Below are 104,275 nucleotides of genomic sequence, written 5' to 3'. Positions count from 1 at the left end.
TGGCAGTGTGGCATGTGGCAGTTGATGTCCACTATCGTCGCACCTTCAAGCTTGGTGGTGAAGAAGTGTTCCTGCTTGCCCTCGATAGAGGTGCGGTACCACTTCAGCTCAACCTTGTTCAGCTTCTCACCGGATGACAGCGAGTTGTACATCAAAGGCACTGCCTTGTTCAGCGCCACGGTGAACTTGAACGGCTTGTGCACCCGTTGACCCGAAGGCATACCTGACTGTGGGTCGGTCGGCACTGTCACCACATGGTTGAATTCCTGAACCAGCATCTCGTCTTCATGACCTTCCACAAAGATGTCGCCCACTGACTCGGCCGTAAACGCGCCTGCGGTGATGTTGCCCTGGGTTTGACCTTCGATGGAGATATAACATGGTGTTGGCATGGTTAATTCCTTTTATTGTTGAATGAGTGATAAAACCTCATCACCCAATGCCAGAAGCATGCCAAATCGTAAACCACTGTTTTACAACAATATCTAAACCCACTCCCGCTCTCCGGGCAATTTCTTGCCCGAACCCGGGCAATTTTTTGCTCGCCGGGCAAATTCTTGCCCAAGTAGAGTAGCCCGAAAGAGTTGCCTGAAGGAATGTCCCAAGGAATAAGCTGAAGTCGACTGGCTTTTGTGAGCCAATAACGCGTAATTCGATAAGAAAATGAATGGATAAAAAAACAGCAAGCCTTAGCTTGCTGTCTCAATTATCTCTACGAATCGCTTGAATGAGAGTCGCTTAAACGGAATTTCAAGCGGCGCAGGCGATACCAGGATCGGAAAGCAACATAACGGCGCTGCGTCCCAGGAGATCGTTGATCATCTGCTCGCCCTTTTCACCCAGCTCTATCTGGGCATTTTCCCTGGCCATGGCCACGGCGCGAAACAGGGTTATCTCAGGATTGTTGTGTCCACAGAGACTAAAGAAGAGTCTCAATACTGCCCTGTGCTCTGCTTGTTGCAGCGCCTGCATCCAGGATTTTTCGAGTGCTTCAACACTGGAAAAATCCAGAGCGGCCAAAAACAGCCGACCAATGCGCACATCCAACCTGGCAAGAAAATCGATTTTGCGCGGAAAATGGTGACTGATCCCCGTGCGGCTAATCCCCGTTGCTTCTGAAAGAGTCGTGTAAGACATAGCCTCAAAACCAATAGTTAAGATTTGTTTGAGAGCTTCGTCCATAATCTGATTGATAGTCAGCTCAGTCTGAGCCTTTGAACGCTTGGCCATTCTTGTCTGCCTCTTATCCCCGTTGTTTTTATTGCCAACGAGCTTATCAAAGGCATAGAGAGAATACTGCCAAAAAGAGGGGTGTTAACAGCGTTTTTCACTTTTGTTCAGCAAGGGTTCAGCTAGGACAGCTAAAAAAAAAGCCTTATTTGTCACATTATTGCAACATTTTTTCTTTAACCAACCAACGATTGGCCATTTCAGTTCCCACCAACTGTTTCAGAGTGGGTTGCAGCACTTTGCCCAGTTGCTCACGACGCCAAAACATATAGCCAGGAAGGGTTTGCCGACCTGCCCGGTTAAAGAGATGCTGCAGCAAGCTGGAAAACTCTGCCACTTCACCTGGAGAATAATGGCGGATCTCTGGATAAAAACTGAGCACAAATGTAGCAAAATCAGCAAATTCCGCGATTTGCTTCAGATCATACTTATTTAACACTTGTATCAGATAAAGTGGGCTCCAATGTGACAAATTGCCGATATCGGAAAATACTGCCAGGTTACGACGGTGGTATTGTTGCCACACAAGTTCCAGACTGTTCCATTCTTTAGCACAACGCCAAGCGAGATAAGTATCAGCCAACCACTCGTGGTCCAATTCAGACAACTCAGTAGGCAGAATGTTTCCCTGCAAGCGCTTTACTTCCAGATGCCCCAATTCATGCCACAGGGTTAGTTGCGGCTGATGCTGCAACAGCATTTCATGGTTTTGGCCGTTCCAGATAGCAGTTTGACTTTGAGGGAGATAGCGCGGCGCCCAGAGAACCATACCGGCAACGCTATCATCTTCGAAGGGCAGAGACATGGCGCCTCTCATTCCCAGTGCATCGAAGAAAGCCTTTTGAGACAGGGGCAGTTGTTGTTTGACTCTATCGGGGAGTTGTTGCAGACACAGTGGCAGTTCCGATGGCGGGCATATCAAGGCTTGTTTTGGACCTACATCAGCCCAAAACAAGCTTCCCGATAGCAACACCGCCATCAACATCAGGGCTTGGCCATAATATTCTGAATAATGGCGGTGGTGGAGATACCATCTTCGAATCCCAGCACCTTGACACTGCCACCGGCGGCGATCACCTCTTCACCTCCGGCTATCTCCTCCACCCGGTAGTCGCCCCCCTTGACCAGGAGATCCGGCAGCAATCTAGAGATCACTCGCTGCGGTGTATCTTCACTGAAAGGCACCACCCAATCGACAGCGGCCAGCCCCGCCAGTACTGCCATTCGCCGCTCAAGACTATTGACCGGACGCCCCTCGCCCTTGAGCCGTTTAACCGAAGCGTCATCATTGACCGCCACAATCAATCTATCGCCCAAGGCACGGGCTTCTTTGAGGTAACTGACGTGTCCGGCATGGAGTATGTCAAAGCAACCATTGGTCATCACCACCCGCTCACCTCTGAGCTTGGCTTGCTGCATGGCGTACAGCAGTTGATCTTCGCTGACCACACCAAAGCCTGACTCTCCCTGATGTTGAGCCAGGGCCTCGATGAGTTCAATGCGGCTGACGGTGGAAGTGCCCAGTTTACCAACCACCACACCAGCGGCGGTATTGGCAATGGCACAGGCTTGTGGCAGGTCGCTGCCGGCCGCCAAAGCTGTGGCGAGCGCCGAGATCACAGTATCTCCGGCGCCGGTCACATCATAGACTTCCCGTGCCACAGTAGGAATATGCAGCTCATCCCCTTCGCTGGTGATCAGTGTCATGCCCTTTTCAGAGCGGGTAACCAGCATAGCCCCCAGTTGATGCTTGCTAATCAAGGCCTGGGCCTTGGCCACCAGATCGGCTTCCGAGCTGACAGTGCCCACCACAGCCTCAAACTCACTCATATTGGGAGTAATTAAACTGGCACCGGCATAACGGCCGAAATCGCTGCCCTTGGGGTCCACCAAGACACTGATCCCCTTGGCTCTAGCCTTGGCGATAAAGGCCTGAGGCTCAAAGATGGCACCCTTGGCATAGTCAGACAGCACCAGCACCTTGCAATTGTCCAGTAGAGCTTCGCTCTGCGCCAATAGCGCCTGGCTCTGCTCCTGGGCAAAGGTCTCTTCGAAATCCAAGCGAATAAGCTGTTGGTTACGACTCAGTACCCGCAGTTTGGTGATTGTGGGTTTATCTTCAACCGTCAGCCACTTAGGCTCCACACCTAGAGTACTGACACCTGTATTCAGGGCCGATGCGGCTTCATCGGCTCCGACAATACCGGCCAGTTGCACCGAGCCGCCCAGCGCCGCGATATTCAGCGCCACGTTGGCTGCTCCGCCGGGCCTATCCTCTATCTGATTGATACGCACCACAGGTACAGGCGCCTCGGGTGAAATACGGCCGGTTGGGCCAACCCAGTAACGGTCGAGCATCACATCACCAACCACCAGAACCTTGGCTTTTTCAAATGGGGGCAGAGTTACCTTCATAACGGACTTGTCTTATTAGGCAAAATAAACCCCGATTGTACCTAATTTTCACACTGAATTGGGTTAGAATATGCGGTAATTTTTCCTGTAAACGGGTTTATCGTTTTGGTAGAGAAAGCACAATTTTCCGCTCACTTGTATCACCCTAAATTCTGGTTGCTGTGGCTGGCTGTCGGTCTGGCCAGGCTGACCCTCCTGCTGCCTCTCAAGTGGCAGATGAAGCTTGGCAGTGGCATAGGTCTGCTGGCAATGAAGCTGGCCGGAAGCCGGGTTAACACCGCCAAACGCAACCTGGAGTTGTGTTTTCCACAAATGAGTGAGGCCGAGCGAGAGACGCTGCTCAGACGTAATTTCCAGGAAACCGGCAAGGCAATTTTCGATACCATCAATGCCTGGTGGTGGAGCAACGACAAAGTGCAGAAGCACATGCAGATAAAGGGCCAGGAGCATGTTGAGCAGACACTGGCCGCCGGTCAGGGGGTTATTCTGTTTGCGGTTCACTGCTTGCCGCTGGAAATGGGTGCAAGAATATTTGGCCAATTTCAGCCCGGGGTTGGTGTGTACCGCCCCCACAACAACCCTGTAATGGAATATCTGCAGGTGAAGGGCCGTTTGCGTTCAAACAAGGCGCTGGTTCCCAAGCGGGATCTCAGGCAGATGGTGCGTTGCCTGCGTAACCCTGATGTCATTTGGTACACAGCAGATCAGGACTTTGGCCGCTCCAGCGCCATCTTTATCCCCTTCTTCGCCGTTCCCGATGCTGCCACCATCACCGGCGGCACCACTTTGGCCAAGCTGGGTAAAGCCAAAGTGCTGCCCTTCTTTGTTGAGCGCAACGACGACGATACGGGTTACAACATAGAGATCCAGGCGCCGCTGGATAACTTCCCCGGCGAAAATGAGGTGGAAGACGCCAAACGCGGTAACGGCATTGTCGAGCAGTTGATCAGCCGTAACCCGGCGCAGTACATGTGGCTGCACCGCAGGTTCAAGACCCGCCCCAATGAGAGCGATCCCTCACTCTATTGAGAAAGTAGCCGTAAAAATGCCGACTCAAGGTCGGCATTTCTTCGTTCTTCGCTTTTTCAGTCTTCAGAGGGCAATCTCAAACCAACCCGGCTGACTGTCCCTTCCTGCACCTCGGCGACTATCCAGTCCAGCCCTTGCCAGAGAAATTGATCCCCCACTACAGGGTGACTGCCGAGTTGCTGTAGCAGTAAGTCGGCAACCCGCATCTGCTCATATTCGGGTTCCAGCTGCATGCCGTAAATCGGTGCCATATCGGCCAGCATCACATCCACTGAAATAAAGAAGTCACCAAAGAAGCGGGGCGCCTCGCGTTTTTCTGGCGCCTCACTGAACAGCTGACTCAGAGGCTCCAAATCGTCCTCTTGCCCCAGCACACAAAGAATGTCATCGGCCATCAGCCTGGTACTCCCCGAAGGGTGCAACAGTTCGTTATTGCGAAATACCGCAGCAATCCGGGTTCCCGCCGGCATGGCAAGACGCCTCAGAGGCTCACCGATACACCATTTGTTTTCACTGAGGCGATAGACAAATATCTCCCATTCACTGGTGGGATAAATTTCCACCCCGGCGCGGGAAATAGGTGCCGGTTTGGGTGGCAACTCCACCTTGGCCAGCTGCGCCGCCTTGGACAAGGTACTGCCCTGCAGCAGCAAGGAAACCATCACCACGAAGAAGGCCAGGTTGAAGTAAAGCTGCGCTTGTGGCAGCCCCGCCATCATGGGAAATACCGCCAGAATAATGGGCACAGCGCCGCGCAGCCCGACCCAGGAGATAAACCATCTGTCTCTGTCATGGAAACTGCGAAACGGTAGCAAACTGAGCCAAACCGCAATCGGCCGCGCCAGAAAGATCATCCCGAACGCCAGTGCCAAGCCCGGTAAGGCGATATCTTTCAGATCCGATGGCGTCAGCAAGAGTCCCAGTACCAGGAACATGCCTATCTGACTGAGCCAGGTCATACCATCGAGCACGTTGAGAATCGAGTGTTTGCCACGGGTCGCCTTGTTACCGAGAAATAGACCCACCAGATAAATAGACAGAATACCACTGCCTCCCAGGGCATTGGAGATGGCGAAGATCATCAGTCCACCACTCAGCACCAAAATGGAGTAGAGGCCTTCCGGCAATTGATTGCGATTGATAACCTGCCACAACAGCCAACCGCCGCCGACACCGAGGATCCCGCCCAGGCCAAACTGTTTGATAAAGCTCAGTGCCAGATAGCTGCCCGAGAGTTCATCGCCACTGCTGCCGAGAATGGCAATCAGAGTCACGGTCAAAAACACAGCCATGGGGTCGTTACAACCGGACTCGATTTCCAGTGTCGAACCGACACGCTCATTCACGTTTTTGCCTTTAAGCAGGCTAAATACCGCCGCGGCATCGGTCGAACCGACAATGGCTCCCACCAACGTGCCCTGGAGTAAGTTGAGATCGAATAACCAGGCAGCCAACAAACCTGTCAATGTGGTGGTTAACGCCACTCCAAAAGTGGCCAATGACAAGGCCGGCCACAATGCCACCCTGAAACTGGCAACCCGGGTACGCATGCCACCATCGAGCAGAATAACCGCCAGAGCCAGGTTACTGACCAGATAAGCAACTGAATAGTCATTGAATACTATGCCGCCTGGGCCATCTTCACCGGCAAAGATACCCACCGCCAGAAATACCACCAAAATAGGAATACCGAGTCGCGAAGACAATGGGCTGAGCAGCACGCTGACTGCAATAAGCAAGGCCCCGACAAGGAAAAAGCTGTTGATGATATCTGCGTTCAAATGACCCTCCAGTTGAAAATGCGGGGAAGCTAATAAAAGAGAAACCTGGCTCTAACGAGACTCCGGAAAACACGTGGGTTACAGACGGGATTATATCATTAATTCGGGTTATTTTTCAGTAGAAACAGTTGACTTATTTTTACTGCCAGCGAAAAAGACCAGTAAAAGAAGCCAGGTAAACCCTTAAAAAATGGAAAATTTACCTATAAAACATCAAATCTGAACCCAAAGAAACATAAACTCAAATTAATGAAAAAAACTTTATTTTTTCAAATAACTAAAGAATTTGAAATCCAAGAATTCTCGTCAAGATATTAGCTATAGCTTTCTGGCAAACAGCTAGTGTCATAATGACAGTTATTAATGTTAAAAAGACACTTTTAATACAATCAAAATGACACCATCAAAAACACACAAAAAAGTAATGCACTGATTAAAAACAAGAATAAAAGTTGGCACGTTGGCTGCTCTATGTAGGAAAACCTATCAAATAGACTTTGTCAGAGGGATGCCAATGAGCAGACAAAAATTCACCCTGATCGCACTGTTACTTGTGTTGGTCGCTTCTTTCACTGTACTTCTCAGTATCGGCAGTGAAATCTATCGGGAAAAACCACCGATTGCCGATGTCTATAGCGACAGCCAGGGCCAAGTGGTTTTCAGCGGCAAGGACATAGAACAAGGGCAGCTGGTTTGGCGCTCCATGGGCGGACATCAACTTGGCTCAGTCTGGGGCCATGGCGCCTATGTGGCTCCGGATTGGACCGCAGACTGGCTACACCGTGAGGCCGAAGCCTGGCTGGATATTCGAGCCAAGGAGACATACAACAAGCCTTTCAATAGCCTGGACAAGAGTACTCAGGCCGCATTGGAGCAAGCTTTAAGGGACGATTTGCGCCATAACACTGTCACTACAGACGAGATAGGTCACACCCGGGTGGTGCTTTCCGACACCCGTATCGCCGCCATGGCGCAAGTGAGTCAGCACTATCAATCTTTGTTTGGTGACGATCCCGCGCTGAATGAGCTGCGGGAAGCCTATGCGATGAAAACCAATACCATAGGATCTGCCGAGCGCCGTCAACAGCTCAATGCCTTCCTGTTTTGGGGCGCTTGGGCCGCAGTGACCGAGCGCCCGGATGCCAATTACAGCTACACCAATAATTGGCCCTACGATCCACAACTGGGCAATACACCGACATCAGACAATATCGTCTGGTCGATTTTGAGCATAGTGACTCTGCTGGCCGGTATCGGTGCCCTGGTTTGGTATCATGCCGCCGGCAAACATGAAGCCCTGCCGGCTCCCGCCACAGAAGATCCCCTGTTCAGACACAAACCCACCCCTTCACAAAAGGCCACGGGTAAATACTTCATTACCGCTATCGGCCTATTTCTGCTGCAAATACTGCTCGGTGGCGTCACGGCGCACTATGCGGTTGAGGGCCAGGAGTTTTACGGTATTCCCTTGAGTGAGATCCTGCCTTATTCAGTGACCCGCACCTGGCATACTCAACTGGCAGTATTCTGGATAGCGACGGCCTGGCTCGGTACCGGGCTCTATATCGCACCGGCGCTTTCCGGTCACGAGCCCAAATATCAACGCTTCGGTGTCAACCTATTGTGGGTCGCTCTTCTGGTAGTGGTGCTGGGCTCCATGGCCGGTGAATGGCTGGGGGTACAACAATACTTCTCACTGGACAACAACTTCCTCTTCGGTCACCAGGGATATGAATACATAGATCTCGGCCGGGTTTGGCAATTGCTGTTGTTGGCCGGATTGATGATCTGGCTGGCACTGGTGAGCCGCGCCATGTTGCCCGCCCTGAAACAGGAATCTGAGCTAAAGCCTGTGCTCTGGGTACTCTACGCCTCTTGTGTTGCTATCGGCCTCCTCTATGGTGCCGGGCTGTTTATGGGTAAAAACACTAACCTTGCCATCGCCGAATATTGGCGTTGGTGGGTAGTACATCTGTGGGTTGAAGGCTTCTTTGAAACCTTTGCTACCTCGGTTATCGCCCTGATGTTTGTGCGTCTTGGCCTTATCCGTGCCCGCAGTGCCAATGGTGCGGTACTCTTCTCTACCCTGATCTTCCTGACCGGAGGCCTGATAGGCACACTGCATCACCTCTATTTCACCGGCACACCCACTTCGGTCATCGCCTGGGGCGCTATCTTCTCGGCGCTGGAAGTGGTGCCTCTGGCCCTTATCGGTTTTGAAGCGGTGGAAAGCTATCGCCTGCGCCGGGCCGCTCCCTGGATGCAACGCTATCACTGGGCCATCATGTTCTTTGTTGCCACCGCTTTCTGGAATCTGGTGGGCGCCGGTGTACTGGGCTTCCTGATCAATCCACCGATTGCCCTCTATTACATTCAAGGGCTGAATACCACGGCCACCCACGCCCACGGCGCCTTTATGGGAGTCTACGGCATGTTGGGGATAGGCCTGATGTTGTTCTGCCTGTCAGGACTTGCCGGTAAACTGCGCTGGGAAGACAAGTGGCTCAAGGGGGCATTCTGGAGCCTGAATCTGGGGCTGGCCGCCATGCTATTCCTGTCATTGCTGCCGGTGGGCATAGTGCAGTTCTTTGCCGTGCTGGATCATGGCTACTGGTTTGCCCGCTCGGCAGAGGTGATCCACAGCCCACTGGTAGAACGCCTGGTATGGATGCGGATGTTCGGTGACATCATCTTCTCCGTCGGTGGTTTATTGCTGGGCGCCTTCCTGCTGGGATTGTTGCGACAGGCGGTCAAGGCCAAACGCTTGGCCATTGCTACCAGTCACTAGCCACTCACACTGAAAAATAATGTCAAAATGACATTCCACTGTCCCTGGGGTAGACTCACCCCAGGGATTTTATTCAGGTCAGCTTATGCCACTCAGCCATTCCGATCTCACCCGTATCGCGCTGGATATCACCTCAGGTTTGCCAAACAGCGACAGATTCAGTCGCCTGCTGGCGACGGTACGGGACAATCTCCATTGTGATGCCGCCGCTCTGCTGCGATTTCAGGGCAATCGCTTTATCCCACTGGCAATCGACGGCCTCAGGGCCGATGTACTCGGTCGCAGCTTCAACATCACAGAGCACCCGAGACTGGAGGCCATCGCCCGCGCCGGCGATCTGGTGCGTTTTCCGGCAGACAGCCAATTGCCGGATCCCTACGATGGCCTGATAGCCGCCCACACAGATAAGCTCAAGGTGCATGCCTGTATCGGCCTGCCGCTGCTGGACAAGGAACAGCTGATAGGCGCCTTGACCATAGATGGTCTGGACCCTTGCCAGTTCGACGATTTCAGCGATGAAGAGCTGCGAAGCCTGAGCGCCATCGCCGCCGCCTCCCTCGGCAATGCCCTGCTGCTGGATAAGTTGGAAAGCCTGTCGCTACAGAGCCAGAGTCGACCGCTACCGGAAACCGGCCACAGTGAACTTCTGGGGGAAAGCCCGCAGATGTTGGCGCTGAAGCGGGAAATTGCCGTGGTCGCTCCCAGCGACCTGAACGTGTTGATCCTCGGTGAAACCGGCACGGGTAAGGAGCTGGTTGCCAAGGCAGTACACGCCGCCTCGCCCAGAGGCAACAAGGCTCTGGTGTACCTCAACTGCGCCGCCCTGCCAGAGTCGGTCGCCGAGAGTGAACTCTTCGGTCATGTCAAAGGCGCCTTTACCGGCGCCATCAGCAATCGCGCCGGTAAGTTTGAATTGGCCGACAAGGGGACTTTGTTCCTCGACGAGATAGGCGAACTCAGCCTGCCGCTGCAGGCCAAGTTACTCAGGGTGCTGCAATACGGCGATCTGCAACGGGTTGGCGAAGATAGAAGCCTGACAGTAGATGTGCGGGTTATCGCCGCCACCAATAAGGATCTCAAAACCGAGGTGGTTGAAGGCCGCTTTCGCGCCGATCTCTACCACAGGCTGAGTGTTTTCCCGCTACTTGTGCCGCCACTGAGAGAAAGGGGCCGCGACATACTACTGCTTGCCGGGCATTTTCTTGAACGTTGCCGCAGCAAGCTGGGGCTGGAGCGTCTGAGTCTGTCCGCCGAATCGGAAGCCTGGCTGCTGGCCAACGACTGGCCCGGCAACGTCAGGGAACTGGAACACCTGTTGCACCGCGCCAGCGTGTTGGCGCGCGCCGCCAGTGACCATAACCAATGCCAGTTGCAACTGGGTGAGTTGCAGTCAAAGAGCCCCTCTCCAAGTGCGCTGTCGCGCCAGTTGGACACAACAGTGCCTGCAGAAACCATTACACTCAAGCAAGCCACAGCGGAGTTCCAAAGACAGCTGCTGCGCAGTGTGCTGGAGCGGCATCAATACAACTGGGCCGCCAGTGCCCGCGAGTTGGGCGTCGACCCTGGCAACCTGCATCGACTGGCGAAACGCCTGCAACTGAAATAGTTTTTTTGCCGCAATCTGTTGAAATCTGCGCCGGAAAAGGTAAGGATGCCTGCTCGACTCTGATGCCTGAAACCATGGCGACTGACAGCGTTTAATGAAGAAAAATATCCTATGACAAGAATTCCCCGCCTCGCCCTGTTACTGGGCCTGTTGCTTCCCGCCTGCCTGTCGCAGGCCGTTGAATATCCTCTGCCGCCAGAGGGCAGCAGTATCGTCGGTGACAACCAGTATTATGTGGTGCCCGATGACAAGCGCACACTGGAGAGTGTTGCCGACGAATATCAACTGGGGCTGACCAACATGACCGAGGCCAACCCAGGGGTCGACCCTTTTCTTCCCAAGCCCCGCAGCACATTGCTGATCCCTCACAAGCTGATCCTGCCGGATGCCCCCCGTAAAGGGATAGTGATAAACGTGGCCGAAATGCGCCTCTACTACTATCCCAAAGACAGCAATACGGTACAGGTCTTACCCATAGGCATAGGCCAGATAGGTCGGGATACCCCGGAAAACTGGGTGACCAAGGTTTATCGCAAACGCGCCAACCCCACCTGGACCCCAACGGCTAGGATCCGCAAGGAATATGCCGCCAACGGTATCACCCTGCCCAAGGTCTGGCCCGCAGGCCCGGATAACCCCATGGGCTTGTATGCGCTTTATATCGGTAACCTGTATGCCATTCACGGCACCAATGCCAGCTTCGGTATAGGCCTGCGTGTCAGCCAGGGGTGTGTCCGCCTGCGTAATCAGGATATCGAGCATCTGTTCAATACTGTGCCCAACGGCACCCGGGTACAGTTTGTCAATCAGCCGATAAAGGCCAGCCTGGAGCCGGATGGCGGTCGCTATCTGGAAGTGCATCAGCCGCTGTCGCGCACCGAGGCCGAGTTTGAATCCACCGCACCTGTGGTATTGAAGATGACCCCGGCCATCAGCCGCTTTATCGCCCATGCCGACACCGACTCCACCGTGCTCAAACGCCTGTTGGATGACAGAAGCGGTATTCCTACCCGCCTCAATCCCTGAAAGCCTTTCAAAACTAAGACCCCAGCCTAGGCTGGGGTCTTGCTTTTGAGCGGTATCGCTTTTGGCTGTTACCCCTTGATGGGAGCCAACTGCTGCTGCACAAAGGCGTGCATCACGGCGCTGTTGGCCAGAATTCGCTGATCCAGGTTCTGGGTTGCCGGTGTTTCACTGCAAACACCCACCTTGGCACCGGTGCGAACCAGCCAGGCCTCGAACGAAGTATCAAAGTGGTTGAAAATGACCCCGTCTTGCACCGGACAACCATCGATATCGCCATCAACGGCAATATCAAAGAAACGCCCCAGAGTATCACGCAGCTGCAAACTGAACTGGCCGGGTGATTGTCTGGGCTCAAAAGAATAGATATAGGTGTGCTGCTGCAACACATCTTCATGACAGGTCAATATGCCTTCGCGGCTGGCGCCCTGCAGCAGTTGGCCATATTCCAGCAGCAGCTTGCCTTCAACCGAAGGTGAACTGGTTTCGCCCTCTTTGGGCTGTAAAAACCCCCGGTTGGGGTTTTCACCGAACTTATTGAATCTGTGCCCCTTGGCAAAGCCAGTGGGGTTGACCAAAGGCAACAAGCTTAGATTAATTCGCTCGAAAACATCCTGTTGCAGTTCACTGAGGAAATGCAGCATACCCCAAGGGCCGGCAGCCTCTTCACCGTGGAATCCGGCACTGATCAACACAGAGGGCAGCTCCGCCGTCGCTGAGGGCGACTGATACAGCTCCAGTGGATAATCACCTATTTCGCCCAGCTTCTTGCGCCCCAGCTGCAGACGGTCAACTTCCTGTTGCAGTTGGGCATAGAAATGTTCGATATCCGTACTGTCGCAGGCAAAAATGTCTGAATGCCATTGAAAAGATGCGAAGGGGGAACGGCTCATAGTGCTTTTATGACTCAGATGAATGAAGGGCAAAGCTATAATATCAGCTTTATATAAAAACAAAATCCATCTGAGCCAATAGCGCTCAAAAGCCCTGGACTCAATCGTCGCGGGTCAGGACTTCCAGCAATTCAATTTCAAATTCAAGATCCGAATTCGGCTTGATCAGCGCCCCAACCTGGCGTTCGCCATAAGCCAGATGTGCCGGAACCTTGAGTCGGCGTTTGCCACCGACCTTCATCCCCATCAAACCCAGATCCCAGCCCTTGATCACCCGCCCTGTGCCAATGACACACTGAAAGGGACGGCCCTTGTCCCTGGAAGAATCAAATTGAGTACCGTCACTCAACCAACCTCGGTAGTGAGCCGTGATAAGCGCTCCTTTCACCGCGGCTTTGCCCTGACCTTCCTCAATATCTATGATTGCCAATTCTGCCGTCATGGCTTGTTCCTCAACCTATGGCTCAAAAGGCGCATCTTAGCCGTAAAAGGAACTGAACACTATTCCATGGATAGATAAAGCGGCATGGCAGGCACTTTTCCTTCAGGCTCAAGCCCTTGCTATACTGGCCGCCCGCGGCACTTATATGGCACTTAAATAACAGTCACAGGATGGGACGTCCAGAATGAAGCACACAATTTCCCCCTCTGAACGCTATGCCCAAGGCCCTTGGCAGCAAGACCCAGCCCAGTTGCCTGCGCTGGCAGCGCTTGATAAGCGTTTTCAGGCACTCGGTCAGGGAAACAAAGTCCCCGGGCTCTACCTGTGGGGGGATGTCGGCCGCGGCAAGACCATGTTGATGGATCTCTTTTTCAATGCCGTCGAGGGGCAGCCCAAGCTCAGACTGCATTTTCATCACTTTATGGCCAGGGTTCACAAAGATCTGAACCGCATCAGCGGCACCCGTGAGCCTTTGGATCAGATTGCCGCCACACTGGCCAAAGAATGCCGCCTGTTATGCTTCGATGAGTTTTTCGTCTCGGATATCGGCGATGCCATTATTCTCGGACGTTTACTCGAAGGCCTGTTTAACCGTGGCGTTATGCTGGTCAGCACTTCCAATACGCCAATCGAGCGCCTCTATGAAAACGGCCTGCAGCGAGAGCGCTTTTTGCCGACTATCGACTTGTTGCAACAGAAGATGGAATCGCTGCACCTCAATGGCGAACAGGACCATCGCCTCACCAAAGGCGCGCCCCATGCCCAGGCGGCACTTCCCCTGCTGCAGCTTGGCAATGAACCTGACTTCAGCCAGTGGTTTTCAAAAAACGCTTCGGGTCCAGGGCAACTCTGCATCATGGGCAGACCGCTTTTTTTCCAAGCTATGGAAGCTACACAATCCCTGGCCTGGTTTCGCTTCGATCAGCTCTGCGAAGGGCCGAGATCCACTCTGGATTATATGGAGCTGGCCGAAACACTGGATACTCTGCTGCTGAGCCATGTACCCAGGCTTGGCGGTGAGCGCCGCGGCTGGATCCGCGCCCGCGGCACCGAAGATGCTGCCGAAGCCGTCAGCACAGGCGATAGAAAACTCAGTTATGCGCCGGAGGATGATGCCGCCCGGCGCTTTATCGCCCTGATAGATGAGTTTTATGACAGGGGTAAACAACTGGTGCTACATGCCCAAGTACCACTGGAGCAGCTTTATCAGGGCGGCGCCCTCAGCTTCGAGTTTCGCCGCACCTACAGTCGCTTAACCGAGATGCTGGGCAGCTCAGAGCTGGCGCCTGGCGTTATCCAATAGGCGCACTGACTCGGCCGCCTCGGTACGCATAGCGTCCAGCGCTTTGCTATCAAACAAGGTACCGCGATAGAAGAGCCCTCTTATCGATTGAGTGGCACCTATGTCCTGCAGCGGATTGTCCTGCAGCCATAGCAGTTCTGCCTTTTTGCCGACTTCAATGCTGCCATAGTCCTTGCTCTGGCCCATGAAGCGGGCGCCATTAATGGTAGCCGAGCGCAGAATATCGGCATTGTTCACCCCGGCCTGTTGCCAGAGTTGCAGCTCAGTGTGCAGCCCTTCGGCGGGGTAAACATAAGTGTTGAGCGCAGCAGAATCGCTGCCCGCCAACAGGGTAACCCCGGCCTGCAACAGTTTTGGCAACTCGGCAGCCAGCACTTGATAATGCTGCTTACGTGTCTGCCACTGCTGAGGTGTTTGCTCTCCCATACGCTCAATTCGCCAGCGATATTTGTCGGTAAAAGCTTGGGTCAGAAACGCCATGAAAGGATCTTGGCTGTGATCTTGAGTATCGAGCCAGGCCAACTGGTGACCGCCAATCAAGGTTGGTGTCACGGCAACGCCTTTGGCTGCCAACATGCGGTAACCCAGCTGCGCCTGCTCCGGGTCGAACCCATCACGATACGCCTGGCTCGCCTGCTTAGTGCTCATGCGTCCGGCCGCAACCGCAGCAGCAATTTGAGGCTCTTGGGCATTTCCCAGCCTAAGTACATATGAAGCATGTTCTATGCTGGACAGCCCGCTCTTGGCGGCTTCGAAAATGCTGACCCCATAGGGAATATGGCTGGATACCAGATGTCCACGGGCACGGGCCTCTTTGAGTGTTTCCAGATAGAGAGTCGCCGGCATGGTATTTTCAGTGATCTTGATAAAGTCGACCGCCATACTCTCAAGCTTGTCCATGCCTTGACGCATTTCGGCGCCATCGGCCACTTCCAGATCGCCATTCCAGACAGAGTTCGGACCTTCAAACTTCTGCCCGGCACTGAAAATTCTCGGCCCAAGACGGTTACCGGACTCAATCTGTTTACGCCATAACAGCACTTCCGGCGCAAGATCGCTGGCCGCTTCACGCACCGCGGTAATGCCGTAGCTTAAGTAAAGCGGCAGTAACAGGGCATTGTCCTCCACCAGTTCCCGGCCTTCGAAGTGCACATGCATGTCCCACAAAGATGGCATCAAAATGCCGCCCTGAAGATCCACAGTGCGCTCAGCCGTTAACTTGGCAGAGCTGTCTTCAATGGCGCTGATCCGGCCCTCATCGATCGCCAGTTGTTTACCTGATAGCAAACGCCCCTGCTCCACATCCAGCAAACTGAAATTGGTCAGCAGCCACTCATGGGGTTTGGCCTGCAGCGGCGGGGTAAATGATGTGGCCAAGAGACATAACAGCGACAGTTTTTTCAATGACATTCCGGCTTCCTTAATTATTATTTTAGGTCTAATAAACAAATTGTTACCAACAGTTCCAGGTCTCTGGAGAGTCACAATACCAACCTCTCCCGCCGAGGAATGATTTCGGCCTTATTGAGCATGAACCTTGGAGACTCCTTGCTGCTCATCTGTCACCCGGCGCGCAGGCAAACCTGATGGACCAAAACCCAAACAAAGCACGGTCACCACCAAGACAAACAACCAATGTAACAACCACAGTGGAGCAAAATCGGTACTGCTCTGCATCACAGGCGCTGCGCCATCAAGCAACAAGGGCGGTAAGATCAAGGGAGGCAGCGCCGCCAGCAGGAAGCCGCCGCCCTGCACCATGGCACTGAGGCCGACCGTCTGCTCGGCGCCGCGGTATTCTTCATGCACCAGGACCAAGGTAAGTGAAAAGCTGCCGCCAAGCCCCACGCCAAGCAGCAGACTCCAAAGCACAGGGGCGCCCTGAGGCCACAAAGCCAAGGCCATAAAGCCTACTAATTGCGCGATAAGAGCCAACCACAACCAGGGACGGCGGTCGGCTTTTGCTTGCTTGCCGGCGAAACGACCTGCCAGCAGCGGTAACGTCAGGGCTGAAAACATCTGTGCCAGCGCCATCAGGGCCACCAGCCGCCCACTTGCAAGCTGAGACATGCCCAGTTTCTGATAGCTGAGCGGTAACCAAGCCACCAGGCTGGCATAGCCTCCATTGATAAGCCCGAAACTCAGCAACAAAGACCAGGCCTTTGCCCGGCGCCATGGCAAGCTTGGTTTAGCGGGCGCGGGATTATCCTCCCCTGATGTACTCACAATAGAGCCTTCAGTCAGAGGTGCAACTCTGGAAACAGCCGGTTGAGAGTCACGCCTGGCCAACCAAAGTGCGAGCAACAACACTGGTATGCAAGGCAGCGCCCATAATGCCAACACCGAAGCCCCCTCTGAAAACAGCGTTATCAACCAAGGAGTGACTCCAGCGCCCAGAGCGCCGCCGCCCATCAACAGCGCCGAGTATCCCCCCATTAATACCGGCAAGTGTCCGGCGAAATGCTGTTTGATAAGCCCTGGTAACTGCAGTTGCATCCAAGCTACGGCAAGCCCGGCCAGCAAGGTGGAGAGCCAAAGCAGTGGCATGGTAACTCTTGCTCTGAGTACCAGCGCCAAAGTCAGCAAGCCGAGGCTAAGAGCCACACCGGGCAAGCTGGAGAGCCTTTTAGGTAGCCAAGGGGCAGTCAGTGCTCCAACCCCCATCAGCAACATGGGCATTGAGGTCAGCCATCCCAGAGCCTGCACCTCAATACCAAGCTCGCTACTGAGCTGTGCCAGCAAAGGCCCGGGCGATGTCAGAAAAGGCCTCAACGCCAGTGCACCACCAAACAATAACAGCAGCAGAGCCACTGCTTTCAGCCTGGTCAAATACGGCTGTTGAAGTGTCATTGCTCTTCGCTATCCCCAGTTGGATTTGCCTGAGCATCATGTGCCAAAGCGCCATAGAGCCAGGCAGGTTCAAAGGAACTTTGACAACGACGAATGGTAAACCCCGGGCTTTGTGCAAGCTTTTGGCTCTCCAAACCCAACAAACCATAGCTGGCTTCACTGGAGAATCCCCAGAATTCGGCATCGTGATTATCAAATACATAGCGTATCTCACGTATGCCTGCCATCAAGGCGGCAGCCAAACACATGGGGCAAGGGTGACCACTGGCGTAGAGCACGGCACCATCGAGTTGTGTCGTCTCTAATGACTTGGCCGCCGCACGTATGGCCTGCATTTCGGCGTGAGCCGAAGGGTCGCAGTCGGCTGCGACTCGGTTGACACCTTGTGCAATAATCTCCCCGTCTTTCAGCAACAGGGCGGCAAAGGGTCTGGCGCCGGACAGCAGATTATCTTTGGCCTTGATCACCAAGTGTTCTATTAGATCGGCTTCTGTCAGCGGCATGCTTGTGAGTGTTGCTTTCATTCTGTGGCTTCCAGGCAAATTTTCCATCCAGTCTAAAAACTGCCTATTTGATTTGGAAATTAAATAATGAAATATTCATCAGTGGAATTCTCACTAATCCTGTACTGATGAAAACACCTCATTCTCCCGCCAAGCTGGCACTGCTCGATCCTGTATTACTGCGGGCCTTTGTCGCCGTCGCCGACAGTGGCAGTTTCACCCGCGCCGCGGCCGCCACTCACCTGACCCAGTCAACAGTTAGCCAGCAGCTTCGCCGTCTGGAGCAACAATTAGGTTATCCTTTACTGGATCGCAGTGGCCGTTATGCCCAAACCACACCTGAAGGTGAGCGACTGCTTACTTATGCCAGACAGATACTGGCGCTGATGCGGGAAGCCGGAGGTCGAACACAAGAGGCGTTTACCCCACTTCGATTGGGAGTGCCGGAAGATTTTGCCGGTGAGGTACTGACCCAGGTGTTGGCCGAGCTGCAACGCCAGGAGCCGACATTACAACTGGAACTGACATCTGGGCTGAGCCAAGGCCTTTATGAAGCCTTTCGTGATGGCAAACTGGATATAGTGCTGGTGAAACAACGCCTCGGCGCCAGTCGCGGCGTCGCCTGCTGGCCAGAACCTGTTTGCTGGTTCGACAGTCGCAGCCACTCGCTGGCAGAAAAGCGCCCGCTACCTTTGGTGGCCTTTCCCAATGGTGGTTTATATCGAAGTGAGATGATCCAGCTGCTTGATGAAACCGGGATAGAGTGGCAAATGGTGCAAGTCAGTAATTCACTGTCACAGGTGAAAGCCGCTGTAGCCGCAGGCATAGGAGTGAGCCTGTTGCCCAAACGCCTGCTCACAGACGCCCATATTCAGCAAGAGACTCTGCCACCGCCATTACCGATGGAACTGGTACTGCATGCTGCGCCCAGCCTGAACCATATGGGCAAGCGGCTAATTCAGGACTTGGTCGCCCGTTGTAATGACTTGATGGTTACTTAAGAAAACAAAACGCCAACCCAGCTAATCGCGCCCCGGCTTTCTGCGGTACATCAAGCCGTCGGCCTGAGCCATCAACTCGGCCAAGCTCCTGGGTTGGGCCGGATCGTATATGGCTTCTCCGAGGCTGGCACGGATCTGATAGGGTTTTGCCAAGCGGAAGTTGAGTTCGGCCAAGGCTTTACGGAACCTCAACTTGATGGCTCTGACATCCAATGGTCGCAAATGGGTCAGCAGTACGGCAAACTCATCACCTCCAAGCCTGGCTACCACATCCGACTCGCGGAAACAGCTCACCAGCATGGCGGCAAAGGCCTGCAACACGGCATCACCTTCACTGTGACCATAGGTATCATTAATGGGCTTGAATTCGTTGAGATCCAGATACAGTAAGGCGCCGTAGAAACTTTCACGACAACAGGAAGACAGTGCCATCTCCCCCAGTAACTCAAAGCCCCGGCGGTTGGCCACGCCGGTGAGTTCATCCTGACAGACCTCTTCCATATGCTGCAGTTCGTTTTCCACCATATGGCCGAGATCTTCCAGACACAGCTTATCTTCCTGGGACAGTTCTCTTGGGCGTACATCTATGATGCAGAAAGTGCCAACCCGACAACCATTGCGCATAGTCAAAGGATAACCGGCATAAAAGCGGATATGGGGAGCGCCGGTAACCAGAGGGTTGTCGGCAAAACGTGGGTCCTTGAGAGTATCCGGGATCAGCATGGATTCAGGCGACAGGATGGCATGACCACAAAACGACTGATCTCTGGGTGTCTCCCTGAGGGAGATACCTAAGCTGGACTTGAACCATTGTCGTTTGGCATCAACCAGACTAACCAAACAGATGGGCACTTCAAACAGTCGCTGCGCCATGCGGCTGATGCGATCAAAGCGCTCCTCTGCTTCGGTATCCAACACCCCGAGTCCTTGCAGGGTAGCCAGCCTTAGTGGCTCATCCAAGGGCTTTGGGGGTCTTGACATAGGCATTCCTCAACAGTGGCTTCAGGCAAAGCAATCGACAAAACTTCTCCGTTAACTATAGATAGCCTGAGCGCACCGGTAAACTATTGCCCCAGGATAAGCTCATAGATGTTACTGACCCGTTCGGCCTGCTCCGCCACTTTTTCCTGTGCCACCAGCACAGGCAAACCGGCCAGAGTCAACCTGTGGTTTTCATCCCTCAGCATGCAATAGGCCTGGGTCAGATGCTGCGCCGACATCAAGGGCAGCAGCTCAAGCTCGGCCAACACCTCAAAAATCCGCACATTATCAGACCAGATACACAGCTCGGGGTGCTTATGGGCATGGGCCAGCACCAGATACTGAGCGATAAACTCAATATCGGCGATACCGCCAACGCTTTGTTTAAGATCGAACATTCCCTGCGGCGCTTTGAGCAGATGGTCGCGCATCTTAAGGCGCATCTCACGCACTTCGCTGGCCAGCTGTTTCCTGTCTCTTGCTTGGCGCAGCACGCTGTCACGCACCGCCTGAAATTCCTGCGCCAAGGCGTTATCACCGAAGACAAAGCGGGCACGAACCAAAGCCTGATGTTCCCAAGTCCAGGCCTCCTGCTGCTGATACTCGCCGAAATGCCCAATTTCACTGACCAAGAGCCCGGAGGCGCCCGATGGTCGCAGGCGCATGTCTACCTCGTAAAGCTCGCCCGACATGGTGCGGGTGGAAAACAGGTGTAATATCCGCTGCGCCAGTTTGAGATAGAAGTGCCCTACATCCAACGGCTTGTCACCGTCAGTCGAGCCGCCCTTGGCATTGTGCAGAAACACCAGGTCGAGATCCGAGCCGTAGCCCAGCTCAATGCCCCCCAGCTTGCCATAGCCGACGACGGCAAAACCTATCTCCCCGTCAGCCAGGCCAGGCGGCACGCCGTGGCGCTCTGTCATTTGCTGCCAGGCCTGTTGCACCACTTGCTCTATAATGGCCTCGGCAAGAAAGGTCAGGTGATCGCTGACCTGCATGATAGGTAAGACCCCGGTGACATCCGCGGCGGCAATTTTCAACTGTTGCGACAGTTTAAACTGCCTGAGCGCCTCCATCTGCTGCTCCATATCCTCTTCCGGAACCCGCAGCAGGTATTGGCGCAGTTCACTGCCGTAGTCATCCAGAGAGGTGGTGTCATAAAGCTGCGCCGGATCGATCAGTTCATCCAGCAACATGGGGAATTTCGCCAGCTGCTGGGCAATCCAGGGACTGGCACAACACAGGCTCACCAATTGTTGGCGGGCGCCAGGGTTTTCACACAGAAGTTCAAGATAAGTGGTACGGGTCAGGATCTGCTCCAGTACGCCGGTTACCGGCTTGAATGCCTTGCCGGGATTGGGCTGCAGCGTCAGCTCCTCAAGCATTTTCGGCATCAGCTTATCCAGGGTATCCCGCCCTCTTGGCCCTATGGCCCGGCGTGATACCGTCTCGCGCCAATGAGCCAGACTGCTCCAGAGTTCATTGTCTTCTATGCCTCGCTCGGCCAGCAGCGATTGTATGTCTTCCTCGCTGTCACAGACCCAGAGCTGGCAGGCCCAGCTATCACTTTGCTCCTCATTGTCTTCATCACCGCCGACGGTTTCGCGAAAATGGCGATGAATCTTGAACATGGCGGCCTCAACCTCACTGCGCAGCTCTGCCTCATTGGCCATCTCCAACGCGTAGCAGAGACGATGCCAATCCAGGCCGTTATCCGGCAGGGTCTGGGTCTGTTTATCCCCTATGGCCTGCAACAGGTTTTCTACCCGGCGCAGCAGCAGATAACTCTGTTTGAGTTCATCTACTGCCAGGTACTCAAGTTGCCCCAAACTAAAGAGGGTATCTATGGCATCGAACAGGCTTTGACTGCGCAGCGCCGGCTCCCGGCCGCCGCGGATAAGCTGAAAACTCTGCACCACGAACTCCACTTCGCGGATACCGCCGGCACCGAGTTTGATGTTGTCCTTGAGCTGGCGTCGACGCACTTCCTGGGCAATCAGGCGCTTCATCCGCCTTAAGGAATCTATGGCGGAAAAGTCGATATAACGCCGGTAAACAAAGGGGCGTAGCAGGTCGTGAAGTTCGTCAGAGTATTGAGTCCAGGGACCAAGCGCGCGGGCTTTGACCATGGCGTAACGCTCCCAGTCACGCCCCTGCTCCTGATAATAATCCTCAAGGGCGCTGTAGCTGACCACCAGCGGGCCACTCTCTCCATAGGGGCGCAAACGCATGTCGACCCGGAACACGAAACCGTCGACTGTGACCTGCCCCAGCAGATTGACCAGGCGTTGCCCCATGCGGATAAAGAACTGCTGGTTATCCAGGCTGCGCCGACCGCCCTGGGTCTCACCGTGTTCCGGGAAGGTAAAGATCAAGTCGATATCAGATGAGAAGTTCAGCTCACGGCCGCCCAGCTTGCCCATCCCCAGGATCATCAAAGGTTGTGGCTTGCCGTCGCAGTCACAGGGGGTTCCCAGACTCTGGCACATTTCGCGATAGAGCCAGTCTCTGGCGCCGATGATCAGCGCCTCAGCCAATACAGAGAGATCGAGCAGTGACTCCTGCAGCGGGCTATAGCCCATGAAGTCGCGCCAGGCGAGGCGCACCATTTGCCGGTTGCGATAGTTTCGCAGCACTGATTTGGCGGTTTCTTCCTGGGTGACAGGGTCGAGCAGAGATTGGATTTCGTCGGCAAAGTCTTGTCTATCCAGGCGAGTGAGCTGGCCGCTAAAGAAGGGGGCAATCCATTCTGGGTGGCGGCACAGCTGAGTGGCAACATAATCACTCAGGCCCATAACCCGCTGCAGCTCCTGCTGCTCGATGAGGCTGAGCTCGGTAACCACCTCAGGCCAGCGCTCCACCAGCAGGTGCCAATGCTTACCGGCCTGTTTGCACAGCAACTCGGAAAACGGCTTTTGACTGTCACACCCCAATTCCATAGTTATCCCTGTTCGATTGTATTCAAGACTATTTAGACATATTATGTCATCTTTGCCGCACAAACGTCCGCTCGACATGGATTTTAACCGGCCGATGCAGATGATTCTGACTTCACCCCAATTCTTGTGGGTGATACTCTGTGCACAGATTACACCAACTTGCACTGACGGCCTACGGGGACCAGAGGTTTTAGCACCGTTTGCCGGGCTCAAGTGCTTATCATAATGGAGAAAACATGGCAGGAATGCTGATCCGTATTCTCAGTCTGCTGATGCTGTTATCACTGACAGCCTGCGGTGACGACAGACCCGAGCAGATTGCCCAGTTGCAACAGCTGAATGACCAACGTCTGGAAAAACTCGGCCAGATGCTGGACAAAGACCAGCTGCGCAATGGCATCTTACTCAAACAGTATGGTCAAATTCTGGCGCAGCAGCGGCCGGAGCTACAGCCCCTGGTGGAACAACTGACACTGGATGCCACCAGTAAGGGACCACTGTACAAGTCACTGGAAAGCAGGGTGAAAGACGCCAAGGTGGCGAGCAACTTTGTCAATCTTGACCAACAATTGGAAGAGGGAAACAACCTCTATCAAGCGCTGGACTCTAGCCTGTTCAACGACATGCTTTCAGATCCCGTCAATGTGATTGCCGATATGTCAGAGGGCAAACTCGCCAGGGTCAACGCCATCAGCCGCGAGGCTTCAACCCTGGCCAATGGCTCGGAAGACTTTGGTGCCGGCAGCCAGTTAGTGGGTAACCCCGCCTATGGCCAGTGGCAAACCGATTCCAACGGCATGTCCTTTTGGGCCTGGTATGGCATGTACTCCATGTTTTCCAACCTGTTCCACAGGCCGGTTTATTATGACAACTGGTCCAGAGGCAGGGATTACAGCTACTACAATGATGTGGGCCGCTATCGCTATACCTCCCCCAAGCAGGCCAAGGCCCAAACCCAGGTCTATGAGCGCACCAAAAAACGTTTCGACTCTCAAGGCAAACGCTTTGACAGCCCTTATGCCAAGTCCCGCTCCGGCTCCAGCGCCCTCTCTCGTCAGAGCAGCGCTGCACCCAAGCCATCCAGCAGTGGGCAATCGGCCAGCAAGTTTCGCTCAAATTACTCTAAAGACAGCAGTTTCCGTAATTCTGGCAGTCGCACCAGCCGTGGTGTCAGCCGGGGCAAATAACTCAGCCAGGATCACAACTTAAGGAATGAACATGACTCTATTTCAGGAATTCGGCATCACTCAGGAACTGGCCGTCATACTCGCCATCGACCTTTCTATCGCCGTGGTACTGCTTACTCTGACCCGCTACCTGCAGGGCTGGAGTGTTCGGGTAAACAGCAGTGAAGAGCTGGCGGTCAGAGACAACTTCGCCTTCGGCATCAGCACCGCCGGCGCTGTGGCGGCACTGGGTATAGTACTGACCGGCGCCATTACCGGCGCCGCCGCCCACAGTTATCTGCAGGAAGCCATCGGCATGAGCGCCTACGGCCTGTTTGGTCTAGTGCTGATCAAACTGGGGCGCTTTTTGCACGATAAAATCGCCTTGAATAATATCGACAAGAACGCCCTGGTGCTCAAAGGCAATGTGTCGGTTGCCATAGTCGATGCCTCGGCCGCTATCGCCACTGCGATTATTATCCGCGCCGTACTGCTGTGGGCCGAAGATCTGACCCTGGATACCTTTATTGCCATCCTCAGCGCCTTTGCCATTTCTCAATTGATGCTGGTGTTGCTGACCCGCCTCAGAGAGAATCGCTACGCCGCCCGCAACCAGGACAGCTCAATGCAGCAGGCGCTGGCGCTGGGAAATACCGCCCTGGCGATACGTCATGCCGGGGCGATGATCGCCATGGCACTGAGCTTCAATGCCGCCAGTCACTTTATCGTCTTCAGCCCTGAAGCCTATGTAACCAACGCCCTTGGCTGGCTGGTGTTCTCCTTCATTATGTTGGTGGTACTGAGCCTGTTGCTGCCCTTGGTCAAACTCCTGGTGCTGGCAAAAATTGACCTCGCCGATGAGGTGGAGAAGCAGCACAACATAGGCTTGGCCGCAGTTGAAATGGCGATCAGCATAGCGGTTGCGCTGATCCTCACCGCTTTGATGGCCTGATCCCGTGGCATTAAGTAGTAACGCCAACACCCAAGAGCCCAACAGACGCCACTTAGGTGCCCTCGATGATGCCCTGCTTTTGGGGATCATGGGGGTACTGGCGGCCTGTGGTCTGATATACGAATACCTGCTTTCCCATTATGCCGGGCGCATTTTGGGCGCCCTCGAGGCGGCCATCTACACCATGATAGGCTTGATGATAGTCTCCATGGGCTTGGGGGCCTTTGCCGCCCGCAAGATAAAGTGCGCCTTCAGCGGCTTTGCAGTATTGGAATTGACTGTCGCCTTGCTGGGCTCACTGGCGATTCTGATCACCGCGGCCGTCATCGGCTTTGGCCACGAGCTACCGGAGCTGATAGGACGAACCCTGGGGCTACCGCCGGATCATCTGCCTCAGGGTGGCTTTATCGGCCGTTTTCAGGAGTTGTCCCGCTACCTGCCCTATTTCTGGGGTGTGTTGCTCGGTTTGATGATAGGGATGGAGATCCCGCTCATTGCCAGGGTGCGTCAGGCACTGTCCGATGAACACCTGCTGCACAATGCCGGCACCATTTACGGCGCCGACTATATAGGTGCTGGTGTGGGTGCGGCGCTCTGGGTCGGCTTTATGCTGGCGCTGGATATCCAACTGGCTGCAGCCATGACCGCCGCCTTTAACCTCTTGGCCGGGTTTATCTTTATTATCCGCTTCAGGGACAGGATCCGCGCCGCCAACTGGTTACTGGCGGCACACGTACTGGCCACAGGAGTGCTGCTGATGCTGGCCATCAAGGGGCCGACCTGGGAGCAAGGGTTCAACAACCTCCTGTATCAGGACAAGGTGGTCTATGCCAAGGCTACTCGGTTTCAGCAACTGACACTGACCAAGCGCCTGATGGGCAACCATCTGCCACCGGTTTACTCCCTCTATATCAATGGTCGGCTGCAGTTCTCCTCCAGCGATGAGCATATCTATCACGCCTTTCTGGTACATCCGACTCTGGCTGCGAGTGCCCGTCACGATAAGGTGTTGATCATAGGCGGCGGTGATGGATTGGGCTTGAAACAGGTACTGAAATGGCAACCCAAGCAGGTCACTCTGGTGGATCTCGATGCCGAGATGGTCAAGCTATTCAAAGAACCCGGGGCTGAAGTACCGGAAGATCTCAGGACAGCATTGCTCGGCCTCAACGGCAACGCCTTTGCCGATCCCAGGGTGGAAACGGTTTTCGACGATGCCTTTAACGGTGTCGACCGCTTGCTGGCCCGCGGCGATAAATACGATGCCATCATAGTGGATCTGCCTGATCCCTCACATCCGGATCTCAATAAGCTCTATTCAGACCTGTTTTATAAAAAACTCAGGGAACTTTTGAGCGCGGATGGAGCCATCAGTATACAGTCCACCTCGCCTTACCATGCGACCAAGGCCTTTATCTCTGTAGGCAAGACCCTTGCGCTGGCGGGATTCAAGGTGAATCAGTATCACCACAATGTGCCCAGCTTTGGCGAATGGGGCTGGACCATAGGGACACTCAATGGCCAGGATGCCAAGAGTCGGCTGCAGCAGATGCAGCAACTGCCGGTGGAGGATGACTGGTTGACGCCTGGGCTTATTCGCGGAGCCTTCGAGTTTCCGAAACAGTTTTACACTAAGATGGACCAGGTTCAGCCCAACACCATAGGCTCACTGCAGCTGTATTACTACCACCTGCAGGCATGGACAGATGAACAGGGTGTAGCAACCTTTTAAACAGGCAAAGATAACGCTTGACATATTATGTCTCGGTGTTATCTTTAAACGCAGACATAATATGTCAAAGAGGACAAATATGAATATTCACACTATTGCCAATCATTTAAATGGACTTGGCGACAACAGCTCTACTGGGTTCCAGTTTGACTGTTACCCCATTGAAGGGGATGTAGAAGTGTTGCAGGTCAATGTGGTTGGCCGTGAAGAGATCCCCGTATTTGTTTCGGTAACGGAAAACCAAATCCTCTGCATCAGTTATCTCTGGGGAGAGGATGAACTCAAGCAGGAACGCCGTGCCGAGATGTTTGAAACCATGTTGGAACTCAACATCCCTATGCCACTGTCTTCATTCGCCAAGATTGACGATAAATATGTGGTTTACGGTGCACTCTCCCTGCAATCGAGCATGCTGGAAATAGAGCAGGAACTCTCTGTCCTGTCTGACAACTGTCTCGAAGTCATTGACGAACTGGTCGACTTTTTGAAATAAGGAGCCAAATCATGGGCATACTGAACAAAATTCTTACAGCATTCCGCGGTGGGGCCAACGAAGTCGGCCAAAGCATAGTGGATGCCAATTCAACCCGCATCTTCGAACAGGAGATCCGTGACGCCGAGAAACACCTCACCAAGGCCAAGCGTGAACTGACAGATGTGATGGCCAAAGAGATGCAAGCCAGCCGTGAAATCGATCGCATTAAGCGTGCTGTCGCCGAGCATGAAGGCTATGCCACTCAGGCACTGGAAAAAGGCAATGAGACTCTGGCGCTGGAAGTGGCCGAGAAGATTGCCCAGCTGGAAATGGAACTGGCCGAGCAACAAACTGCCAACGACAGCTTCAGCGCCCATGCAGCCCGCCTGAAAGATCTGGTGAAGAAGACCGAACGTCAGCTGGCCGACTATCAGCGTCAGTTGAGCATGGTCAAGACCACTGAAAGCGTACAAAAGGCCACGGCTTCCATTACCGACTCTTTCGCGTCAAGCAACTCCAAGCTGCTCAACGCCAAAGACTCTCTGGAGCGAATCAAGGCACGTCAGCAACAGTTTGACGACCGCTTGAAGGCTGCCGAAAACCTGGAAGCCGAGAACAGTGACCAATCGCTGAAAGCCAAGCTGGCTGAAGCCGGTATCGGCGAGCAGAAGAGCAACGCCAGCGATGTGCTCGAGCGTTTGAAAGCCAAGAAAGGCTGATAAGCTATGGGATTCTTTGGCAGCCTGTTTGGCAAAAAAGAAACTCCAGTGCGTCAGCTTAAGCACCCATCAGAGCTGCAAAAGGGCGATATGATCTCCCTTGATGACAGCTTTGCCCTGCCCGCGCATCTGCGCGGGCAGCAGCTTAGGGTCGAAGCCGTCAATACCTATGAGTATCAGCGCAGTCAGTCGACTGAATGGGTACTCAAGGGGCACAGCGGCGAAGCCATCTATCTGGGGCTGGATGAAGACGACGAAACCTGGCTGGCTTTCTCGCTGAAGATAAGCCGCGCTCAGGTCGATGCCTTATTCGATCTGGATGATTTCTCCGCCATCTTCGATGAGCCGGGGAAAGCTGAGCTGAGTACCAAGGCACTCACTGCCGAGACTGAGATGCTTGAGCAATGGCTCGGGAAACACTACCATCAGGTCAGTTTTGCTGAGTTTGGCTATTTCCACCGGGAAGATTACCGTGGACTCAGGCCGCCTCAGGATGCTGACGGTGCAACAGGTGATGCCTTCGAAAGCTATCAGTTGCTGGATGACGATGAGTCTCGCGCTCTGGATATCGAAGTCTATGAAGGCGGCGAAACCGACGTTGCGCTGACCCTTTACCGCCCCCTCAGCGATATTCGTGACTACTGGCCAGGAGAATAATGCGGCATGAGCAAGAACCACCCTTATCCGGAAAAATGGTTACAAAACCAAAAGGCTGCCAAGGCGACTCAGGTAGCTTTTGATCTGGATGAAAGGTTTCAATACTCCATCCGCAAGGCGGCCCTGGATACAGGTGTCAGCCCTTCAGATCAGATACGCATGATATTGGGTTTATCCGTGGCCAAGCGTCCCAAGCGGCCACGGTTAACCGTTTCGCTCAGCCCCACCGATTATGTCCAGCTCGCCGAAAAATACGGCCTGGCTCCGGATGCGCAATTGGAAATCAAAAAACGGGTATTGGAAGACCTGGTACAATTCGTAGACGAGCAATAAACAAGCGCGTTTACAGCTAACGGCAAGTCTTTTACCCTGAAAGGATACAAAGTTTCTCAATGGAAGAACCAATGCCGGATAAATCTCGCTGGTTCCTGAAACCGCCTGTTCAGGTCTCCCCTTTCGAATTGGCGATGATGATGTTGTCGCTGATCTCTGTGGTTGTGATCCTTATCATGACCTTTGTCCCTGTCGATCCTGAAACCCACAAGTTATTGTTTTATATCGATACGGGTATCTGCTTTATCTTTATGAGTTATTTCCTGGTGGGTCTGTTCCGGGCAGAGAATAAACTCACCTATATCAAGTCTCACTGGGTCGACTTTGTCGCCAGTATTCCGGCGATTGAAGCGCTGCGCTTTGCCCGTTTATTTCAGATCCTCAGGGTATTGAGGCTCATTCGCATGAGTCGTTCCCTGATAGGGCCACTGCTGAAGCAAAGGCGTCAGGCCACCATCGCCAGCTTGCTGGTATCCATGGTCACCATCATCACCATAGCCTCGGTATTGATGTTGCTGGTGGAAAGCGGCGCCGAAGGCGCCAATATTCAAACCGCCGAAAACGCCATCTGGTGGGCAATAGTGACCATATCCACCGTAGGTTACGGTGACTTCTACCCTGTGACTACAGTGGGCCATGTGATAGGTGGGGTGGTCATCGTCTGCGGGGTCAGTTTCTTCGGGGTTATTTCCGGTTATATGGCATCGCTGTTTGTCGCTCCCGATGAGCAGGAGAGCCTGGAAAACCAAAGCAAGGTCATCAAGAGCGAGTTAGATTTGGTACTCGAACGCATGGAAGCCAACCAACAACAGATGCTGACGGAAATCGCCGACTTGAAACAGAAGCTGGCGCAGCAACAACGGGACTAATCAATCGACTAAAAAGGACGCCGAGGCGTCCTTTTTAGTGCTTACTCCCAGGCGATTCGTCCGGAACTCTTACCAGGCATCAGCGCCAGTAGGGTTGCTGCTGCAGTGCCATCTTGCGGGATTGTTCCATGGCAAAAATCAGACTCTGCTGTTTGTCGGCCAAGGCCTCGGCAAGCTCTGGCGCCAACTGCTCGGCCATGGCATAAGCGCCAAGACTGATGATCCCCTGACTCAAGTCCTGCCAGGGTGCGCGGAAACTATCGCGAGCCTTGGATGAGTAGAGACTGCCATAGGCCAGCCCCACCAAAATACCTTCATCCAAGGGAGCTGCCAGCTTGAGATAATCATCACGGCTGAGTTCGTGTCCCGGCATGGCCGCCAGCAGTTTTTGCCAGGAAGCCTCCTGCAGACCGTCACAGGTTCCCTTCAAGCCCCCGACCACGGCTATCTGCATCTCGCCACTGGCCAGCTCGAGCAACATATTGACCAGTTGCAGCTGCAGCTGACCATAACGGCAATCCTGCCATAGCGCTTGCAAGCGGCCGCGGAAATCCATCTTTTGCAACTGTTGCACGGCTCGCTCGCGCACGCTCTCGGCATTGGCCAACTTACCAAGCAACAACTTATCCTGGGCCAGACGCGTGAGACAGTTGGCTTCTGTTACAAAGGCGAGTTGCTGCTCCAGCCAGGAAAATCCCGCATCTGTCTGGCTATTGCTCAGAGTAAACTGGCCCAGGGTCAAGCGCAGCAGGCGGACACAGGAGCGCAGACGCTGCCACAATAGCGCTTGCCCTGCCGGATCATCCAAACTCTCGGCAATCATACCCTCCAGCAATTGCCAGCGCTCCAGCGCCGTTTCCAGCACCACTAGGAGAGTCGCCTTAACATCACTGTCGCAGGGCAGACTGATATATTGCAACGCCTCCAAAGCCAGCGGGCTGGCCTGCTGCGCCAGCCGATAGCCTCGCTGCGCCTTACTGGCCTTACCCAGGCGCATGGGTACATTGGCCGCGACCTGCAGTGCCAGCGGCAATAGATCGGCCGCTCGCCCCCGCTTGAGCTCAAATTCCAGCTCACAAAGCGACTCGCTCTGGCCCCCGGCGGCGATAGTGCCGGTATCCAGAGCCAGTTCTATCAGGCTCTCCCCCTGAACCACCAACCAGCGGCAACGCTGAAAATCGGTATGAAACAGGCAGGCAAGCCGGGCCTGCAACGCATCGATGTCGGAATTCTCAGGCCAAATTTCGGCGGGAAACAGCGACAAAACCGGGCTGTTGGCGTCTATATCGACATTGTGTTCCGGCCGACTGTGGATCCCACCGCTGACACGACCGGCCGTTTTTATGGTTTGCTCCCGCTTGCCATCACATCCGCGGACTCTAAGGCCCATATCCAGCTGACGCAGTGCCAGCTCGGGCGTATCATAATAGCCATTACTTAGCTGCTGGCACCCTTGAGATGTGGCGGCGGGTAAAGAGTTCAGAAATGTGGTCAGGCGACTGACTTCCGTGGCGGGGAAAAAGAGCTTAAGTTCTATCTCATTTTGTTGATTGTCGGCATCCATGGTGCACTACTGCTCATTTTGTCATCAAAAATTCATCATCTCGTCATTTCGAGGTCACAATGTCATATTGTTGTCACAAAAATGACCTAGGATTATCCTGTCGGGTGATATATAACCCGATAGAATAAGAACTGACGTGTTTTCTGTAAAAACACAGTTTCAATAAGCGGACGCTTGGGTTAACATTCGCCCGCTTTTCCAATAGTGGAATAACCTAAATAGGTAAACGGCTATGCCAGTAAACTCTATTTTAGGCGTGTTTGCAAAATCGCCGATAAAACCTCTGCAAGAGCATATAGACAAAGTATACGATTGCGCTTCGTTACTTGTGCCCTTCTTCGAAGCAACCATAGCTGAAGATTGGGACAATGCGGTCACTATTCGCAAGAAGATCAGCCAAGAGGAAAAAGAAGCTGACTCACTGAAACGCGAAATCCGCCTGACACTGCCAGGTGGTTTGTTTATGCCAGTAGAAAGGACTGACTTGCTGGAGCTCCTGACTCAACAGGACAAAATCGCCAATAAAGCCAAAGATATTTCAGGTCGAATCATCGGCCGCCAACTGCTTGTCCCTCAAACCATCCAAACCCCTTTCATCGCTTATTTGCAGCGCTGCCTGGATGCAGTCGCCCTGGCCAAAGAAGCGATCAACGAGCTCGATGATCTGCTGGAAGCAGGCTTCCGTGGCCGTGAAGTGGATTTGGTAGCCAAAATGATCAGTGAACTCGATGCCATCGAAGAAGACACTGATGATCTGCAAATTCAGGTGCGTCGACAGCTGTTCGCTATGGAAGCCGAACTGAATCCTATCGATGTCATGTTTCTCTATAAGATAATTGAGTGGGTTGGTGACCTGGCAGATCTTGCCGAACGTGTCGGTTCCCGCCTTGAGCTGATGCTGGCTCGCGTCTAACAAACAAAAGGTTATCAAGGTAACAACATGGTTGATGTATTAGTCACCTATGGCCCCTGGCTCATAGGTATCGCGGCTGTTTTCGGGTTTCTTATGGCCTGGGGCATTGGAGCCAACGACGTGGCGAATGCAATGGGTACGTCTGTTGGTTCAAACGCAATTACCATTAAGCAAGCGATCATTATCGCAATGATCTTTGAATTCGCCGGGGCCTATCTGGCCGGTGGCGAAGTCACCAGCACCATTCGCAATGGGATCATAGATTCCAGCTACTTTACCGAAGTGCCGGAACTCCTGGTCTACGGCATGATAGCTTCACTACTGGCCGCAGGCATTTGGCTGGTCGCCGCATCAGCTCTGGGCTGGCCGGTTTCCACCACTCACTCTATCGTGGGTGCCATCATAGGTTTTGCCGCCGTGGGCGTGGGCACTGAAGCCGTTGCCTGGGGCAAAGTCGTTGGTATCGTTGGCTCTTGGGTCATCACCCCTGCAATTTCCGGCTTTATCGCCTTTATGATTTTCCAGAGCGTACAAAAACTGATTTTCAACACCGAAGATCCTCTGGGTAACGCCAAACGTTATGTGCCTTTCTACATGGCCTTTGCCGGCTTTGTAATGTCTTTGGTCACCATCACCAAAGGATTGAAACACGTTGGTCTCAAGTTCAGCACAGTGGAAGCCTATCTGCTGGCACTGGCGATTGCCGTTCTGGTGGGTATCGCAGGTAAAATTGCCATCAGCCGCCTGAAAATGAGCAGCAAAAATGACCGCCAAACTCAATTTGGTAACGTGGAAAGAGTTTTCGCAATCCTGATGGTAGTGACTGCCTGTTGTATGGCTTTTGCCCATGGTTCCAATGACGTGGCCAACGCCATCGGCCCATTGGCCGCGGTAGTCTCTGTAGTCAGCAGCGGCGGAGAAATCGGCTCTAAGTCAGCTTTGGTTTGGTGGATTCTGCCTCTGGGAGCCGTCGGTATCGTTATGGGGCTGGCCATATTCGGTAAGCGCGTAATGACCACCATAGGTAAAAATATCACTCACCTGACCCCAAGTCGCGGCTTTGCCGCCGAGCTGGCTGCTGCGTCAACCGTGGTTATCGCCTCGGGCACAGGTTTGCCTATCTCCACCACTCAAACTCTGGTGGGTGCGGTACTGGGTGTGGGCATGGCCAGGGGTATTGCCGCCATCAATATCGGTGTGGTTCGCAACATTGTGGTCTCTTGGGTCGTCACCCTGCCAGCCGGTGCCGGCTTGTCTATTCTGTTCTTCTTCACCATTAAAGGTGTGTTCGGCTAACAGAAATAGCTGTAGAAATCACGGTAAATATCATGATTATAAGAGGGAAGTCGAATGACTTCCCTCTTGCATTGGCGCCCTCAAATCCCTAGCATGTGGGCAGTATTTTGCGACAGAGAATGACTAAGTGTTAAGACTCCTGACTCTCATAGGGATGATGCTCCTGTCTCCCACCCTATTGGCCCAAGGCCAGACGCGCTATATTTCGGACGATGTCTTCATCTACATTCATGGTGGACCCGGCACTCAATACCGGATCCTGGGTAGTGTCGAAGCTGGTCAGCAGATAAGCGTGTTGCCTGAGCGCCAAGGCGATTACACCAAGATTATCGACCATAAGGATCGTGAAGGCTGGGTATTGACCAGCATGATCTCCAAGGACAAGTCGCTGCGTTTTCGCGTCTCAGAACTGGAAAGCCAGTTGGCCGAAGCCAAAGGCCAGCTCACAGGACTTCAGAGCGAAAATGGTGACTTCAAGGGCGAGCTTGGCAGCCTCAAGTCTCAGCTGAGCAAGGCCCAGGCGGAACTGGCTGAAGCCAGCACAGAACGCGACGAAGCCATAGCCAAGCTAAAGTCGATGAAAGACAATGAACGTTTCCGTATGTGGCAGGAAGGTGGACTCATCGCCGCCCTGGGTTTGATCCTCGGGGTCATTCTGGTTTACATGCCAAGACCACAGCGACGCAAGAAAGATCGTTGGATGTAATAGCATTTTTCCCTTCTCAAAGGCCAGTGTTTAAAACCACTGGCCTTTTGTTTATGTGACTTTACAGCTGGGGTACGTAAAGCCAATTAAACAATTTTCACATTCCCGCCAAGATTGGTGTCACAGATCACATTTTGATTGTATAATCGGCGCGCGCAAGCGCCAATATTGTATACAAAAATAATAAAGCGTCTTTTGCGTCAGACATATTCCAGGTAATTCGAGCAGTCCTTAACTGCCCCCAACCGGCTTAGATGGAAGCGATAACTATGTTCAAAGCGAGTGAAGTTCTGGCAGGCCACTATGATAGCGCCAATCTCGACGAACTCTTTAAAGCCATCAGTGACAACTATATTGTCGACGAAGAGCAATATCTGTCCGATCTGATCAAGCTAGTCCCGTCGAGTGACGAAACCATTGAGCGTGTGACCCGTCGCGCCCACGACTTGGTCAGCAAGGTTCGTCAATATGACAAAAAAGGTCTGATGGTAGGTATAGACGCTTTTTTACAGCAATACAGCCTTGAGACTCAGGAAGGCATCATACTCATGTGCCTGGCCGAAGCCCTGCTGCGGATCCCGGATCCGGAAACGGCCGATGCCCTGATTGAAGACAAGCTATCAGGTGCCAAATGGGACGAGCATCTGTCAAAGAGTGATTCTGTATTGGTCAACGCCTCGACATGGGGCCTGATGCTGACGGGCAAAATCGTCAAACTGGATCGCAACCTGGATGGCAGTCCAAGCAACTTATTGAAGCGCTTGGTTAATCGCCTGGGTGAGCCGGTGATCCGTCAAGCCATGTATGCCGCCATGAAGATCATGGGCAAACAGTTCGTACTCGGCCGCACAGTTAAAGAAGCGCTGAAAAACAGTGAAGACAAGCGCAAGCAGGGCTATACCCACTCTTACGACATGCTGGGTGAAGCCGCTCTGACCCAGAGAGACGCCCAGAAATACTTCCAGGATTACTCCCACGCCATCAGCGAATTGGGAGCCCAGCAGTACGATGAATCCCAGGCGCCCAGACCGACGATTTCCATCAAACTGTCGGCGCTGCATCCCCGCTATGAAGTGGCCAATGAAGACAGAGTCATGTCCGAGTTGTATGCCACAGTGATCAAACTGATTGAGCAGGCTCGCAGCCTGAATGTCGGTATCTCTATCGATGCCGAAGAGGTAGACCGTCTTGAGTTGTCGCTCAAGCTGTTCCGCAAGCTATACAACTCAGAAGCCGCCAAGGGCTGGGGCCTTTTGGGAATAGTGGTGCAGGCATACTCCAAACGGGCACTGCCTGTACTCCTGTGGCTGACCAAGCTTGCCAAAGAGCAAGGTGATGAAATCCCGCTGCGACTGGTGAAAGGCGCTTATTGGGACAGCGAACTCAAGTGGGCTCAACAGGCAGGTGAAGCCGGTTACCCTCTCTACACCCGCAAGGTGGGGACGGATCTCTCCTATTTGGCCTGTGCCCGTTTCCTGCTGTCGGACAAGACCCGTGGTGCCATCTATCCACAATTTGCCAGCCATAACGCCCAGACGGTCGCGGCCATCAGCGATATGGCCGGCGATCGTGAGTTTGAATTCCAGCGTCTTCATGGCATGGGACAGGAACTGTACGACACTATTTTGGCGGAAAGCCGAGCTCGCACCGTCAGAATTTATGCCCCGATAGGTGCCCATAAAGATCTGCTGCCCTATCTGGTGCGCCGTCTACTGGAAAACGGTGCCAACACTTCATTTGTGCATAAGTTGGTGGATCCCAACACACCTATCGATTCACTGATCACCCACCCTCTGGTGACAGTCAAACAATACAAAACCCTGGCCAATAACAAGATAGTGAAGCCTGCCGACATCTTTGGCAGTGAACGCAAAAACTCCAAGGGACTCAATATGAACATTCTCTCTGAAGCCGAACCCTTCTTCGCAGCACTGGATCAGTTCAAGACTCATCAATGGCATGGCGGCCCGCTGATCAATGGTGAAACCCTGAGCGGCGAGTCAAAGGCGGTTGTCAGCCCCTATGACACGACACAAACCGTCGGTCAGGTGGTTTTTGCCGACAACCAAGCCGTCGAGCAGGCCATCAGTTCAGCGGTCGCCGCCTTCCCAGCCTGGTGTCGCACGCCGGTGGAAAAGCGCGCCAGCGCGCTGCAAAAACTGGCCGACCTGCTGGAAGAAAATCGCGAAGAGCTGATCGTGCTCTGTACCCGCGAAGCAGGCAAGAGTCTGCAGGACGGCATAGATGAAGTCCGTGAAGCCATCGACTTCTGCCGCTACTATGCAGTGCAGGCCAAGAAGATGATGAGCAAACCCGAGCTGCTCCCTGGGCCGACCGGTGAATTGAACGAGCTGTTTGTTCAAGGCCGCGGTGTGTTTGTCTGTATCAGCCCCTGGAACTTCCCGTTGGCGATTTTCCTCGGTCAGGTGACTGCTGCCCTTGCTGCCGGTAACACAGTGATCGCCAAACCAGCCGAGCAAACCTGCCTGGTGGGTTACCGCGCCGTACAACTGGCTCATGAAGCCGGGATCCCCAAAGAAGCGCTGCAATTCCTGCCGGGCACAGGCGCCAGTGTCGGCGCCGCACTGACCAGCGACGAACGTATCGGCGGCGTATGCTTCACAGGTTCTACCGGCACGGCCAAGGTGATCAACCGCGCTCTAGCTGCCCGCGAAGGCGCCATCATTCCGCTTATCGCCGAAACCGGTGGTCAAAATGCCATGGTGGTGGACTCCACTTCCCAGCCGGAGCAAGTGGTCAACGATGTGGTTGCCTCTTCCTTTACCAGCGCTGGCCAGCGCTGCTCGGCGCTGCGGGTACTCTATCTGCAGGAAGATATCGCCGATCGGGTACTGGAGATCCTCAAGGGTGCCATGGATGAACTCAGCATTGGCTATCCAGGTTCAGTGAAGACAGATGTCGGCCCTGTGATCGATGCCACCGCCAAGGCCAATCTCAACGCTCATATCGAGCATATAAAACAGGTAGGTAAGCTTATCAAACAGGTGGAGCTGCCCGCTGACTGCAAGGATGGCCATTTCGTTGCTCCAACCGCAGTGGAAATCGATTCCATCAAGGTGCTGGATAAAGAACATTTCGGCCCGATACTGCACGTTATCCGTTTCAAAGCCTCAGAGCTGGACAAGGTGATTGCCGATATCAACAGCACAGGCTTTGGTCTGACTCTGGGGATCCACAGCCGCAATGAAGGCCACGCCCTGAGCGTTGCCGACCGAGTCAATGTAGGTAACGTCTATATCAACCGTAACCAGATTGGCGCTGTGGTGGGTGTACAGCCCTTCGGTGGTCAGGGGCTTTCCGGCACAGGTCCCAAGGCCGGCGGGCCACACTACCTGACCCGCTTTATGACGGAAAAGACCCGCACCAACAACATCACAGCCATAGGTGGCAATGCCACTCTGCTGTCACTGGGTGATGCGGAATAATCTCCACCCATGAAAAAGCCAGGAATAGTTTCCTGGCTTTTTATTACCTGCTCGCGGCAAACAAACTCACGCTATCAGCTCTTGGCTTCCTCGGGACAAAAGTTGTCCATCACCAGAGCGCAGGCTGCATCGCCGGTAATATTCAGCGATGTACGTATCATGTCAAATACCCTGTCGAGGGCAAACAGCAGTGGCAATCCATCAATAGGGATCTTGGCCGCCAGTAATACGGCCACCACCAGGAAAGAAGGTCCCGGGACCCCGGCCTGGCCAATAGCGCCCAAGGTAGAGGTGAAGATGATAGCCGCATAGGCGGCAAGGCTCAGATCAATGTTATACATTTGGGCAAAGAACATGGCGACCAAACCATAATAGATGGCGTTGCCGCTCATATTGATGGTGGCGCCCAACGGCAATACGAAAGAAGCCGTGGCTTTTGAGACTTTCAACTCCTGCTCACAGGTTTCCATATTCACCGGCAAGGTTGCCATGGAGGAAGCTGTGGACAGCGCCATGACCTGTGGCTTTTTCATTGCACTGATAAAGCGTGCCGCCGACACCTTGGAAAACAGTTGCACCATCAAGGGGAAGAAGATGAAACCATAAATCAAAATTGCCCCAACGAAGACGATGAACAGTTTAAATACCACCTCCAGGGCTTCAAAACCAAAGGTGCCGACTGAGTCAGCCATCAGACCGAATACGCCTATGGGGGCCACCAGCATCACACAGTTGATCATCCATACCATGGCCTCAGTGATGGCGTTAAGCGCGCCAAGGATCGGCTTGGCACCATCGCCCTTGACCTTGGTCAGTGCTATGCCGAAGAAGATACTGAACACCAGGATCTGCAGAATATTGCCGCCGGTAAGCGACTCAAACACATTGGTCGGTATCATACCGATGAAGGTATCCATCACCCCGGGGAGATCGCCCTGCTCCTTGGTGACCTCCATCAGATCCGTCATACTGTGAGCGGTAAAATCAACCCCCTTGCCCGGTTCAAACAGGTTTCCCAGCGCCAATGCCATCGCCACGGCAATGCCCGAAGTCACAATAAAGAAGCCGAATGTTCCGAGACCGATTTTCCCCGCCGATGGCGTATCCCCCAGACTGGCGGCACCGGAGATGATGGCCACCAATACCAGAGGAATGACCAACATCTTGATTAGGTGGATAAAAATAGTCCCCAATGGGGCAAACATGCTGGCATCTTTGCCCAACCACCAGCCGACAGCCGCCCCCAAAAACATGGCAATCACGACTTGCACGCCGATATTGCCAATCCAGTGTTTGTTATTCATTGTTATGTCCCCGCCGCACAAGGGCGTCATCTTGTCAAAATCAAAGCGGGCAAAGGTACCACATTCAAGCCAATCGCTTCCGTGAGTTTTCTCGACTCAGGCTCAACAATTAGCCAAAAATGGCAAAAGATGCAAAGAGAATTGGAAAAATTCAATTCTCTTTGCCTAGAAATGAGGAAAGTTTAAAAAAACTTGGATTTTAGCGGCCAGAAGTAGAGATATTTCAAAGCCTACAGCTGAGTAGAAACTGCCAAGGCTGCCGCTGCGGCCAATGCCACCAGCACTATCCAGACCATCGCATTGCCGCTCCCCGGCTCTTGGTCGGCCAATTCCAGTTCCGGATGCCCCTGCAAATAGTCTTCCACCTTCCTCTTTGCCTCTTTTAGGCTCAAGTTCTCACGTTCACGCAGGTGTTTAATTGCAAGAATCTTTTGCTTGTCTTCCAGCAAACTGATCACTTCCAAATCCAAGGAGCTTTCTTTGGTAGGGTTCATAGTATCTTCCTGATTGAGGATGGACATCATTGTCACGACTTTCCTAATACAGATAACTTTAGCCATAAAAAGGTGTTGAGCCAAGTAGTAACTTGTTCTCTTTTTTAGCTATTAATGTTTTCCTACGGGATAAAAGCCTGGCTCCTACAAGGCAAAAAACATCAAAGCGCATTGATTGCGCTGCAACCGCATGTTTGTGCCTCAATTGCGGCCAATATGAGAGATTTATTCCCATAACCGCTGCAGAAAAAAACCACTACAGCACGGGGATTTTCACAGTAACCCGCTATTTATTAACGGCAACACCCGATTATTAACAAAGTTTAATTCCCTCCTCATCTTGGCCTCATCTGCAGTTGTTTATTCTGCCGCCGTTGTTGAAATCCATGACCCTAAGGAGAACAGAATGCAAAGAAGCATATGGCTGGTTCCTCTCGTTGCCGGACTGAGCGCCTGTGGCGGTTCAGACTCCAATGAGCCGAACAATCCCGATCCCCAACCGCCGGTTTCCACTTTGGCCAAGACTATCCAAGGTACCCTGCAAAAGGTCGATACGGATAAGCTCTGGGTCAATGGTGTAGAAATCCCGGCGGCCCGGGCCAGTGTTGAAATCAATGAAACCAAGGCCAGTGTCGCCGAGCTGAAACCCGGTATGCAGCTCAACATCAAGACAGATGGCAGCAGTGCCACCAGCGTGGATTATGACCCTGTGCTGGTTTCCCCGGTGAGCGCTATTGATGGCGAGCAGGCTGTTGTGGCCGGCTACCGGGTGACAGGGCTGGACATAAGTAAAATCAAGGCCGGTGACATAGTTGAGATCAGTGGTTATAACCTGAGTGATAACCAGTTCAAGGCCACCTATTTTGCTATCGACAATGACAGGCAAGAGATGGAAGTTGAAGGCCGGGTAAGCAAGCTGGACACCCATCTGAAGCAGTTCTATATCGGTAGCATGCAGGTGGACTATGGTGCCAATGCCGTACAGGTAGAAGGCACGCTGGCCAATGGTTCCTGGGTAGAAGTTGAAGGTCAATATCAGGGTGAAGTATTACTGGCTTCTGAAGTGGAAGTCGAACGCGCCCCGGATTTGGACAACGGCTCTGAGGTGGAACTCGAAGGTCAGGTTACCTGGGTCAACGAGTTGCAAACCCGCTTTACCCTGAACCAAAAATGGCAAGTGACACTGGATGGCAAGACTCTCTTTGAAGATGGCACTGTTGCCGATCTCAAACCCGGTGCCTTGGTCGATGTGGAAGGCCTGTGGCAAGACGATACTCAAGAGCTGAAGGCCACCGAAATTGAATTTGAGAAACAGAGTCAGCCTCCTGTAATTGCAGGCCACGGCTTCGAGGTTGAAGGCAAGGCTGTGTATGAGGCCGGTGTATTCAGCATCAACGGCATAGTGCTGACACTGACGCCTCAGACCCGCTTTGAAGATGGGTTGAACCAAGCCAGCCTCAACGGCACCTGGGTACAGGTTGAAGGATCAGAGCAAAATGGCCAATTCCTGGTAATGGAAATCGAACCTGAGGTGCAGGAAGCGGACATAGAGCTCAAGGGCTTGGTCAATGATGACGGCCAAGGCGCCAGCCTCTGGGGTTATAAGGCCAGCGACGACAGCCTCAAGCCCCATATCGGCAAGAGGGTCGACCTGGAATGCCGCTTCAGTGGCGAACTGCTGAGCCAGTGCCGCCTGGATGATTGATAGTGCAAGACTTTGCTAACCCAAGGTTTTGGGCAAAAGAGTGCCGGCTTACTGCCGGCACTCTTGTTTCTATTTCTGTAGACGGCTTTATCGCAAAGGCCTGAAGCCTGCGTAACTCAACTTGCCTTGTTGGTTTAACGGGTCACCAAGGGGTTTTAGTTTGGCCTCGGTGCGGCTCTTACAGCCACAGCCACCACAACCGCCTTTCGCTTCCGCTTCATGGCCATGATCATCACCATGACAAGCTGCGCCGGTTTCATTATGACCATGGCAACCACAGCCACCACCACAACCTCCTTTGGCTTGATGTTTGAGTGACGGACGTCCAGCCGCGGCATTGGTCAGCCGCAACTGAATATCGCTGGCCGCAATCAGCAAAGCGGCGATATCGCTGTTCTCTTTAGCGGGCCGACAAACGCTGATGCCGCCATCGAGCAGCTTACCCAACATTCGCTCGCCGATTTGATCCACCAACACAATGCGGCCACCTTTGTCCTTGATAAGTTGCAGCATCGCCTTTTTGGCGGCGCAGTTACCGCCTGCAGCTGCCGGGTTATCCAGGGTAAAACAGTGGTTATGGTGGTTATCATAAAAGGCCAGTTCTTTGGCCTTGGTAAAATGCCCGGCCAAGCGGCCCCGGCTCAAGGGTATCACTATCATCTCTGTTCCTCAGTGTGGGGCAACTCCAGCATCTGTCCCTCTATCAGGGCCTTGGCCAGCTTATGGCGTGCCTGCTTAATCAAGTTGCCAAAGGTCTGTCTGGATATCCCCATCTGCTCGGCGGCCTCTTGTTGCGCCAGACCGCGAAAGTCGGCTAGCGCCAGGGCCTCAAACTCATCGGCCGCCAAGGCGACCGCCTCCAGGGCTGAGGCCGGAATGCCGTTGGGTTTGTAGAAGCGGCAGGGCGTGCCATGCTGCAGGCGGCGGCATTTTCTGGGTCTGGGCATGGGAGTATCCTTATTTGTTATTAGCATATGCCAATAACTATATTCTGACTTTGAACCCTTATGGGATCTGTGATCCAGGCGAGAATTTAGCGCTTTCAAAGAAAAAGGGATGCCGATGCATCCCTTTGAATAAGTCTATCTTGAGTCTTTTTTGAGTATCTTCTTGAGCCTCTTATTGAGTCTCTTTTTGAACCTCTGCGGCTCAGTGTAACCTCTGATACAGGGCGCTGTAGGCGGTCGACTCCTGCAGCAGTTGCTCATGGCTGCCACTGGCCACTAGCTTGCCTTCATCCAGCAGGTGAATGGCATCCATCTGCGCCATACCGGTTAGGCGATGACTTATCATCACCAGCGTCTTGTCTTTGGCAAACTGCAGCAGCAACCTGAGGATCTCCTGCTCGGTGCGCCGATCAAGCCCCTCGGTGGGTTCATCAAGCAGCAGCAGCGGCGCATCCCGCAGCAGCGCCCGAGCCACGCCGATCCGGCGCTGCTCGCCACCGGATAACTGACGCCCGCCCTCACCTATCCAGGCATTGAGCCCCTCGCCCTCAAGCAGCCCCTCCAGCCCAACCTGGCGCAGCACCTCGGCTAGCGTGTCATCGGTAATTTTTTCCGGCAAGGCCAGCTGCAGGTTATCTCTGAGACTGGCGCTGAGCAATTGTACCCGCTGACTGACCACTGTCATGGAAGCCCGCAAGGCCTTTTCATCCAGAGAGGCCACAGGCACGCCGCCCAGCAGTATCTCACCCTGCTGCGGCTGCCACTGACGGGTTATCAAGGCCAGCAGGCTGGACTTACCCGAGCCGGTTTTCCCAAGGAGCGCCACCTTGCTGCCCGCCGAGACCTGCAGCGACAAGCCCTGCAGCACAGGCTGGGTGTCCGTGTAACCGAAATGCACATCTTTGATGATAAGGGCGCCGCTCTCGGGCATGGCTGCCGAGACGGCAGGGAATTCAACGTCAGAGCGCTGCTCTGTCAACTCGGATACCCGCTTGGCAGCCAGGAGCACAGAAGACAGATGTTGAAAGGCGCCGGCCAGCGGCATCATCATCTCGATACAGGCCAGAGTGGCAAACAAAACCATGGCCAGCAAAGGCCCGGGAGGCACGGCCGGCCCAACACCAGCGGCGGCAAACCAGAGCAACAGCAACACCAACAAGCCGTGACAGAGGATCAACATGGCCTGACTCAGGCCGGTGATCGCCGCCATCGCCTTCTGACTGGCAAACCAGCTCTGCTCGGCGCGGTCGAGTTCCGCCCGAAAGCTTTCAGCAGCGCCACCTTTGGCATCGGAGAACAAACTCAGCTCCGCCTGGCCGGACAACCACTCCAGCAGCCGTACCCGGTAGCAGCGCCGCGCTTCAATCAACTCGCGCCCGGGCTGCCTGCCAAGCAGATAGAACACACTCGGCAACAACAACCAACTGAGCAAGAGGCCAGTACAAAGCAGGATGGCCAAGTTGAGATCAAACCAACCGATAAAGGTGGTCAATGCCAACAACATCAGCAAGAAGGCCGTCAGCGGCGTCAACAACCTCAGATACAGGTGATCCAGCGTGTCGATATCGGCCACCAAACGGTTGAGCAGATCGCCGCGGCGCATCCCGGATAGATTGCGTTCACTCAAAGGCAGCAAAGAGCGCCAGGCCCACAGCCTGAGATCGGTCAGGATCCTGAAAGTGGCCTCATGGGTAGCCAGCCTTTCACCGTAGCGGCTTGCCGTGCGGGCAATGGAGAGGAAACGCACCCCGCCCGCCGGAGTAAAGTAGTTGAAGGTTTCCGCCGTCGCCAGAGCCAGACCGGCCACTGCCGTAGCAGATAAGAACCAGCCGGAGAGCGACAACAGGCCAATACCGGCCATTAGGGTCGTTACCGTCAGCAGCAGGCCGACAAACATCATCAAAGACTGGCGGCGGAACAGACGGATAAAGGGCAGTAACAGCTTCATCTCAGCGCTCCTCCCCTGACTCTGGTTTTGACTCTAACTTTGACTCAGACGCGGGTTTTGAGTCTGCCCCGGCTTCCGCCTCAGCGGCCGCGGCAATCGGCGGCGCCGATGCCTTTGGCGCGTCATCGAGGGAGACCGCCAGCGGCAGTTCATCCAACATCTGCGCCAATAAGCCAGGCTGCGCTTTGAGTTCGGCAAAGGTGCCCTGCTGCACCAGTTTTCCCTGATCCAGCACCAGGACTCTGTCCATCCGATCCAGTTGATCCAGTCTGTGGGTCACCATCAGGCAGCCTTTGCCTGCCATCGCCTGCCACAGCGCACTAAGCACCAGTTGTTCACTCTGGCTGTCGAGGCTGGCGCTGGGCTCATCGAGCACAAACAGCTGCGCCTGACGCCCAAGAGCGCGGGCCAGTGCCAACCGCTGCGCTTGCCCCACAGAAAGGCCACCGCTGTATTCATCCAATTGATGCGCCAGCCCATCCGGCAAGGCGCGAACATAGTCGGCCACCTTGGCCTGTTGCAAATAATCCCACAATTGCGCCTCGGTCAATTCGGGCTGGCCGAGACGCAGATTATCGGCGATGGTGCCGTGGAACAGCTGAGGATTCTGGCCAAGCCAAGCGATACGGCTACGCCAGGCGGCAGGATCCAGCTCGGCCAGTTCAATACCATTGAGCTTTAAGCTGCCCTCATAGGGCAGAAACCCCAGCAGAGCGTTGAGCAGGCTGGTTTTACCAGCGCCACTCGGGCCCACCAAGGCCAACTTCTCGCCCGCCGCTAAGCTAAAACTCAGCGGCCCGAGTAAAGGCACGCCGTCTATGCTCAACACCTTGAGATCCCTGGCCTGCAGTTCAATGCTCTCACCAGGAAGGGGCTGTTCGCCACGCTTGAGTGGCTCAGGCAATTCCAGCAGTGCCATCAAGGATTCGGCGGCGCCCACCGCCTGGGCCTTGGCATGGTAGTGAGTGCCCATGTCGCGCAGCGGCTGATAAAACTCTGGTGCCAAAATCAGTACAAACATCCCGGTAAACAGGCTGATACCCATGCCGTAATGGCCAAAGTCCAGGTGCCCCAGATAACTAAAGCCGAAATACACCGCCAAAATGGCGATGGATACCGCGGCGAAAAACTCCAGTACGGCAGAGCTGAGAAACGCCATTCTGAGCACTGCCATGGTACGCTCACGAAAGTCTTCCGAGGCCTTGCCTATGGCGCGCTGCTCCGCTTCTGCGCGATAGAAAAGCTTGAGTGTCGGCAAAGCCTTGAGGCGATCCATAAAGTGGCCGCTCAATTGCTGCAGCGCACTGAAATGCTTGCGGTTGGCATCGGCGGCGCCCATGCCGACCAAGACCATAAACAGTGGAATAAGGGGAGCTGTGCCGAGCAAAATCAGGCCACCGGCCCAGTTGATGGGGAAAACACATACCAAGATGATCAGCGGAATAAAGGCCGCCAGGCTCATCTGCGGCAGGTAACGGCCGTAGAAATCCTGCAAGTCTTCTATCTGTTCCAGCACTATACTGGCCCAGCTGCCGACAGGCTTGCCATTGACAAAGGCCGGCCCCAGGCGCTCAAGCTTATTGAGCACGGCGGCGCGCATCTGCTCTCTAAGGCGTCTGCCGGCCTCGAAGCTGACTCGCTCTCTGAGCCAAGCGATAACCGCTCGCAGCAGCACCAGGGTGGCAAAGGCCAACATATGCGGAATAAATGCCTGCCTCTCTAGCTCGTCAATGATCAGCCCCTGCAACACAGTGGCCAGCACCCAGGCCTGGCCCACCAGCGCCAGGCCGTTGAGCACGCCCAACAACACAGAGAGTTTAAGGAAGGGGCCACAGGCAGATTGCTGCGCTTTGAGCCAGCGACCGAGTTGTTTCTCTAAGGATTTGTCCATGGGATCCTACTGCAAAATCAGCTAATGACTCTATTGCTGTACAAATCAGCAAGGCAATAGCTTGACCTAAGGCGAATCGTTCGGTAGGCAAGCAGTATCGCAGGCATTGCCAAGGGAAGAAACCCGCCGCCAAGGAACTGTTACCGGACTCACAAAATTTGCGCCAGATCAAATAATCGTACCTTAACGCCGAACGGATTAAGCCCAGGTTAACGCCATCCCCACAATCTACTTAACGCTAGATCTACTTAACGCTAGAGGTTCACTTCGATGGCACAGCTACCGCAGTGAGCACACGGTGCATACTCACGGGGTAATACCAGCTCAATCGAGACTTCCGACCAGAGATGGAGTGCCCTCAACGGCTGTGACCAAAACGCACCAGCACATGCCACAGCAACTTGAGCTGCTGCTTGAGCTCGGTTTCATTGCCAAGCATGCGCCACTGCTGCGGATCTTTATGCAGTGCCAGCGCCGCCTCCCCTATCAGACGGGCATCGAGCAGGCCATCCGGTGCCACCAAGGCGGCGAGCTTGGGCATGGCGGCACCGCGAAAGTCCGGCGGCACCTCATCAACCGGCATTTGATAGCCCTGATGCCAACACAACTGCAGTCGGTACTTGTCACACAAGCGCTGCATCAGAATCTCCATCTCTGTGCCTTTGAATGCCGGGTCGGCCACCAAGTGAGTCAAGTCTTCACCTATCACCAGCTCACCATGGCATTGAGCCTCAATGTAATGATCCAGGTCACCGCTCATGGGGCGCTCAAACCTGGCTGCCACCCCCGAAGGCAAGGCATCAACTAGATAATCGACCAAGGCCGCCGGGCGCAACTGACTTACACCCAATGCCGAGCTTCGCTCAAAGCACTCGTTGAACAGCGCAGCAAAAATATCTTCAAAGCAGGCTGCAGTGCCTTTTTCCCTGGGCTCACGGCAGGAGTCCAGATAGCTGAACGTGCAGCGGTGCAACAACGCAGGTGATGACAACAGATAACAGCTGCCGAAACGGGCCGAAGGGCCATTTTGATGCATGCCCAGATCCAGGGCGCCGTATTTGGGGCGCCCTCTGGCACCACGATAACAGTCGCCGAACAGCTGGTTTTCCCAATGATCTCGCGGACCACCAACCTGAGGTGAGAGTTTGCCGTTGGATACCCGGGTTTCAAACTGGGTCTTGTAAATACCGTCGGCCAGCATACCGGCCAACACGGGCCAACCGCGGGAGTCGATTCTGTCCGGGTGGAAATGAAAGGCGATACGGCCATGTTGAGCCAGCATATTCAACCCGAGCGCAAGCCGTGCCGTGTCGATGGCGGACATCAACTGCACATTCTTGATCACGCTCAGGGCATACTCCCTGCGATGCAGGGCCTGTGCCTGTATATGCTCTATTGCCCCCATACACCTCACCGAGTCGAGGCCTGAATTTGGCTCTTGCTTTTCCAAGATAGGTTAAGCGGCTGCTTTGCAACAGTAAAAGTTAAGACAAGCGTAAAATAAAAGGGTTCAAGTTGGCTGCAATTAGCACTTTAGACGCAAATGCTGTAAGCTTGCCGCCTTCGCCGCAACGCTGTGCACTGCGGCTCCCATATCTCAGCTCCGCGCTGTCAATTGAGAAGATTGCATGAGTTTTGCCTCCCTGGGCCTGTCGGCCCCGATTTTGAACGCTGTCGCCGAACAAGGTTACTCCACTCCATCCCCCATTCAAGCCCAGGCCATTCCCGCAGTATTGCAGGGCCGGGATGTGATGGCTGCCGCCCAGACAGGGACAGGCAAAACCGCCGGCTTCACCTTGCCTTTGCTGGAGCGTCTCAATGGTGGCATTCGTCCGCGGGGCAACCATATCCGCGCTTTGGTGCTGACCCCCACCCGTGAGCTGGCCGCTCAGGTGGCCGAAAGCGTCAGTCTCTATGGCAAGCATCTGGATCTGCGTAGCTCAGTGGTCTTTGGCGGTGTTTCCATTAACCCACAGATGCAGACCTTGAGAAAAGGGGTCGATATCCTGGTGGCCACACCTGGACGCCTGTTGGATCTGTACCAACAAAATGCCGTCAAGTTCGGCCAGTTGGAAGTGCTGGTGCTGGACGAAGCCGACCGCATGCTGGATATGGGCTTTATTCACGACATCAAAAAAATTCTGGCTTTGCTGCCGGCCAAGCGACAAAACCTGATGTTCAGTGCCACCTTCTCTGACGACATTCGCCGCCTGGCAAAGGGCTTGGTGCACGATCCCGCCGAGATCTCAGTGGCTCCGGCCAATAGCACCGCCGAGCGGGTGAGCCAGAAGTTGCACCCGGTAGACAAGTCAAAGAAATCGGCGCTGCTGACCTCGCTTATCAAAGAGTACAAGTGGCAACAGGTGCTGGTGTTTACCCGCACCAAACACGGTGCCAACCGTCTGGCCAAGCACCTGGATGGCAAAGGGATTGGCGCCGCGGCCATTCATGGCAACAAGAGCCAGGGTGCCAGGACCAAGGCACTGGCAGATTTCAAGAGTGGCAAGGTTAAGGTGTTGGTTGCCACAGATATTGCCGCCCGCGGCCTGGATATAGATCAGTTGCCGCAAGTGGTTAACTTCGATCTGCCCAATGTGGCCGAAGACTATGTACACCGCATCGGCCGTACCGGCCGCGCCGGTGCCAGTGGTCAGGCAGTGTCTCTGGTGAGTGCGGAAGAATTCAAGCAGCTCAAAGACATAGAGCAGCTGATAGGCAAGACTATCGAGCGTGAAATCGTCAATGGCTTCGAACCTCAGGAAGCCTTGCCGGAATCGCGGCTCAACCCAAACAAGATAGGCCCGAAAAAGCCCAAGAAGCCGAAAAAGCCCAAAGAGGGGCATCAGGATGGCCAGCGCAGCGGCAACCTGGATAAAGGTAATGGCAACAAGCCGGCCAATGCTGAAAACCGCCATCGTCGTCCGGCTCAGGGCGCCAAGACCGAGGGTTCAAGTGCCAGACGCAGGCCCGCAAACGCCAAGCCTCAGGGCGGTCGCTCCCAGGAGAGTAAGCCGCAAGGCACCGGCAAGGGCAATAACGGCTCAGGCCAGCAGCGCAATAACCAGGGCCGGGCATCACAGCAACGCGACTCACAAGCGCGCGGCTCCCGGCAAAGAAATGAGCGCTAAGCTCAATCAAGCCTGAGATTGAAAGCCCACCCGAGTGGGCTTTTTCAATGCTGCTAGATTAGTCTGCCTAAAAACCATCCCCGCCTGTTACAATACCCCTTTACCATTTTTGCTCCATTTGCGAGCCCATAGGACACAGCTTGAGTGATTTACCCTTTTCCAGCCTGCCGTTGAAACCCGCGCTGCTGGCCACCCTGAACGATCTTGGTTTCACCGCCATGACCCAGGTTCAAGCCGCCAGCCTGCCGGCCATTATTGAAGGCCGCGACGTGTTGGCTCAGGCGAAAACCGGCTCGGGCAAAACGGCGGCCTTCGGTCTTGGGCTGTTGAATCGACTCAATGTGAAACGTTTTCGGGTGCAGTCCCTGGTGCTCTGCCCTACCCGGGAGCTGGCCGATCAGGTGGCCAAGGAGCTGCGCCGTTTTGCCCGCGGCATTCACAACATCAAAATCCTGACCCTGTGTGGCGGTGTGCCTGTGGGGCCACAGATAGGCTCGCTGGAACATGGCGCGCACATCATAGTTGGCACCCCCGGGCGGGTACTGGACCACCTGCAGAAGGGGCGTCTGGATCTGGGCGAATTGCAGCAACTTGTGTTGGATGAAGCCGACCGCATGCTGGAGATGGGCTTTGCCGATGCGCTGGAGCAGATAAGCGCCTATATGCCGGACAAGCGCCAGAGTTTGCTGTTCAGCGCCACCTTCCCGGAGCCGATTGCCGAATTGGCCCGCGCCATGATGGATAAGCCGCTCAGCATCAAGTTGGAGCAGCAACATGATCAACTCAGCATAGCGCAGCAGTTTATCGAAGTGACAGACACAGCCTCCAGGCTGCAAGCGGTGGAAGCATTGCTACTGGCCCACAGGCCTGAGAGTGCAGTTATATTTTGCAATACCAAAAGAGAAACCCAGGAGCTGGCCGACAGCCTGGAGCGGCAGGGCTTCAGCGTGCGTGCACTCCATGGCGATCTGGATCAGCGTGAGCGCGATCAGGCGCTGGTGCAGTTTGCCCTCAAGAGCGTGGTGGTGTTGGTGGCCACAGATGTTGCCGCCCGGGGGCTGGATATCGAAGCCCTGGATCTGGTGATCAACTATCAACTGGCGTTCGATCCCGAAGTGCATGTGCACAGGGTCGGTCGTACCGGCCGCGCCGGTGCCTCGGGCCAGGCCGTCAGCCTGGTAGGCCCCAAGGATGGCATGCGAATGGCGCTGCTGGAGGATATCTTCGGCCCGCAAACCATGAGTGAACTGCCACAGCCCGGCAGTTTTTCCTCTGCGCCGATAAGAGCGGCCATGCGCTGCATCCGCATTGAAGGCGGCAAGAAGCATAAGCTGCGCCCAGGAGATATTCTCGGCGCCATCACAGCCGACAACCGCCTGACCGGCGCCGATGTGGGCAAGATACAAATTCAGGATATCTGGTCTTATGTGGCGGTGCGCAGCGAGTGCGCCAATACCGCAGTCAAATTACTGAGTGAGCGCAAGCTCAAAGGCAAGTCGTTCCGCGCCTGGGCGATGAAACCTTAAACCGAAACCATCAATACCGCCAAAGGCGGTGGTTTAAGGATGATAAAAAGCCTGCATCAATTGCAGGCTTTTCTTTTCGCAAACTGTCTTTTCATTTTTGCCGCTTTTTCACTTCAGGTCAGGCAACTCAGCTCTTATGGCTGCATTGTTTGCAGCACCCCAGCAGCTCAAGCTGAGGCGATGCCAGGCTGAACTGATTGGCATCGGCACTCTGTTGCAGCGCTTTACTGATCCCGGGCTCCAGCAGCACTTCCTCCACCTGATGACACTCTTGGCAGATGAGAAACTGTGCCTGACTATGACATTGGCAGTCGAGGGAGCCGCAGCTAACAAACTTATTAAGCGTCAGTAGCTTATGTACCAGTTGCTGTTCAGCGAGAAACTCCAGCATGCGATAGACAGACACTATGGGAAGTTGCTGGTGAAACTCACTCTTGACCCTATCGGCTATCTCATAGGCAGACAGCGGCGTATCGCTCATCAACAGTACACTCAACACCTGGCTGCGCTTTGCCGTCAACCGGCCACCATTGGCCTGGCAACGGGCTTGCGACTGCTGGAGTTGTGCTTGGAGCTGTTCATTTTGATTCATAGTGGCGTTTGAGTTTAATTGAATTATCTGGGCTGAGCGTTTTGGCCATGTCTGTTGCCAAAGTGGTCTGCATCGGCTCGGACTCTATGCTTCGAGTCTCTATGCTTCGAGTTTCTATGTTTCGAATCCCTGTGCTTTAAGCTCTGGCTCCCGGCTCATAACATTGTACCTGCAATGGCTAGCGGTCGTCCAAGCCGGGAGAGAAAGCCTATCTGGCTTCACTGCATCAAGCGATTGTTTTGGGCTTGTCTATTGCCACAGCCCTTCCCTCGACTGTGACTTCAATGTCTGTGTTGGCTGGCGCACACCTATCCCCTGCACTGCCGCATAAAAGATCAAAAATAAAACAATCAAAACAAAAACCAAACAAAAGTAAATGAACTTGCTCCGAAGTCATGACAACAACAAAATAATGAAACGTTATAACATTACAAAACAAACCAATGAAATACTCAATTCCTTTGCTCTTGCTTGGCAGCGCCCTGCCAGTCGCAGCTGAGCAGATAGAACACCTGCAAGTCAGTGGTCAACGTCCTGAAACTTCACTCAGCTATCGCCTCGATGCCGATAAACTGGTTATGGAGGGGTCTAAGCTTGAGGAACAGAAAGCCGCCACTCTGGGAGATACTCTGAAATTACAACCCGGACTCAACAGCAGCTTTTTTGGCACTTCAGCCGGTCGCCCTCAAATCCGCGGTCTTGGCGGCCAGCGGGTTCTGATAGGCCTCAATGGCCTGGGGGTAAGAGACATGTCCTCAATAAGCGATGATCAACTGATCCCGGTGGAACCCTTTCTTGCCGACAGCATTAGTGTCATCAAGGGGCCAGCGGCCACCATTCTCTACGGTGGAGAGGCGATAGCCGGCCTGGTAGAGCTTCAGGATGGTCGTATTCCATTAGAGCAAGCCACTAGCCCCCTAGAAGGAAAGCTGGAGCTGCAAACCGGCTACAATGCCGATCATAGCCTGATGAGCCGACTTCAGGGCGGCAATGAACGCCTGGTATTTAACTTGAACTTACTGCACAGGGAACGCAGTGATTATCATATCCCCGGCTTCAGTAAAGACCGCGATTGCAAGGATTGGAGCCAGATTGTGGGCGACTCACGCTTGGCGGATCAGTGCCAGGTCGTACGCAGTCAGCCCGATTGGGAGTGGAACGGCAGTCGTTGGGTTGATGCAACCCCTGTTGAGCGGCAACAAATACGCGACCGCTCCATAGACAGCTTTGGTCGCGTCGACAACAGCAGCCTCTATATGACCAGCGGCAGTCTGGGGGCCAGCTTGCTGGGTGACAACAGCCTGCTGGGTGCCTCTGTGGGATATACAGAGAGTAATCGCGGCATTCCCGGATTCATGCATCTTGGCTCAAGGGCCACAGACACGCTGGAGCAAACCGGCGATATTCGCATTCACAGCAAACAACTAAGATTCGACGGCCTCTACCAATACAGATTCAGCGACCAGACATGGTTGCAGGACTTCAATCTCGCCACGGTCTACTCCAGACAGGAGGATGACGAGCAGATGTCAGCTCTGGACGTCAACGGCTTTGAACTCAATAACTGGCAACTCAATCCCAAGCTGAGCTACCAGCTCCATCCACGTCTTCCCGGAGCGCTGGGGCTGCAATGGGAACAAAGCCAACACCAAGGCTCGGGTGTGGACAATTACCTGCCGGAAATAGACACCAAGCGCCAGGCCGCCTTTTTGCTGCAGGACATTCTGCTGGGGCCTGTCAGTGTGCAACTCGGTGGCCGCTTGGAAAAAATCGACTATCAACCCGATTTGGGAGATTACCAACCGGGGAGAGGCGCGGGAGCCAATATCAAGGCCCGTGATTTTCATCTGAAAAACTATTCCGCCACCCTGCGTTGGGATATTTCCTCCCTCTGGTGGTTACGCACCGCCTTTGTCCATGCAGAGCGGGCTCCCGCGGTGAATGAGCTTTACGCCAGTAATCCCCATTTTGCCTTACTCATAGAAGAGCAAGGCAACAGCGACCTCAAGGCCGAGCAGAGCGACTCTTTGAGTCTCAGTACCGGCTTCAGCTATGGCGGTTTCAGCGCCAGTGCCAGTTGGTATCAAAACAAATATCAGGACTTCATCTATCTGGGGAACACAGGTGTCAGTCGCGGTGGTGTTTACGTCAGAGAATGGCGCCAGGCCGATACGGATAACGAAGGTATGGAGGCTGAAGTCAGCTATCGTTTGCCCTGGCAACGCTTTGGCGACATAGAACTGAGCGCCTTCATAGACAGGGTCAAAAACCAACCTGTATACCGCTACGATGGCAGTTATAACCCCTTTGATTTCCAAAATCCGCGAGAACCCCGCCCCGGAGAAGAGAAGGAATACTGGCGCCGTACCATGGAGGGCAGCAGCATGCCGAGAATGCCCGCCTCCCGCCAAGGGGCGGAACTGCGCTGGCAATATGGCGATCTGCGCGCCAGCATCAACTATATCCACTACGACAAGCAAGACAAGGTGGCTTATCTGGAAAATCCTTCCCGCAGCTATGGCCTATTGGGGGCTTACCTGGGAATAGAGCAAAACCTGTTTGGCCTCGACAGCGAGTGGTTTATCCGCTTGGATAACCTCACTGATGAAGATGCCCGCCCACACAATAGTTTCCTGCGTTACCTGGCACCATTACCGGGAAGAAGCGCCGCAGTGGGATTCAGAGCCAAGTTCTGACGCCACTCCCATTGCAGTAGACTCTCTAAAAGAAGCACACTGCTGTGACCGCATGATGCAGCCGCAGCAGTGGCTAAATTAGGCGAAACCTTAGCGATAGGAAGCCAAATTCTGTTCGCTAGTGAGATTCAGGCTCGCAATCCCGGCATCAATATCCCGCGCCAGCTTTTCAAGCCCCAGGGAGAGACTCTCAACCAGCGCCGGGTATCCGTCTGAAGCCAGGGGCACGTCATAATGAAAGTCGGCCTGCAACACTTGTTCGCCGGAAGACTTACTGATGCGCCAATGGCCCCCAATCAAGGCATCGCCGCTGTATCGTCCGTGAAACTCGTTGAAACTCAAACTCAGGATTAACGGCTCCTGCGCTGGTATATTGACCCAGGCCTCTCGCGGGCATTCATTGGCCAACAAAGACGCCATCTTGACCTTTATCTGCTCAGTGATATCACCGGCCTAGGGTTCGTTTTTGAGGACTTATTCCAAACGATTCCCTGGCGTAAAGTAGGACTCGTCAATCCAATCGATATTTTAATACAACGACTTAGCAGTCTTAGGAGTCCATGATGAATCTGAACAAAATAATGATGATGGCTGCGGGTGCAGCATTGGTTTGTAGCAGTGCTCAGGCCGTCGAAATCGATTACTTCGCCGGGGTAGGCCTGGGGTATCAAACAGATGAGATAGAGGGCGCTATCAATAAAGATAGCGAAGATCTGAACTATCAGGCCCGAATAGGTATGCTGATAGAGCAGCAACACCGAATTACCGGCACATTCGGTTATATGGAAGACAAGTTCAGCTATGCCGCCAATGACTATAAACAGGAACAATACAGCTGGTTGGTCTCCTATGACTACCTGCTGCCGGTACATCAAGATGTCAATCTGTTTGCCGGTGTCAGCTTGGGGGCAAATGACAACAAAGTCGCCGGTGAATCTTCCACTGATTTCGTCTGGGGCGGCCAGGTTGGCGTGCAGCACAAGTGGAGCGAACACTTTTCCTCAGACCTCGGCTATCGTTACCTGGCCCAAGACTATGAAGAGAATGGCATAGAAATTAATAACAGCCAGCAGGTGTACCTGACTCTGGATTACAAGTTCTGAACTGAATTGGCATGATTGCCGATAGGTAGTTAACCCAGCAAATTTATTCTCATCCTTAATTCATCAACCCAATGGCCATTTGGCTAATGCCAGTCAGCTTTTAACTGACTGGCATTTTTTATTTTGGGCCATACACCTCTGAATAGGGTCCGGTTTCAAATATCAATAAAGCTTTTCCTATGAGTGAAGAAAGAAACTAATAACGGATAGATATCACCAAAATTGTGTTAGTGTGATTTCCATAGGATACTGGCGGCATAAACAGCAAGCGGCTTTGGTATCAACAGACAATTCAAGTCAGTAATGCACGGAGATAGAATGATAAATAGAGTGACAAAACTTCTGGCTATGGTACTCGGATTCTCCGTTCATTTTGCTATGGCAGAAACACCTGCTGCAAATATCCAGTCGATAACGGATGAAGTAGACCAACAAGCCGGTATGCTGATGGAAAAGTACCATATCCCTGGCATGGCTATCGCCATTAGTATTGGTGGAGAACAGCATTTTTATCACTATGGCATGGCCGATGTGAATGCCGACATCAAGGTATCTCGGCACACCTTATTTGAATTGGGCTCTATCAGCAAAACCTTTACCGCCATATTGGGCAGCTATGCACAAAACCTTGGAGCATTTAGCCTGGAAGATAATGCAGCCAAGTATGTGAAAGTATGGGAAGGGAGTCCGATTGGTAATACCAAACTTATCAATCTCGCCACTTATACAGCGGGAGGGTTGCCGCTGCAGTTTCCCAATGAAGTCACCACCAATGATGGGATGCTGGCTTACTACAAAGCCTGGCAACCTGAATTTGCCGCCGGAACCCATAGACTGTATTCAAACCCCAGCATAGGTTTGTATGGCTATCTTGCTGCGCTGAGCATGAAACGTGAGTTTTCTGAGTTGATGGAGCAAACTGTCTTGCCTCAGTTGGCAATGAACAACACCTTCGTCAAGGTACCCGATAACAGAGTGGCGCAATATGCCTTTGGTTATAATGCAAAAAATGAGCCCGTACGAGTGTCACCAGGCATGCTCGACGCCGAGGCTTATGGCGTCAAATCCACCAGTGCCGATATGCTGCATTACCTTGAGGCCAACATGGGGCTCAAGCCTTTGTCACCTCAAGTAGCTGCAGCCATCAAAGAGACTCACAAGGGCTATTATGACACAGCCAGCTTCACCCAGGCGTTGGGCTGGGAGATATACGAATATCCACTGACCTTGAGTAAATTACTTGAAGGAAACTCAAGAGAAATGATACTGCAACCAACAAAGGTGAAGGCAAGCGACGATATCGTTGAAAAAACGGGGGAAGTCTGGATAAATAAAACCGGATCCACCGGCGGTTTTGGTGCTTATGTAGCTTTTATTCCGGCCAAAAAGCTGGCCATAGTGATGTTGGCAAATAAGAGTTATCCCATTAGCGCACGGGTTGAAGCTGCCTATAAAATACTTGCAGCAGCACAGGAATGATGAGCATTTTAATATTTCCACACAGAGAAGGTTCGTATCTCATGCCGGCGGCTATGAAGCGTAAAAATTATTAATTTCCAAGCTGGCATTTGCTTGCGCATGCAACAAAAAGCCAAAGATACGCCATTAAATTCAACATAAGACAGTATTAACCATTGAATAAATATTGTTATTACAAATCCAGAATCGACATATAAAAAATATATGGCTTGTTAGATACAAGTGTAACTCCAAGGTAAATGGAGATTTGAAATCAGCGGGCTTTCATTCAGTTAAACAGAATTCCAGAGTATCTATTATGAGTAACAAACATTGGTCAAAAGTGACCTTACTGCATGAAGCAGTCACCAATCCCAACATCACTATCAAGGGTAAACACAGTTATTACAGTGACTGCTGGGACTCGGGCTTTGAACAATCCGTCGTACGATATCTTCAAGGGGATGAGATCAGCCGCGATTGGGAGTTGGCATGGACAATCGATAAACTCCATATCGGTGACTATGTTTGCATCGCCCCGGAAGTGGTTATCTTGATGGGTGGAAACAGCACACACAGAGCCGATTGGTTTTGTTTATACCCATTTATGGACTTTATCGAAGATGCCTATGTCGGCAAAGGTGATACGCATATTCATGGTGGGGTATGGCTGGGCATGAGATCCATGATCATGCCTGGGGTCACCATTGGCGAAGGTGCCATTGTTGCCGCAAACAGTGTTGTCACTCACGACGTTGAGCCGTACAGCTTTGTGGCTGGCTCGCCTGCCAAAACGGTGAAATATCGCTTTGATAAAGCCATTATTGAAGAACTTCTGGCTCTAAAGATTTATGACTGGCCCGAAGACAAGTTTAATCACCTTAAACAATATCTTTGCGCAAATGATATTGACGCCCTGAAGCAAGCCAGTGCTCTTTACGATAACGACATTCTGGAAGCAGATTAAGGTTACTTCAAGTTGCCGACTGAACCTTGCCTAGTGGCTCAGCAAGCCATACTGAAGCCCCGGATTCATTCTATCTCAGTCAGGGTATTCGAGTTATCGCCAGCTCGGCGCTTATGTTTGAGCTGGCGACTTTGCCAAGAGGCAGACGGCTATGACTTACCGTCACTAATTTGTTGCCCTTCCTGCGGCTTTTTCAATCAGCATTGAGGAAGTTAACACTTGCGGCAATACTTGCGGCTGCAGGTTCCCTCTTTGATACCAAAGATACAATGGCACACCAGAGCGTTGATGTTTTGGCAGAAAGCCAGTGATCTCTGGGTCACCATTTGTCCAGTCCCCCAACATCACCGCCGTATTGGCTCGGGAAAAAGCCGCTTGGGTTTCCTGCCGCTCAATGGCTGTCTTCTCATTCACTTTACAGGTTAAACACCAGTCGGCACTGAAATAGACAAAGACATCCTGATCTTTTACCAAGGCCAAGAGAGTCTCTTCATCGAACGCCATGGTGCTCTCTGCATCTGTGACAGTTGCCTTGATGCCACTTCCGGGAGCAACTGTCGTCAGGGAGCCACCGCTAATGACTAATACCAAAACCAGTGGCCACCAAGGGTTTTGACGCCCAGCCTGTTGGAACAATCCAGTAAGCCATAGTCCCAAACTCAGTAACAACACCAACAGCAACGCAGTAAACACATATTGGCTGTCAGACTGTTGCATCAATACCCAAACCAATCCCAGAGCCGTTAAGAACATGGGCACAGCAAAAAAACGTTTTGCCGTCACCATCCAGGCACCGGGTCTGGGCATACGTTGACGCAATGCCGGAATAAACCCCACCAGTAAAAAGGGCAAAGCCATGCCCAACCCCAATCCAGCAAACACCATCAACCCTATGCTCGTCGGCAACACCAGGGCGGCGCCCAGCGCGGTGGCCATAAAGGGCCCGGTGCAAGGGGTTGCCACGAATGCAGCCAGCACTCCGGTCCAAAAATCTCCCACCGCCCCTGGCTTATGCTGCAACCGACTACCCGAACTCAGGGTACCCAGTTCAAACAAACCAGCCAAATTCAGTCCTATGGCCATCATCAACAGAATAAGCGCTACTATGATTTCCGGTCGCTGCAATTGAAACGCCCAGCCCACTTGATGACCAAGCTCCCGCAACATTAAGATGAAAGCACCGAGGAGAAGGCACGCCAGCACAGTCCCAAACGTGTAAGCCACTGCCCCGATTCTGGCCACACGCTCATCACTCAAATTGGCAAGACTCAGCACTTTCAAACTGAGAATAGGAAATACGCAGGGCATCAAATTCAGCAATAATCCGCCCAGTACCGCGCCGAGTACGGTAATCAGAGAGGTGACAAGCAAATTGCCGGGTTGCTCGGGCGGCAAACTCACCTGGGTTGGAAACACCAAGTGGCCCTCCGGGCCGGACAGCCTTGACTCTGATTGCCAGCGTCTCATTCAAGGAAAGCACCCCGTAAACGTCACTGACATTGCCCTCAGTGGCAACGGTTTGCATAAAGAGGCGATCGCCCTTTCGAATAAAGGATTGTGATGCCGTATTGGATAGCACCCCGTTCACCTCAGGGTAAAAGTGCGGCTCCTCGGCCAAAGTGATAGATTCAGGTAACGGCAGCGACAATACAAACTGATCCTTGTGAACAGTAAAATCTGCCGACGCCGCGGCAGGCCTTGGTATCAACTGTCGCCATGTATTAAAGGTCTCAAGATATTTCTTGGGCGCTCCCTTTTCCCCTACTTTGAACCGGGTTTGTAACCGCTGCTGCTCGGGCACGCACAACTTGGGACAGCACACCAGATAGCGAATATCCACGGCGAGGGTGATAGGTGTGCCCGCCGCAATATCATCAGCAATAACCAATGGCGCCATTAAGGCATAGTCGCCGTGATAGATGTAATTCATCAGGTCACTTGCCAGCAACTGCTCGGGAGCGGGATGTTGCAGCTCGGCAACCGTTACCCCTTCAGGCAGATGCCATTGCAGCAGCAGCGGGAACCCGGCGTCCCCTGGGTTTAACCAGTAGCCATGCCAGCCCGCCTGGGGAGACATACGTATTGCCAAGGTGGTTTCGGTTCCGGCCGCTGGCATGCGGGACTCAAGTAAAAGTGATGCCGCTATCTTTTGGCCTTCATCTTCATAGGCTTGCGCTGACATTGCAGAACACACCATGAGCAGGCAAGCAGTAATGATTTGCATCCATAACGAGGTGGTTTTCATTGTATGTTCTGCGCTCCAACCGCTTTACTTACCACTGAGTAACACCTGGAGGCGTTCGGCAAAGTCAGGTGCCTGACGGCTAACCTTTTCAGTGACTTTGCCGCTCTCATCGATAAAGACTATGGTCGGCAACTGGGTAACGCCGAATTGCCCAAACAGGCTGCCTTCCTCATCGAAAACAATTGGCAAACGAGTTTGATAATTGGTTTGGTACTCGACCAAATCTGTCCGGGATGACCAGAGGTTAGTGGAAATATGCAGCCATTGAGACTTACCATTGGAGGCGGACTGCTCAACCATTTCCCGCACCAATCGACACGATTTGGCCGTATCCGGCTCTGATTCAGCCTGGTACCACTCACACCAGGGGGCAAAGAACACGAGCCCGGTAGCTTTACCCTGCCGGGTTGTGGACGGCAACGGGTAGCTAATGTTGGCAATCGACTTCAATCTCAAAGAGGCAAGCTTATCGCCAACTTCGTAGCCTGAAGCTTTTTCGGCAACAGTGCCGCTGAGCGGCGCCTTGTTTTCACCTTTGTCTGCGATAACCGCTTCCAACGCCTGATGAAACGCCTCGTCATCCTGATGCCCCACATACGCAATACGGCCACTCCTATCAACCAAAAAGTGCTGTGGGGTTACCCTTAGCTTAAACGCCCTGGCCAGAGTGCCATCGTCTATGGCCACCGACATGTTCAAACCGGCCTGTTTCACAAAAGCCCCGACGGAATTGATGTCATCACTGATACCGGTATTCACGGCGATCACTTGCAACTTCTCACCGTACTGCTGATAAATTTTTTCAAACCCCGGCATTTGCTGGCGACATGGAACACACCAAGTTGCCCAAAACTTGATGTATACAGGCTTGCTGCCATACAGCTGTTGTAGATTGAGCGTTTCTCCAGTCAGAGTAGTCAGCACTCGCTGCGGCGCCGGTGTGCCAATGAGTTCGCTACCGGCGAGTTTGGCCCTTCTTTCCCCCTCGGCGGCAAAATCATCCTCCGCCGAGGCCTGCCCTCCAAACACAACAGACAGAAGCGGGGTTAAAAGACCCACAATCAATAACTTGGATAGCTTAGGGGGTAAATGCGTCATGCTGTATTCCCATATCAGGTAATGGCTAAATGAAGGCCGTGAGGACCAAGGAGGTTTACCTGACTGAGATACAAAGTCACCTTGAATTGGTTACGCAATGAAATGCCAGGTATCACGGCTGCTGGAATATTAGCTAATGATGAGAAATGCGAATTGTAGATTTTCGACATTTCATTAAGATGCAGTGAGGGTTACCGTGTTTTTGCCCAGCCGAGCTTTGATATACCCGCCCCCAGTTGATGGAGCACAGTAATATGTCGACATTGCCACATCTTGGTTTTCAGCGTTATCAGCCCTGTGCTCTACTGCGGCCTTATATCAGTTGCTACTGGCAGATTTTTAGACCAGCCGGCCCTGAGTCACTATCGACAGAATTTATGCATCCCGAAGGAGGCACAGGCATCATCTTCAATTTTGGCGCCCCGATGCACTTTGATGGCTTGCTGCATAAATCGCTGTGCCTGGTGACGGGGCCCACAAGGCAAAGCACCAGATTGGAGTTGTCAGGTCAGGTAGATGCCTTGGGGATCCGCTTCTGGCCTGGCAGCGGACGCGCATTTTTAAAATCCCCCCTTTCGGAAATCTTGGGGCAAACCCTGACACCGGCCGACCTGTCTTTGGCGCTGCTCAGCGATGAACTGGCGCAGCGCTTGGCCGTACTGGCAACAGCGCCGGAACGCATTGCGCTTCTGGAAACCAGGCTGATGCAATATCTGGCAGGTCATGAATCATTGGCCAAGGCAATGGAGCCGAGGATGAAATATGCACTGCACTGGATAACGGCCCAAAAAGGCCAGGGAGAGATCCGCAACTTATTGACCGAGATAGATATCAGCCAGCGCCAACTCGAACGTTTGTTCCAGCAAAACTTAGGCATGTCTCCCAAGAATTACAGTATCTTGCAGCGCACAGCCTTCGCCCGGGAACTACTCAAGCAAGAAGCAGATAAGTCTCTTACAGAGATAGGCTATCACGCCGGCTTTTATGACCAAGCCCATTTCATTCGAGAATTCAAACAGGTGATAGGCATTACCCCTGGAAGTTTTAGAGGCAAGGTCCTACAGGGGCGATAGCACTGAAACTACTACATTTTGATAGCACTAATAAACTCAAGACTGTACATCTCCATCGATAAGATTTCCCTGTTTATATGTTAATATTCCAGCCGACGTCCTGAAATGGTGTTTCAGGAGTACCGTCATGCTGGATATGCGGGTGTGGCACTTCAAAGTTGAGCTGTCTCCAAAATACAAAAAATTGTCCAAAAGACTATGAAGGAAGTACTTTTTGTTTTTTATCATACTATTATCATACCTATTTTTTAGAGAGTCCGGCATCAACACTTATGCGGTTTCGCAAGATCTTGTCAAAATGAACAATGAACTGATCGATTCAAACAAAGTGAATGGCAATATATTTTTTGATATAAGAAGCTCTTCTAAACCTTACATGAAGAGTTTAATGAAAAAACACAGCATTAAACGAATTACTTTTAGTAAAAGTAACCAAAGGATATCTATACGGTATTCTTTTGGCGGATGGGCGAGTTGGTTAATGCCCTATCGTTATTACTTATTTAGCTCCGACGGATACACTGAAGAATATCAAGTTAAGTCTGTTAGACAATCAGTGAAAGATGAAACCGAAGAGTTTTATCATTCCTGCCAAAAGTTAGAATATGAAAACTGGTTCTATTGTGAATCTCAATCGTAGAAAGCATACATTAATAATATTTTTACAAAAAACAAAGTCAGATCATCTGCGACTGTGAGATTCCAACAACCAGAAAATTTAGAATTGCTTCTAAGTTTGTTAAACCAAAATCTTATATGACCTTTCCCCGAGATTGGTACCAATCTCGGGGAAAGGTCAATATTATTGTCAATTACTTTCTCAACATCACATCACTAGGTTGTGGGGAATTAGAATAGGAAGATTTAAACAACTCAGTATTCCACTTGGTTCTGAATACATCATTGTTACGTCTTTATCATGAACTATGGAAATTGTTATTATCTAAACCATAAACTACAAGTCACTGTATCAACTCCATTACTTCATCAGCACTGCAAATTCGCATATAGTCATTTCGCCAACTACCTTTCAAATTTACATTTTTATTGTTATCAATATAGACATTAGTCACTTTTTCGCAGCACCAAAAATTATTAGCATTTTCCGCACCGACAATAAGTAAAAAACAATAAAACATATAAAGCTTGATGTAATTTTTAATTTATCATTTAATTGAACCTATATAGATTGGTGCAGGAGCGTTACCATATGTAGGTAAGGTGTCACAACGACCATCTCCTGAGTAATAGAAAATAGCTTTTTTATTATTATTTTGCGCCATTTGTAAGGTCGCAACCCAGAGCGAACAAGTTACAGTATCAATATTATTCCATGTGCCATTAGCATTACAGATTACTGTATAATCACCACGGCCAGAATGGAGTACATTAACAGTACCATTTCCATATACCAAAACCCGATGCACATCCACTTCACAATGATAATTAGCTAATGCTGGTGAAATTGAGCAACAAAGAATGACTGTTAATATAACTGAAAATTTAAGCATATACCTTCCCTAACTAAATCGCCAAATCGCTGTACAAGTAGAATACCTAACGAGCAAATTTATTCACATAAAAAACACTGAAATAACTAAATATTACTTTTTGTTTGCCCATCAGGCTTACAAATACCTTTGCTTTCCCAAATTTCAGTGGCTAACTTCATAAATGCGGGATCATTGATCGAAGCTTGAGGCCTCTTAAAACTAACAAGGGCTTCATTCAACAATCCAGCTTGTACTGTATGACACTTAATTACACCATAGATAATCCGGGTTTCTGTACCTAACGTCGTATCTATTCCATTCACTGGACTACGTATACTTCCGCGCCTTATATCCTTTTCCTTTAGAACAGTATCAAATCCTGCAGGGCACCATTCTTGAGCCCGTTGCTGCCATGCATTCTCGAGCATCGAAAAGGTTGCAAAACTGTTCCCTATATAATCAAGTACAATACAACCTCCGGGTAATGGCATATCATGAAAGCCTGGTTTAACACCATCAGAAGCCTGGTATGGTAATAAGGTGCAGCCCGTTAGACTTAAACCAATCAATGCCAATAAGCTTGCCAGCAAACAGTTAACCCGCATCAAATGACTACTCCGGTAATTGTTTACAGAGGTCATCAAATAGCGCAAAACTCTCTGTTAACACAGTTTGTAATTGCGTTTCGTTATAGCACCATGGCTGGTGTTGTGTACGCCAGTCTTTATCCCAGTCGATCTCTTCACCTCGCGCTAACTGCTCCGCCACGGCAATCTGTTGATAGGAGCCACCACCAATACGCTTACCATCGCGCCACAGGTTGAAACGAAAGGTAACCCACTGTTGCATCTCCATCATAAGCGTCATATGGGGGTAGGCGAACTTTTTGGCATTTAGCTTGTAATATCCCCCTTCGCTTTTGTAAAAGCGAATCGGGTAAGGGAACTGGGCAACCAGCGCTTGTCGACGCTCCGTCGGCACCTTAGGATTAAAATCGCCAGGGAGTTTAGGAAAGCGCACCAACATAGAGGCATAGCGCTCGGCAAAATTAACCTCACGGGCAATGGTAATCACGGGTTGTGATACTTCACTCAGAATAAATTTGTGTTGTTGCTCTGTTAACATATCATTACTCATCTCGACTGTTTATGGTTTCCAGCCCGCAGGAGGCTCGGCACGGAATCTTAACTCAATTCCCTTGCGTGCAGCAATGGCCTTAAATCCGGCAATATTGGGGAGATACTGATTAAATAGTGGCAGCTCTAACACATGGCGATTAACCAATAAGGTAGTGTTATACAGTCCTTCAGCAGAATATTTAGCCGCTTTCATGGTCAAGCCCGAAGGGTATTTATTCAGCAACTCATTATCCAACAATTGGCTGAAACTATCTGTACTCCTAAGGCTTAAGTCATAGGACTTACGTTCAATCACAATAAAGCTACCATCTCCAACCTTTTCTAAGTTATCAATGCGTCCTCTTAAACCATTAGGGTATTCAACCGTGACCTCACTAAACTCATAAATCTTTTGTTCATTCACATATTGATTAAACAGGTTGCCACGTACTAAGTTACCCCGCCCGTCTATGGCTCCCAGGTAGCTATCACGTGCTCGGGGAGTTAAACCCTCATCTAACTTCCTTTGAACATAAGCTTGGTACTGTGCTTCAAGCGCACCATCCAAGAAAGTGTCATCGACATTTCTAGATGACTTTAGCATAAAGTCATCGTATTTCTCCATAGTAGATACATTTAATGGCAAATCAGCAATAATATTATTTAGTTTATAAAGTAACTGGTCAGCAGATAGACCATTAAGATCGCCTAGAGAACGTCTGTTGATGGAAATTAGATCCCCTAATCTCTCTACTGCTTCTATCAAAACTTCTTTTTGTTTGGCAAGATTTCCAGCATGAAGAGCCAATTGTTCTAGATAGTGATTTATTCCTACCTCAGAAAAATCTTCAATCGCCGCTTTAATCTCATCATCTTTTTTGCGCACTTCACCGTTAAAATGCTTTAAAATTTCCGCTGTTTCTTTAGCACTTCGTTTGGTTAATAATGCGATTGATGCCACAGTTTTATAACCTGCAGCTAACAGTGATGCCCCACTGATGTCTTTAATTCGTTCACCAAGTAGGTAGTAATCCTCAGCATCATAATATAACCGATTCATTTGTTCTTGCGCTTGTGCTATTTGATCTAGAAGCACAGGGTCAACAAGTTTACGTTCTCCATCTACATCAACAAATACCTCAGAAGTAAGTTTTTCTGCCTCAGTATCTAAATGTGCAATTATATCGCTAAGAGTATTAAGTGCCGCTGGCATATTACCATCAGCGACTTCTCTCGCAGCTGTATCAAGCCCATAATCTAATGTGACGCGATTAGTAAAATATTTGCTGACGGATTTAAATGCTTCTAGCTTGGATAGCAGCATTGCTTCGGGCAAGGTGAACCCACTAGGATCTTTTGGACTAACTCCTACTGGAATATGAATATCTAACACAGAGAGTTGTGGTAGTGTTAGTTTTTCTTCTGAGGATATGAGCTGTAGCTTAGATTCATATTCACTAGCAATCTCATGAAGTGCATATGCTGATTTAAATGCAGGTTCTGTCAATCGCCATAATGCACTATGAGCAGTATTTGTTGCTGTTGCATCTGCATTATTAATTAATTCTGCAGTTCCTCCTGCAATAAATACTCCTAGCGCTGCTTTTAATCTAGAAATGCCAAGCGATAACTCCCTAGTATTAACTAAATCTCTTGAAACAGATTGCCATTCTTTAAAATTTAAGATGCTAGTTGAAGATACACCATTCTCCAGTACCCATTTTTCTAGGGCTACCAATTTTCTATGATCATCAGCAACGAGAGGATCAAGATCAAGTCCATTTTTGATTACTTGACGCGCAGCTTTTTCATCTTCCGTCAGTTCATCAACTCTGTGATCGAACGTTTTACTGACGGCAGTAGCAACAATACTGCCGCCTGCACCAGTGGCACACATCTTTCCGCCATTACCGTCACTGGTGAGTACTCCTGTTAAACAGCCAATTGAAGCATGAGCTATATATTCTAGTGCAACATCTAAATTACCAGTTGAGGCATAGTATTCTACTTCCTGAGCTAAATCAGTCCCTAGTTTATTGATAGCATTAGCTTTTAGCATGCTAACAAATTCATTGCCAAAGTCTGCTAAATTACCACCAGAAATGACGGTTGATATTCCTGCTTTTACTACATTTTCAATAACTAATTGAGATACTTGGTTACCTATTTCGATTGAGTTACGGGCAATATCGCTCGTTGCAGATGACGCATCACCGAAGACATTGACATCCCCCATAACATTACTCACATAACTCACAGCCCCTGCGGTGGCCATGGCTGTAGCGACAGCTTTGATAGTGTCACTTGAATGCACTAATTTAACGGTTTCAGATAAATTATTACCGCTTGCAAAACTGGTGGCCGTTTGTGTTGCAAGTGTTACGGCACCTGCTTGCATGACTGGCGCACTGATAAAACCTACAGCACCAATCGAGCCGTTCGCACCAATAAGTCCAGCGCCAGGTCCCATTACTACTGCCATCGCAATGGCAATTATTGCCATTGCAGCAGGACTTAAAGCACTTGACTTATCATGTTTATGAACTTCGACAAGTTCTTGATAAATTGTCTCAATATCAGCCGCCAATTGTGGGTCATTATATAATTCAGCCATCCACGCTAATTCGTCGGTTTGTTCAAACATTGAGAGTGTGTCCTGTAATGTCACTCCCTGTTTCTGGCCTAATTCTAATGTTACGCCATGCGTTGCCTGAACTTTAATCCCACCAACAATACTATTGTAAACAGCATTTTCATCAATATCATTTCTTGTTTCAGTTTTTATCCGCCAAAATCCTGTTTTAACGCGGTTTAAGAAATAATGATCTTGTTCTTTTGCCAATAAAAGGTTTATTTTACCGTTGAATGCATTGATTTGTGCACCCTCGCCGGATTCAATCTTGGTCGCTTTTAATGTGATATCACCAAAATCGGAGGCGATTAATACCCCTCTTCCTGCCTCCAAAGCGGAGCGAATTGCAATTGTTTGAAACTCCTGCTCTTGTAAGGTAACTTTACCTACTTTGCCAGATCGAGAAGATTGGAATTCGTTAAACTCGTTAGCAATGTATATGCCTTGTTCAGCAAGAATTTGAATGACACCTTTATCGGCTGTGAGTGTAGCAGTATTTAGCTCTATCGCACCAGATGCCATAAGATAAATACTATCTCTAGCACTTAGTCTAGAGGCTGTATGTTCAATTATCGATTGAGAAGTGTCATACCCACCAATAGCTTGATTGCGCACATAAGTCGTAAACTGAGATGCAAGTTGAATATTACCATCTGCATTGAGGATAATATTCTCACCTGAAATATTTCCACCTTGCACCACGATATCACCGTAGCTGCGAATAGAAACTCTACCATTAAATGCATCGACACTAGCTATTTTCCCTAAACGAGTACCTTGTTCATATTTAGTTGCAAATCGATGCACAACAGTTTTTTGCTGATACTGATTTGCAATAATATTGACATTTTCTTTAGCTGAAAAATTGCCGGAAAGATTTTGCAAGGTACCACCAACAGTTAAATTCAAATCACCATTAGCAATAAGACGAGCACCTTCACTGACAGTGAAATTTCCAGCTGTATTAATAAAGGTGCCTCTACGAGAATATATTGTACCCGCATCAACTTTAACTGTATTGAACTTAGCTTCAGCTCCAGAAAACTCAACTCTGTGGCTATCAACTAATAAATTAGCAACTGTTGTATCAGTAAGGTGAACTATTGGAACTAAAACGGATTCTTTATTAATCACCCTGATTTCAGGCCAAATAAAATTATGCCCAAATGAATTAATCTGTGCCCTAGTAATCTTATCACCAAACTTTGACGATGATACCGCACTGAATTGATAAGCATTATTATAAAGATCATTTATTTGCTCAATCTCGTTTGAATAGGAATCACTGATTAAGTTTCTATTTAACAGGTTAAATATTTGAGCTCTAATAAAACGTGACTGAACATAATGGTCACCGATGCGCTTATCTAACAAGTAGTTAGGCACGAACACAGTAACATCATTATTAATAATTGGTATTATTTGCGGTTTAGGTAGTGAACCTTTCCTAAACTCTATTAGTTTCTTATGAAATGACTCAATGGTTTGCACATTTAAAACAGTAGAGTCATTTATATAGAACACTTTCTCAAACTGTCTATCTTTATTATAAACACGCTCAAACTGAGGGTTTGAGTTGACATCAGACTCAATAAATGAATCAGATAGTAATTCAACAGCTTGCACAGTACCTGGCAAACAAATTTGCAGCAACATCAGGGTCGACATGAAACAAGCTGTAAACCTTTGCCACAGAGGAGAAGCAACAGCTATATCTTTCTTCGTTTTACTAATCATATATGCACCCTATTGCTTAACGTGGCAAATAGTTCATTAACTCAGCAATAGAAACTCGCTTAGTTAAATCATGGTACTCAGAGAAACTTCTAGTTCCTGCATATTGCACAGTAACGGTATATTGCTCTGTCTGTTTGTAACTAACCAAAACATCATTAGCACTTATAGAATAAGAAATAAAAGTTATCGTATTAGACGTGGTCCCTTTAACCTTGCCATCTCGCACTTGTTTAAAACTAGCACTCCAAAGACTGGCATCAATTGGTAATGTCGATACGTACTTTTTAGCAGCATCACTGTATTGCTTTTCAGTGTAATGCTTAGCATCAGTATTATTTGAAGAGCACACAGCTTTACCTTGTGCGCCTACTGTATATTTCATTAAAACTTCAATAGGAATTCGAACACTATAACTTTTCGTAAGAACATCCGTATAAGGAACATGGTTAAAACCATAAAATGTATTTAACTGCTTATACCCTATAATGGCAAAACACCCTTCAATAGAATAAGAGGAATCTGAAAGTAGGCTACTGACACGATTGAAAGCCTTCCTCTGATAGTCTGTCCAAATAACTGGCTGAACAGGTAGGGAGGCAACGTAAGCCTTACTTGCTGATTCAAGTTGTGCAGGAGTATATCCAGTTGCGCCTAATTCACGGTCTTTAGCTTCCTCACTTAGCAACCAATTTATGCTTACTTGGAAGTTACTGTTATTACACCTACTATATTGGCGATTGACTCCCCACCCCTTAAACACCTCCATTTTACACTGAGTCCTAACCCCTGTAAGCATATCACCTTGGACTTCAGAATGCTTAACTGTCCCATATTCATAATCATTATTCTTATAGAAGAATGGTGCTAAATATTTATTGATTGCATCAATTTCTTTTGCTTTCCTAACATTAATATTTGCAACCATCAAATCAGTCTGCGACGCAACATCCTTATTAACACCATAAATACTCCCATTAATTGAAAATAAAGTTTCAGCCTCCGCAAGTGTCGTTACATTATCACCATCACAGGTTCGGAACATTAAACAATCTCGTATACCATGCAAATTTGTATAGTCATAATCCTCAGACACTTCCAACCCAATAGTTTTAATTTCAGTTTGATAAAAATGTGCATCATTAAAAATTTCAAAATAAGACAACTCATTTATAAAACTTTCTCTTTCTGAATCAGCAGCATTACCATCACTAAATAGGAACTCTCCAAAAGAATAAAGCCTTGCTGGTGGAGAATATGCAATAACTTTGGCTATAGTACCAACACCAGCAGAATCAAATTGACGTCCTTTGTCTCCGCTCATCGTCATCTGATTATAGACATAATTCTCCATTTGCATTCGGTAACGTTCATTACTTAGCTTCGGAGCATTTATAATAAACCTACCTTCTTGATTTACTCCTATTATGCCTGAAGAGTTCAGAACATAATTAGATGCTTTAATTTCAATTTTGTTTTCCGCCCTGATAGAAACCTGATTTGAAAGTTTATTATTAATAGAAATTCCTGCACTCCAATCATCTGATGGAGATTTAACAATAGAATATGGATTAATATTTTCAAAAGCTTTTGCCTGGATGAATATTTCGTTACCAGAAATATTAGCAGATAAATCAGATGCTAAAGCCCCTGATTCACTAACATCATAAAAAACACCAAGCTTAAGAGCTGTTACATCAGGTATAATAGGAAGAAAACTTACAGCCCTTGAGAACACTTTCTTGTCACTACGAGAACCGTTCATTACATTTCCATTATTAGCCTTCAGAACAATCTCTCCAGCTTTAATATCTCCACCATAACTATTAAAAATGTTGTTCTCAGCTTCAGCACGAATAACTTTTGATGCTAACCTACCTGAATTAAAAATATTTTTTGCCGCAATTTCAGTTACTATTGACTGAACATAACCGGCAAGATAAGAGTCTTCACCAGATATCAAGGATAGATTTTCAGTAACAACTGAAGCATTTAGCTCCAATCTATTTATTGATTTTATAACAACTTTATTATCAGAAGACAGTTTTCCGTCAGCGACAATGTTGCTTAAACTATTTTGGGGTGATTTCTTACCAAGACCTTGAACAAAAATTCCTTCTATGGGCGCATAAAACTGCTCATTTAATGTACTTGTTGATAAAATGTCAGACATTGTACTCAAATCAGCATTGGATGTGATTCTAATATTCTTAGGACTAATAATTGCAATTGAAGCAGCACGAACTTTTGCAGTTAATAAAAAATTTTCTTGGACAACATTCGCAGAGTCAACTCTCAAATTTTCATAGTTAATTACCATCTTCCCAGAATAAAAGCTAACTCCACCAGAACCAACTACCTTTGCTCCATTAGGGTGAATAACATAACCACCTTCTGGATGAACATCCGCTCTCAAGTTAATATCAATAGTCCCGGAAATAGATATATTATCAGCAATAAACTCTAAAGATTGAATTCCTGGAGATATCACATTTGACACTTGAATGTGCCCAGAATCTATCGTTGATAATTTACCAACCATACCGGAGCTATGTATTAGCTGTTTACTACCTAGTAACGCATTAGCAAAAGTCACCCTTCCTGCATTATCAAATGAACATCCAGCACAAGTTAAAACAGATGGTGATACAAGTATAATATTCGCAGGAGAGCCTATAATTTCAATCTCATTTTTTATAGAAATATTTGATGATTTAATGATGATTGTATTTGCAGGTGTAATTCCGTTATTAAAGCCATTGAAAATCACAAGTTTTCTTGTAGAGATGGAGAACATAGAAAACTCATTATACGATATTCCCCTCACCGGTTTATCTATAATCAAAGTATCGAAACTCGAAGTATCTTGTGAGATAAATTTAGTTCCACCACTGCTCCCTAATACTAATATTGTACTATATGCCACCTCAGAACAAAAAACGTTAAAGAGTAATAGTGCAAAACAAAAAATCTTAAATTTCGTGACTCTCATAGCATTCCATATCTATTGACACTTGGATCCAGAAAAATTGCTGACAACATTAACATAGTTACTCAAAATGTATCAATACACGTTTGAAATTTAAATCAAATATATACGGAAAAGGCAATGATTTGACAAATTAAAAACAATTAGACAACAGTGGTATCACTTAGAATGAGATGTGAATTTCAACAATGAAAAACTTTATTATTAAAGCCTAAATTAAAGAGATTCGAGAATAAGTGCATTCACTAAATACATATGGGTAGTCCGCCTGGAAAATAACCAGATCCAAAAGTAGAATTTTCTCGTAAGGTAAACGCAGGAAATTCGACATGAAAAATCGCGATACACGGATAGTCAAATAATGAACATCCTCAAGCAAGTTGCAGCACGTACATCTATTCCTTAACTTTGCCGAGAGCATGCTAAGAGCAGTGCAACGTTTTACAAATGGTGCGAAAAATGTCGCGGGATGAACGCTTATCTCATGGCTCTTGCTTGGGATAATAATCGACGGACGGCGGATGCGGCAATGCAGGACTTAAGCGGTGCGTTAATCACATGGCCAGTAACTCGCCGCTTCAGCGGCTACGCTAGGGGCCACAGCTGAATTAACGAAGATAGTATACGTAGCAAGGACTCAATGTGTAGTATGGCTGGCCACCCCGGCTTCTCTGATTTCAGTCCATCGATGCCACATTGGGTGTACCAGCCCAACCATCGGCCTATGCTGGAGCGGGCTGCGCCGGTGATGTGCTGAACTTGGGTAACCGGCAGCCCTTGATGCAACATCAACATCGCCATCAGACGCCTGGCAAAGTGCTTATCGTTGGTTTTTTGAATCAATTTTTGCATGCGCTTGCGCTCAGCGCGTCATGGTGGTGTTAAGATGGCCATTCTCAGTCCTTGGGCGAATGGTGGGTTTGTTTGGCGATAGATCTGAACGCTCAAACAGGACTGAGTTCCCTTCCTGTGCTCCGCGATTTGGAACAGTTATTTGGCTAAGAGCAGTAATAAACAATTTAAGTTCATATTGAAAGCCATTCTACCAGCGAACTCTATACTGAGAGACGTGGTGCAATGAATGGTATAGGGTTCGTGCCGACTAACTCTCAAGTAGAATAGAAGCCAATTTATAACTAAATAAATTTCCGAAAACGACCAAACCTACTTCAACCTTAAAGCTGTTAACCAGCCAAATGTATTCGTGTGTCGCAGCCAGGGACAAAGGAATAAAATCTGTCATGGATAGCGGGAAAACTACCACAATTAACGATTTGACTTAGGTAGGCATCCGCCAAGGTTGGATTGCTAGAGGACGACCTCTCGGTAGAGCATGTCTGTAAGTATTTAACAGAGGTGATTTTGGGGTACAAAAAAAACCGACTTAGGGTCGGTTTCTGTTATCTCTCAGGGAGATGGTACCAGAGGTCGGACTCGAACCGACACGCTTTTAAGGGCGGGGGATTTTGAATCCCCTGTGTCTACCAATTTCACCACTCTGGCACATATAGATTGTTTCGCGACGAAGTCTCATCGGCGAGTGAACGGCATTATACCTGTGCTCACTTCAATGGCAAGCGCTTTACGAGCCTGTTTGCCAAAATCCTGATCGGTTGGACAAAATTCAGTCTGACTACTGGGCTCCGCGGGCAATTAGGAAGCCAGTGTACTCCTTGTCACTGCCCTGAATATGGTTGATAAGCCAGGATTTGAGGAAGGCCATCAATTCATCGGCAACATCTTCACCATTGGCCACTCGTTTCTGGAAATCCAGTACCTTAGCCACTAATTGCTGGTGTTTAAGCTTGTGCTGCTCGGTCTGCGGATAACCGAAACGGGCAAACAACTCCTCTTCATAGGCGAAATGATTGGCGGTGTAATCCACCAGGCCCTGTACTATGCGTTTAATCGCTTCCAGGCCATAAGCTTCTTCCAAGGTGCGGTGCAGTTCATTGATCAGGGATACCAGACGTTGGTGCTGACGATTGATCTCTTCCATGCCGAGATCCAACTGCGGCCCCCACTCAACAAAGCGATGGCGTTTCTCCAACTGTTCCATCGCCCGTTTGTCGACATGGAAGCGCCCAAGCAGGGAACTGATCTCCTGCGACATATTGAATACCTTCAGGCTGGAGAGGTTGGTACTGTGGGTCTCTTTGGCATTCTCCACCGCCACTTGTGCCATTGATGAGATATTGCTGCTGATCTCTTCGGCAACTGCCTGTTGTTGTTCCGAAGCTGCCGCTATTTGATGCGACATATCTGTAATGCTTTCAATCTGAGCCACAATTTGCCCCAATGCTTGCTGCGCCTGGTGAGCCATAGCATGGGTGGCACTGGCCTGCTCGACACTGGTGGTCATCACTTTCACGCCTTCATCGGCGCCCTGTTGCAATTGCAATATCTGTTGTTGGATCTCAACTGTAGCCGCAGACGTCCGCTGTGCCAGGCTACGGACTTCATCGGCAACCACAGCAAAACCTCGGCCATGCTCGCCGGCGCGGGCACTCTCGATAGCGGCGTTGAGCGCCAGCAGATTGGTTTGCTCTGCCACTTGGGAAATGGTGTCTATGATGGTACTTATGTTGTTGCTGTCTTCCGCCAGGCGGGCAATCACTTGCTGAGTTTGCCCAACCTGAGCCGACATATCATCTATCTGCCGCACCACCTGCCTGACAGTTTGGTCGCCACTGCGGGCCGCCTGCCTGGCTTCTTCTGCGGCATTGGCAGCACTGGCAGCATTACGGCTGACTTCCTGCACAGTAGAAACCATCTGGGTCATGGCGGTCGCTGCCAATTCCGCTTGTTTTTCCTGCTCCTCCACTCCGATATGGGCGGCATCGCTGATGGACTTGATATCCATGGCCACACTCTTCATCGCATCTGCGGTATTGACCAAAGACAGAATGGTGCGGCCAACGTCCTCTCCCATACGGTTGATACCGTGGACCACAGAATGAAACATGCCGGCATCCTGTTCCGACAACTGATAGCTGAGATCGCCTTCTCCCAGATGACGGGCGGCATTTTCCAGGCGCTTGAGATTGGACAGCTGTCTGGCACCGAGCCAAGCCAGCACTATCAAGGCAGCCAATAGAGAAGCAAAGGCGAGATAACTGGCGCCGTGTAACAGGCTCCACAGGGGGTAAAGCAACAAGAACAACAGCGGATAAAACTGCCACTGGTTTAATATCAGTTTTAAAAGACCTCGGGAGGTTTGCATCGCACGCTCCTTGCCAATGAACAATCGCAGGCCAAGCCACCCTACTCCTTTAGTGTAGTAATTAATATTAGCCTTTGATCCTATTCCCTTTAGGGAACACTTACGTTGCTCCTTAGCCGGCTAATTTAAGCAAAACATGATAAAGCTCATGTTTTAACATGCTGATTTACCCGATTAACAACTCTGACAACATTTGTTGATCGAGATCAGCTCCGGCCGAAGCAAATTTGGTTAGTTTAGCTTTGACTTTACAAGAAAGAGGACTTCAGTGATGGCATTCTGGTTAGATCTAATGTTCGGAAACCCCATAGGTTTACTGTCGATGATAGTTATCTTCAGTACGATCGGGATCATCTCCTACATTATGTGGATGTTTATTGTAAAGTCAGCAAAGCCTTAGCTTTGATTTCCATGTTCTTTTAAATGCAATGACGTTTTTGAGTATTGCTTGGGCAGCCCTGTGGCTGCCCTCTTTTTTGCTGCCTTCAAGCAGCGTGTTTCCGCACTTGGGCAATACCATTGATAAATTGCGGTCTTGCCTTGATAAGATGCTGCAGCTCTTCCTGGCTGGGCTCTCCGGATGGTAAACGCAATACTTTGCGATTCAGATGCTTACGGGCAGCCATGGCTATCTTGTACTCGGCGGTGGGGCCTTGAATGGCATAATGGCGTTCATTTCCCAGACTCTCGAGTATGTGAGCCTTGAGCAGTGCCTGCACCGGCGTTTCATTTTGCGGCAGAGTCAAAACACTGGCTCCCTGCAGGAAGAACTCCCTTAACAGTGCCCGCTCGGCGGGATCCAGTAACCTGACTTTCTCTTCAATCATTTCGTTGATCCGGCGCTCACTCAAACGGCTTATCGCTTCATCCAACAAAAGATTGACGGCCAGCGCACCAATATAGGCCAAGGCCAACAGCAGTGTCAGGCCAATATAATGGGCATTGGCTTCTACCCAGGATTCCAAATGCAACAGGGCCAGCAAGGACTTTGGCATAAACAGCAGCAATGTGGTTATCAGCAGCACCCACAGTGTCAGTTGCAATGCAGCGGCCTTGAACTTGCCCTCTTTCAATACCTCAAGTTTCAGTCTCTTCATGGCTCTATCCAGCGTCAGAAAATTGTTCCAACCGCTAATCAAGCAAAACCAGTGCCAGGATTGCTCAGCGAACTTTGCCATCAGCGGCAACAAAAAATGCCGCGAAAGTCAGATGCGAAGCTATGCTTAAAGCTATCCACAGCAAGCACTTAAGATAGTTGAAATTAATGCCCGGTTTTATGCAGCAGCTCATCAGTAGTCCCATCGGCCGCAGGCTGACTCTGGCTATTATCTTGTTCAGCTCACTGATCACTCTGGTGACCACAGGTTTGCAGTTGGTTTCCGATTACAAGGGTGACATTGGCCGAATCAACGATGAGTTTGCCAATATTGAAAAAGCCAACCTGGATGTGCTGGCGGCAAGTATCTGGGTAATAGATGAAAGGCTTATCAAGACCCAACTCAACGGACTCAACCAACTGCCGGATACCAGCTATGTGGTCATAGAAGATGACAGTGGTAAAGAATGGACCGCCGGCGAGTACAGAGACCAAGGTGTAATAGAGAAGCGCTTTCCGTTGGTGCACAAGACCAGCAGCCAAAATTTCAATGTCGGTGAGCTGAGAGTTCAAGCCGATCTCTCCAAAATCTACGACAGATTGGTGAACAAGGCCTTACTGATACTACTGGCCAATGGTATCAAGACCTTTCTGGTGGCCGGTTTCATTCTCTATCTGGTTTGGGCCACCATTACCCGGCACCTGTTGCAACTGAGTGAGTACTGCTCAGAGCTCGACTTGGAGCAGGATTATCAACCACTGCAGTTTAAGCGCCGGGACAAACAGGATGAATTTACCCAGGTTGCCCTGGCCATCAATTTGATGCAGCAACAGCTGCGCGCCTCTTTCACCCAGTTGAACCGCTCCCGCTACGAACTGCAAGAAGCTTTGAGTGACAGGGAAAGACTACTGGAACTGGAACGCAGCTATAAAGATGAGCTGGCAAGGCAGGTCAAAGAACAAACCAAAGAACTTGAACAGTCGCTGTTGGTGTTGGAACGGGCTCAACAGGTGATGGTCGAACAGCAGAAAATGGCCGCGCTCGGCGGTCTGGTATCCGGCATCGCCCATGAGATAAACACCCCGATAGGTATCTGCCTCACCGCTGCCAGTAGCCAGCTGCAGCATATCAATGAATTGGTTGAGCTGTTGCAAAACGATGGCGCTACGCTGGAAGAGCTCAATGCCATTCTCAACGAATATCAACAGAGCTGTGAACTGATCATCAGTAATATTACCCGCGCCAGTAACCTGATCCAGAAGTTCAAGGCAATTGCTGCCGAGCAAGGCAATGACGTGCACGAACAGATGCTGCTCCCCCTGGTATTGCAGGAATTTGCCGATGCTGTAGCGCTATCTTTCAAGCAATTCCAGGTAGATGTGGAGATTCAGGTCGAAGCCGATCTTTGGCTTACCAGCAGCCACAGCCTGCTGAAGCAGATAGTGACCAACATACTTTCCAATGCCTATGCTCACGCCTTTGAGGGTGATACCGGCCATCAGATCAGCATCAGCGCACAACAGCAGGGTCAAGAACTACAGCTGGATATCGAAGACAATGGCAAGGGAATCGCCCCCGAGATTGCCGGCCAGATCTTTGAGCCCTTCTTTACCACCAGCAGACGAACCGGCGCCACCGGGCTTGGATTGGCGGCGGCCTTCAATGCCGTCACACTACTGAAGGGCAATATCACCCTTCTCAATGACTCCAGCCTCGGCGGCGCACACTTTCGGGTTCGCTTCCCGGCTGTGATAGAGTCCCGCCCCGCCGATGACGACAGAGTGGAACTCTTTATTTAGATTACTCGGCGTATCTTTGAGTGGTTAACCTGGCGATATTGATGATCACCTCTACCGCCTTTTCCATTGACTCAAGACAAACATACTCATGTTTGCCATGGAAATTGTGGCCACCGGCAAAGATGTTGGGGCAAGGCAGCCCCTTCCAGGACAGTTGCGCACCGTCAGTGCCGCCGCGGATAGGTTTGATATCCGGTGTTATGCCGGCCATCTCCATCGCCTGACAGGCAATATCTGTCACATGAGGCACAGGCAAGATGCAGTCCTTCATATTGTAATAACTGTCGCTGATCCTAATCTCCAGGCTACCGGCCTGCAGCTCGGCATTACATTTGGTCACAGATTCCTGCAGCCAGGCCTTGCGCTGCTCAAACTGAGCCCTATCAAAGTCCCTTATCAGGTACACCAACCTGGCTTCTTCTGTTTGGCCTTCCATGGATAACAGATGGAAAAAGCCCTGATAACCTTCGCTGGTCTCGGGTGCATCATTGAGTGGCATTCTGGCGTGAAATCTGGCAGCCATGGTCAAGGCATTGACCATCACCCCATAGGCACTGCCTGGATGACAATTATTGCCTTTTGCGGTGATCACCGCAGTGGCGGCATTGAAGTTTTCATATTGAAGTTCGCCAACTGCGCCACCATCGACTGTATAGGCCCAATCGGCGCCGAAACGCTCGAGCTCCAAGCCATCAGTACCTCGCCCTATCTCCTCATCGGGCGTAAAACAGAGGTTGATCTCTCCATGGGGAATTTCAGGGTGTTGCAATAGATAGTGCAGCGCCGTGATGATTTCGGCTATGCCTGCCTTATCATCCGCGCCCAATAGCGTAGTGCCATCGGCAGTGATCAATGTTTTATTGAGGTAGTTCAGCAAAGAAGGAAACTGCTCAGGACTAAGCGCTTCCCCCTGCTCCAGTTCAATGATCTGCCCTTGGTAGTCATCTATCACCCGAGGTTTAACCCCGGCGCCGGAGTAATCTGCCGCCGTATCCATATGAGCCAAAAAGCCGATTGCCGGCACCTTGGCAGTATTCGCCGCTAATTTGGCATAAAGGCAGCATGATTCACTGAGGAAGACATCATCAAATCCCAACTCGAGCAGTTCTTGCTGTAACTGCCTGGCAAAGGCCACCTGACCTTGGGAACTGGGAATAGACTGGGAGTTCGGATCGGCTTGTGTATCCTGTTTGACATACCGCAGGAAACGATTGAGCAGCGCTTGTCGCATAAGCTGAATATCTGTAGCGAAAAAGTGTCTGGATTCTAACAATCCAGACACCTGCTGCATTAGACTCAGATCATGTTTTGTGCTGTTTATTCAGGCTTGGGATTATTGGCTTCCTGCGCCAAGCGCGCCAACACCCGGCTGGCTGCCACAAAGCCAAAGCTGCCGGTCACCATGGTCACGGCACCAAATCCCGAGGAGCAATCCATTCTCATGCTACCTTCGACACCAACCTTGGTGGAACAGACACTGCCATCCGTCTGGGGATACTTGAGGTGTTCACTGGAAAACACGGCATCAACGGCAAACCGCCGCTGTGGATTCTTGCTGAAACCATACTCTTTACGCAGCAAGTTGCGTACCTTGGCCAGCAATGGATCCTGAAAAGTCTTGGCCAGATCCGTTTGCTGGATCTGGGTTGGATCTGTCTGACCGCCGGCACCGCCAATAGTCACCAACTTAATCTTATTGCGTTTGCACCAGGCGATTAAGGCCGCCTTGGGCTTTACCGCATCTATGCAGTCCACCACAAAGTCTATGCCCTTGTCCTGTGCCAGATACTGACTCAGATTATCTGCTGCAATAAAGTCTTCTATTTCATCCACCCGGCATAGAGGATTAATCGCCTTAATCCGCTGCGCCATCACGGCGACCTTGGACTCGCCTATGGTGTCTGCCAAAGCATGGATCTGACGGTTGGTATTGGTCACACACACATCATCGAGGTCCATCAGGCTGATGTGCCCTATTCCACTGCGGGCCAAAGCCTCTGCAACCCAAGTGCCGACGCCACCTATACCTATCACCATTACATGAGCCTTGGAAAAGGCTGCCAGTGCAGCAACACCATATAAACGGGCAATGCCGCCAAAGCGCTGTTGATAGGCTTCGGACTCCAGCAGTTCTGTGTCTGTATCTTGCATAACTTGGTTCCCAATTATCTTCGGCGGCATTTTAGCCGAATACCCGGCTATCCCCAAGCCGAGTAAGAGAGTGTGTATATCCCGGGTATGTTTTGCTTGGGCTTATGGATATAAACGGCTTAGTAAATACAGAGCTTCTTTTAGGGATAGATAGGGCACCATGGAGTGAACCAGGACAGCTACTTGGCTATATAAGGCAGAGTTTGCCACTGGCCGGATTGGGTGCCTAAATGAGAACCAGAGCACATAAATATCATTTTTATGATGAAAAATTTCACTTTTATTAAAACTTCATCTATCACTAATTTACAATTTGATCTATTAAAAATAACCAGCTGATACAGTCCTTCATACTGCAAAGTTATCTTTTTATAGCGAAAAGATGATTATGCTGATTTTGTGAACAATGGCGGTTGAATAGTTTTTAACCGAAATGGACATTTTGGTCACAGATTAAGGCTTTTCCCACAAGAATGGGGCAAAAAGTTTGATCTAGGCCACAATCTTGAGCAAACAAAACTGTAAGAATCAGCGCAGCTTTGTGACGGACAGGATGTCCGCTACAAATCCAGGAACACTCGTTTGTTAAATAACCATAAATACATGGAATAGAACTCAGGTTCTAGGGAGCACAACACATGAAGAAGACCCTTATCTCTGCGTCAGTAGCAACAGTTCTGGCCGCAGCCTCTTTCGGTGCACTGGCTGATGGCCCAACTCTGTATGGCCGTCTGGATCTGTCTATCACCAACTCTGACCAAGGCGCCACACTGCAAACTGGTACTAACGGCGTAGAAGTAGGTGAAAGCGGTACTTATATCGAAAACAACTTCTCACACCTGGGTGTAAAAGGTTCCGAGAAGATTTCTGATGGTGTAGACATCATCTATCAGATGGAGTTCCAAGTAGAGAACACTTCTGGTTCTGGCGACACTTTCAAAGCTCGTAACACTTACTTGGGTGCCAAGACCAACTTCGGTACTGTACTGGCCGGTCGTAACGACACAGTATTCAAGCAAGCTGAAGGCGGTGTAGACGTATTCGGTAACACCAACGCGGATATCGACCGTATGCTGGGTGGCCAAGTTCGTAGCGGTGACGGTGTTTGGTACTACTCACCAAAGATCGCTGACCTGATCACTCTGAACGCCACTTACCTGATGGAAGACAACTACGCGACTTACGACGCGAACGGTAACGAAATCGACAAAGACAACATGTACGCTCTGAGCGCCACTATCGGTGACAAGAAGCTGAAAGCTCAGAACTACTATGCTGCCATCGCCTACAACAAGGCTATCGGTGGTATCGATGCATACCGCGCCGTTGGTCAAGTTAAGCTGGGTGACTTCAAACTGGGCGGTCTGTTCCAGAACTCTGAAAGCATCGTTGACGGTTCTGACGACAACAACACTTACTTCGTGAACGTAGTTTACAACCTGAACGGTGTTAACCTGAAGCTGCAATACGGTTATGACGAAGCCGGTTTCGGTAAGTACTACAAGGCTCTGGGCGACAATGCTGGCACAGACATCGAAGTGACCAACATCACTGTCGGTGCCGACTACCGTGTAGCCAAGTCTACTCTGCTGTTTGCTCACTACGCAAACTACCAAGGCGAGTACAAAGACGCTGGTGCTAAGTTTGACCTGGAAGACGACAACGTATTCACCGTGGGTGTACGTTACGACTTCTAATCTCTGTTGAGATAGTGGTTATAGACACTAAAGGCGACCTCTGGGTCGCCTTTTTGTATGCCAGTATTCCTACTAACCGCTTGTTCCACCTTGGATTATTATAATTTCCTGGGGAACTTATTTACGTTTCAGCAAATAGGCACTCTCATTGAGCCAAGGCACCTCTTTGGCAATGAACCTGGGGTTGTCGGCCAATACATCGGCTTGCTCCAGCAAAGTGACCTCAAACCACTGGCTCATATGCTCCCTTATCCACTCCTGAGTCACGCTGAATGGCGGCCCCTTGAGCATATCCTGCGGATATTCCAGAGTAACCAACAAGCCGCAACAACCCCTTGGCAACAAGGTGGCCAGCTTGGCGGCATATTGCAAACGCATCTCCTCAGGCCAGGCGATTAGCGCCGCCCTGTCGTAGAAGGCGCCTACCGACGCCAATTGCTCAGCCTTGAGCGCAAACAAGTCGCCCTGCAACAAGGTCATCTGTTCGCTGGAAAACGCCTGCAATTCGCCAAAGACATTCTGTTGATACTCAAGGCCGTTCTCTTCAAAAAACTGCCTGACGGCCAATTCGCTCAGTTCGCAACCAAGCAGATCATGGCCCTTCTCGGCCAGATAACACATATCCAAAGACTTGCCGCAAAGCGGGACAAAGACCTGCTCATTCCCCCTGAGTGCGAGTGTGGACCAGTACTTCACCAAAAAAGGGTTAATATCCTGCTGGTGAAAACCTATCTGCTGCTTGTGCCAGCGTTCATGCCAGAATCCGGGTTCCATCTATCCATCCTGTGTATCAGAAAACCTTGATACTCTATCGACTTGGACGCCGATTGCAAAGAGCCCAACAGCAACAGACAAAAAAGCCCGCCGCGGAGCGTGCAATGACTCCGGGGCGGGCAGCATCAGTTTTCAAGCTATTCAGGGCAGTCTGGCCAGGGTCTCCTGCACCTTGCGCAACCAATTACAGTTATCACACTGGCACTTGCGTCGTGACAAATGGTGCGGGCTCAGGCTGGAGTCGACAAAGTCGACGGCAATCAATAACTGCTGCTTCAACTCTTCGAGTGATTTCTGTTCCAGATCCACCAGTTCATCATTCTGGTTCATCCAGATACACTCCAATCCCTGATGACAAAAGTTACAGCGGTCGTCCACCGGATTGTAGAAACCCGCATGGGGACAATGACGCAATTCCATCGACTGTATCACCCTGGGACGAGCATACTCGAACAGTTCGATCAGCTCCTGCTTATCTGGCACTGACATAAGGCCTCCAAATCTCTTCTGCCACTGCGGCTTGTTGCAAACAGGTTACTCTGGGGAGGGCGCAATGAAATTGATATAGGTCAAAGTGCCGCCCAAAAGGATACGCTAGGAAGCCTGGTTCTGAGCTGGATCCCAGAGTCACAACTTGCCGCTGTTATCCCTTGCTGTTTTAATGAGCTTCTGCTTGTTGTTATTTTGTATCCTTGCCTGTGCAAATGGAGAAATCGCTTGCAAACACCTGAACTGCAGCACTTTTATATTTCTGAAGAGCAGTCCGTCTATCTGCTTAAGGCCGATGATGCCCGCAAACACAGGGCCTGGATCCGCCTCTGCCGCCAGCAACTGATCAAGTTGGGCTATGATGACCCGCAACTGATAGGCAAAGGCGCCTATGGTTTTGTGTTCGCCGGACGAAACAGCCATGGTCAGGAACATGTATTCAAGTTCTCCCGTATCACCCTGCCTCAGCAGGTACAGGACAGACTGGAAGAAGAAGCCTTCATGCTGTCTCAGGTCAATCATCCCAATGTGCCGCCACTGATAAAGTTCGACAGAGTCGGGCGCCAGGGGATCCTGGTGATGGCCAGAGCTCAGGGCCAGGACCTGGATCAGCGCTGCCGCCGCCAAGGCGCCTTGCCGGTGGCGGAGATCATGAGCATTGCCAGGCAGTTGGCGGATCTGCTGCAGTATCTTCGCAGCGGCAGACCCTTGGTACACGGGGATATCAAACCTTCCAACCTGGTTTATGACCCAGAGGAAGACAAGTTGTCTTTGATTGACTGGGGCTCGGCGGTATTTGCCCAGCGCGATGCCGACAACCGCCCGGTTGGCGGCAATGTGATGGAGTTAATGTCGAGCGATCAGCAGCATACCAACGCCCGCATGGGCGATGTTTACTTTATCGGCGATGAGCAACTCTCGGGGGCGCTTTCCAGCCCCAGGTTTGATGAACAGGGGGTTGCCGCCACCCTCTATGCGCTGGCGTCCGGTCAGGCCAGCCGCTTCGGTTCCCAGGTGATCCCGCCCACCAGCATAGGTCTACCGATGGAACTGGCCAGGATCCTCGAGGGTATGTTGGGCTCAGATCCTCTCACCCGCCTCAAGGCCGGCGACTACTTCCTGCGCAGCATGAGATACAGCCAGCATCTTTTACTGCCGCCGCTGCCACAGGAGCTGAATGCCGAGATCCCCGTCTGGGTACAGAAGCGAGCCCGGGATGTGGAAACAGTCAGCTACAGTTCGCGTAAGTCGTTTCTGCGCAGCCATCATCCGGACGCCGATGCCGAGGCTATTCGCGCCGAAGATATTCAACTGGAGAAGTACTACCGCAACTTCCTCGCCGGTATGGGAGACACAGAGAAGGGCTTTATCGCTGCCGTAGGCCGCCTGGGTCAGTATCCTATAGTGGGCGGTTTGGCGATTCATTGGCAGGAGACAGGCGTCTATATCGACTCCAACCTGGCGCTTTATGATGAAGAGCTCAGGCCGGCATTGATTCAGGCGGTCAACAACATGGTGACCCTGGCCCGGGGCATTCATCGCATAGGTATCTTCAAGGCCTGTTTCTTCAACGCCAAAGATACCCTGCACCTGGAACGCAGCGCCCCTTCAGAGCCGTTCAAGGCCAAAGCAGATCAGCTACTGCCCTTTGAGGTGGGCGATGTGCCGACACTCGAAGATCAATCCAGGCTGCACTCTTACTTTGAAGATGGCCGGGATCCGGATGAAAACCTGGAGCTGCCTGCGGAAATCATGACAGAGCTGGGCTGGCTCAACCAGATACACCACACAGGCTGTATCATCTTCGAAGCCCTGCCAACCCATATGAAGATCCACAGTTATCTGAGACTGCTCAACCCGAGAAAACAGGCGCAGTTTCGCGCCTGTCTGGACAGGATCCTCAGTCATGTCGACAAAATACAGGGCCAGGGTGTCTCGGGATTTATGAAGCTACCCTACAAAAATACCCGCAGGTTCGAACACCTGCAGCGCAAGCCGGAACGCTTCTATCCGAGAAACCCCAAGAGCGGAGGTTAGCCGCCGTAACTGCTGGTCACACTCAAGCGGCGATCATTATCAAGATACTCACGGGCCACGGCTTCCAGGGCACCTCCATCCAGTTGCCCCAGTATCTGCCTGCGCTGCTGCCATCCCTGCCAGCGGCCCGGCCGACTTTGGGCCGTTGCCGCCAGATCCAACCAGAAACCGTTACTTCCCGGGGCGCTTTCAAACCACTGCAACAAGGGTTGGCGCGCCCGCTCCAGCAGATCGGCATCGATGCCACCCTTGGCCTTGACTCTGGCCACGACCGCGGCAAAGCCCTGTTCGGCCGCCTTCAGCTTGGCGGCATCTGTGACAGTAAAGAGCCCCAGATAACCGTAACCTGTTGGATGCCAATCGAAATGATTGAAGGTATAAGGCGAATATCCGGCGCCGGCTTTTTCCCTGACCTCTTCATTCAACAGAATGCCCATCACCTGCTCGAGTAACATCAGTTCGCTGTGGCGTCGAACATTCTGCATATCGGTGGTCGGCCACAGCCAGGCCAGTGCCGCCGAGTTCTCGGCGCCCCGGTGCAAGATTTGGCTCTGTGCCGGCACCTTGGGGAATACCGGCCGCTCGAAGGCCGGGGCCTTGGCAGGATGCCGCTTGATGGCGGCGAATGTCTCAGCAACCGCTTTTATCCCCTGAGCCTCATCGAAATCACCTACCAGTGCGATTTCCAGCATTCCCTTATCCAGCGCCGAAGCCAACACCTTGGCAATTTCAGAAAAGTCCCGCTGTAATACCTGTTCTTCCCGGCCATAACCATAACGGGGATCGCCGGGGAACAAGAGTCCGCTCAGACCATCCCAGAAGGCCTCTTCCGGATTGGCATTACGGCTCTGGCTCTCTGCCTTGACTTGTTGCCGGAAGAGGTTGATGGCTTCCTGTCGCCAGCCCGGGGCGGTTAGAAAGGCGGCCTGTAGCCCAAGTTGGGTTCTGAGCTCATCGGCATTGGTATTGGTCACGCCGCCAAAGCCTTCAGTACTGACGCCAATATTTGCCGAGATGTTCTGCCCGGCAAAGATATCCGCCAGCTGTTGCCAGGAGTGCTGCTCCAGCCCGCCGTAAATAAAGGCATTATTGAACAGAGTGCCCAAACCTTCTTGGCGCGGAAATGGCAAATCACCGAATCCCAATGACAAGCTGACGGCCACATTGCCCTGCTCAAGCTCGGTAGGTTTGAGATTGAGTAGAGTCCCATTGGCAAAACGTAACTGGCGTATTCCGGTATCGGGATCCCGTTTATCGGCCACTATCTTCCCGGGTTCACCAAAGCTTTGATAGGCAAACTCGCTGGCTTGTTTGGCCTTATAGGGGGTAACAGATTGCAGCAAGCTGTTCTCATATGCCGTCAGCAGTTGTTGTTCTGCTGCGGCCGGCGCCTTGGCACCGGAGAGATAGATCCAGGGTTGCCCCTGCCAAAGCTCAGTCAGTGTCTGCTGGATAAGCGCCGGGGTAATTTGCGGCGCCAAGGCCTCAAAAATGGCCAGCTCATCTGCTGGTTCTATCGGTATCAAGTCCTCGGCATCCATTGATACCAAAGCCTCGGCCATATTCAGGCTGTGAATGGTGTTACTGCCGGCCAGATTGAGCTGATACTGCTTATGTTGGCGTTTCAGTGCCTGCTGCAACTCTTCATTGCTGAAACCGTATTGCAAGGCCTGGCGTATGGTCTGCTCCAGCAATACCACGCCATCCTGCCAGTTGTCTTCCAGGGTCGCCAGAGCCAATTGCACCCTTCCCGCAGTGCCAAACTCTTCCCCTATCTCAACGGAGGCATCGGTGAAACCTTCTTCGGCAAACAGGTGCGGTTGCAACCTCTGATAGAGCATATTACTCAGCAGCGACTCAAGCATCAGCTGACGACGCCGTTCAATACCATCAGGCTTTGGCTTTATGGGCGTCAGCACCCCAAGAGAGACTTGAGTCGGCAAACTGGGGTCGAAGAAAGCGTCCGCCTGAGGCTGCTTTCTGACTACAGGGGGAGAAAGCTTCACCTGAGCTGCGGCAACCGCCTGAGGGTGCGGCTTCCAATCGGCAAACAACTGCTTGATTTGAGCCTCGGTACGGGCGATGTCCAGGTCGCCGACCAAGATAAGCGTTGTCCGCTCCGGGGTATAGAAACGTTGGTACAAAGAGCGCAGCTTGGCGACATCTGCCGCCTTGATGCTGGCTACTTCACCGATAGGGAAACGTCTGGGCAGCAGGCTGGAGGGGTACCAGAAATGCAACTGGTTGCGATAGTTTTCCAGCCCGGCCGATGTGCGCTCCTTGAGCTCGGCCAGCACTACGGCTTTTTCCTGGGCAAGCGCCTTGGGATCCAGAGTGAGTCTGTCGGCAATCTCCCGCATCAACATCAACCCGGTATCCAGCTTCTGCTCATCCCCTTGGGTGATGTTGAACTTATAGACTGTTTGCGTAAATTCAGTCACGGCATTGGTATCGGCGCCAAAGCTCAAGCCGAGACGCTGCAATCTTGGGATCATATCCCCTTCAGGCACAGCAGCCGAGCCTTTAAACGCCATATGTTCCAGCAGGTGCATCAGCCCCTGCTCATTTTCCGCCTCAAGCAGTGAGCCGGAGGCGATCCGCATCCGCATTATGACAGTATTGGCCGGCGTCTTGTTGTCTACCAATTGATATTTAAGACCGTTGTCCAGTTGGCCCTGATGAATGCGAGGGCTGACGCTGAGCCCATCGGCCTTGGCAACGAAGCAGAGAAGCAGCAATAAGCTGCCGAGCCAGGCTCTGAGAAACAGGATTTTTGGCAAAAGAATTCCCCCAAAAAACAGAGGTTCGGTGCAAAACGGGCCCGAACCTCTGGAATATGAAAGATGCCAATATAAGATATGGCATTAATTATGTCACATAATCAATACCTTACGACGTACTAAATCGGCGATCCCGGTGGTATTTCCGCAGGTTTGCTGATCACTCTGACCCCGGCTTGTTTCAGTGCCTGTTCAAGCACAGCTTGCAGTTGTCCATAGTGGGCAGCCTTGTAACCTGAACTTCTTTTTTCCTTTCTGGGCAACTGCTTAAGCAGATAATCCAGCTTCATTCTCACCATGGCTTTGACTTCCGGGGCGCTGGCGTCACTCTCCAGACTCTGCAACATGCCGTCCAAAACCACCGCATTTACCCGCATCGCAATACTGGTCTGATCTCCCGAAGGCAGGGATTTCAGCAGTGTCTTACCCAGCAATCTGTCCAGCAAATCCTCTACCGAAAGCTGCTCTGTGTCTCTGGCAAAGGCCTGATCCACACGGTTGAGCCGCTCAGGGTTCAACAGCGCCGACACTGTGTGGCGACTGAGCACTTCTGCCATGGCCAGCTGATCCACGGCAACCCCCAGAGATGAGCCGAAACTCTCGCGGCTGCGGTAATAGTTGCCGGCCTTGGGCACCAGTTGCTCCAGGAGCTCGGTTGGCAGATAAAGCTCTCTGGGATCCAGAGTCGCCAACAGGGTATCGAGCGCCCGCTTCTGCAATTCCGGCGCAATAAAATGCCAATTACCGCTATCGGCATCGGCCAGATAATTATAGTCAATGCCGCCGACAAACTTGGCCGCGGCGCTGATCTGGTAACGATTCAGCAGATAGATGGGCACCAGAGCATCACTGAGTTCACCCAAGGGTTGCCCCGGCAACAGCGCCTTGGCGGAGAAGGTCTCCAACGCCTGGCGCCTGACCAGCTGCATTCTGGCCAGCTCCTTGACAGGATCCTCGCCTCTGTCCCAGAGACTGGCATAGGCATGGGCAGCTGAAGCTGCTCTCGAATCACCCTCGCCTATGTATCTCAGCCCCTGCTGCTGCACCTCTTTGAGCAGCGACTTGAGCGCGGCCTGGGTTTGGGCTTCATCACCAAAGTCACCATAACCGTACTTGATGGCAAACTTATCCCAGGCCCCCAGCCCTTCGGCGTAAGGCTGGCTGATATCCACCCGCTTGCCATCGAGGCGTACATAGGGATGGGGATAATCCATCACAGAAGCGTTGTTATTGGTGGAAGCGGCAAAGTTATGGTCCAGCCCCAGGGTGTGACCGATTTCATGAGCCGATAACTGGCGAATACGCGCCAGAGACAAGGCCATGGCGGCTTCATCGGCTGCCTGCCTGTCTTCCCAACCTGCGGTAAGACCACGGGCAATCAGATGATCCTGACGCACCCGCAGACTCCCCAGAGTGACCTGGCCCTTGATGATTTCACCACTGCGGGGATCTGTCACCGCCGCGCCGTAGGACCAGCCACGGCTGGCCCTGTGCACCCACTGGATCACGTTGTAGCGCACATCCTGAGGGTCGGCGCCTTCCGGCAATAGCTCCAGCTTAAAACCGTTGATAAACCCCGCCTCATTGAAGGCCTGCTCCCACCAGCGGCCGCCTTCAAGCAAGGCACCACGGATAGGCTCGGGTACACCGGGATCCAGATAGTAGGTAATGGGCTCAACCACTTCGCTTGGCTCAGGGCCGGGATTAACCTTCTGCAGCCGGTGGCGCAGCAAGAAACGCTGGTTGATATCCTGATCTATGGCGGTGGCATAGTCCTTGTATTCATCGGACAGATAACCACTCATGGGATGATAACGACGCGCCTGATAACCCGGCTCGGGCAAGGCGATAAAGGAATAGCGCAGTCTCAGAGACAGGGCCTGGCCATCCGGGGTCACCTCGGCGACTCTGGCGCCGGCCTTATCACTGGCGAAAGTCAGCTGCACATCCACATCCGAGTTACGCTCGAATGACTTGACCGAGGCTGGCAACACCACAGAGCGGCTGGTGTCCAGACGATAATGCCCTTGGCCCCTGGCCGCCAACTGTTGGCTGATGCCGTGCAGGTCCTGCAACATCAAGTCATTGACCGGCACCAGCAGACGTTTTCCTGGCAGGAGTTTACCGCGCCAGAGCACAGATTCGGCAAAGGCTTCATGCACGGCTCTTTGCTCGGCTTGGTCGTCGGTATAGGCACGAAAACGGGTATTGAGCTGTTTGAGCAGAATATAGGGCCCCTGACGCTCAAACTGCACCATGCGGGTATATCCCAGTTGCCCACGGTCAAGCCCAATATCATTGGAACCGGCGCCGTGAGGCAAGCTGGAGAGCAGCAGCATAGGCTGGTTGAGTTTGCTAGGTTCCAGATACAGCTGCCCGGCTTTGGCATCATAAAAGAGATTGATAAAACCTTCGGCCTGAGTGCTTTCGCTGATGACGTCGGCGGCCTCCCTCTCCTGTGCCGCCTGCGCCAATCCGGGTACCGCGATCAGCGCCAGCAACAAGGTCCAACTTTGAGGTTTCATCCCATCTCCTGATTGTTATCTGTAAGTTGCCATTCAAGTTAAGGGATCGGCCGGTTTATCTCAAGTCCTGCCCACCCATTCACTCAAGGTATCAAAGAGTTCATTGAGCATAATGGGCTTGGTGATATGGGCGTTCATTCCCGCAGCCAGGCTCTTCTCACGATCGCCTGACATGGCATGGGCCGTCATGGCGATAATCGGCAAGGTCTCCCTGTCGTATTTCTTGCGCAGTTCCCGGGTCGCCGTCAGGCCATCCATCACTGGCATCTGAATATCCATCAATACCGCGTCGTATTGACGCTGCTCCACCATCTCAAGAGCAATTTGACCATTGTCGGCCAGATCTACCTCATAACCGGCGCTTCGCAGCAGTTCAGAGGCCACCTGCTGGTTGATCAGGTTATCTTCCACCAGCAGCACCAAGCCTTTATGACTACCGCTCTGATTGTCGGTAATTTCAGCCACGGTCGCCGGATGGGGTTTCTCGGCAAAGGCAGAGATTATCTCATCAAACAGAGTCGAGGCCTTGAAGGGCTTTTGCAGCAACGCAAACACATTGGCGTCTTCCACCTCCTGTGCCAGCGGTTCGGCGGCATAGGCCGTCATCATGATCACCACGGGGCGCTTGCTTATTCTGCCATCGGCCACCATCTCGTCCAGGGTACGGATCACCTCGCGGCCATCCATTTCCGGCATCATCCAGTCGATAAGCAGCAGGTCGGTTTCCTGTTTGCCCAGCTTATAGAGCGCTTCGGCACCGCTGGCGGCGGTGTCCACCTCGAAGTGGAAGTCGCGCATCAGGGTGGAGTAAATCTGCAGCGCCGTGGAGTTATCGTCCACCACCAGCGCCCGCAGGCTGTTGAGCTGCTCCGGCATCACCAGAGGTTCAATCTTGGCTTCTTCGGCGATCTCAAAGCTGATAGTAAAGCTGAACACACTGCCGACACCCGGCTCACTCTGCACCTGCATCTTGCCGCCCATCATGGACACCAGATGCTTACTGATGGACAAGCCAAGGCCGGTGCCGCCATATTTGCGGGTGGTGGAGCCATCCGCCTGGGCAAAGGCGTCAAACAGTATCTCCTGTTGCTCCTTGCTGATACCTATGCCGGTGTCCCGAACCCAGAATTTGAGGGTAATGCGATGATCGCGTTCGCCGACATCTTCACAACCGAGTTCAATCTCCCCCTGGGAGGTAAACTTAACAGCATTGGACAGCAGATTCACCAGCACCTGGCCGAGACGCAGCGGATCGCCCTTGAGGATCAGCCCGGCTGTCACTGGGGCATACAACAACAGCTCGACCCCTTTCTCCTGTGCCTTGAGTGAGTTGATATCCAGGGCGTGCTCCAGCACCTTATCCAGCGGGAAGGAGACCCGCTCCAGTTCCAGCTTACCGGCTTCAATCTTGGAGAAGTCGAGAATATCGTTGATGATCCGCAGCAGTGACTGAGCCGAGAAGCCGGCCTTCTCCAGATAATCTTTCTGCTGCACCGTCAGGTTGGTACGCTGCGCCAGTTGCAGCATGCCTATGATGGCATTCATCGGCGTGCGGATCTCATGACTCATATTGGCCAGGAATTCACTCTTGTAGAGGTTGGCCAGTTCGGCATCTTTCTTGGCCTCCAGCAAGGCCACTTCATTGCTCTTGCTGCGGGTAATGTCTTTGTGGGTACCCAGCATACGCCTGGGCTCATTGTTGGCGGTAAATTCCACCACCCGGCCACGGGACAGCACCCAGTGATACTGACCACTCTTGCCGCGCATCCTGAACTCTATCTCGTAGGCTCCAATAGGATCGGCCAGATACTGCTCGCGGTACTCTTCGACCCGGATCCTGTCATCCGGATGGATCAGCTCGTCTATGGTCGACAGCAGCGCCGGAAACTCATTGGTCTTGTAACCCAGCATGGTGTAATAAGCCGGGTTGCAGATGATCTGCTCCGAATCCAGATACCAGTCCCACAGGCCATCTTCCACCGCGTCCATCGCCAGGTGATAACGTTCTTCCGACAATCGCAGCTGTTCGGCCGATTCATATTCGCGGGTCACATCACGCCAAACGGCAATCAAGCCCAGCATCTCGCCACGGCGGTTATAAAACGGCAGCTTGAGGGTGTCGAGCAGCACGGGCTTGCCGGCCAGCTCGACCTTTTCCTGATAACGCAGCGGCGCCCTGTCTTTGAGTACCTGTTCATCCTCGGCGCGAATTCTGGCGGCCTGTTCCGGGCTGGTAAGTGTGTCTGAATTCAGACCTATCATCTCGGCTTCGGTATAGCCAAGCACCCGCTCGGCCGACTTGTTGCAGCCGAGGTACTTGCCTTCTTTATCTTTGAAGACAATGGCTTCCGGAATGGAGTCCAGCAGAGAGCGCAGCAGGGCATATTCCCGCTCACGTCGCTCTGTGGTTTCTTTCAGCCGTTCAGTGCGCCGGGCCACCAGTTTATCCAGCCGCTTGTTCTGCTCCGCCAGGTGACGGGTATATTGCTGGTTCTCTTCAAAAATGCGGCTGACCAACTGGAACCAGGGCTCCCAGCCCTGGGTGATCTTCTCCGGCGGCCGAATCGGCTCACGGGAACAGTCTTCCAGGTGCGAAAGTAGGCGCGAGGCCGGGCTGACGAAAGAGCGACGAGTCTGCCAGTGCACTATGGTCACCAGCACGGACAGCGCCAGTACCACAAGAATAAAGGTCAGCTGCAGCTTCTCGAACGAGTCCAGAAACAGATCGTCGACATCCTGCAGATAAAGCAGGCGCCAGGGGGCGTTGTGCAGCGCCACTGAGTGGATGTAATAGCCGTTACGGATCATCCCCTCGTGAGCATCGAACAGCTCGGACTCCGGCAGTGAATGCAGCTCGGATGGGATCCGCTGACTGATGTGGTAGACCCGGTTGATACTTGAAGTATCAAAATCGCTGTGGGAGAGAATATTGTTGCCTTGATCCAGCAAAATCACTGTGCCCGGCATCTTGAAATAGAGACGTATCTGTTTGGCGAGCGATGCCAGTGTCATGTCCAGATTAATGGAGCCGATAAACTCATCTTCGAGATAGATGGGCACCCCGAGCGTAGTCAAAAGACCATTGCCGGCCGAGTCCACATAGGCCTCACTCCAGAACACACTGCGCTGTGGGTTCATCGCCGGCGTCGCCAGTTGAAACTGTTTCTTGTTCAGCAGTTTATCGCGAAAACGCTGCTCGTCCGAAGGCCAGGGGTAATAGGACATCATTCGCCGCTTGGACAGGTAATAGATGGCCGAGGCCTTGGGCGCTGCTTCCTTGGCGACCGGGAACGACAACGACAGCTCGAACAGCATCTCCAGTTCCTGATAGAACTTGTCGCTGCGGCCATCGAGAGAACCGGAACCGGTTATCCGCCCCATGTTGGTGAATGGCTCACCACTCTTGGCGTAATTGGGCTCCAAGGTAAAGAACTGACCGCTTTCGTTGAATTTCTCGTACTGGGGCAGCCTGTCCTTGCGTACCTGCTCGGCCAGGCGCAAGTGGTCCACGGCCACATTCCGCAGACTCTTGACCGCACGGATACTGGATTCCAGCAAGAGATCAATCTGCATCACATGGCGATCGACCTGTTCTTCTCTGAGCTCCATCTGTTGGGTCTTCTGGCGCTCAAAAAACACCCAGGCGGTGAGCAACGCCAGTACAATTACCCCCATATAGGTGTAAAACACTGCGCGATTGTAATTTTTCTGGATCGGAGATTTCAGCTGCAGATCCGGCTCACTCGATTTCATCCATTACCCTTGCATCACGTCCCATCCCCAAGCGGCGGGAAGGAAGAAGAACAAAGCCAATATCATATACTTAATTTGGTCGAATATGCAGTACCCCGCACAAAGCAAAGGCCCCGAAATGGGGCCTTTTTCAGTAGCAGGGGTTATCAGAGCTGCTCTTCGGCAAACTCCGCCAGCCGTGAGCGCACTACGCCGTTGAGGTAAATGTTGGCGCTGCCTTCAAAATTTTTAAAGCGTTCAACCATATAGGTCAAACCCGAGGTGACCGCGGTCAGATAGTTGGAGTCTATCTGCGCCAGGTTGCCACAGCAGATAAGCTTGGTGCCTTCTCCCATACGGGTGATCATGGTTTTCAGCTGTGAGGCGGTCAGGTTTTGACACTCATCCAGCAATACCACTGAGTTCTGAATCGAACGCCCACGCATGAAATTGATCGACTTAAACTGGATATTGGCCTTTTCCATTATGTAGTTGAGTGAACCACTGGGATTAACGTCATGCTTGTGCAGCACCTCCAGGGTATCGGTAATTGCCGCCAACCAAGGGGCCATCTTCTCCTCTTCCGTGCCCGGCAGGAAGCCTATCGATTCGGCGATTTCCGGAGTATTTCGGGTGACTATCACCTTGTCGTAGAGATTACGCTCCACCACCAGCTCCAGTGCCGCCGCCATCGCCAGCAAGGTCTTACCGCACCCCGCTGGGCCGGTGAGAATAACCAAATCGATATCGGGATCCATCAAGGCCTGCAGCGCCATGCCCTGATAGATGTTCTTCGGCCTCACGCCCCAGGCCTCCATATTCATCAGGCGCTCGCGACCGAGATCCAGCACATTGAGACTGGTTTCACTGCGGCCGACCACCCGGCCACAAAACTCGGATTCCTCATCCAGCAGATATTGGTTGATGTAAAAGAGATCGTCGCCCAGGTCCTTGAGCGGCACATCATGCACCGTATGACGGCCATGACGCTCGGTGGCCACCTTGTGCAGATGCTCCCAGAAGTTGCCTTCAAATTGATGAAAACCCTTGGATAGAAAACGTATGTCATCGATCAGCTGATCTGTGCGGTAGTCTTCTACCAGGAGTATCCCGGCACCTTTGGCCTTGAGACGCATATTGATGTCTTTGGTGACCAGCACCACGGTACGGGGCTCGTATTGATTTTGCAGATGCAGGGCTGTGTTGATGATGCGGTTGTCGTTGTTGTCGCCGGGCAGCGAGCCTATGGTGAATTCAATCTGGTGGTCGGGGAAGATGGCCAGAGTACCTGTGGCATCTGTGTGCCCTTCGCGGCTTGGAAGGGGAACCCCTTTGATTATCTGTTCCGGAGTAGTCTTGCCGCCGAGGATATCTTCCAGTGCCCGAATGGCGACCCTGGCATCGCGGCTGACATCCCGCTTTCTGTCTTTTATCTGGTCCAATTCCTCCAGTACCGTCATTGGGACCACAACATCATGTTCTTTAAAGGAGTAAATCGCTAAGGGTTCATGTAATAACACATTGGTATCAAGTACAAACAACTTTCTGTCGTCTTGTTCCATGGCGCCTCCATTTGCGTCAATGAGCTACTCACAGCTTTGTTGTCATGGGCCAGCGCAGGCCTGGGGTTGGGGTATATGGCACTCCTGTTTCTGACAGATGGCGGGTAGGTTTCACCACTGTGACATGGCTTAAACTAATACTGGCACCTTTAGCAGCGGATGACAAATACCCTTTGCAGTCTGTTCAATGGCCACTGCGCGGTATCCGTTTTTGAGTGTAGGATGCTAAAGATGACGATTGGATGACAAGCGGGCGAAAAGGCCTGCGTCATAAGAGGGGGCAGGATTGGTATTATACTCGGATTGGTATAACATACGCGCCCTTTGAGAATCCGCCCGGAGATGAGAGTTAAAGATGCCCTTCGCCTTAGGTCAACGCTGGATCAGTGATACCGAATCAGAGCTTGGTTTGGGTACAGTAGTACAACTGGAAGGCCGCATGGTCTCACTGCTGTTCCCCGCCACCGGAGAGAACCGCATGTTCTCCCGCAACGACGCCCCGTTAACCCGGGTGATTTATAACCCAGGTGATCAGGTCAAGAGCCATGAAGACTGGACACTGACCATCAACTCTTTGGATGAAAAAGACGGGCTGGTGATCTACACCGGCATTCACAGCGAAACCGGTGAAGAAGTGCAGCTCCGGGAAACCCTGCTGGACCACAATATTCGCTTCAACAAGCCGCAGGACAGACTCTTCGCCGGCCAAATAGACAGACTGGACAGATTCGGGGTGCGCTACGCCGCCCAGCAGCTACGCCACAACCTGGCCACCTCAGATCTGCTGGGGCTGCAGGGTCCCAGAGTCGGCCTTATTCCGCATCAGCTGTGGATTGCCCATGAAGTCGGGCGCCGCTATGCGCCACGGGTACTGCTGGCCGATGAAGTGGGCTTGGGCAAGACCATAGAAGCCGGCCTCATCATTCATCAACAGTTGATGACAGGCCGCGCCGAGCGGGTACTTGTGATAGTGCCCGATACTCTGCGCCACCAATGGCTGGTGGAGATGCTGCGCCGCTTTAACCTGCGGTTTGCCGTATTCGATGAAGACCGCTGCATCGAGGCCTTTGCCGACCATGACAACCCCTTCTACACAGAACAGTTGGTGATCTGCTCGCTGGAGCTGCTGCGCAAGAAGCGCCGTCTCGACCAGGCGCTGGATGCCGACTGGGATCTTATGGTGGTCGATGAGGCCCATCACCTGGAGTGGACCGAAGAGGCTCCGAGCCGCGCCTATCAAGTGGTTGAAGCTCTGGCGGAAGTGGTGCCCGGCGTACTGTTGCTGACTGCGACCCCGGATCAACTGGGCCATGAGAGCCACTTTGCCCGACTGCGACTGCTGGATCCGGATCGTTTCTACGACTATCAAGCCTTTATCAAAGAGGAAGAAGGCTACAAAGAGGTGGCCCTCGCCGCCGAGGCGTTGGCCAGTGGCAACAAGCTGCCCGACAATGCCATCAACAGCCTGACCGAGCTCTTGTCCGAGAAGGATATCGCCCCCGCCATTCGCCTTATCCAGGCTGACGGCGTCGATTCTGAGCAGCAGCAAGCCGCCCGTGACGAGCTGCTGCAGGAGCTGCTCGATAGGCACGGCACGGGTCGGGTGCTGTACCGCAACAGCCGCGCCTCGGTCAAAGGCTTCCCGAAACGCATTTTCAACGCCTATCCACAGGCCATGCCGGAGCAGTACCTCACTGCGGCCCGAGTCAGTGCCATGATGAATGGTCACCGCACCCTGGAAATGAAGGCCGCCTACGCGCTGGCGCCGGAAAAAATGTATCAGGAGTTTGATGAAAACTCCGCCGCCTGGTGGAAGTTCGACCCCAGGGTCGACTGGCTCATCGACTTCCTCAAGCAAAACCGCAGCAAGAAAGTGCTGATCATCGCCAGTCAGGCGGCCACGGCGCTGAGTCTGGAAGAAGCACTGCGTACCCGTGAAGGGATCCTCGCCACTGTGTTCCATGAGGGCATGTCCATCATAGAACGTGACAAGGCCGGTGCCTTCTTCGCCCAGGAAGAAGGTGGTGCCCAGGCGCTGATCTGCTCGGAAATCGGTTCCGAAGGGCGTAACTTCCAGTTCGCCAGCCAGTTGGTGCTGTTCGATCTGCCGCTGAACCCGGATCTGCTGGAGCAGCGCATAGGTCGCCTGGATCGCATAGGTCAAAACCATGATGTAGAGATCCACCTGCCCTTCCTCACCGACACGGCGCAGGAGCGTCTGTTGGCCTGGTACCATGAAGGCCTCTATGCCTTCGAGCTCACCTGCCCCGGCGGCCATATTCTGTTCAAGGAGTTTGGCGCCCAGTTGCTGCCACTGCTGGTAGAAGAAAACGAAGAAGAGATGGCCAAGCTGCTGCGCGATACCCGTAGCCGATATAAAGAGCTCAAGCAGGCAATGGAGCAGGGCCGCGACAAGCTGCTGGAACTCAACTCCCACGGCGGCGACAGGTCATTGGCATTGGCCGAGAGACTGGCGCAGATGGATAACGACACCCAGCTTATCGGCTCAGTGATCCGGCTGTGGGACATCATAGGTCTGGATCAGGACGATAGAGGCGAAAACACCATAGTGCTGCGCCCGAGTGAGCACATGATGTTCCCCACTTATCCAGGTCTGCCGGAAGATGGCATTACAGTGACTTTCGACCGGGATACCGCCCTTTCCCGCGACGATATCGCCCTGATAACCCAGGAACATCCTCTGGTGCAAACCGGTCTGGATCTGATCACAGGTTCTGAAACAGGCACCACAAGTGTTGCCATCCTCAAGAACAAGGCGCTACCGGCAGGTACCGTATTCCTGGAGCTTATCTACCTGGCACAGGCCTCGGCGCCCAAGTCCAGCCAGCTGTATCGCTATCTGCCGCCGACACCGCTGCGCATTCTGCTGGATAAGGATGGCAACAATCTGTCTGACAAGGTGAGTTACGAGCACTTCGATCGCCAGCTCAGCGCGGTTAACCGCCATATCGGCAGCAAGCTGGTCAACGCCTCGCAGGCGATATTGCATCCTTTGCTGGCCAAGGGCGAAGCCCACGCCATGGAGGCTATGTCCAACCTGCAGGCCGAAGCGCAGCAGCAGATGGAGCGCCAATTGGGCGCCGAGCTGGAACGTCTGGAAGCCCTCAAGGCGGTGAACCCCAATATCCGCGATGCCGAGCTTGAGTATCTGCAAAATCAGATAGCCGAACTACGCGGCTATTTGGCTCAATGCCAGCTGCAGCTCGATGCCGTGCGCCTGGTGCTGGTCAGCCACGCCTGATAATCCACTCAAATATCATCCCCCAAGACCCGCTAACTGCGGGTCTTGTTTTTTGCGCTAAATTTCAGAAGCCCTGGTGCACCACGCCTTCAAGCATTGGATCGACACACAAACTTTCGATACAACGGCTACTAGTGCACAAATTTGCGGCTTATAATTTTGGCATTGAGTCAATAAAGGCTGCAGAATCATGCTATTCCAGCCTATGAAAAGTTTAAGGAGTTCACTTGGCGCTGATATCCAGGACGATAGCTATGCTGTGCTTTTTCCCTTTGATGGCACTGGCAGCCGCCGAACCAGCCAACAAAGACATGGCCAACCAGGAGCAGACTCAACCGCAACCGGTGCAGAAGCCTGCCAAGCAAACACCTGAAACAGCCCCTATGAAACCCAGAGACAATAGCCGGGCGTTGGAGCATGTCGCCGTCTCAGAACTGCAACAGATCCAAGTAGATGGCGAGGAGCAAGCCGTTCTGGTGCGCCCCTGGAGTGGCCCGAAACAATTGGGCGCGGCGCTGTTGCTGCCGCCACCCGGCACCCATGCCGATGCCCCCGGGCTTAACGCCTTCTTGCGCCGCAGCATCAATCCAGCAGGCTGGGCCAGTCTCAGCATGACACCACCGCCCTTCCCGGAGCAGCCCAACTTCACCACAGATGCCCAGGAAATAAGCAAGGCCGGCGATGGCAAGGTGCAGGGCAAGAGTAATCAGGCAACGAGCCGCAGAGAAGCGGAGGAGTGGCAGAAACTCAGAAAGCAGCAACAGACCTTTATCCAAAAGAGTCTGGCGCAATTGGACGCCTTGGGTGAGTCCTTTCCGGGCAAGCGCTTGCTGATAGCCCAGGATCAGTCCGCCGCCTTGGTGATTGAGTTGTTGGCGGCGCAGGAGTTGGCCAAGCCGGACTTGTTGGTGGTGATCAATCCCTACCTCGACGATCCCTATGCCAATTTGGCACTGCCAAAGAAACTGGCCGGGTTGGAGTTGGCGATACTCGATATCCAATCTCCCGACGGTCACCAGGCCTCGCAGGCTACAGTGGAAAGTCGTAAAACCCTGGCTTCAAGCAAGCCGGACAATCAATATCGGCAGCAGTTGCTGGCGCTGGATCTACGCCAGGATGTTGCTTTTGAAAACACCTTGCTGATGATAGAAGGCATGGCCAGAAAGGTGCTGAAACAGCAGGCGCCAAACGAGAAGGCGGCCGCTGAAACCAATCAGTGACCGCCTAATTGCAGAAAGTCGGCCGGCAGACCAAGCTTCCCGTAGAGCAAATATCGGCAGTGCGATTACTCTTTCTTGCCGCCCTTGGAGAACATCAACGCCAGGGAGATGAGCACCACAGTGCCGCCCATGAACAGCAAGTCCAATGCCGAGCTGGGTTTGATATCGGCAAAGAAGGAAAACACCTTGATGATCAGCATCATCAATATCACTTTGCCCAACTTGCTCTTGAGCGCATCTATGCTGGAGATGATCAATATCTTGCCGCCGGTATCCGAGTTACCGGCCGGCTCCAGGTTACGGATAAAGAGCTCATAGAGGCCGAAAGCGAAGATCAGCAGCACAGCCCCGAGCAGGAAGGTATCCAGTATCTCCACCAGTACCATCACAAGATCGTTACGCACATCATAGCTGCCACTGAGCAGGTATTCCCACAGCAGGGCAAACATATGCAGCACGTCCTTGACTCCCATGACAAAAGTGACCAAGGCCGCCAGCACACAGGAGAAGACTCCGACCATGACAGACAAGCGACTGCCCCAGAGCAGGCGTTCAAAAAAAATCCGCATCCCAATTTCCGTCTAAAAATAAAGTGACGGATTTTCAGGCAGTTTTGCCATTGAGGTCAAGTTATTATCCCATCATACGTGATAGGCATCTCACCAGTTTCGCCGCGGTTCAAAGGCCCGCTCGGGATCCTTGCCCTGACGCACGGCGGCAATGGCTCTGTTGCGCCCCAAAAGCAGACGCACCTGGCTCCAGGACTCCCGCGCCAGCAGGCGCCTACGGGAACCGTTCCAGCTGCGGTTAATACTCAGCTTTATCGCCGCCAACGCATCGGGAGAGCGCTCATTGAGCTCAGCTGCCAGTTCTTGTGCCCGGGCCAGGGGATCACTGCAGCACTCGGTCACCAGCCCAAGATCCAATGCCTTGGAAGCCGGGATTAATTCCGCCGTCATGCTGAGTTTCAATGCCTGATCTTTTGCCAGAATTTCCCGCAAACTCACCAGGCCGCCCATGTCGGGAACCAGGCCCCACTTGGCTTCCATTATTGACAACTCGGCGTCATTGGCGGCAATGCGAAAATCGGCGCCGAGAGCAATTTGCAAACCGCCGCCATAACAACGGCCATCCAAGACGGCAATGACAGGAACCTGCAACTCACGCCAGGCGACAGACACCTGCTGCGCCAGATTGGCATTGCCCGGTAACAGCTTGAACAGCAGTTTCAGCGCTTGCCAGGGAGAGTTGGCCACACTCTTGATATCCAGGCCTGAACTGAATTGGCCGCCCTCACCTCTGAGGATCACCGCCCGCAAATGTCGTTGACGGTGCAAATGACGCGCCATCGCCTTGAGTTCACTGAACATGGTGTAATTAATGGCATTGAGCTTATCCGGCCGGTTCAAGCTAACGATAGCCAGCTGTTGTTGCCATTCCAGGCTGAGTGTCTGCCACTGCATCTGCAGGTCCTTGAAAGTTGAAGTTATGTTAACGGTATCACCATCACACTGGTCAGGCCAGAGCAAAAAGCGTCCCGTTTCAACAACACAGAGCAGTCTAAATTTTGACTAACGTCAACAATCTGACATTAGCTTTGACTTAGTGACAACAAGTGTTCACAATATCGACCCTCAACAGGCAAGCCATTGCACTATAATAAGATTTTCTCCTGCCAAATGTATGAGAAACGGGCATCAAGCCCGAGCTCGCCGATAACTGACTATCGGCCCAGTCCTCACTGATCCAGCGGCATAATCAGAGGATAATCACAAAAATGCCGCTGTAGGTGTTATCTTCAAGTAATGCAGTAGAACAGGAAATCTCTATGGCGATTCCGGTACTCATATGCGACGACTCTGCGCTGGCTCGAAAGCAGATGGCCCGTACTCTTCCCAAAGATTGGGAGGTAGACATCAGCTTTGCCGCCAATGGCGCCGAAGGACTGGAGGCAATTCGCGCCGGCAAGGGCGAGATTGTCTTTTTGGATCTCAACATGCCGGTCATGGACGGCTACGAAGTGCTGCAAACGATTCAGCAGCAAGACCTGCCGGCCATGGTGATAGTCGTCTCGGGCGATATACAAATTAAGGCTCATCAGCGAGTCAAGGCCTTGGGCGCGCTGGATTTTATTCAAAAACCCGTCAGCGCAGATGCCATCAGCAGCATACTGCAGGAATATGGCATTTTGCAGTTGGCCGAAGGCGGCGAAAGCAATGAAGAGCCAATGATCCAGGTGGATATGCGCGATGCCTGCCAGGAGGTTGCCAACGTTGCCATGGGCCGCGCCGCCGATCTGCTGGCCAAGCTGTTGGATGTATTTGTGCTCTTGCCTATTCCCAACGTCAATGTGCTGGAGGTCAGCGAATTGACCATGGCACTCAAGGCCACAGAGGAAAGCCCCAAAATTTCGGCGCTGTGCCAAGGCTTTATCGGTGCCGGGATTGCCGGTGAGGCTCTGCTGCTGTTTCACGACTCCAGCTTTAAGGATATGGCCAAGTTGATGGGCCTGTCGGATCCCGAAGATGCCAACACAGAAATCGAGGTGATGATCGACACAGCTAACGTGTTGATCGGCGCCTTCCTCAGCGGTATCTCGGAGCAACTGGACATGCAATTCAGCCAGGCGCACCCTGTGGTGCTCGGGCGACATTGCACAGTAAACGATCTGATCCACGATAACTCAGATCGCTGGCAACGCACGTTGGCGATGGAGATCAATTATCGTATCGAAGATCACAATGTGCAGTGCGATCTCTTACTGCTCTTTACCGAAGACTCCTTGCCGACGCTGAATTTCAAGCTCGGCTATCTGATGAACTGACAAAAACAGGTTTGCCATGGCAAAGGATTTGGATGCAATGAATGAACTGCACTGGCTGATCGATATGGTACAAACCATAGAGGTCGGCCTGGTGGTGCTGGACAGAGAGTACAATATTCAGCTGTGGAACGGCTTTATGGAGAACCACAGCGGCGTTTCTCCCAACGATATCAAGGGCGACAACCTGTTTGAACGTTTCCCGGATCTGCCGGCCAGCTGGCTCAAGCAGAAGATGGAGTCTGTGTTTCTGCTGAAGAACCGCGCCTTCATCAGTTGGGAGCAGAGGCCCTATGTATTCAAATTCAAGAACTACCGGCCCATCACAGGCCGCGCCGAGTTCATGTTCCAGAATGTCACCCTGTTGCCGCTGGCCTCTCTGACCGGGCAGATCTCCCATATCAGCATCATCATCTATGATGTGACGGATATTGCCATCAACAAGCTGCAGCTCAAGAGTGCCAACGAGCGCCTGGAACACCTGAGCCAAACCGATGGCCTGACCCAGCTGCATAACCGCAGACACTGGCAACTATGCATGCAGCGGGAATTTGATCGCCATTCCCGCTATGGCGATCCTGCCAGTCTGGTGATGTTCGATATAGATCACTTTAAGCGGATCAACGACAGCCTGGGGCATATCGCCGGAGACAGGGTTATTCAGCATCTGTCCCATATTCTCAGCCAAAACCTCAGGGAAACCGATTGCGCCGGGCGTTACGGGGGCGAAGAGTTTGCTGTGGTCTTGTCCCACACCAGCGCCGAGGATGCCCGCTCCTTTGCCGAGCGGCTGCGCTCTCAGGTGGAAAGCAGCCGCTTCAGCTTCAATGGTCAGCCGGTGCCCTTTACCATCAGCCTGGGGATCTGCGATCTGAGTGATGAGGTGGAAAACAGCGATCAATGGCTGGCCAATGCCGATCAGGCCCTCTACCAGGCCAAGGTTTCCGGCCGCAACTGTGTCAGTATTTTCAGTGATTGATCCACAGATGACGGCCAATAAAAAACCTAAGAGGCATACAGGAAGCATATCATTCGGTCTCAATCGCTTATAAGTGAAGATGAATTATTCGAAGTAAATTCTCTGAGACGAGTAATCTGCGTGCTTCATACAAAAACTGCGGTTGCCAGGCATGCCTGCAGCAGGCTTAAGCCTGTTTCTGCAAAATCACCAACGGTTTAAGGTTAATGGGGATGTATTGCTTGGCTTTGTTGCTTACCCCGGCACCATTTACCGCCATATTTGGCCTTCATGGCACACATTGCATCCCATCGGCCACTCATGCCACTGTACTGACGGCGAAACTCCTTGGCGGAAGTTATCCAGGCATCGTCACTGATACCAAGCTCAAGCAG

77 protein-coding genes, 1 tRNA gene and 3 pseudogenes are annotated in these 104,275 nt (G+C 51.9%); 36 read left to right on the top strand and 45 right to left on the bottom strand.

Translation table 11 applies throughout. From position 1 onward, the window contains the following. The 4 genes from N512_RS0112440 to hldE all read right to left on the bottom strand — a co-directional run. Positions 1-392 (bottom strand): Hcp family type VI secretion system effector (locus tag N512_RS0112440; protein WP_028780542.1); only part of this gene is annotated, 392 nt, incomplete at its 3' end. A gap of 358 nt (positions 393-750) precedes the next feature. Then, on the bottom strand, positions 751-1,230 hold the full coding sequence (locus N512_RS0112435) for a TetR family transcriptional regulator (protein WP_025010373.1): 480 nt from the start codon (positions 1,228-1,230) through the stop codon (positions 751-753). Between the two features lie 157 nt (positions 1,231-1,387). After that, positions 1,388-2,215 (bottom strand): hypothetical protein, encoded by an 828-nt coding sequence (locus tag N512_RS0112430; RefSeq protein WP_051472798.1) that lies wholly within the window; start codon positions 2,213-2,215, stop codon positions 1,388-1,390. Then, the gene (gene hldE / locus N512_RS0112425; RefSeq protein WP_028780540.1) at positions 2,215-3,645 is read right to left on the bottom strand and encodes a bifunctional D-glycero-beta-D-manno-heptose-7-phosphate kinase/D-glycero-beta-D-manno-heptose 1-phosphate adenylyltransferase HldE; all 1,431 of its coding nucleotides are present in this window, start codon (positions 3,643-3,645) and stop codon (positions 2,215-2,217) included. The genes N512_RS0112430 and hldE overlap by 1 nt, the downstream gene beginning before the upstream one ends. A 105-nt stretch (positions 3,646-3,750) precedes the next feature. Here hldE and N512_RS0112420 point away from each other — a divergent pair, with 105 nt between their 5' ends. After that, positions 3,751-4,674 (top strand): LpxL/LpxP family Kdo(2)-lipid IV(A) lauroyl/palmitoleoyl acyltransferase, encoded by a 924-nt coding sequence (locus N512_RS0112420; RefSeq protein WP_028780539.1) that lies wholly within the window; start codon positions 3,751-3,753, stop codon positions 4,672-4,674. Positions 4,675-4,730: 56 nt separating this feature from the next. Here the strand turns inward: N512_RS0112420 and N512_RS0112415 are convergent, their stop codons facing one another. Continuing rightward, complete coding sequence (locus tag N512_RS0112415) at positions 4,731-6,455, bottom strand: potassium/proton antiporter (protein WP_028780538.1); 1,725 nt, start codon at positions 6,453-6,455, stop codon at positions 4,731-4,733. A 514-nt stretch (positions 6,456-6,969) separates the two neighbouring features. Here N512_RS0112415 and N512_RS0112410 point away from each other — a divergent pair. The 3 genes from N512_RS0112410 to N512_RS0112400 all read left to right on the top strand — a co-directional run bounded on the left by N512_RS0112410 (position 6,970) and on the right by N512_RS0112400 (position 11,875). Next, positions 6,970-9,243, top strand: a complete 2,274-nt coding sequence (locus N512_RS0112410; RefSeq protein ID WP_028780537.1) for a nitric-oxide reductase large subunit — start codon at positions 6,970-6,972, stop codon at positions 9,241-9,243. An 85-nt stretch (positions 9,244-9,328) separates the two neighbouring features. After that, complete coding sequence (norR, locus tag N512_RS0112405) at positions 9,329-10,849, top strand: nitric oxide reductase transcriptional regulator NorR (RefSeq protein ID WP_028780536.1); 1,521 nt, start codon at positions 9,329-9,331, stop codon at positions 10,847-10,849. A gap of 111 nt (positions 10,850-10,960) precedes the next feature. Beyond that, on the top strand, positions 10,961-11,875 hold the full coding sequence (locus N512_RS0112400) for a L,D-transpeptidase family protein (RefSeq protein ID WP_025890079.1): 915 nt from the start codon (positions 10,961-10,963) through the stop codon (positions 11,873-11,875). 68 nt (positions 11,876-11,943) lie between these two features. Here N512_RS0112400 and N512_RS0112395 read toward each other — a convergent pair whose 3' ends face one another. Both N512_RS0112395 and N512_RS0112390 read right to left on the bottom strand, forming a co-directional pair. Next, positions 11,944-12,765 (bottom strand): N-acetyl-ornithine deacetylase, encoded by an 822-nt coding sequence (locus tag N512_RS0112395; RefSeq protein WP_028780535.1) that lies wholly within the window; start codon positions 12,763-12,765, stop codon positions 11,944-11,946. Between the two features lie 100 nt (positions 12,766-12,865). After that, positions 12,866-13,207, bottom strand: a complete 342-nt coding sequence (locus tag N512_RS0112390; RefSeq protein WP_028780534.1) for an FKBP-type peptidyl-prolyl cis-trans isomerase — start codon at positions 13,205-13,207, stop codon at positions 12,866-12,868. A 184-nt stretch (positions 13,208-13,391) separates the two neighbouring features. On the opposite strand from N512_RS0112390, the gene zapE reads away from it, so the two are divergent. Beyond that, a complete protein-coding gene (zapE, locus tag N512_RS22975; RefSeq protein ID WP_037474935.1) occupies positions 13,392-14,510 on the top strand; it encodes a cell division protein ZapE in 1,119 nt (372 codons plus the stop codon). On the opposite strand, the gene N512_RS22970 is transcribed toward zapE, so the two are convergent. From N512_RS22970 to N512_RS22960, 3 genes are all read right to left on the bottom strand, one after another. After that, positions 14,481-15,920 carry an amidohydrolase family protein gene (locus N512_RS22970; RefSeq protein ID WP_051472796.1) on the bottom strand — a complete coding sequence of 480 codons (1,440 nt, stop codon included), beginning with the start codon at positions 15,918-15,920 and terminating at the stop codon, positions 14,481-14,483. The genes zapE and N512_RS22970 overlap by 30 nt on opposite strands. A gap of 111 nt (positions 15,921-16,031) precedes the next feature. After that, the gene (locus tag N512_RS22965; RefSeq protein ID WP_051472795.1) at positions 16,032-17,360 is read right to left on the bottom strand and encodes an MFS transporter; all 1,329 of its coding nucleotides are present in this window, start codon (positions 17,358-17,360) and stop codon (positions 16,032-16,034) included. Then, positions 17,357-17,884: a nucleoside deaminase gene (locus tag N512_RS22960; protein WP_051472794.1), complete on the bottom strand. Its 528-nt coding sequence runs from the start codon at positions 17,882-17,884 to the stop codon at positions 17,357-17,359. The genes N512_RS22965 and N512_RS22960 overlap by 4 nt, the downstream gene beginning before the upstream one ends. Positions 17,885-17,991: 107 nt before the next feature. Here N512_RS22960 and N512_RS0112365 point away from each other — a divergent pair, with 107 nt between their 5' ends. Further along, positions 17,992-18,864, top strand: coding sequence for a LysR family transcriptional regulator (locus N512_RS0112365; protein WP_037474932.1), 873 nt, complete (start codon positions 17,992-17,994; stop codon positions 18,862-18,864). A gap of 21 nt (positions 18,865-18,885) precedes the next feature. On the opposite strand, the gene N512_RS0112360 is transcribed toward N512_RS0112365, so the two are convergent. Together N512_RS0112360 and glnE are read right to left on the bottom strand one after the other, a co-directional pair. Beyond that, a complete protein-coding gene (locus N512_RS0112360; protein WP_028780532.1) occupies positions 18,886-19,845 on the bottom strand; it encodes a GGDEF domain-containing protein in 960 nt (319 codons plus the stop codon). 83 nt (positions 19,846-19,928) lie between these two features. Then, the gene (gene glnE, locus N512_RS0112355; RefSeq protein ID WP_028780531.1) at positions 19,929-22,784 is read right to left on the bottom strand and encodes a bifunctional [glutamate--ammonia ligase]-adenylyl-L-tyrosine phosphorylase/[glutamate--ammonia-ligase] adenylyltransferase; all 2,856 of its coding nucleotides are present in this window, start codon (positions 22,782-22,784) and stop codon (positions 19,929-19,931) included. Positions 22,785-23,020: 236 nt separating this feature from the next. Between glnE and N512_RS0112350 the strand changes: the two genes are divergently transcribed. The 8 genes from N512_RS0112350 (at position 23,021) to N512_RS0112315 (ending at position 29,687) form a co-directional block, all read left to right on the top strand. Then, positions 23,021-23,971 (top strand): hypothetical protein, encoded by a 951-nt coding sequence (locus N512_RS0112350; RefSeq protein ID WP_025888554.1) that lies wholly within the window; start codon positions 23,021-23,023, stop codon positions 23,969-23,971. Between the two features lie 31 nt (positions 23,972-24,002). After that, complete coding sequence (locus N512_RS0112345) at positions 24,003-24,902, top strand: DUF350 domain-containing protein (RefSeq protein WP_028780530.1); 900 nt, start codon at positions 24,003-24,005, stop codon at positions 24,900-24,902. Between the two features lie 4 nt (positions 24,903-24,906). Then, positions 24,907-26,634: a polyamine aminopropyltransferase gene (locus N512_RS0112340; protein ID WP_028780529.1), complete on the top strand. Its 1,728-nt coding sequence runs from the start codon at positions 24,907-24,909 to the stop codon at positions 26,632-26,634. A 79-nt stretch (positions 26,635-26,713) separates the two neighbouring features. After that, positions 26,714-27,127: a YjfI family protein gene (locus N512_RS0112335; protein WP_025010359.1), complete on the top strand. Its 414-nt coding sequence runs from the start codon at positions 26,714-26,716 to the stop codon at positions 27,125-27,127. Positions 27,128-27,138: 11 nt separating this feature from the next. Next, positions 27,139-27,828, top strand: coding sequence for a PspA/IM30 family protein (locus N512_RS0112330; RefSeq protein WP_025010358.1), 690 nt, complete (start codon positions 27,139-27,141; stop codon positions 27,826-27,828). 6 nt (positions 27,829-27,834) lie between these two features. Continuing rightward, on the top strand, positions 27,835-28,485 hold the full coding sequence (locus N512_RS0112325; protein WP_025010357.1) for a hypothetical protein: 651 nt from the start codon (positions 27,835-27,837) through the stop codon (positions 28,483-28,485). A 6-nt stretch (positions 28,486-28,491) separates the two neighbouring features. Then, positions 28,492-28,818 (top strand): hypothetical protein, encoded by a 327-nt coding sequence (locus tag N512_RS0112320; RefSeq protein ID WP_025010356.1) that lies wholly within the window; start codon positions 28,492-28,494, stop codon positions 28,816-28,818. Between the two features lie 71 nt (positions 28,819-28,889). Further along, positions 28,890-29,687, top strand: a complete 798-nt coding sequence (locus tag N512_RS0112315; RefSeq protein WP_025010355.1) for an ion transporter — start codon at positions 28,890-28,892, stop codon at positions 29,685-29,687. A gap of 79 nt (positions 29,688-29,766) precedes the next feature. Here N512_RS0112315 and N512_RS0112310 read toward each other — a convergent pair whose 3' ends face one another. Further along, complete coding sequence (locus N512_RS0112310; protein WP_028780528.1) at positions 29,767-31,251, bottom strand: CYTH domain-containing protein; 1,485 nt, start codon at positions 31,249-31,251, stop codon at positions 29,767-29,769. A gap of 232 nt (positions 31,252-31,483) precedes the next feature. Here N512_RS0112310 and N512_RS0112305 point away from each other — a divergent pair, with 232 nt between their 5' ends. The 4 genes from N512_RS0112305 to putA all read left to right on the top strand — a co-directional run bounded on the left by N512_RS0112305 (position 31,484) and on the right by putA (position 37,612). Then, positions 31,484-32,164 (top strand): TIGR00153 family protein, encoded by a 681-nt coding sequence (locus N512_RS0112305; RefSeq protein WP_025010354.1) that lies wholly within the window; start codon positions 31,484-31,486, stop codon positions 32,162-32,164. 27 nt (positions 32,165-32,191) lie between these two features. Further along, positions 32,192-33,460, top strand: coding sequence for an inorganic phosphate transporter (locus N512_RS0112300; protein ID WP_028780527.1), 1,269 nt, complete (start codon positions 32,192-32,194; stop codon positions 33,458-33,460). Positions 33,461-33,587: 127 nt separating this feature from the next. Next, positions 33,588-34,166, top strand: a complete 579-nt coding sequence (locus N512_RS0112295) for a TIGR04211 family SH3 domain-containing protein (RefSeq protein ID WP_025010352.1) — start codon at positions 33,588-33,590, stop codon at positions 34,164-34,166. Between the two features lie 254 nt (positions 34,167-34,420). Further along, entirely contained in the window at positions 34,421-37,612 is a 3,192-nt protein-coding gene (gene putA, locus N512_RS0112290) for a bifunctional proline dehydrogenase/L-glutamate gamma-semialdehyde dehydrogenase PutA (RefSeq protein ID WP_028780526.1), read from the top strand. A 74-nt stretch (positions 37,613-37,686) separates the two neighbouring features. Here the strand turns inward: putA and N512_RS0112285 are convergent, their stop codons facing one another. Then, positions 37,687-38,916 (bottom strand): dicarboxylate/amino acid:cation symporter, encoded by a 1,230-nt coding sequence (locus tag N512_RS0112285; protein WP_028780525.1) that lies wholly within the window; start codon positions 38,914-38,916, stop codon positions 37,687-37,689. 230 nt (positions 38,917-39,146) lie between these two features. Beyond that, entirely contained in the window at positions 39,147-39,410 is a 264-nt protein-coding gene (locus tag N512_RS22955) for a hypothetical protein (protein ID WP_037474925.1), read from the bottom strand. Positions 39,411-39,816: 406 nt separating this feature from the next. On the opposite strand from N512_RS22955, the gene N512_RS0112275 reads away from it, so the two are divergent. Then, positions 39,817-41,115 (top strand): DUF5666 domain-containing protein, encoded by a 1,299-nt coding sequence (locus N512_RS0112275; protein ID WP_028780524.1) that lies wholly within the window; start codon positions 39,817-39,819, stop codon positions 41,113-41,115. 87 nt (positions 41,116-41,202) lie between these two features. Here the strand turns inward: N512_RS0112275 and N512_RS0112270 are convergent, their stop codons facing one another. From N512_RS0112270 to N512_RS0112250, 5 genes are all read right to left on the bottom strand, one after another. Further along, complete coding sequence (locus N512_RS0112270) at positions 41,203-41,775, bottom strand: NifB/NifX family molybdenum-iron cluster-binding protein (RefSeq protein ID WP_028780523.1); 573 nt, start codon at positions 41,773-41,775, stop codon at positions 41,203-41,205. Further along, positions 41,772-42,062: a DUF134 domain-containing protein gene (locus N512_RS0112265; protein ID WP_025888568.1), complete on the bottom strand. Its 291-nt coding sequence runs from the start codon at positions 42,060-42,062 to the stop codon at positions 41,772-41,774. Before N512_RS0112265 ends, N512_RS0112270 begins: the two co-directional genes overlap by 4 nt. Positions 42,063-42,264: 202 nt before the next feature. Beyond that, positions 42,265-44,010, bottom strand: coding sequence for a heme ABC transporter ATP-binding protein/permease CydC (cydC, locus tag N512_RS0112260; RefSeq protein ID WP_028780522.1), 1,746 nt, complete (start codon positions 44,008-44,010; stop codon positions 42,265-42,267). A gap of 1 nt (position 44,011) precedes the next feature. After that, positions 44,012-45,901 (bottom strand): heme ABC transporter permease/ATP-binding protein CydD, encoded by a 1,890-nt coding sequence (cydD, locus tag N512_RS22950; protein WP_051472793.1) that lies wholly within the window; start codon positions 45,899-45,901, stop codon positions 44,012-44,014. A gap of 358 nt (positions 45,902-46,259) precedes the next feature. Further along, positions 46,260-47,306 (bottom strand): DUF3626 domain-containing protein, encoded by a 1,047-nt coding sequence (locus N512_RS0112250; RefSeq protein ID WP_028780521.1) that lies wholly within the window; start codon positions 47,304-47,306, stop codon positions 46,260-46,262. Between the two features lie 223 nt (positions 47,307-47,529). On the opposite strand from N512_RS0112250, the gene N512_RS0112245 reads away from it, so the two are divergent. Together N512_RS0112245 and dbpA are read left to right on the top strand one after the other, a co-directional pair. Beyond that, positions 47,530-49,029 (top strand): DEAD/DEAH box helicase, encoded by a 1,500-nt coding sequence (locus N512_RS0112245; protein WP_028780520.1) that lies wholly within the window; start codon positions 47,530-47,532, stop codon positions 49,027-49,029. Between the two features lie 140 nt (positions 49,030-49,169). Next, positions 49,170-50,555 carry an ATP-dependent RNA helicase DbpA gene (gene dbpA / locus N512_RS0112240; protein ID WP_028780519.1) on the top strand — a complete coding sequence of 462 codons (1,386 nt, stop codon included), beginning with the start codon at positions 49,170-49,172 and terminating at the stop codon, positions 50,553-50,555. 127 nt (positions 50,556-50,682) lie between these two features. On the opposite strand, the gene N512_RS0112235 is transcribed toward dbpA, so the two are convergent. Further along, positions 50,683-51,147, bottom strand: coding sequence for a Fur family transcriptional regulator (locus N512_RS0112235; protein WP_025888574.1), 465 nt, complete (start codon positions 51,145-51,147; stop codon positions 50,683-50,685). 443 nt (positions 51,148-51,590) lie between these two features. Here N512_RS0112235 and N512_RS0112230 point away from each other — a divergent pair, with 443 nt between their 5' ends. Next, positions 51,591-53,843, top strand: a complete 2,253-nt coding sequence (locus tag N512_RS0112230) for a TonB-dependent receptor (RefSeq protein WP_028780518.1) — start codon at positions 51,591-51,593, stop codon at positions 53,841-53,843. 90 nt (positions 53,844-53,933) lie between these two features. Here the strand turns inward: N512_RS0112230 and N512_RS23800 are convergent, their stop codons facing one another. Then, complete coding sequence (locus N512_RS23800) at positions 53,934-54,287, bottom strand: PqiC family protein (protein WP_331280390.1); 354 nt, start codon at positions 54,285-54,287, stop codon at positions 53,934-53,936. Between the two features lie 119 nt (positions 54,288-54,406). On the opposite strand from N512_RS23800, the gene N512_RS0112220 reads away from it, so the two are divergent. The 3 genes from N512_RS0112220 to N512_RS0112210 all read left to right on the top strand — a co-directional run bounded on the left by N512_RS0112220 (position 54,407) and on the right by N512_RS0112210 (position 57,371). Beyond that, the gene (locus tag N512_RS0112220; protein WP_028780516.1) at positions 54,407-54,946 is read left to right on the top strand and encodes a porin family protein; all 540 of its coding nucleotides are present in this window, start codon (positions 54,407-54,409) and stop codon (positions 54,944-54,946) included. Between the two features lie 318 nt (positions 54,947-55,264). After that, the gene (ampC, locus tag N512_RS0112215) at positions 55,265-56,425 is read left to right on the top strand and encodes a class C beta-lactamase (RefSeq protein ID WP_197021455.1); all 1,161 of its coding nucleotides are present in this window, start codon (positions 55,265-55,267) and stop codon (positions 56,423-56,425) included. Positions 56,426-56,723: 298 nt separating this feature from the next. Then, positions 56,724-57,371, top strand: coding sequence for a CatB-related O-acetyltransferase (locus tag N512_RS0112210; RefSeq protein ID WP_028780514.1), 648 nt, complete (start codon positions 56,724-56,726; stop codon positions 57,369-57,371). 165 nt (positions 57,372-57,536) lie between these two features. Here the strand turns inward: N512_RS0112210 and N512_RS24675 are convergent, their stop codons facing one another. The 3 genes from N512_RS24675 to N512_RS0112200 all read right to left on the bottom strand — a co-directional run bounded on the left by N512_RS24675 (position 57,537) and on the right by N512_RS0112200 (position 60,714). Beyond that, positions 57,537-58,679, bottom strand: coding sequence for a protein-disulfide reductase DsbD family protein (locus tag N512_RS24675; RefSeq protein WP_231473578.1), 1,143 nt, complete (start codon positions 58,677-58,679; stop codon positions 57,537-57,539). After that, positions 58,621-59,553, bottom strand: coding sequence for a protein-disulfide reductase DsbD domain-containing protein (locus N512_RS24670; RefSeq protein ID WP_231473576.1), 933 nt, complete (start codon positions 59,551-59,553; stop codon positions 58,621-58,623). The genes N512_RS24675 and N512_RS24670 overlap by 59 nt, the downstream gene beginning before the upstream one ends. 87 nt (positions 59,554-59,640) lie before the next feature. Then, positions 59,641-60,714 (bottom strand): redoxin domain-containing protein, encoded by a 1,074-nt coding sequence (locus N512_RS0112200; protein WP_028780513.1) that lies wholly within the window; start codon positions 60,712-60,714, stop codon positions 59,641-59,643. A 254-nt stretch (positions 60,715-60,968) separates the two neighbouring features. On the opposite strand from N512_RS0112200, the gene N512_RS23795 reads away from it, so the two are divergent. Continuing rightward, complete coding sequence (locus N512_RS23795; protein WP_051472791.1) at positions 60,969-61,787, top strand: AraC family transcriptional regulator; 819 nt, start codon at positions 60,969-60,971, stop codon at positions 61,785-61,787. Positions 61,788-62,953: 1,166 nt separating this feature from the next. Here the strand turns inward: N512_RS23795 and N512_RS24100 are convergent. From N512_RS24100 to N512_RS0112160, 5 genes are all read right to left on the bottom strand, one after another. Then, a complete protein-coding gene (locus tag N512_RS24100) occupies positions 62,954-63,298 on the bottom strand; it encodes a hypothetical protein (protein ID WP_081737160.1) in 345 nt (114 codons plus the stop codon). Positions 63,299-63,384: 86 nt separating this feature from the next. After that, complete coding sequence (locus tag N512_RS24375; protein ID WP_197021454.1) at positions 63,385-63,888, bottom strand: hypothetical protein; 504 nt, start codon at positions 63,886-63,888, stop codon at positions 63,385-63,387. Between the two features lie 4 nt (positions 63,889-63,892). Beyond that, positions 63,893-64,417 carry a hypothetical protein gene (locus tag N512_RS0112170; RefSeq protein ID WP_231473575.1) on the bottom strand — a complete coding sequence of 175 codons (525 nt, stop codon included), beginning with the start codon at positions 64,415-64,417 and terminating at the stop codon, positions 63,893-63,895. 9 nt (positions 64,418-64,426) lie between these two features. Then, positions 64,427-68,767 (bottom strand): DUF637 domain-containing protein, encoded by a 4,341-nt coding sequence (locus tag N512_RS0112165; protein ID WP_028780508.1) that lies wholly within the window; start codon positions 68,765-68,767, stop codon positions 64,427-64,429. Between the two features lie 16 nt (positions 68,768-68,783). Next, the gene (locus N512_RS0112160) at positions 68,784-71,561 is read right to left on the bottom strand and encodes a hypothetical protein (RefSeq protein WP_197021453.1); all 2,778 of its coding nucleotides are present in this window, start codon (positions 71,559-71,561) and stop codon (positions 68,784-68,786) included. Between the two features lie 553 nt (positions 71,562-72,114). Between N512_RS0112160 and N512_RS24665 the strand changes: the two are divergent. Then, a pseudogene (locus tag N512_RS24665) lies at positions 72,115-72,243 on the top strand (IS3 family transposase); the annotation flags it as partial. Between the two features lie 2 nt (positions 72,244-72,245). Here the strand turns inward: N512_RS24665 and N512_RS24535 are convergent. Beyond that, positions 72,246-72,605: pseudogene (locus N512_RS24535) on the bottom strand (IS630 family transposase); the annotation flags it as partial. A gap of 344 nt (positions 72,606-72,949) precedes the next feature. Here N512_RS24535 and N512_RS24825 point away from each other — a divergent pair. Then, positions 72,950-73,036: a hypothetical protein gene (locus N512_RS24825; RefSeq protein ID WP_335899323.1), complete on the top strand. Its 87-nt coding sequence runs from the start codon at positions 72,950-72,952 to the stop codon at positions 73,034-73,036. Between the two features lie 133 nt (positions 73,037-73,169). Here N512_RS24825 and N512_RS0112150 read toward each other — a convergent pair. Then, positions 73,170-73,256 (bottom strand) — tRNA-Leu (locus N512_RS0112150). A 130-nt stretch (positions 73,257-73,386) separates the two neighbouring features. Continuing rightward, on the bottom strand, positions 73,387-74,976 hold the full coding sequence (locus N512_RS0112145; protein WP_051472790.1) for a bacteriohemerythrin: 1,590 nt from the start codon (positions 74,974-74,976) through the stop codon (positions 73,387-73,389). A 271-nt stretch (positions 74,977-75,247) separates the two neighbouring features. On the opposite strand from N512_RS0112145, the gene N512_RS24090 reads away from it, so the two are divergent. Beyond that, positions 75,248-75,376 carry a DUF3149 domain-containing protein gene (locus N512_RS24090; protein ID WP_071237139.1) on the top strand — a complete coding sequence of 43 codons (129 nt, stop codon included), beginning with the start codon at positions 75,248-75,250 and terminating at the stop codon, positions 75,374-75,376. Between the two features lie 85 nt (positions 75,377-75,461). Here N512_RS24090 and N512_RS0112135 read toward each other — a convergent pair whose 3' ends face one another. Continuing rightward, positions 75,462-76,073, bottom strand: coding sequence for a superinfection exclusion B family protein (locus N512_RS0112135; RefSeq protein WP_028780504.1), 612 nt, complete (start codon positions 76,071-76,073; stop codon positions 75,462-75,464). 167 nt (positions 76,074-76,240) lie between these two features. Between N512_RS0112135 and N512_RS0112130 the strand changes: the two genes are divergently transcribed. Next, the gene (locus tag N512_RS0112130) at positions 76,241-77,872 is read left to right on the top strand and encodes a sensor histidine kinase (RefSeq protein ID WP_025888778.1); all 1,632 of its coding nucleotides are present in this window, start codon (positions 76,241-76,243) and stop codon (positions 77,870-77,872) included. Position 77,873: 1 nt separating this feature from the next. Here the strand turns inward: N512_RS0112130 and pepT are convergent, their stop codons facing one another. Beyond that, complete coding sequence (pepT, locus tag N512_RS0112125; RefSeq protein WP_028780503.1) at positions 77,874-79,103, bottom strand: peptidase T; 1,230 nt, start codon at positions 79,101-79,103, stop codon at positions 77,874-77,876. 86 nt (positions 79,104-79,189) lie between these two features. Beyond that, positions 79,190-80,023, bottom strand: coding sequence for a tRNA cyclic N6-threonylcarbamoyladenosine(37) synthase TcdA (gene tcdA, locus N512_RS0112120; RefSeq protein WP_037436925.1), 834 nt, complete (start codon positions 80,021-80,023; stop codon positions 79,190-79,192). A gap of 638 nt (positions 80,024-80,661) precedes the next feature. Here tcdA and N512_RS0112115 point away from each other — a divergent pair. Then, on the top strand, positions 80,662-81,720 hold the full coding sequence (locus N512_RS0112115; RefSeq protein WP_028780502.1) for a porin: 1,059 nt from the start codon (positions 80,662-80,664) through the stop codon (positions 81,718-81,720). A 117-nt stretch (positions 81,721-81,837) separates the two neighbouring features. On the opposite strand, the gene N512_RS0112110 is transcribed toward N512_RS0112115, so the two are convergent. Continuing rightward, the gene (locus N512_RS0112110) at positions 81,838-82,494 is read right to left on the bottom strand and encodes a thiopurine S-methyltransferase (protein WP_028780501.1); all 657 of its coding nucleotides are present in this window, start codon (positions 82,492-82,494) and stop codon (positions 81,838-81,840) included. A gap of 141 nt (positions 82,495-82,635) precedes the next feature. Beyond that, positions 82,636-82,983, bottom strand: a complete 348-nt coding sequence (locus N512_RS0112105) for a hypothetical protein (protein WP_025010325.1) — start codon at positions 82,981-82,983, stop codon at positions 82,636-82,638. Between the two features lie 228 nt (positions 82,984-83,211). On the opposite strand from N512_RS0112105, the gene N512_RS0112100 reads away from it, so the two are divergent. Next, entirely contained in the window at positions 83,212-85,020 is a 1,809-nt protein-coding gene (locus tag N512_RS0112100; protein ID WP_028780500.1) for a protein kinase domain-containing protein, read from the top strand. On the opposite strand, the gene N512_RS0112095 is transcribed toward N512_RS0112100, so the two are convergent. The 4 genes from N512_RS0112095 to N512_RS0112080 form a co-directional block, all read right to left on the bottom strand. Then, the gene (locus N512_RS0112095) at positions 85,017-87,800 is read right to left on the bottom strand and encodes a M16 family metallopeptidase (protein WP_231473574.1); all 2,784 of its coding nucleotides are present in this window, start codon (positions 87,798-87,800) and stop codon (positions 85,017-85,019) included. The genes N512_RS0112100 and N512_RS0112095 overlap by 4 nt on opposite strands. A 119-nt stretch (positions 87,801-87,919) precedes the next feature. Then, positions 87,920-90,325: a zinc-dependent metalloprotease gene (locus N512_RS0112090; protein ID WP_028780498.1), complete on the bottom strand. Its 2,406-nt coding sequence runs from the start codon at positions 90,323-90,325 to the stop codon at positions 87,920-87,922. A 60-nt stretch (positions 90,326-90,385) separates the two neighbouring features. After that, positions 90,386-94,078: a response regulator gene (locus tag N512_RS0112085; RefSeq protein ID WP_028780497.1), complete on the bottom strand. Its 3,693-nt coding sequence runs from the start codon at positions 94,076-94,078 to the stop codon at positions 90,386-90,388. A 146-nt stretch (positions 94,079-94,224) separates the two neighbouring features. Beyond that, positions 94,225-95,619: a PhoH family protein gene (locus N512_RS0112080; RefSeq protein ID WP_025010322.1), complete on the bottom strand. Its 1,395-nt coding sequence runs from the start codon at positions 95,617-95,619 to the stop codon at positions 94,225-94,227. A gap of 355 nt (positions 95,620-95,974) precedes the next feature. Between N512_RS0112080 and rapA the strand changes: the two genes are divergently transcribed. Both rapA and N512_RS22930 read left to right on the top strand, forming a co-directional pair. Further along, positions 95,975-98,881, top strand: coding sequence for an RNA polymerase-associated protein RapA (rapA, locus tag N512_RS0112075; RefSeq protein ID WP_028780496.1), 2,907 nt, complete (start codon positions 95,975-95,977; stop codon positions 98,879-98,881). A 227-nt stretch (positions 98,882-99,108) separates the two neighbouring features. Next, positions 99,109-100,101 carry a DUF3530 family protein gene (locus tag N512_RS22930; protein ID WP_156029190.1) on the top strand — a complete coding sequence of 331 codons (993 nt, stop codon included), beginning with the start codon at positions 99,109-99,111 and terminating at the stop codon, positions 100,099-100,101. A 65-nt stretch (positions 100,102-100,166) separates the two neighbouring features. On the opposite strand, the gene N512_RS0112065 is transcribed toward N512_RS22930, so the two are convergent. Beyond that, positions 100,167-100,670 carry a YqhA family protein gene (locus N512_RS0112065; protein WP_025010320.1) on the bottom strand — a complete coding sequence of 168 codons (504 nt, stop codon included), beginning with the start codon at positions 100,668-100,670 and terminating at the stop codon, positions 100,167-100,169. A 90-nt stretch (positions 100,671-100,760) separates the two neighbouring features. Then, positions 100,761-101,564 (bottom strand): crotonase/enoyl-CoA hydratase family protein, encoded by an 804-nt coding sequence (locus tag N512_RS0112060; RefSeq protein WP_028780495.1) that lies wholly within the window; start codon positions 101,562-101,564, stop codon positions 100,761-100,763. 365 nt (positions 101,565-101,929) lie between these two features. On the opposite strand from N512_RS0112060, the gene N512_RS0112055 reads away from it, so the two are divergent. Next, a complete protein-coding gene (locus N512_RS0112055; protein WP_025888766.1) occupies positions 101,930-102,925 on the top strand; it encodes a response regulator in 996 nt (331 codons plus the stop codon). A gap of 16 nt (positions 102,926-102,941) precedes the next feature. After that, a complete protein-coding gene (locus N512_RS0112050) occupies positions 102,942-103,901 on the top strand; it encodes a GGDEF domain-containing protein (RefSeq protein ID WP_028780494.1) in 960 nt (319 codons plus the stop codon). A 203-nt stretch (positions 103,902-104,104) separates the two neighbouring features. Here N512_RS0112050 and N512_RS24085 read toward each other — a convergent pair. After that, positions 104,105-104,275: pseudogene (locus N512_RS24085) on the bottom strand (alpha-amylase family glycosyl hydrolase); the annotation flags it as partial.

The sequence above is a fragment of the Shewanella sp. 38A_GOM-205m genome (genome assembly GCF_000518445.1).
Classification (GTDB): Bacteria; Pseudomonadota; Gammaproteobacteria; order Enterobacterales; family Shewanellaceae; genus Shewanella; species Shewanella algae.
The sequence above is the reverse complement of the archived record's forward strand: the minus strand, read 5'-3'. Positions and strand labels throughout refer to the sequence as shown.

What these genes read in the sequence shown, in the direction of transcription:
- N512_RS0112430 (WP_051472798.1), bottom strand. Translation starts at nt 2,215, where the DNA reads ATGTTGATGGCGGTGTTGCTATCGGGAAGCTTGTTTTGGGCTGATGTA.
- N512_RS0112065 (WP_025010320.1), bottom strand. Translation starts at nt 100,670, where the DNA reads ATGCGGATTTTTTTTGAACGCCTGCTCTGGGGCAGTCGCTTGTCTGTC.
- N512_RS24825 (WP_335899323.1), top strand. Translation starts at nt 72,950, where the DNA reads ATGTATTCGTGTGTCGCAGCCAGGGACAAAGGAATAAAATCTGTCATG.
- N512_RS0112105 (WP_025010325.1), bottom strand. Translation starts at nt 82,983, where the DNA reads ATGTCAGTGCCAGATAAGCAGGAGCTGATCGAACTGTTCGAGTATGCT.
- N512_RS0112170 (WP_231473575.1), bottom strand. Translation starts at nt 64,417, where the DNA reads ATGAGTAATGATATGTTAACAGAGCAACAACACAAATTTATTCTGAGT.
- N512_RS0112275 (WP_028780524.1), top strand. Translation starts at nt 39,817, where the DNA reads ATGCAAAGAAGCATATGGCTGGTTCCTCTCGTTGCCGGACTGAGCGCC.
- pepT (WP_028780503.1), bottom strand. Translation starts at nt 79,103, where the DNA reads ATGCGACAAGCGCTGCTCAATCGTTTCCTGCGGTATGTCAAACAGGAT.
- N512_RS24670 (WP_231473576.1), bottom strand. Translation starts at nt 59,553, where the DNA reads ATGTCAGCGCAAGCCTATGAAGATGAAGGCCAAAAGATAGCGGCATCA.
- N512_RS0112400 (WP_025890079.1), top strand. Translation starts at nt 10,961, where the DNA reads ATGACAAGAATTCCCCGCCTCGCCCTGTTACTGGGCCTGTTGCTTCCC.
- N512_RS0112145 (WP_051472790.1), bottom strand. Translation starts at nt 74,976, where the DNA reads ATGCAAACCTCCCGAGGTCTTTTAAAACTGATATTAAACCAGTGGCAG.
- N512_RS0112330 (WP_025010358.1), top strand. Translation starts at nt 27,139, where the DNA reads ATGGGCATACTGAACAAAATTCTTACAGCATTCCGCGGTGGGGCCAAC.
- N512_RS0112210 (WP_028780514.1), top strand. Translation starts at nt 56,724, where the DNA reads ATGAGTAACAAACATTGGTCAAAAGTGACCTTACTGCATGAAGCAGTC.
- N512_RS0112245 (WP_028780520.1), top strand. Translation starts at nt 47,530, where the DNA reads ATGAGTTTTGCCTCCCTGGGCCTGTCGGCCCCGATTTTGAACGCTGTC.
- N512_RS0112305 (WP_025010354.1), top strand. Translation starts at nt 31,484, where the DNA reads ATGCCAGTAAACTCTATTTTAGGCGTGTTTGCAAAATCGCCGATAAAA.
- N512_RS0112080 (WP_025010322.1), bottom strand. Translation starts at nt 95,619, where the DNA reads ATGGAACAAGACGACAGAAAGTTGTTTGTACTTGATACCAATGTGTTA.
- N512_RS0112300 (WP_028780527.1), top strand. Translation starts at nt 32,192, where the DNA reads ATGGTTGATGTATTAGTCACCTATGGCCCCTGGCTCATAGGTATCGCG.
- N512_RS24675 (WP_231473578.1), bottom strand. Translation starts at nt 58,679, where the DNA reads ATGCCCTGCGTATTTCCTATTCTCAGTTTGAAAGTGCTGAGTCTTGCC.
- N512_RS0112390 (WP_028780534.1), bottom strand. Translation starts at nt 13,207, where the DNA reads ATGACGGCAGAATTGGCAATCATAGATATTGAGGAAGGTCAGGGCAAA.
- N512_RS23795 (WP_051472791.1), top strand. Translation starts at nt 60,969, where the DNA reads ATGTCGACATTGCCACATCTTGGTTTTCAGCGTTATCAGCCCTGTGCT.
- ampC (WP_197021455.1), top strand. Translation starts at nt 55,265, where the DNA reads ATGATAAATAGAGTGACAAAACTTCTGGCTATGGTACTCGGATTCTCC.
- N512_RS0112410 (WP_028780537.1), top strand. Translation starts at nt 6,970, where the DNA reads ATGAGCAGACAAAAATTCACCCTGATCGCACTGTTACTTGTGTTGGTC.
- N512_RS0112270 (WP_028780523.1), bottom strand. Translation starts at nt 41,775, where the DNA reads ATGATAGTGATACCCTTGAGCCGGGGCCGCTTGGCCGGGCATTTTACC.
- N512_RS22955 (WP_037474925.1), bottom strand. Translation starts at nt 39,410, where the DNA reads ATGAACCCTACCAAAGAAAGCTCCTTGGATTTGGAAGTGATCAGTTTG.
- N512_RS0112335 (WP_025010359.1), top strand. Translation starts at nt 26,714, where the DNA reads ATGAATATTCACACTATTGCCAATCATTTAAATGGACTTGGCGACAAC.
- N512_RS0112060 (WP_028780495.1), bottom strand. Translation starts at nt 101,564, where the DNA reads ATGCAGTGGCAGACACTCAGCCTGGAATGGCAACAACAGCTGGCTATC.
- N512_RS0112350 (WP_025888554.1), top strand. Translation starts at nt 23,021, where the DNA reads ATGGCAGGAATGCTGATCCGTATTCTCAGTCTGCTGATGCTGTTATCA.
- glnE (WP_028780531.1), bottom strand. Translation starts at nt 22,784, where the DNA reads ATGGAATTGGGGTGTGACAGTCAAAAGCCGTTTTCCGAGTTGCTGTGC.
- N512_RS0112135 (WP_028780504.1), bottom strand. Translation starts at nt 76,073, where the DNA reads ATGAAGAGACTGAAACTTGAGGTATTGAAAGAGGGCAAGTTCAAGGCC.
- N512_RS22965 (WP_051472795.1), bottom strand. Translation starts at nt 17,360, where the DNA reads ATGACACTTCAACAGCCGTATTTGACCAGGCTGAAAGCAGTGGCTCTG.
- N512_RS0112265 (WP_025888568.1), bottom strand. Translation starts at nt 42,062, where the DNA reads ATGCCCAGACCCAGAAAATGCCGCCGCCTGCAGCATGGCACGCCCTGC.
- N512_RS24100 (WP_081737160.1), bottom strand. Translation starts at nt 63,298, where the DNA reads ATGCTTAAATTTTCAGTTATATTAACAGTCATTCTTTGTTGCTCAATT.
- N512_RS0112160 (WP_197021453.1), bottom strand. Translation starts at nt 71,561, where the DNA reads ATGTTCTCCATCTCTACAAGAAAACTTGTGATTTTCAATGGCTTTAAT.
- N512_RS0112435 (WP_025010373.1), bottom strand. Translation starts at nt 1,230, where the DNA reads ATGGCCAAGCGTTCAAAGGCTCAGACTGAGCTGACTATCAATCAGATT.
- N512_RS0112235 (WP_025888574.1), bottom strand. Translation starts at nt 51,147, where the DNA reads ATGAATCAAAATGAACAGCTCCAAGCACAACTCCAGCAGTCGCAAGCC.
- N512_RS0112325 (WP_025010357.1), top strand. Translation starts at nt 27,835, where the DNA reads ATGGGATTCTTTGGCAGCCTGTTTGGCAAAAAAGAAACTCCAGTGCGT.
- tcdA (WP_037436925.1), bottom strand. Translation starts at nt 80,023, where the DNA reads ATGCAAGATACAGACACAGAACTGCTGGAGTCCGAAGCCTATCAACAG.
- N512_RS0112090 (WP_028780498.1), bottom strand. Translation starts at nt 90,325, where the DNA reads ATGAAACCTCAAAGTTGGACCTTGTTGCTGGCGCTGATCGCGGTACCC.
- cydD (WP_051472793.1), bottom strand. Translation starts at nt 45,901, where the DNA reads ATGGACAAATCCTTAGAGAAACAACTCGGTCGCTGGCTCAAAGCGCAG.
- zapE (WP_037474935.1), top strand. Translation starts at nt 13,392, where the DNA reads ATGAAGCACACAATTTCCCCCTCTGAACGCTATGCCCAAGGCCCTTGG.
- N512_RS0112250 (WP_028780521.1), bottom strand. Translation starts at nt 47,306, where the DNA reads ATGGGGGCAATAGAGCATATACAGGCACAGGCCCTGCATCGCAGGGAG.
- rapA (WP_028780496.1), top strand. Translation starts at nt 95,975, where the DNA reads ATGCCCTTCGCCTTAGGTCAACGCTGGATCAGTGATACCGAATCAGAG.
- N512_RS0112345 (WP_028780530.1), top strand. Translation starts at nt 24,003, where the DNA reads ATGACTCTATTTCAGGAATTCGGCATCACTCAGGAACTGGCCGTCATA.
- N512_RS0112230 (WP_028780518.1), top strand. Translation starts at nt 51,591, where the DNA reads ATGAAATACTCAATTCCTTTGCTCTTGCTTGGCAGCGCCCTGCCAGTC.
- N512_RS0112320 (WP_025010356.1), top strand. Translation starts at nt 28,492, where the DNA reads ATGAGCAAGAACCACCCTTATCCGGAAAAATGGTTACAAAACCAAAAG.
- N512_RS0112200 (WP_028780513.1), bottom strand. Translation starts at nt 60,714, where the DNA reads ATGACGCATTTACCCCCTAAGCTATCCAAGTTATTGATTGTGGGTCTT.
- N512_RS0112130 (WP_025888778.1), top strand. Translation starts at nt 76,241, where the DNA reads ATGCCCGGTTTTATGCAGCAGCTCATCAGTAGTCCCATCGGCCGCAGG.
- hldE (WP_028780540.1), bottom strand. Translation starts at nt 3,645, where the DNA reads ATGAAGGTAACTCTGCCCCCATTTGAAAAAGCCAAGGTTCTGGTGGTT.
- N512_RS0112110 (WP_028780501.1), bottom strand. Translation starts at nt 82,494, where the DNA reads ATGGAACCCGGATTCTGGCATGAACGCTGGCACAAGCAGCAGATAGGT.
- N512_RS0112220 (WP_028780516.1), top strand. Translation starts at nt 54,407, where the DNA reads ATGAATCTGAACAAAATAATGATGATGGCTGCGGGTGCAGCATTGGTT.
- N512_RS0112285 (WP_028780525.1), bottom strand. Translation starts at nt 38,916, where the DNA reads ATGAATAACAAACACTGGATTGGCAATATCGGCGTGCAAGTCGTGATT.
- N512_RS0112310 (WP_028780528.1), bottom strand. Translation starts at nt 31,251, where the DNA reads ATGGATGCCGACAATCAACAAAATGAGATAGAACTTAAGCTCTTTTTC.
- cydC (WP_028780522.1), bottom strand. Translation starts at nt 44,010, where the DNA reads ATGAAGCTGTTACTGCCCTTTATCCGTCTGTTCCGCCGCCAGTCTTTG.
- N512_RS24090 (WP_071237139.1), top strand. Translation starts at nt 75,248, where the DNA reads ATGGCATTCTGGTTAGATCTAATGTTCGGAAACCCCATAGGTTTACTG.
- N512_RS0112365 (WP_037474932.1), top strand. Translation starts at nt 17,992, where the DNA reads ATGAAAACACCTCATTCTCCCGCCAAGCTGGCACTGCTCGATCCTGTA.
- N512_RS0112055 (WP_025888766.1), top strand. Translation starts at nt 101,930, where the DNA reads ATGGCGATTCCGGTACTCATATGCGACGACTCTGCGCTGGCTCGAAAG.
- N512_RS22960 (WP_051472794.1), bottom strand. Translation starts at nt 17,884, where the DNA reads ATGAAAGCAACACTCACAAGCATGCCGCTGACAGAAGCCGATCTAATA.
- putA (WP_028780526.1), top strand. Translation starts at nt 34,421, where the DNA reads ATGGAAGCGATAACTATGTTCAAAGCGAGTGAAGTTCTGGCAGGCCAC.
- N512_RS0112395 (WP_028780535.1), bottom strand. Translation starts at nt 12,765, where the DNA reads ATGAGCCGTTCCCCCTTCGCATCTTTTCAATGGCATTCAGACATTTTT.
- N512_RS0112360 (WP_028780532.1), bottom strand. Translation starts at nt 19,845, where the DNA reads ATGTCAAGACCCCCAAAGCCCTTGGATGAGCCACTAAGGCTGGCTACC.
- N512_RS0112085 (WP_028780497.1), bottom strand. Translation starts at nt 94,078, where the DNA reads ATGAAATCGAGTGAGCCGGATCTGCAGCTGAAATCTCCGATCCAGAAA.
- N512_RS22970 (WP_051472796.1), bottom strand. Translation starts at nt 15,920, where the DNA reads ATGTCATTGAAAAAACTGTCGCTGTTATGTCTCTTGGCCACATCATTT.
- N512_RS0112115 (WP_028780502.1), top strand. Translation starts at nt 80,662, where the DNA reads ATGAAGAAGACCCTTATCTCTGCGTCAGTAGCAACAGTTCTGGCCGCA.
- N512_RS0112315 (WP_025010355.1), top strand. Translation starts at nt 28,890, where the DNA reads ATGCCGGATAAATCTCGCTGGTTCCTGAAACCGCCTGTTCAGGTCTCC.
- norR (WP_028780536.1), top strand. Translation starts at nt 9,329, where the DNA reads ATGCCACTCAGCCATTCCGATCTCACCCGTATCGCGCTGGATATCACC.
- N512_RS0112050 (WP_028780494.1), top strand. Translation starts at nt 102,942, where the DNA reads ATGGCAAAGGATTTGGATGCAATGAATGAACTGCACTGGCTGATCGAT.
- N512_RS0112165 (WP_028780508.1), bottom strand. Translation starts at nt 68,767, where the DNA reads ATGATTAGTAAAACGAAGAAAGATATAGCTGTTGCTTCTCCTCTGTGG.